Below are 114,472 nucleotides of genomic sequence, written 5' to 3' on the forward strand. Positions count from 1 at the left end.
CGGCGGCTGAGCGATCCCGAGGCGCTCGGCCGCGCGGGTGATGTTCAGGTCCTCGGCGACTGCGCGGAAGTAGCGAAGTTCGCGGATCTCTGGTTCCGGCATACCTCCAGGGTATGGCGGACCACCCGATCGGTGTTGGTCCGCGGCAGTGGGTGCGCGCTCAACTGGGGACATGAATCAGAACGAAGTCGCCCTCGTGACGGGCGGAAACAAAGGCATCGGCCGCGAGATCGTCCGCCAACTCGGCCTGCGCGGACTCACCGTCTACCTGGCTGCACGCAACCCCGAACTTGGCGCCGCCGCCGCGGCGGAGCTACGAGCCGTGGACCTCGACGTAAGGTTCGTCCAGCTCGACGTGACCGATGCCGAGTCGGTCGACGCCGCCGCGAAACAGGTCGAGGCGGACTCCGGCCGGCTCGACGTGCTGGTCAACAACGCCGGCATCGTGGCCGAGTGGGGTACGTCGGTCGCGGACATCACGGCTGACCAGGTGCGGACGGCGTACGACGTGAACGTGTTCGGGGTCGTCGCCGCGATCCACGCGTTCCTACCTGTGCTGCGACGGTCGCCGAACGCGCGGATCGTGAACATGTCCAGCGGGCTGGGATCCGTCAACCTCCTCTCCGAACTCGACGGCCGCCTCGCCACGCAAGGCCTGCTCGCCTACAGCTCGTCGAAGGCGGCGCTCAACGCTCTCACCCTCGTCTACGCCAGCGCGCTCCGCGCAGACGGCATCAAGGTGAACGCCGCAACCCCCGGCCTCGTCCCGACCGACCTCAACTCACAGGCCTCGGTACCACGCGGCGAACGGACCGTTGCCGACGGAGCAGCCGTCCCGGTCGCCCTGGCAACACTCCCCGCAGACGGCCCCACCGGAGTCTTCAGAGGACCTGGCTCGCTGGAAGACGTGGCTGCGTGGTGAGGGCCTGACGGGCGAGCAGGAGGATGGTCGCGGTGCCGAGGAGGCCTGCGGCGGCGATGGTGAGGTTGGGGGCCAGGAAGGAGCCGACGACGCCGGCCAGGGCGATGCCGACGCCCTGGATCGCCATCAGGCCGCTGGTCTGGACGGTGAACAGGCGGCCTCGGTACGACGGGTCGACGTGCTGCAGGATCAGCGGGTCGATGCCCTGGTTGAACGCGTAGCCGGCGCCGGCGATCGCGAGCAGAATCGCCGCGACCGGGATGGCCGGCCCGGCCAGGAACGCGATCGCGGGGAGCTGACTGGTGAGCAGGAGCGGTACGACGAGCCGCCGCCGCACGGAAGGGCGAAACCGTGCGACGACGAGCTCGCCGAGAACAGTGCCGACGGCGTACCCGGTGAACAACGCACCGGCGGCCGCGGCGACCGTACCGACCTGGGCGGTGTAGGCGACCGCGAGCCCGTCCGGGACGGACGAGAACGCGGGCGCTGCCCAGGTCAGCACGATGAGGGTGCGGAGCTTGCGGTTCGTGAACAGGTACTGCAGGCCGGTCCAGGAATCGCGGACCGCATTCCGCTGCCGATCCCCCGGCGGGCTGTACGGCGTACCAACACCGATCACAACCGCTGACACCACGAAGGTCAGCACGTCGAGGGCGAGCAGCCAGTTCGCACCGATCGCCGCCATCGCCACGCCACCGAGCGCGAACCCGGTCAGCACCGTCACCTGACTGATTGCCCGCAGCAACGACCTCCCGATCGGGAACAGGTCGCCCGGCAACAGGTGCGCCAGGCCGGCCGCCCGCGCCCCGGCGAAGATCGGCGCGATCAGCCCGGTCCCGAGCAACAACGCGAGCAACCCGGCGACCGGCATTCCCGGCACCAGCATGCCGCCGATACAGACCGCACTCAGCAGGTCGCACCCCACCAGCACCCGCCTGGCCGGAAACCGATCCGCCACGGACGAGAACAGCACACCACCCACGGCGTACGGCAGGAACGAGCACACCAGAACGAGTGCCGACAGCAACGGTGAACCGGTCCGCTCGAACACCAGGATCGACAACGCGACCTGCGCGGCAACGGTCCCCAGCATCGACACCGCGTGCGCGCCGAACACCGCCCGCATACCGGGGACGCTCAGCACAGCTCCGTAGGACCTCACGCCGACAGCGTGCACGACCGTCCGGCGGCGGGCGTAGAGTTTTGGTTGTGGCCGAAAGTTCACTCTCATGACGGCACTGCGCTTCACGCAGGCGGATGCCCTGCGCTGCCGCTTCGGCGCCTCGCCGCTGTGGGAGACGATGTCCGCGGTACGGGTGCTCAACGGGGCGAAGCACCGGCCGCTGTACGCCGACTGGATCGCGGCGCGGCAGGACGTCGCGCGCAAACTCGATCTGCGCGGATTGAAGGCCGTGCAGCCCCGCGTCGGGTTCACGCCGGACTTCCTCACGCCACCGCCCAAAGCGTCCCGGGCGAAGTTCGCGACCGAGATCGCCCGCGTCCGCAGCACGCCGCTCGAGCGAGTCCGCGCCGAGCTGATCCGCTCGCGGGACGAGCTGAAGAACCCGGGAACACCGGAGATCGACAAGATGCTGACCGACCTGGCCGGCACCCGGGAACGGCTCGCCGACGAGATCGAGAGCGCCTGGGAAGCCCTGATCAGGCCCGACTGGCCGATGATCAGCCGCGTGCTCGAGGACGACATCGCGTACCGCGGCCGGCAACTCACCGACGGCGGGCTTGCCGGCCTCTTCGACGACCTGCACCCGACGCTCGTCTGGGAGGACGACCGCCTGATCCTCACCCGGTACCGCTTCGAGGGGCGCGACCTGACCGGGCAGGGCCTGCTCCTCGTCCCCGGAGTCTTCGCCTGGCCGCACCTCGTGGTCGTCGCGGACCCGGCGTACCACCCGACGCTGGTCTACCCGGCCCGCGGCGCCGCTCGCCTCTGGTCCGACGCGCCCGCTCCGCCGGACGCGCTCGCCCGCCTCCTCGGCCGCACGCGTGCCACGCTGCTCATCGCCCTCGATCCACCAGCCACCACGAGCGCCCTCGCCACCCAGTACGACCTCGCCCTCGCCACAGTCGCCGAACACCTCTCCGCGCTGTACGACGCCGGCCTGGCCACACGTCGCCGTACCGGACACCAGGTGCACTACCGCCGGACCGAAGTAGGACAGGCCGTCGTCGACGCCTCCGTCGGATAACCTCCCACGGGCGTGAGAATGCTGGGATGAAGAAGCCGACGAAGGCCGCGCGGCCGAGCACTCGTCACACCCGGCGCTGGCCGGCCTCGCTGGCGGTGGTCGCGGTGCTGATCCTGCAACTGCTGGTGCCGACGCAGATCAACGGCCTACCGCGCTGGGTGATGCCCACCCTCGGCGCGCTGCTTCTCCTGCCGCTGATCTACATGAACCCGTTGCACCTCCACCGCGACGAACCCTGGCTGCGCCGGGTCGAACTTGTGCTGCTCGGGGTCCTCGTGGCGGCCAACATGTTCTACCTCGGCGGGTTGATCTACTTCCTCGACCACGGCGCCGCGAACCAGGGCCTGGTGCTGGTCAAGGGCGCGGTCCTGATCTGGGTGACGAACGTGGTCGCTTTCGGAGTCTGGTACTGGGAGGTCGACCGCGGCGGACCGTTCGCCCGCGCTCCCGAGCACGAACGCGAGGCCGAGCGGGCGGACCTGCTGTTCCCGCAGATGACCGTCGACCTGGACGGCTGGAAGAACTGGCTGCCCGGGTTCACCGACTACCTGTACGTGTCGTTCACCAACGCGACCGCCTTCAGCCCGACCGACACGCTGCCGCTGACCGCGCGGACCAAGGTGCTGATGGGCGTCGAATCGGGGATCTCGCTACTCACCGTCGCGATCGTCGCCGCCCGCGCGGTGAACGTGCTCTGAGATCTCCCTCGACAGGTCTGTAATGGGCATGAGACCGTTATGCCCATGTACAGCACGAAGTCGGTGGGATTGGGGTTCGCGATCTTCTCCGCGATCACGTTCGGCGGGTCGGGACCGTTCGCGAAGGCGCTGATCGGCGCCGGATTCACGCCGGAGCAGGCGGCCTGGCTGCGGATCCTCGGCGCCGCCGCCGTACTGGTCCCGCTCGTGCTGGCCTTCCGTGGCCGCGCCGGTCTGCGCGCGGCGCGAGCGTCCTGGAAGGCCCTGGTGCTCTACGGCCTGACCGGGATCGCCGGTTGCCAGACGCTGTTCTTCCTCGCGGCCAGCCGGCTGCCGGTCGGGGTCGCGCTGATGCTCGAGTTCTCCGGTCCGATCCTGGTGGTCGCGTGGCTCAAGTTCGGGCAGAAGGTCGCAGTACCGCGCTCTGCCGCGATCGGCGTGAGCATCGCGGTCGTGGGTCTCGCGACGGTGGCCGAGATCTGGAGCGGGCTGCAGATCGACCCGATCGGCCTGCTCGCCGGGCTCGGTGCGGCCGCGTGCCAGGCGACGTACTTCATTCTGATCGACAAGCTGACCGGTGCCGCGGATCCGTTGGTGATGACCGCGGCAGGCAGCGTGGTCGGTGCCGTCGTCCTCACCTTCATCGCCGCACCCTGGGGTACGCCGTGGCACGTGCTCGTCGACACGATCGCGATCGGCCACCGGCACGCACCCGGCTGGGTGATGGCCGCCTGGCTGATCCTCGTGAGCACCGTCGTCGCCTACCTGGCCGGGGCGGCCGCGGTGCAGCGGCTGTCGGCGGCGATCGCCGGCGCGGTCGCGTACGTCGAGGTCGTCGCCGCCTGCATCTTCGCGTTGATCCTGCTCGGCGAGACGCTGCGGACCAACCAGATCATCGGCGGCGCCATCGTCCTGGTCGGCGCCTTCGTGGCCCAGTCGTCGGTCGGGAAGGTCGTTCCTCCGGAGATTCCTGACTCTGACACTCCCCGGACCGACGTACTGGACCCCGTCATCTGAGCGAATCCACCAGCTCCCGCGGCAGACCGTGGGTGTCGTGCAGGTACTTGTAGTCGGTGTCGTCGAGCGACTTGTGGAAGCGCTCGTGGCTGAGCACCTTCCGGCCGCGGTCGAGCAGGTTGCTGAACCGGATCTCCTCGTCGATCAGGATCCGCCGGATCATCGTCACCGTCTCGCCCTGGTGGAAATGGCTCAGCGTGTGCTCGAACAGCTCGATCGGCACGTCGGACAGCGAGCGTGAGTCGTCGTCGCGCCAGAGCGTGGTGAGCATCCGGCGGATCAGCCGGCGCAGCACGTACCCGCGGCCGGTGTTCGACGGGTGCACGCCGTCGCCGACGATCACGATGCTGGACCGCAGGTGGTCGATCACGATCCGCCGGGACCGCTCGTCCAGCTTCCACAGCTTCGGGATCGTCCGCATCCACGGCTCGAACAGCGAGGTCTCGTACACCGAACGCTTGCCCTCGAGCAGCATGGTGAGCCGCTCGAGACCTAGACCGGTGTCGATATTGCATTCCTTCCCCGCCCCACCACCCCAGTCGTTCTGCTGCTTGAGCGGCTCGAGCGAGCCGTCGTCGTGGCGGCGGTAGCGCATCATCACGTGGTTCCACACCTCGACCCAGCGGTCGTCCGTCGTCGGCGTACCCTCCGGGTCGCCGTCGCCGGTCCAGACGAAGATCTCCGAGTCCGGGCCGCACGGACCGGTCGGGCCGTTCGACCACCAGTTGTCCTCGGTGGTCAGCTCGATCGGCAGGCCGAGCTCCTGCCAGGTCCGCAGCGACTCCTGGTCCAGCGGCACCTGCTCGTCACCCCCGAACACGGTCACGTACATCCGCCGCGGGTCGAGGCCGAAACGGCTGGTCAGCAGCTCGTAACCCCACTTCAGGGTCTCGCTGCTCCCGTAGTCCCCGAGCGACCACGAGCCCAGCATCTCGAACACGGTCAGGTGGGTCCGGTCCCCCACCTCGTCGAGATCGGTGGTTCGCAGGCATCGCTGGATGCCCACGAGTCTGCGCCCCAGCGGATGGGGCTCGCCTTCCAGGTACGGGGTGAGTGGATGCATCCCCGAGGTCGTGAAGAGCACCGGATCACCCAGCCGCGGGATGAGCGTGGACCCGGTTGTCGGGACGTGGTCGCGGTCGATGAAGAAGTCGATGAAAGTCCTGCTGATGGTCATGTCCGTGGTCCTTGTTCAGATCGGACCGGAACCAGACCACCGGGCTTCAGAAACAACAACACCGGCGAACCGTTTCCGGTCGCCGGTGGGAGTTTCGAAGATGTCAGGCAGCGGCAGCCGGGGAGCGGGAAGCTCGTACGGCTGCGGCAAGTCGGAACATCCGGTGCATGTCGGCCAGAGTACACGATTCGCCGGGCTAGATGTCCAGCAATTCCCTCAGGACCGCGCCGGACCGCCCCCAGCCCCACTCCTCCTGGACCCATTTCCGGCCGGCTGCCCCCAAAGCATCACGGCGCTGGGCGTCGGTCAGCAGCTCGACAATGCGCACGCCGACGGCCACCGGGTTGTGCGGATCGACCAGGTACCCCGTCTCCCCGTGCTTCACCGTGTCAGCCGCTCCCCCGGAGTCCCCGACGACCACCGGCTTGCCCGTCGCCGACGCCTCCAACGTCACGATCCCGAGGGCCTCGGGCTCGAGCCCGAAACGCCTTGTCCGGCAGGGCATCGCGAACACGTCGGCCGCGTCGATGTACGGCGGGATGTCGGCCCACGGAACCGCGCCGGTGAACACCACCGAGTCACCGATCCCAGCAGCCAGCCCCTCCAGCCGTTCGCGATCCGGCCCATCGCCGACGAGCAGCAACTTCGCCTCCGGCACGGCCGCCAGCACCCGCGGCCACGCCCGGATCAACGTGTCCTGCCCCTTCCGCGGCACCAACCGCGACACACAAGCAACGACCGGACAATGCTCCAGCCCGAGCCCCTTGCGAACCTGCTTCCCTCCACAGTCCGGGGCGAACCGGTGCGTGTCGACGCCCGGCGTCAGCCTGCGCACCCGTCGAGCAGCCGCCGGTGAAAGGGCAGGCTTGATCTGCGCCTCGCACCACCCCGACACCGTCGTCACGGTGTCCGCCGCATCCCCGATCCGCCGCAACGCCTGCCGAGCCCCCGGTACGCCGGCCCACCACGTCTCGTGCCCGTGCGTCATCGCCACGATCCGCCGCGCCCCCGCCCTGCGCAGCGCCGGCCCCATCAACCCGAGGGGCGCCGCCGCCCCGAACAGCACCCGGTCCGCGTCGTACTCGCGGAGAAGTCCGGCCGCGCGCTTCGCAGTACGGGCCGTGGGCAACAGCATCGACGTACGGTCGCGGATCACCGGGAACGGCAGCGTCGCGTCGTACGCCGTGTCGCCCGGTTCGCGGGAGGTGTAGACGACGACGTCGGGGAGCTCGTCGCACAACGACCGCACGAAGGTTTCGATCCCGCCCTGGCGTGGCGGGAAGTCGTTGGTGACGACCAAGACGGTCATCGCTTGACCAGTGGCGGGACCGGGTCGCCGTTCGCGGTCCCCCAGGCCCGGCCCATCGCGATCCGCTCTGGCGGGGTCGGGTGGGTGGCGAACATCCAGTACCGCCAGCGGCTCGGGTCGAGGCCGGAGATGTTCTGCACGGCCAGGTCGTGCTGCATCGCGACGAAGTCCTGCGGATCGTTCGTCAGCCGGAGCGAGTGGTAGTCGGCGCGGGCTTCGATCTTCCGGCTGACCAGATTCTGCACCGGGCTCGCCAGGGTCGTCCCGGCCGCGACCATCGCGACCAGGAGCGTGACCCGCCGCGGATCGGCCATCCGGGCCCCGAGCAACAAGTAGAGCAACGTGATCCCGAACGCCGTGCCGAGGACGCCGATCAGCGTGCCGTGCAGTACGTCGTCCTCGGCGGCATGGCCGAGCTCGTGTGCGACGACGAGCCGGACCTGCGCCGGCGGAGTGTCCTTGAGCAGCGTGTCATACACGACCAGGCGACGGGTCGAGCCGAAGCCGGAGACGTAGGCGTTCAGGGCGGTCGTCCGCTTCGACGCGTCCGCGACCAGCACGTCCTTCACCGGTACGCCGTCCTGCTTGGCGAGCTCCAGGAACTGGTTGCGTTGAGCACCGGCCGGCATCGAGGTGAAGTGGTTGAACCGCGGCTCGACCAGCACCGGGTAGGCGAACGAGATGCCGAGCACCAGCAGCGCCGCGGCGATTGCTCCGGGCAACCACCAGCCCCGCCGGCGTTTCGCCATCGCCACCAGGACGACCGCGATCACCGCCAGCCCGAGCGAGGTGAGCGCCCAGTTCACGCCGCGGTCCCAGACCCACAGGCGCCAGTTCCGCACCGACAGGCCGTACTTCAGGCTGACCCGCTCCGCGAACACGTCGGTCGGGACGGTGAGCAGGCTCGTGATCAGGACGACGCCGGCGACCGTCAACGGTACGGCGATGATCCACGGCCGGATGCGCAGACCGTCGTACAGCCGACGGCCCAGCGGGCTGAAGCCGATCGCCAGCGGAACCACGATCGAGATGATCCAGGACGCCGTCGACCACGGCAGGATCTCGTGGCGGAACGCGTTCTGGCGGGCGATCTCGGCGGTGGTGAAGTCCAGCGTGGCGTCCGGTTCCGGCAGGTCGATCAGATGCCACGGGGTGGTAACTGCAATCGTGAAAACCAGCGCGAGGGCGAGCACGCCGCCTGCGATCCAAGGAGCCGACCGGCCGGCCGGTTTAGGCACCGGCGAGCCTCTCGAGGTACTTCTGCCACTCGGCGACGAACTCGGGCTCGGCCATCCCGAGCACCGACTTGAAGGCGTCCGCGAGGCCGGTCGAGCTCTTCGAGGTGTGCACAGCCCGATAGAACTTCACCAGCTTCGCCTGTCCCTCACGCTCGGCGATCAGCCGGCAGGCGAGCCACGCGGACTCGTAGGCCTGCGGCAGCTCGGTCGCCGAGGCCGCGAACGCCTCCGGTGTCGGCAGCGTGGTCGGCACCTTCCCGGCCCGGACCGCCTTGAACAGCTCCTTCGCCGCCGACTCGTCCTGCACGGGTACGGCGGTGAACGCGACGTAGTCCGCGAACCCTTCGGCCAGCCACAACGGCACCGGCGAAGCGGTCGCCGTCGACGCGACGTGGGTGGTCTCGTGCGTCAGCACGATCCGCCGGCCCTGCTTGCCCAGCTCTTCGAACAGCTTCGGGTTGGCGACGATCCGCACCGGCGCGCTGACAGCCGGCGTGTCCAGCTCGGCGAACGTGACCGCGGCGATCTGGGTGTACGTATTCGGCTGGGCGCCGAGAATTCCTTCCATCTGGGACTGTTTGGCCGGCAGGTAGACGATCACCTTCTGCCGCCAACTCTTGCCCCAGACCTTGGTCACCGACTCGACCGCCTTGTCGGCGACGGACACGTAGCTCTTCGCCTCCGCCTCCGAATCGAGGCTCACCACCAGGCTGTGCTTGCCCTTGGCCACCTCGACCTGGCCGAGCGCCCAGACCGGTCGCCGCTGTCCCGCCGCGAACCGCTCCGAGAACGAGGCGGCGTACGTCGACCCGTCGCGGGTGACGAACGTCACCGGCAGGGTCTCGCGGGCCGGCTTCGCGTCGTACCCGGAGAGTTGCCAGGAGACCTCGACCTGGGCCAGCCAGGACTGGGTGCCGCCGAGCTGAGCCGTCCGGTCCGGGGTCAGCGCGGCGGCGTCGTCGCTCACGTAGCGCAACTGGAACGTGCTGATCGGGAGCGTGCTCAGGTTGGAGAAGATCGTCCGCGCGCTGGTCCGGAAGTCCGTGGCCTTCGGATCGATCGTGTCCAGGAACTCGGTCCGGTTGTCGTTCTCGACCGCGTCGGTCATCTTCTGCAGGACCGCCTCGCCCGCGACGGCCCGCTGTACCCCGGCCTCGGCCTGGTCCGGCGTCGTCGAGGTGGCCGGATGCGAGTGCGCGGCCGAACCATTCGGGTCGGCCGGGGCGTTGGCGACCTGACGGAGTCCGGCGTACCCGGCGCCGACGACGAGGCAAACGGCCACCCCGAGGGCGACCTTCTTCAGGATCGGTGTGAACGGCGGCCTGTTTCCGGCGCTCTTCCCAGCGCTGACCCGGGCAAACGACTCCGTTCGGTGGTCGCTCGGCTCCCGAGGGTCACTGGCTGACGGGATCACTGGCAGCGGCACCGTATCGCCCTGATCGTCGATCACCTCGGCCCTTCGCTGCTCACCTGCCCCAGTCAGGCGGGACACCCGGCCTCCTCCGACAGTACGGCATCACCATGAAATGACTCGGCTCCGGGGAGGGATCCCCGGAGCCGCAGAGTATGTCAACGTCGCAGGTCAGCCCGGACGTACGGCGGAGTTGAACGGCATCTCGTCCATCGGGGCGATCTCGACGCTCTTGCCCGGACGCGGGGCGTGCACGATCCGGCCGTTGCCGAGGTACATCGCCACGTGGCTCACCGGGGAGTAGTAGAAGATCAGGTCGCCCGGCATCAGGTCGGACTTGCTGACCGGGCGGCCCTCGCCGGTCTGCGCCTTCGAGGAGTGCGACAGCGAGACACCGGCCTTGCCCCAGGCGTACATCATCAGGCCGGAGCAGTCGTAGGAGCTGGGACCGTCGGCGCCCCAGACGTAGGGGTCGCCGAGCTGGGACAGCGCGGCGTTCACCGCGGTCGCCGCGCGGCCGCTGGCCGGGACGTTCGGCAGGTCCTTGTCGTCGCTCTCCCGGTCGCCGTCGCGGGTCGGGCGCTCGCCGCGCGCCTTCTCCACCGCCTTGGCGTTCTCCTCGTCGATCCGCTTGCGGTCGGCCGCGCTGAGCTTGTCGAGCACCTTCTCGGCGGCGTCGAGGTTGGTCTGGAGCTGCTTCTTGAACGCGTCCTGCTTCGCCTGCACGGTCTGCAGCGCGGCCAGCTCGGTCTGCTCGCTGGCCTGGAGGTCGGTGAGCTTGCCCTGGGCGACCTGGTAGCGACGCAGTGCGGAGTTCTGCTGGCCGGCGAAGGCCTGGGCGGTGGACGCCTGGCTGAGGAACTGGTCCGGGTTCGTCGACAGCAGCAGCTGCGCCGTCGTGGAGATGCCGGAGGTCTGGTAGCCGGCGACCGCGAGGGATCCGATCTGCCGCTTCACACCGTCGACCTGGGCCTGCTGCTTGGCGATACCGGCCTGCAGGGCCTTCACCCGGGTGGCCGAGGCGGAAATCTGCCCGCGCAGGTCGTTCGCCGACTCACCGGACACTTCGGCCTGGTGCTGCAGCTCGGCGACCTGCTTCTTCGCCTCCGCCAGGGTGGGTGCGGGGTCGGCGCTGGCCGCTCCCTGGATCAGGATCACTCCCGCAGCGACGGCCGTGCTGGTGATGGCGGCGAGGGCGATTCCCTTGGTGCGGTTGATGCGTCCGATGGACACAGCCCGGTCGGTCCCTTCCTCTGCTCGCGCCGTCCCCGTTGACCTGGCCTGACGCGGACGTCATGTCCGCGGTTCCGCCGGATCACTCCCTCGGCTTGCCGCTGCCCGGTCGGCCGGAGCGGCCGACACCCTGAGGCAACGAGACGTAACAGTAGTGACCGTTTCGTGACCAGTGCAATTCGCCCCTCGGGTTTGATGGAAAATTAACGAAGGATCAACCCGACCCAACGGCCGTTTCGCCTTCACCGGCAGGGGTTTGGGCAGCAGCATCGGGCTCGACACTGCTGACGGCGTGTACAAGGCGTAACGGTGGCACCAGGCCCGAGTCGGCGAGCGCGTCCAGCGCCGCCATCTCGTCGTCGTCGATGCGCAGACTGCCGGAGCGCTCGGCAGCGAACCCGAGAACGACCGTCACCACGCAGTCCTGACAGCCCGGACCCTTCATCACACAGGCGTCGCAGTCGATCAGCACAACATCCTCCAAGTGGGGAAGCACCCGGACTTGCATCCGGCTGAGAAGGACGCTAGAGAACCCCGCCGACAGTTTTCGCCGTCTTCCGTAGTCTTCCGTCGTCAGGTGCGTGCGATGCGTGAGATCAGGCTGGTAGCTGACAGTGCACGGGCGCCGAGTTTGATGATGCTGTCGGCAACCTCACGATCGGTCGACACGACCACCACCGGCCGGCCCGGAGGCTCGGCGCGAACCAGTTGCCGGATCACGTCGTCCGCGATCACCCCGGCCGGGCTGAACCGCACCCGCACCCCACGGGGTGGATTCAGCTGCACCGGCCCCGACAGCTCCGCGCCGTCGAAGACCACGGTGATCTCGATCCGGCGCTGGGCCACCAGCGCGCCCAATGCGGTGACGAGTCGCTGACGTTGCGAATGCAGTGGTGAATTCGGCCATGCGGTCTTCGTCACGTTGTAGCCGTCGACGATCAGATGCACCTGCGGCAACGCCAGCAGCTCGTCGAACAACGCAGGGTCGTCCTCAGGCGCCGTACGACCGACCGGAGCCGCTTCGGGCTCGGAGCCTGCCACTGTGTCAGCAGGACGGAGCTCTCCCCGGGGTGGTAGCGCCAGCTCGCGACGCAGCCCACTCGCTGCCTCCAGCAACGTGTCGAGCAGGAGCCTCGTCCGCGTCGACGCGAGCTCGCGCTCCTGTCCCGCAGTACGGCGTGCCGCGTGTTCGACCGCTTCCAGCTCGGTGATGCGGGTCCGGAGCTTGCGCAGCTCCCGCTCAACTTCGGCACGCGCCGCGTCGACGCGTTCGTCGGCGGTCTCGGCTTCTTTGGTGCGTTGCTCGAGGTCGGTCTGCAGACCGGTGATCCGCTGCCGGGCCTCGTTGAGCTTGCGGCGGAGCGTGACGTTCTCGGCCTTGAGCTCGTTGACCTGTTCACGAAGCCGTTCGCGGACCTGACGGGTCTCGGTGCGGGCCTGGTCGAGCTGGTCGGAGAGCCGGTGGACGGCTTCGTCGTCGGCGCGCGGGTTGTCCACCGGGACCTGGGCGGCGGCAGCGATGTGCTGCTCCCAGTCGTCCGGACGGAGCAGGTACGCGAGGGCAGCGACCTCGACCGGGTCGGCCGCCGGGACCGGGACGCCTTCGGCCACGGCGTCGCCGAGCTCCGGGTGCTCCCGCCGTACCTCGAACGCCGTCAGCCGGCGGAAGTGGTCGTCGGTCGCCAGGATCGGGCCGAGCACCGAGGCCGACAACTTCGCCCGTTTCGCCGGCGCGAAGCTGGCGAACCGGCGCAGCGGGGCCGGGATGTCTGTTGCCGGTAGCTGGCCGAGCGCATGTGCGGCGAGGGTCAGGACGCGTTGCCGGACCGGTTCAGGCAAAGTCGTAGCGGCGGAGCTCGCGGCGGTGCCGGCCTCAGTCACCGGTCCGCAGTCCGGCCCGAACGACTACCTGGCAGCTGTTGCTCGACCAGTGACGCAGAACACAGCGAACGGGGTCGAGGCCCCGATTCGCAGTGATCGCCTGTGTACGCATACAGAGAGCCTAGTCGACTCGCAGGCGTGTCACCTGCGGAATTGTCGGTGGCGGCTCTTAGCGTCGTGGGCATGAGCAGCCCAGGGCGTGCACAGGCCACGGATTCAGCGATGCCGATCCGCGGTGTGCAGCACAGCTTCGACGACCTGGGTACGCCGCTGCACGCCATCACATTCTGCGTCGTCGACCTCGAGACGACGGGCAATCCACCCGGCGAGGGCGGCATCACCGAGATCGGCGCGGTGAAGGTGCGGGCCGGTGAGGTGGTCGGCGAGTTCCAGACGTTGGTCAACCCATCGGAGGCGATCCCGCCGTTCATCGCCGTACTGACCGGCATCACGAACTCGATGGTTGCCACGTCACCGCGGATCGAATCGGTGCTGCCGGCGTTCCTCGAGTTCGCGCACGGGTGCGTGATGGTCGCGCACAACGCGCCGTTCGACATGGGGTTCCTCAAGCACGAGAGCCTCGTGCACGGATACGACTGGCCCGACTTCGCCGTCGTCGACACCGCGCTGCTGGCCCGGCGCGTGATCACCCCGGACGAGGCGCCGAACTGCAAACTCGGGACGCTGGCCAAGCTGTTCCGCACCACCACGACGCCGAACCACCGGGCCCTGTCCGACGCGCGTGCGACGGTCGACGTGCTGCACGGGCTGTTCGAGCGGGTCGGGTCGTTGGGCGTGCAAACGTTGGAGGACCTGCAGACGTACTCGTCGCGGGTCGCGCCGGCGGTCCGGGCCAAGCGGCACCTGGCCGAGTCGTTGCCGCACGCACCGGGTGTGTACCTGTTCACCGACGACCGCGGCGAGGTGCTGTACGTCGGGAAGTCCAAGGACCTGCGCACCCGCGTCCGGTCGTACTTCACCGCCTCCGAGACGCGCAACCGGATCGGCGAGATGGTCGGGATCGCGACCGGCGTCCGCGGTATCGAGTGCGGCACGCCGCTGGAGGCCGAAGTACGGGAGCTGCGACTGATCGCGGAGCACAAGCCGCGGTACAACCGCCGCTCGAAGTTCCCCGAGCGGCAGCACTGGCTGAAGGTCACGGTCGAACCGTTTCCGCGGTTGTCGCTGGTCAAACAGGTGCGCGACGACGACGCCGGGTACCTCGGGCCGTTCAGCTCACGGAAGACGGCGGAGCGGGCGATGGCCGCGCTGCACGAGGCGTTCCCGATCCGGCAGTGCACCGCGCGGATGTCGAAGCACCCTTCGTTGTCGCCGTGTGTGCTGGCCGAGATGGGCCGGTGCGTCGCGCCGTGCGACGGACGGATCTCGATGGATTCGTACGGCGAATTCGTCGCGGCGCTGCGGACGGCGCTGACCGTGGATCCGACGCCCGTGGTCGACGCGCTGGACCGGCGGATCGACGTGCTGTCGGCGGACGAGCGGTTCGAGGACGCCGCCGTGCACCGGGATCGGCTGAGCGCCTTCGTGCGGAGTTCGGCGCGGATGCAGCGGATGGCGTCGGTGACCGGGTGCGCGGAGATCTGTGCCGCCCGGCGGACCGAGGACGGCGGCTGGGAGCTGCATGTGATCCGTCGCGGCCGGCTCGCGGCGGCCGGGTTCACTCCGCGCGGGACGGATCCACGCCCACATCTGGAGATGCTCCGCGCCTCCGCCGAGACCGTGCTGCCGGGTATCGGCCCGGTCGCGGCGGCCTCGCCGGAGGAGATCGAGCTGATCCTGCGCTGGCTCGAGCTCCCCGGCATCCGCCTGGTCGAGATGGACGGCACCTGGACCTGCCCGGTCAGCGGCGCCGGCCGCCACCTCACCCGCCTCGACAACTCCCACTCCGACGCCCACCACCACCCCACCGAACGCCGCCGCCACCTCCGCCCGCTGGGACCTGCTCGGGTCGGTTAGGCCTCGATGAACTGGTAGTCGGTGCGGATCCGGCCGTCGGGGGCGAGCAGGAGGAGGTCGATGCCGATGGCAAGTGCCTCTCCCCCGCCGGCGGGGACCATCGCCCAGCGCAGCTTCACCATGTCGCTGAGCTCGGCCACCTCGCCGTGCGGCACGAACTCGTACTGACCGGGCGCGACGAACTCGTCGTACGCGCGGGTGACCCGCCGTTCCAGCTCCGCGTGGCCGCGGGCTTCCAGGGTGGCGGTGACCCCGATCTCGGTGGCGCGCTTGACGATCTCCTCGGGCGGCTCGAGCAGGTGTACGCCGTCGTCCGCCCACAGCTCCTCGATCGCCTTGCGGCGGGCGTCGGCGTCGGCTTCGTTCCAGACTGCTACATAACGGGTGGCCAGGTCTTTGCTGTTCATGGGTACGACCTTGCCCGCGGCCTCGGCAGGCCGGCAATTCCCTGCTGGGTATGGAATGTCGGTGGCGTGCGTTAGAACACTGGCATGGGATCAGAGCTGTCCGCGGGCCTGCGATCGTGGCGCACGCGGCGACGAGTGAGTCAGCTGGAGCTCGCCGTCCGCGCGGGGACCACGCAGCGGCACGTCAGCTTCATCGAGAGCGGCCGGTCGGCGCCGGGTCGGGAGATGATCATCCGGCTGGCCGAGTCGCTCCAGGTGCCGCTGCGCGAGCGCAACCAGTTGCTCGTGTCCGGCGGGTACGCGCCGGCGTACGACGAGACGCCGTACGGCGCACCTGGCCTCGGCGCGATCCGGACTGCGCTGACCGCGATCCTCGAGGGCCACCGCCCGTATCCCGCGGTGGTCGTCGACCGCAGCGGCAATCTGGTCCTCGCAAACCAGGCCTTCCACGCCCTGACGGCCGACGTGGACGAGCGCCTGTTGACGGCACCGATCAACATCCCGCGGCTGCTGCTGGATCCCGCCGGCCTTGCTCCCCGCATTGTCAACTTCGCCCGATGGTCCTGGCATGTCCTCGACGCGCTGGCCCGCGAGGCCGCGCAGAACCCGTCACCCGGATCCGACGCCCTCCTCCACGAACTCACCGCCCTGGTCCCACCCCGGCCGGCGCCCGACCACCTGGGGCTCGCCGTCCCACTCCACCTCCGGTCGCCGCACGGCGACCTGCACCTCATCACGACGCTGACCAGGTTCGGCACCGCGATCGACGTGACCGTGTCGGAACTGCGGATGGCGGCGTTCCTGCCCGCCGACGAACCGACGGCGAGGGCGTTGCGGGGCCTCGACCGCACTATGCTTCAGCCGGTTGAGATGTGATGAGGATCAGTACCGAGGAGAGGACGGCATGGTCACCGCGATCGTGTTCATCAAGGCCGACGTCGCACGGATCCCGGAGGTCGCCGAGCAGGTGGCGGCGATCGAGGGCGTCAGCGAGGTGTACTCCGTCACCGGCGGGCTCGACCTGATCGCGCTCGTCCGGGTCGCGAGGCACGACGACCTGGCCACCGTCATCCCCGAGCACGTCAACCGGGTGCCCGGCGTACTGAGCACCGAGACGCACATCGCGTTCCGCGCGTACTCCAGCCACGACCTGGAGGCGGCCTTCAGCCTGGGCGAGGAGGACGGTGTCTGAGGACCGGTCTGATCGGATCCGACTGACACGAGCTGAAGTTACGGTGAACACATGAACGTCCGGGGCCAGTTCGTTGCCGACAACGGCGTCCATCGTGGGTTCGCGCAGCGTAAGCCTGCGCCGGCGGCCGGGCGAGGATGCCGATGAGCAACCCACCCGCCGGCTGGTACCCCGACCCCACCGGCCAGCCGAACATGATCCGCTTCTGGAACGGCGAGAAGTGGACCAACCAAACCGAACACGAGGACGCCGAGCCAACACTCGACGAGTCACACCAGCCCGCCTCGACCGACCCCGGCGCGACCGCGTCGGCATCGACCAGCCCGGCCTCGACCGCGCCGACTTCGGGTTCGACCGCGGCCTCGACCGCGTCGACTTCAGGTCCGACCTCGACCTCGGGGTCGACCTCGACCTCGGGTTCGGGTTCGACCTCGACTTCGGCCTCAGCTTCGGGTTCGGGTTCGGGTTCGACGTCGGGTTTGACGTCGGCATCGGCCTCGACATCGGCGTCTGGTTCGACCTCGGTCTCGGGGTCGGCTGAGTCGATCCGGCAGGCGCCTGTCGCCGGGCAGTCCGGTCCTGGGCTGCGCTCGGTGCAGCAGTCCCAGAACGAGCCGGCGGAGTCGGGCGGCTGGTGGCAGCCCACGCCTACTCCGCAGCTGTGGGACCTCGATCCGACCGGTGACGCGCCACAGGACGGACCCAGGCTGCGTGCGGTGAGCCCGGATGAGGCTGCCGAGGCGGCCGAGGAGACTGCCGGGCCGAGTGCTGCGGAGCGTGCGCAGGCGACCTGGGGTGCGCCGGAGATCGCGGCCGCGCCTCCGGAGCACTGGACGCAGCGCGAGATCACGGAGGAGGAGCTCGAGGCAGAGCGGAGTATGACGACCGCCGACGTACCTCCTCTGGAAGCCGAGCAACAGTCCGGCGGATGGACGCTCAAGCTCGCCCCCGACCCGACCCCCGCCGCGGCGGACGAGGATGCTGCATCGACTGAGGCTGGGCCGGCTGACAATGCCCCAGCTGAGGCTTGGTCGGATGTCAGCTGGACCGAGCAGCCGAGGTTCGCGCCAACACCGAAGGAAAACGCACAGCCCGCAGCCGCGGCTCAGATGCCGACCGCCGACGCGCCGACCGCTGACGCGTCTGCGGTTGACGCGCCGGCAGGTCACGCAGGCGACCAGGATGCGGATCCGCGGGACGCGGGTGTGCGGGACGCGGGTGTGCAGGACGCGGGTGTGCAGGACGCGGAGGTTCAGGCGGCGGATGCGGCTGAGGTGGCTGCGCAGCTGCAGCCGGACTGGGGTAGCCAGTCGGGTGATCAGCAGGAGCAGCAGACGAGTGACCAGCCGGCTTGGGGTGTAGAGGCAGGCGTCGAAGAGGTCCAGGAGACACCGGACCATCCGGCCGCACCGCTCTGGACCATGCCGGACGCCGACGACGCAACCCAGGAACAGCCGGTCTGGAATGCCCAAGCCACGCCAGACGTAGAACAACCCACCCAGGTCCAGCTGTGGGGAGACCAGCCCCAGCAGCAGAACTGGAACGGCCAGCAAGCCGAGCCGGTTGAGCAGGCGTGGGGTTCGGCCGGGAACGAGACGCAGCCGACGGACAACGGCTGGGGCGCGGGTGACCAGCACGGCGTGCAGGAGTCTGGGCCGTGGGCTCAGCAATCGGCTGCTGAGACCCAGAACGGTCAGCAGCCCGGCAACCAGCCGTGGGAGGGCCAGAGTTGGCCCGTACAGCAGACCGAACAGCAGTCTGGCAACGGTTGGGCCAACGACCAGCAGACCGGATCCCCGAGCTGGGGTGACGCTCAGCAGAACGCCACCCCCACGCAGGAGACCGGCGCCCAGTCCTGGAGCAACAACGGACAGCAGACCGACGGCTCGTGGAGCAACGGACAGCAGGCCGACTCGCCATGGGGCGACGGGCAGCAGGGCGGCAACGCGCCGTGGGCCGGCGACCAGCAGGGCTCGGCACAGTCTTGGGATGCCGGACAACAGGGCAACCAGCAGCAGTGGGGAGCCAACCAGCAAGGTGAGCAGCCCCAGTCGGGCGCCAGCCAGCAGGGCAACCAGCAGCAGTGGGGCGCTAGGCACGAAGGCGACCAGCAGTGGAGCGCCGCCGCACCGCAGGGCGACCAGCAGTGGGGCGCTGGGCACGAAGGCGACCAGCAATGGGGCGTCGCCGCGCAGCAGGGCGAGCAGCAGTGGGGTGCCGGGCAGGGCGCCGGACAGCAAGGCGACCAGCAGCAGTGGGGTGCTCAGCAGGGTGGCGCGCCGCAGGGCGTCGGCGTACAGCAGGGCGGCCCGCAGCAGGGCGGCGTACAGCAAGGTGGCGAGCAGCAGGGGGTGCAGCAGGCGTGGGGGGAGCAGCAGACACAGCGTGCTTGGGGTGAGGACGAGAACGAGGCTTGGGGCGGGCAGGCTGACCTGAGCTCCGGTGTCGGGAAGCGGGACAAGGGCAAGAAGCCGAAGAGTTCCGGCGGCGGTGGTCCGTCCGGTGCGAAGCTGCCGTTGATCATCGGCGGCGGCATCGCGCTGGTGATGCTGATCGTGGCCGCGGTCTTCCTGATCACCAGCCCCGGCGACGACAAGAAGGCCGATCCGAAACCCACTGGCTCGTCAACGCAGCCGACCGGTTCCCCGACGAGCCAGAGCAGTACCAAGCCGGGCCAGTCGAAGAACCCCAAGCTGCACGAAGGCATCGGCCGGATCTCGTCGGATGCGATCTCGTTCCCGCGCCGCAATCCGCCGTGGTCGGACCGTAAGCGCCTGGTCCAGCAGCTGCTCAACTCCAGCGGTCAGCACATCGTCCTGCAGGAGGACGTCAACGGTTCCGACGACTGGACCGCGGACATCTTCGTCGGCGGTCTCGGTACCGGGTCGGGCTTCAACGGTGACCCGAAGGCGACCGCGGCCGCACTGTCCGTGCAGCTGCGGACGACCATGTACGGAACGATCCCGGCTACGTACCGGACGGTCGCGAACGGCGCCGTGAAGCGGACCGACAAGTCGGGCTGGTTCTTCCAGCAAACCGTGACCGCGAAGTCGGCCGCGGTGACCGATCGAGTGCTTACCCTGACGGTGGCCGTTTTCGACCTCGGTGACGGAACGGCGGTCGCCTATATCAGCGGCATCCCCAACAACCGCCCAGACCTCAAGGCGGCCGAGAGCCAGGCCTACAAGGGAATCAACGTTGGCTGAGAACGAAGACCAGACCCCGCCCCGCTCCGACGCACCCCCGGGTACGCCGGACGGTCCGACCCAGGGCGGCCCACCCACCACCGGCGATCCCCTCGCCGGCACACCGCAGGCTCCCACGGCACCCAACCAGTGGACCCAGCCCGCACAGACCCCTACCCAGGGTCCCGCCAACGACTCCTCAGACGCCCTCTTCGGCCAGTCCCCCGCCCCCGCTCCACCACCCCCACCACCCACCCGCCCCCAACACGCAGGTCCCCAGCAGCCGGCTACGCCGCCGCAGACACCCGGCCCACAACAGTCGGGCGCGCCCATGTGGGGCGTACAGCCACCCCAACCACCAACTCCCCAGCACCGCGGCCCCCAACCCTCAACCCCACAACCAGCCCAGCCGTACGCCGGCCAGCCCCAACAACCACCCCGCCCCGAGCCCGCTCACCCCCAGCCACCCCAGCCCCAGGCAGGCCACGCGAACGCCCCACAGCCGGGCCAACCCCTGACGGGCCCAGCCAACTCCGGACAGCCGAGCCAACCCCCGAGAGGCCCAGCCAACCCCGGACAGCCGAGCCAACCCCAGCAGCCGCAGACACGTCCCGCCAGCGCCGACCAGCCGGGCCAGCCGGAGGCGGGCTCTGCCAACGCCGCCCAGCCGAACCAGCCACAGGCAGGTTCGGCAGGCACTGGACAGCCAGGCCAACCGCACCAGCCGCAGGCACGTCCCGCCCGTGCCAAGCAGCCGGGCCAGCCGGGCCAGCCGGGCCAGCCGGGCCAGCCGGGCCAGCCGGGCCAGCCGGGCCAGCCGCAGGCAGCTTCCGCTAACGCCGCAGGGTCGAACTGGCTGCAGCCAGGTTCGGCAGACACCGGACAGCCAGGCCAACCACAGCAGCCGCAGACACGTCCGGCCCGTGCCGGACAGTCGGGCCAGTCGGGCCAGCCGGGCCAGCCGGGCCAGCCGGGCCAGCCGGGCCAGCCGCAGGTAGCTTCCGCCAACGCCGCCCAGCCGAACCGGCCGCAGGCAGGTTCGGCAGGCACTGGGCAACCGAACCGGGCTCAGCCAGGTCCGGCCGACAGCAGGCAGCCGCAGGCGGGTCAGCAGGGTCCAGGACAGGCAGGTCCATCTCGCGCCGACCAGCCACAGCCAGGCCAGTCACGTCAGGGGCAGTCGAGCCTTGCCGGACCGGGACAGCCGTATGCCGGACAACCGGGCCACGCCGGAGCGGGACAAGCGGGCCAGGCCGGTCCGGGACTACCGGTTGGCGGACAAGCGGGCCAGGCCGGACCGGGACTACCGCCTGGCGGACAACCGGGGCAGGCCGGACCAGGAGTACCGCCTGGCGGACGACTGCCTGCCGGGTACCCGCAAGGTGGGCAGCCGCAAGCTGGCCAGCCTCAGGGTGGGCAGATGTGGGGACCGCCGCAGGGCGGGCAGGGGCGTGGGCCGCGGCAGGTTGGGTGGCAGACGCAAGCCACCGGGCCTCAGCAGGGTGGACCGCAGGCCGGACAACCGCAGCAGTCCGGGGCCTCGCAGCCGTCGTTCGGCGAGACGATCTCGCGCGCGGCCGGCCCGGACGCCGCCGCGGCCGGTAGGCACGGCCCTGGAGCCGCGAGTGCGCACGGCGCAGGAGCAGGCGGTGCACACAGCGCCGGAGCCGCGGGCACGCATGGCGCAGGAGCAGCCGGTGCGCAGGGCGCCGGAGCAGGTGCACACGGCGCCGGAGCCTCAGGTGCACACGGCGCGGGAGCCGGGGGCACGCACGGCGCCGCAGCAGGCGGTGCGCAGGGCGCCGCAGCAGGCGGTGCGCAGGGCGCCGGAGCGGGCGGCGCACACGGCGCGGGTACCCCAGGTGCACACGGCGCGGGAGCACTAGGTGCACACGGTGCTGGAGCAGTAACTGGGCTTGGCGGTGCGGCCACGGGTACGCGGGCCGCAGGTGCAGGTACGCATGCTGCCGGCTCGCAGGCAGACGGGCGGTTGGCTGGTAACGGGGCTGCGGTTGGTGGGCGGGCTCGGATGGTGGGGGCGGTTGTGTTGGTGGTGGCGGCGTTGGCTGCTACCGGGTTGAGTGTGGGGTGGATCTGGTCGAAGGCGGATGCGGTCGCCCCGGTTGCGTTGCCTTCGGGTGGGGCGAAGCCGATCGAGACGGTCAGTCCGTCGGTGAAGCCGTCCTCGACGCCCACGCCGTTCGGCAAGGTGCTCGGCACCGTGATGGTTGCCTCGAACAACGACACGATGCCGATCATGAGCTCGGCCTGGGGCAACAACGACGAGCGCTCCGGCCTCTGGGGCGGCGCCGCGATCTGGCTGACCGTGCACAACAACTACGACGGCAAGGGCGCCTCCTGGGGCAACTACACCGCCTTCGGTCAGCTCCCGCCGGACATCCCGTACAAGAACACCGCGGCCGGTCTCAAGGAGGCGGCCGTCCAGATCGGTACTCGCGCGATCGTCAACCTGTACGACAAGGACGCGAAGCTGTTGCCGGGCACGACTCACAAGGAGATCACGGTCAACGGCCACCCGGGCCACGAGATCGTCGCCAAGGTCGTCGTCAAGATCCCGAAGCTGACCGAGACCTACTCCACCGTCATGATCGCCGTGGTCGACCGCGGCGACGGTACGGCGGACGTCTCGGTCGCCGACATCGCCGGCTCGACCCCCGCCTGGCAGAACGTCTGGCGCTACAAGGTCAGCCAGATCGCGATCAACAAGTAACGAATGGGCCGGCGGGGACACACCCGCCGGCCCTTCGTCAGCAACAGCGATCAGCCGCGCACCTCGGCGCAGGCGGCGATCCACCGGTCCAGCACGTCCTTCGCGGCCCCGGAGTCGATCGCCTCGGCCGCCCGGTCCATCCCGGCCCTGATCCGAGCCGTCACAGACCCCTCTTCCGGCGCGTACGCCGCCAGCGCGGCCCCGGCGTTCAGCAGTACGACGTCCCGCACCGCGCCCGGCTCGCCGTCGACCAGCGCCCGGACGACCTTCGCGTTGTACGTCGCGTCCGCGCCCTTCAACGCATCCGACGACACCGGCTCGATCCCCAGCTCGCGCGGATCCAGCGTGACCGGACCCTCGACCTTCCCGCCGCCGACGATCCACACCTGCGACGTCGTCCGCGTGGTCAACTCGTCGAGCCCGTCGTCGCCGTGGAACACCAGCGCGTCGATGCCCCGGCGCGCGAGCACGCCGGCCATCAGCCCGGCCACGCGTCCGTCCGCCACGCCGACCGCCTGCGCGGACGGGTCGCCCGGGTTCGCCAGTGGGCCGAGCAGGTTGAACGTCGTCGGTACGCCGAGCTCCCGCCGCGGCACTGCGGCGTTCCGCAGGGCCGGGTGGAACGCCGACGCGAAGCAGAACGTGATCCCGACCCGCTCCCCCACCTCGGCCACCTGCGGCCCGGTGAGGTCGAGCGGGATCCCCAGCTCCTCGAGCACATCGGCGGCACCGCACGCGGACGAGGCCGCGCGGTTGCCGTGCTTCACGACCTTCGCCCCGGCGCCGGCCGCGACGATCGCCGACATGGTGCTGATGTTCACGGTGTGGGCTTGGTCACCGCCCGTGCCGACCACGTCGAGCGTCCGGCCGGTCACGGTGACCCGCGTGGCGAAGTCGCGCATGGTCGCGACCAGACCCTCGACCTCGATAACCGTCTCGCCCTTGGACCGCAGTGCGATCACGAACCCGGCCAACTGCGCCGGCGTCGCCGCCCCGGACAGGATCTGCTCCATCGCCCACGCGGTGGCGGCCGCCTCCAGATCCTCATGCCGCAGCAGCGGCCCGAGAACCTGCGGCCAGGTGTATGCGGCCATCGATCAGGTGGTCGCGGGCAGCTTGGCGAGGCGCTGGCGGAGCAGGTCCGCGGTGACCTCGGCCATCCGGACCGGGTCGATCGGGTGCGAGACCGCGCCCTCGGCCCGGGACCAGGTCGCCAGCCACGCGTCCTGCGGACGGCCGGTGATGACCAGGATCGGCGGGCACTGGAAGATCTCGTCCTTGAGCTGGCGGGCGATGCCCATGCCGCCGGCCGGGACCGCTTCGCCGTCCAGGATGGCCAGGTCGACGCCACCCTTGTCCATGGTCTTGATCACGGCCGGCTCGGTCGCGCACTCGACGTACTCGAGCTCGGGCAGATCGGCGGCCGGCCGCTTGCCGAGGGCCAGGCGGACGGACTCCCGCGTCGTACGGTCGTCGCTGTAGAGCAGCACCTTCAGCGGACGCTCTGAACTCATCGATCCATCCCAAGTTCTCTGGACATCAACATAGACACCGCGAATGCTACCGGGGCGCCTGTCCGGCCCGGCGAGCCTGTTCCTCCAAGCGGTCCAGACGCCGGTCCTCGCGGCGCGCCTCGCGCTGCGACTCCCGCACCCACTGGACGAACAGTACGGCGAAGAACACCACGCCGACGAGGTCACCCGAACCCCACAGCAGACCGCCCGCGATGTACTGGTCACGCAGCGGCGAGGGCGACCAGGACCGGCCGAAGCTGGTGTACCAGTCCTCGGCGATCAGCTTGCTGGCCGACATGATCGTGATGCCCAGGAACGCGTGGAACGGCAGCGTCAGGAACGTCAGCATCAGCCGGAACGGGTAGATGACCCGCCCGGGCACCGGGTCGAGACCGAGCAGCGGCCAGAAGAACAGCGACCCCACCAGAATGAAGTGCACGTGGAGCAGGTCATGCAGTACGGCGGAGTGCAGCGTCGCGTCGTACCAGCCGCTGAAGTAGAGCGCCCAGGGGCTGAGGACGAACAGCGTGAAGCCGATCAGCGGGAAGCAGAGCACCTTCGCGACCCGCGAGTGCAACACGGAGAGCAACCATTTCCGCGGCCGCTGCGGCAGGGTCCGCAGCGCCAGCGTGATCGGCGCGCCGAGCGCCAACATCAGCGGCGTCAGCATCGACAGGATCATGTGCTGGACCATGTGGACGCTGATCAGCACCGTGTCGTAGGTGCCGAGCGCCGACTGGGTGGCGATCACGGCGCTGCCGAGCCCGAGTCCGACGAACGCGAAGGTCCTCGCCCGGGACCACTTGTCACCCCGTTTGCGCAGCTTGTGGACGCCGTACAGGTAGAGGCCGCCGAGCACGACGATCACGCCGAGTAACACCGGTTCGAAGGTCCATGCCGTCAGCAACCGGACCGGTGTCAGCGGCTCGATCTGGTCGCCGGGCGCGGCGTGGAGGGGAAGCACGCTTCCACAGTAGAAACGTCCGGTTCACGACATGCACGGGGGTGGTCGTAGCGCTGAACGCGAGGACCGACATAATGACCGCGTGGCCACTGCAACTGCGCTCCCAGCGTCTCGTGAACACGGACACCACGACCGTCCCAGCATGGTCAGTGTCGGCACGATCGTCTGGCTCTCGAGCGAACTGATGTTCTTCGCCGCCCTGTTCGCGGCGTACTTCACGATCCGGTCGGTGACGACCGCTGCCGCCGCTCCGGGGACGGAGACGCTGTGGCAGGCGATGACGGAGCACCTGGACGTCCCGTTCGCCTCGGTGAACACGTTCATCCTGGTCGCGTCGTCGTTCACCTGCCAGGCCGGTGTGTTCGCCGCCGAGCACGGCAAGGTGGGCCGGATCGGCTCGCTGGCGAACCCGCGCAACTGGGGCATGCGTGAGTGGTTCATCCTCACGTACGTGATGGGCGCCGTCTTCGTCGCCGGCCAGGTGACGGAGTACACCGGGCTGGTGCAGGAGGGCCTGACCATCTCGTCCAACGCGTACGGCTCGGTGTTCTACCTGGCCACCGGGTTCCACGCGCTGCACGTGACCGGCGGCCTCATCGCCTTCGTGTTCGTCCTGGCCAGGACGTACATGGCTCGAAAGTTCACCCACGAACAGGCCGTCTCGGCGATCGTCGTGTCGTACTACTGGCACTTCGTTGACGTGGTCTGGATCGCCCTGTTCGCGACCATCTACCTGCTCAAATGAGTGAGAAGAGACCTTCCTTGTCACCGGCGCGCTTTCTCTCCGCGCGACGACGGCACCGGTCCGCCGGCCTCGTCGTGCTCCTGTTCGGCCTCCTGGCAGTGGGTTCGGCGTACGCCGCCTTCGCCCCTGACAACGCGGTGGCGGACAACTCGGCCCAGTCCCAGCAGATCGAAGAGGGCAAGAAGCTCTTCTCGGTCGGCTGCTCCAGCTGCCACGGCCTGAACGCCGAGGGCGGCGGGAACGGCGCGGGCAAGATGGCCGGACCGTCGCTGATCGGCGTCGGCGCCGCCGCGGTCGACTTCCAGGTCGGCACCGGCCGGATGCCGGCGATGCAGCCGGGCGCGCAGATCCCGCGCAAGACCCCGGCGTACACGCAGGAGGAGATCGAGGCCCTGGCCGCGTACGTCGCCTCGCTCGCCCCCGGCCCGGCCGTACCGGCGCAGGAGTCGTACGACGTGAGCAAGGCCACCGACGAGCAGGTCACCCGCGGCGGCGAGCTGTTCCGCACCAACTGCACGGCCTGCCACAACTTCGCCGGTCGCGGTGGCGCGCTGCCGAACGGCAAGTACGCGCCGTCGCTGATGGGTGTCAGTGAGAAGCACATCTACGAGGCCATGCTGACCGGTCCGCAGCAGATGCCGGTCTTCTCCGACCAGGTCATGCAGCCGCAGGACAAGGCGGACATCATCGCCTACCTGAAGGCACTGCAGAATCAGAAGGACCCGGGCGGCTTCGGCCTCGGCCGGCTCGGCCCGGTCTCCGAGGGTCTGTGGGGCTGGCTCGTCGGCATCGGCCTGCTGGTGTGCGTAGCGGTCTGGATCGGCGCCAAGGGCGTCAAGGCCAAGGGAGCGAAGGCTCATGAGTGATGACAAGAACCTTCCGGCGGTGAAGGACGACGGCGAGCACCACGGCGCGGTCGAGGTGGCCGAGCCGATTCCGGACCCGGGTCTGGAGCCGCACGAACCGCGGATCACCGACATCGACCCGAAGGCCGCCGACCGCGTCGAGCGGCAGGTCTCCGGGATGTTCGGCCTGGCCACGCTGCTGGTGCTCGGAGCCTGTGTCGCGTACTTCGCGATCTCGCGGGACTCGATCCTCCAGTTCGGGCCGCTGTCCGGCAACGCGAACAACATGGTCATGGGCCTGTGCATCGGGCTCGCGCTGTTCCTGATCGGCGCCGGTGCGATCCAGTGGGCCAAGAAGCTGATGGTCGACGAGGAGATCTCCGAGGACCGGCACGCGGCGCACTCGTCGCCGGAGCAGATCGCGGAGATCACCGAGGCGTTCAAGCAGGGCACCGCCGAGTCGGGCTTCGGCCGGCGCAAGATGATCCGCAACTCGCTGATCGGCGCCCTGGGCGTGCTCGGGCTGCCGGCCATCATCTTCCTGCGGGACCTCGGTCCGCTGCCGGGCCGCTCGCTGTACAACACCATCTGGGCGAAGGGCATCCGGGTCGTCAACGACGTCACCGACCGCCCGATCAAGCCGTCCGACCTCATCGTCGGCCAGCTGGTCAACGCGGCGCCGGCCAACCTGGCCCCGCTGCAGGAGGAGAACCCGACCGAGTACCAGAACGCCAAGGCCAAGGCCGCGGTGATCGTGGTCCGGATCAAGCCGAGCGAGATCCGCACCAAGCCCGGCCGGGAGAACTGGGGCATCGACGGCATCCTGTGCTACTCGAAGATCTGCACCCACGTCGGATGCCCGATCTCGCTGTACGAGCAGACCACCCACCACGTGCTCTGCCCGTGCCACCAGTCGACCTTCGACCTGTCCGACAGCGCGAAAGTCGTCTTCGGCCCTGCGGCCCGGCCACTGCCTCAGCTACCGTTGGCATTGGACAGTGAGGGCTACCTGGTCGCGCAGAGCGGCTTCACCGAGCCGGTCGGCCCTAGCTTCTGGGAACGAGGGTGACACCAGTGCCGAACACACAAGAATTCCCACCGCCGGTCAAGTGGGTCGACGATCGCCTCGGCATCGCGAAGATCGGGAAGAAGAACCTGCGCAAGGTCTTCCCCGACCACTGGTCGTTCATGCTGGGCGAGATCGCGCTCTACAGCTTCATCATCCTGATCCTGACCGGCACGTTCCTGACGTTCTGGTTCAAGCCGTCGATGGCCGAGGTCCAGTACAACGGCTCGTACAGCCTGCTCAAGGGTCTGCACATGTCGGAGGCCTATGCCTCCACCCTGGACATCACTTTCGACGTCCGCGGCGGTCTGCTGGTCCGGCAGATCCACCACTGGGCGGCCGTGCTGTTCATCGCCGCGATGATGGTTCACCTGCTCCGGATGTTCTTCACCGGCGCGTTCCGCAAGCCGCGTGAGCTGAACTGGCTGATCGGCTTCGGGATGCTGTTCCTCGGCATCATCGAGGGCTTCATCGGCTACGGCCTGCCCGACGACCTGCTGTCCGGCACCGGTCTGCGGATCACCAACGGCATGATCCAGGCGTCACCGATCGTCGGCACGTACATGAACTTCTTCATCTTCGGCGGTGAGTTCCCGGGCGACGAGTTCGTCTCGAGATTCTTCATCGTCCACGTGCTGCTGATACCGGGCATCATCCTGGGCCTCGTCACGGCCCACCTGTTCCTGGTCGTGTACCACAAGCACACGCAGTACGCCGGCCCCGGCCGGACGCAGAAGAACGTGGTCGGCTACCCGCTGTTCCCGGTGTACACGGCCAAGGCCGGCGGCTTCTTCTTCGTGGTCTTCGGCATCACCGCCCTGATGGGTGCGCTGATGCAGATCAACCCGGTCTGGCTGTACGGACCGTACAACCCGGCAGAGGTGACGGCGGGTTCACAGCCCGACTGGTACATGGGCTGGCTGGAAGGCGCGGTACGAATATTCCCCGGCTTCGAGTCGCACTTCTGGGGCATCACGCTGGGCTGGAACCTGCTCATCCCGGCGTTGATCATCCCGCCCGCGTTCGTCACGCTGGTCGCGCTGTATCCGTTCATCGAGGGCTGGATCAGCGGTGACAAGCGCGAGCACCACCTCCTGGACCGGCCGCGGGACGTCCCGACCCGCACCGGCGTCGGCGTCGCGTTCATCACCTTCTACGCCCTGCTGTGGATCGGTGGCGGCAACGACCTGATCGCGACCCACTTCGGGGTCTCGCTGAACCACGTGACCTGGTTCCTGCGGTTCGCGGTGATCCTGGGGCCGATCCTGGCCTTCTGGGTGGCGCGTCGCTGGGCGATCTCGCTGCAGCGGGCCGACTACGAACGGCTCACCCACGGCCTCGAGACCGGCGTGATCGTGCGCTCGCCCGAGGGCAAGTACACCGAGAAGCACCAGCCGATCTCGACGTACGAGGCGTACTCGCTCACCGCACGCGACCGGGTCGTGCCGTACGAGATCGGTCCGGAGACCGACGACAACGGCGTCCGCGCCCCGCGCCGGGCCCTGAACAAGGTCCGCGCCCGGCTGTCCCGGTTCTATTTCGCCGACGCGATCCAGAAGCCGACCACCCAGGAGCTCGAGGAGGCGCACGAGCACGCGCACGACGCCGACGAGATCCACGAGCTGACGGAAGACACGGAGACCTACCGCGAGGTCACCAGCGACCGCAGCTGACGTCGTACCGAACGGAAGGGCCTCGGCACTCGCCGGGGCCCTTTCGTTTATCCGAGGGCGTCTGTCACTGCCGTGAGGTAGTCCCTCACCAGGGTTTGCTGGTCGCGGTCGAGGGTCTGGGTGGTGGCGATCAGGCGGTCGAGGAGCGGACCGAAGAACTGCCAGCCGAGGGCGACGGCGCTGTCTGAGACCTGGAGGCGCGCGCTGCGGCCGTCTGTGCGGCTTCTGAGGCGTTCAACGTGCCCGGCGGCCTCCAGGCGGTGGATGACGGCTGTCGTCGCCTGAGAGGTCATTCCGAGCTGCTGAGCAAGCCAGCTGGGCGTGGCATCCATTCCGGCGCGTTCGGCGTCCAGGAGGCTCACCAGCGCCCGTACGTCGGTGCCGTGCAACCCCGTCGTACGGCCGAACTCCCCCATCGCCAGCTCCAGCCTGAGCGCGACCTCGCGCAGACGATGCACCAGCTCCAGCGCGGCGGCCCGTTCGGGGTCGGCCGGCCTCACTCCTTCACGCATGCCCGACAATTTACCTCACTCAGTGAGCTATTCTCGGCAGCATGACCTTCCAGGACGCGTACGACGCTCTCCTCACCCGCTGGGACGTGCCGGTCGAGCAACTCGAGCTGACCGACGAGTTCGGTACGACGCACGTCAACGCCTGCGGTCCCGCGGACGGCCCGCCCGTCGTACTGCTGCCTGGACACGGCGCCACCCCACCCGTCTGGTACGCCGTCGCACCGCAACTCGCGGAGACGTACCGGGTCTACGCGATCGACCTGATCGTCGACGCGGGCCGCAGTACGAACACCGGCCGCACGCCCAAGACTCCCGCCGACCTGCACACCTGGCTGACCAACGTCCTCGACGGCCTCGCCATCGACCGAGCGGCCTTCTGCGGTCACTCGTACGGCGCGTGGATCGCACTGACCTACGCGATCGCCCGGCCGGACCGCGTCTCACGCCTGGCCCTCCTAGACCCAACCGACTGCTACACCGGCCTGCGCATCCCCTACATCCTCCGAGCCCTACCAAGCCTGCTCCGCCCCTCCCGGGCCCGCAGCATCTCCTTCCTCCGCTGGGAGACCCAAGGCCTCCCCCTCGACCCTCAGGTCCTGGAGCTTGCCGGCCTGGCCGCCGAGCAACCCTCCACACCCTTCGTCCGCACCAAACGCCCCACGGACGACGAACTGCGAACCGTCACCCCGCTCGTGTTCGTCGCCGGCCGCAGCAAGAGCCACAACCCGTCCCGGCTGACCCAACGCGTCACCACGCTCACGCCGGCCGCAACCGTCGTACAACTCGAGACCGCCACCCACCACTCACTGCCGTCCCTCCACGCCGAGGAGCTGTTTGCCGGGCTGTTGACTGCGTGGGCCCACGAATTGCCCACAGAATAAGGGGATTCTGGTTCGTGGATCGTCGCCGGAGCCGCCTAGGGTCGAGGTATGGAACTCCTGGGCGAGCGGCCGGCGTGGTCGATGAGTGGCGGCGAACTGCTGTCGACTCTCGACACGGTGGACGCCGAGATCGCCCGGCTGGAGTCCTACCGGTTGAGTGTCGTCGCCACCGTCGAGCGCACCGGGTACACCGCCGAGCTCGGCGCGCGGGACACCGCAGAGCTGCTGCGTTTCCGCTATCGCCTGGACGCGCCGACCGCCCGTCGTATGCTCCGACTCGCGCAGGCGCTGTCGAAGTACCCGGCCGTGTCCGCTGCTCTCGACCGGACCGGCGCGTCACCCGATGCGGACGACCCGACTGACGACGCGGACGCCGGCGAATGGCTGCTGAGGCCAGCGCAAGCAGACGCGATCGTGTCCGCGCTGGAGCGCGTCCCGGCCCATGTGCCGATCGACGAGCGCGACGCGGCCGAAGAGCAGCTGGTGAAGCTGGCCGCACACATGTCACCGGGCGAGCTGCGTCAGGCGGGCAACCAGATGCGGGACATCCTCGACACTGACGGCCCCGAGCCGGAGGAGCTCAAGGCGTACGACCGCGAGTCGCTGACTTTGACGCCCGCGGATCGCGGAGTGAAGTTCCGCGGCTACCTCGCCAACGAGAACGCCGAACTGCTCCGCGCCCTGATCCACGCCGGCGCCCGCCCTCACAAGACCGTCGACGGCGAACCGGACCCGCGCTCCCGCGACAAGCGCCAGGCCGACGCGCTGACCGCCGCCCTCGGCACCGCGGCCGCAGCGGTCGAGGCCGGGCAGTCCGTGACCGGGCAGTCAGCGGCTGGACTCGGGGCCAAGGCTCAGTTGACGGTGACCATCGACTTCGAAGATCTGAAGGCGGCAACCGCGGACGCGAGCGGGCAGTTGGTGTACGGCGACGGGCTTTCGGCCGCCACCGTCCGGCGCCTCGCGTGCGACGCGAAGATCATCCCGTTGGTGCTCGGCTCGAACTCGGAACCGTTGGACGTCGGCCGCTCCGAGCGGCTCGTCACCCGCGCGATCCGGCGTGCCCTCAACGCCCGTGACAACGGCTGCGTGGTGTGCGGCGCGCCGCCCGTCATGTGCGACGCACATCACCTGATCTCCTGGATCGACGGCGGCGAGACCAAGGTTTCGAATCTCGTGCTCTTGTGCCGTCGGCACCACGTCGATCTGCACCAGGGCAATTGGGAGGTGTCGATCACCGACGGGGCCGTGCACGTCACCCGCCCCACCTGGGCCGATCCCCCACCCGGCTCGCAGCGACAGTACGGCCGGCGGGCGCATCAGCCGGCCGGATCGGAGCCTGTCCCCATCCGACCAGCCAGCCGCCCCGCCGCCAACGACCCTGCCAGCGACCCCGCCAGCGACCCTGTCGGTGATCCTGTCGGTGGTTCCGTTGCGCCAGTAGCTCTCCGATCCCGGTGGAGAGCTGACGCTGCGATCCTCCAGGACGCGGCTGCCTTCGCCTCGGCAGGCTGACGGAGCATCGCCTTCGCTGCTAGGGCTTGTTGCTGAACGCATTGGCGCCTAGAGGCGTAGCGCCGTACGGACAAGGTCGGCGACGGCTTGGGATCTGCTGTGAGACGGCCAAGCGATGACGGTCGTGACGGCCGGTGCGTCCGGCACGGGCACGATGGCGTGATCGTCGCGTAACTGGGCACGGAGCGACTCGGGCATGAGCGCGCAGGCCCGGCCGAGCGTGATCAGCTGGGTCAACTGGGTCTGGTCGCGAACCTGCGGGCCGGGGCCGTCGGGATAACTCCCATCCCGTCGAGGCCAGCGTGGCAGGGGCAGGTCCGTCAGGGCGTTCACCTCGGCCATCGACAGGTGGGACCGGCTGGCGAGCGGATGCCCCGCGGGCAGGACCACGACCTGCTGTTCGGTGTGCAGATCCTCGGTGTCGAAGCCGGCCGTCAGGTCGTAGGGCCGGTGCAGCAGAGCAACGTCGGCCCGCCCGTTGCGCAGCAGGCCTTCCGGTTCGCCGGGGCCGCAGAGCATCACCTCGACCGCGACAGCGGAGGGCTCGGCGGCGTAGGCGTCCAGCAGCTTCGACAACAGCTCTCTGGACGCTCCTGCCTTGGTGGCCAGCACCACACCGGGCCGGTCGGCAGCGGCACGGCGGGTGCGGCGCTCGGCGGCTTCGACCGCTTCGAGGGCGAGCCGGGCCTCCTGCAGAAGCACCGACCCGGCCTCGGTCAAGGAGATTGCGCGAGGGGTGCGGTGCAGCAGGTCGACTCCGAGCCGCCGTTCGAGCTGCTGGATGGCTCGCGACAGTGGTGGTTGCGCCATCGCGAGCCTCTGTGCCGCCCGCCCGAAGTGCAACTCCTCGGCGACAGCGACGAAGTATCGCATCTCCCGAGTTTCCACCAGCGCATCGTATCCGGGGTGATCACGACCAATACTCGTGCGGTATCGCCGGCCACCCGATCGGTCTTGGACGCTGCGCCCGGAATCGCAGCAGGATCGGCCGTGTGAGTGAACAGACGATTGCGCTGGTGACCGGCGCGAACAAGGGAATCGGATACGAGATCGCGGCGGGTCTGGGCGCGCTCGGTTGGCGGATCGGTGTGGGCGCCCGTCATCGGCAACGCCGCGACATCGCGGTGGAGAAGCTGCGCGCGGCCGGGACCGATGCGTTCGGTGTGCCGCTCGACGTGACCGACGACGCAAGTGTGGCCGCGGCGGCCGAGTTGATCGCCGACCAGGCCGGCGGGCTCGATGTTCTGGTCAACAATGCGGCGATCACCGGCGATATGCCGCAGACACCCACCACGGTCGACCCCGCGACCGTGCGGATCGTCGTGGAAACCAACGTGATCGGGGTCGTCCGGGTGACTAACGCGGTGCTGCCGATGCTGCGCGCCTCGACCTCACCGCGAATCGTCAACATGTCCAGCAGCGTCGGCTCGCTCGCCCTGCAAACCACACCCGGCATCGACCTGGGCCCGGTTCCTGCCGCCTATTTGGCGTCGAAGACCTTCCTCAACGCCCTCACTGTGCAGTACGTCAAGGAGCTGGGTGATACCAACATTTTGATCAACTCCGGCTGTCCCGGTTTCACCGCGACCGACCTCAACGGTTTTCGCGGCGTCCGCACACCGCAACAGGGCGCTGCCATCGCCATTCGCCTCGCGACCTTGGCCGACGACGGCCCTACCGGCGGATTCTTCGACGACGCGGGAACGGTGCCCTGGTGACGGGCGCGCGGGTGAACAGCATTCCCCGCGCCCGTCGCCTCCGCTCGTCAGGAGAGGGCGGAGCCCTTCTTGTAGGTGGCCCAGGTGGTGTTCCAGTCCGTCCAGCCGTTGCCCGGCTCCATGTGGCGGGAGGTGCCGGTGACGATGACCGGGTCGCCGCGGAGGGTCTGGTTGTAGTACCACTGGGCGTCCGCGAGGCTCATGCCGACGCAGCCGTGGCTGACGTTGGCGCTGCCCTGGCTGCCGGCCGACCACGGAGCGCCGTGGACGAACTCGCCGGAGCTGGTGACCCGCTGGGCCCACTTCACGTCGCTGATGTTGTAGTAGTTCGGGTCGCCCGGCTTGATGCCGATGGTCGCCGCGTCCATCCGCTTGGTGGTGAACTTCTCCATGATCACCTTCACGCCGCTGCGGGTGGTGAAGCCGTCCTTGCCGGCGGTGATCGGGATTGTCCGGGCCAGCTTGCCGTTGATGGTCACCGCCATCGAGTGCTTCTTGACGTTGATGTTGGCGACGACCGACTTGCCGATGCTGAAGGCAATCTTCCGGCTCGAGGTGCCCCAGGTGTTGTTACCCGCGTTGACGCCCTGGGTGTCGATGTTCACCGACACCTTGGTGCCGGCCGGCCAGTAGTTCATCGGGCGGTAGTTGACCTGCTTGCTGTTCACCCAGTGCCAGGTGCCGGTGACCGGAACCGAGGTGGTCACCTTCAGCCGCTTCTCGACCGCCGCGCGGTCCTTGACCGGGTTGTTCCAGTAGATCTGGATCGGGAGCGCGACGCCGACGGTCTCACCGTTCAGCGGGACGACCGAGGCCTTCAGGCTCTTGGTCGCCTTCACCGTCTTGAACGTCGAGCTGATCGGGATGGAGGCGCCGTCGGTGCCCTCGGCGGAGCCGCTCACGGTGTACGACGCACCCGGCTTGAGGTGGTCCGTGGAGGTCCACTGGGTCTTCTCCGTGTTGAAGCTGCCGGCCACCTTGTCGCCGTCGTCGTCCTTCAGCGTGACCTCGGACAGCTTGCCGGCCGTCGTGGTGACCGTCACCGGCTTGTCCGGCTGCACCGAGGACGCGCCCTTGGCGGGCACGACGGCGATGCTGGCCGCAGGCGAATCCGACGGAGTGGTCGAGTCGCCCGGGGTGGTCGATGCACCGGGAGAGTTGCTCTGCGACGTGGACGCGCCCGGCGTCGACTGCCCGCCGCTGCCGCCGTCGGCCTTCGTGTCACTGCATGCCGTGCCGGCCAGCAGCAACACGCAGATCCCCGCCACGGCAAGTCCGTGCTTCCTCACCGAACCGCTCACCATTCCCCAGCTCTCCCCTGTTTAGTCAGACCGCGGTAAGGGTAACCTGCCGCAGCGACATTTCTTTGCACCGCACCACCACCTAACTGGTACGGACCACAACGGTCCGTACCGGTGGCATTCCTAAAGACGCACGAAGACGCCGCCCGGTTCGTTCCCGGACGGCGTTTTTCGTACGATGCTCAACTAGTGAGCAGCGTCGTACTGCTCAGTGAGCGTGATCACCGCGGTAGTACTCGAAGATGAAACCGCTCAGCGTCACGATCCCGATGCCTACGCCGGCGATGAACAGCCACCAGCCGAAGACGATGCCGAGCACGGCCACGGCGAGCGTCAGCGCGCACCACAGCGGCCACCAGGAGTACGGCGGGAAGAAGCCGAGCTCGCCGGCTCCTTCGACGATCTCCGCTTCCTTGCGGTCCTCCGGCCGGGCGTCCATCCGCCGGGCGGTGACGCTCAGGTAGAACGCCACCAGCAGCGACAGGAAGAACGTCATCACCAGTGCGGTGGTGCCGGTGGGGTCGTTCGACATCAGCCAGTAGATCGGCGTCACGACGACGACGAAAACGCTCAGGATCCCGAAGACCCAGGCTTCGACCTTCACGCCTTGTCCTTCCCCTCGGTCTCGGTACTGGCGCTGTCACCGGATGCGAGCTGCTCCTCCAGGTGCTCGACCCGGCCCTGATCCTCACCCGCATCGAGCAGGTTGTCGGTGCCGGCCCGGTTGTCCGGGTACTCCGCCAGGGCGAGGTCGGCGTGGTGCAGGTCGAACGCCGGGGACTCGGACCGGATCCGGGGCAGCTTCTCGAAGTTGTGCCGCGGCGGCGGCGAGCTGGTCGCCCACTCCAGCGAGCGGCCCCAGCCCCACGGGTCGTCGACGCCGACCTTGGGCGACTTCCGCGACTTGTACACGTTGTAGAAGAACGGCAGCATCGACATGCCCAGGATGAAGGCGCCGACGCTGGAGACCTCGTTCAGCGTGGTGAAGCCCTCGTTCGGGCCGTAGTCGGCGTACCGACGCGGCATGCCCTCGACACCCAGCCAGTGCTGCACCAGGAACGTGGTGTGGAAGCCGATGAACAGCAGCCAGAAGTGCAGCTTGCCGAGCCGCTCGTTGAGCATCCGGCCGGTGAACTTCGGCCACCAGTAGTAGAACCCGGCGAACATCGCGAACACCACGGTGCCGAAGACGACGTAGTGGAAGTGCGCGACCACGAAGTACGAGTCGGACAGCTGGTAGTCCAGCGCCGGCGAGGCCAGGATGATGCCGGTCAGACCGCCGAAGAGGAAGGTCGTCAGGAAGCCGACCGACCAGAGCATCGGGGTGTCGAACGACACCGATCCGCCCCAGATCGTGCCTATCCAGTTGAAGAACTTCACCCCGGTCGGTACCGCGATCAGGAAGGTCATGAACGAGAAGAACGGCAGGTTCACCGCTCCGGTGACGAACATGTGGTGCGCCCAGACCGCCACCGAGAGGACGGCGATACCCAGGGTCGCGCTGACCAGGCCGATGTAGCCGAAGACCGGCTTGCGGCTGAAGACCGGCAGGATCTCGGTGATGATGCCGAAGAACGGCAGCGCGATGATGTAGACCTCTGGATGTCCGAAGAACCAGAACAGGTGTTGCCACAGCAGTGGCCCACCGTTCGCGGCATCGAACACATGGGCTCCCAAGGCTCTGTCCGCCTCGAGCACGAGCAGCGCGCCGGCCAGGATCGGGAACGCGATCAGCACCAGGATCGACGTGACCAGGATGTTCCAGGTGAAGATCGGCATCCGGAACATCGTCATACCGGGGGCCCGCATCGTGATGATCGTCGTCACGAAGTTGACCGCACCGAGGATGGTGCCCAGACCGGCCATCCACAGACCCATGATCCACAGGTCACCGCCGACACCCGGCGAGCGGACCGCGTTGGACAGCGGGGCGTAGGCGAACCAGCCGAAGTCGGCCGCACCGCCCGGGGTGAAGAAGCCGCTGACCGTGATCAGACCGCCGAACAGGAACAGCCAGTAGCTGAACATGTTCAGTCGCGGGAACGCGACATCCGGCGCACCGATCTGGATCGGCATGATCTCGTTCGCGAAGCCGACGAACAGCGGGGTCGCGAACAGCAGCAGCATGATCGTGCCGTGCATGGTGAAGAGCTGGTTGTAGGCCTCTTCGTTCACGATCTGCAGGCCCGGCTTGGCCAGCTCGGCGCGGATGATCAGCGCCATCACGCCTGCGATGATGAAGAACGCGAACGACGTGATCAGGTACATGTGCCCGATCAGCTTGTGGTCGGTCGTGGTGATCCACTTGACCAGCATCTGACCCTTGGTGCGCCGCCGCGGCAACGCGGTGGTGGTGGTACCGATAGCGCCGGTGCGCTCGGCGAAGTCGGTCACTTCTCGCCCTCCCCTGTACCGGGAATGGTGGTGGCGTCGGAGCCTCCGGTGGCGGCGCCGGTCTGGCCCCTGGCGGCCAGCTCACGGAGGTGTGTGTCGTAGTCGTCGCGGCTGACGACCTTGACGCTGAAGACCATCCGGCTGTGGTAGAGCCCGCAGAGCTCAGCGCACTTGCCCTCGAAGGTGCCGATCTTGGTCGGGGTCAGCTCGAACTTGTTCGTCCGGCCCGGGATGACGTCGAGCTTGAAGTAGAACGACGGCACCCAGAAGGAGTGGATCACGTCCGGCGAGGTCAGGTCGAAGTGCACCGACTCGTTCACCGGCAGCCACAGGGTGGCCGGCCTGTCCATGGTGCCGGTCTCCCAGACGCCCTGCTGCCCGTCGACCGTGTCCTTGTAGTTGAAGGTCCACTGCCACTGCTGGCCCACCACGTTCACGGTGTGCTGCGGGCTGTTCGACATCGCGGTGATCTTGTTGCCGTGCTCCACGGTGTAGAAGAAGAGCACGCCGATGATCGCGAACGGCGCCAGCGTGTAGAGCACCTCGAGCGGCAGGTTGTACCGCACCTGCCGGGGTGCCTCGTCGTTGCGCTTGCGGTACCGGACGGAGACCCAGAGGATCAGCCCCCAGACCATCACGCCGACGATCAGCGCGGCGATCCACGCGCCGATCCACAAGCTTCGGACCGCTTCGGTCCGGTCGGACGCGCCCTCAGGGAGACCGAGTCGTTTCCACTGCTCAGTGGTCGCCGTCGAGCAACCGGTCAGCAGGAGGGTGCCGAGCACCACTGCACTGCCGACCAGCAGGCGACGCTTCGCCGGTCGTGTGGCGCCGGCAGAACCTGCCGGTCGCTCCTCCACTCCGGGCGTGCCGTTCGAACCCACGGGGCGCCTTTCCCTTCCCAAGTGAGACTGACGACCAAACACTACTGGACACCTTTCGCGGTCCTGCGCATAGGTAGGGCTTAGCGTTTCCCGTGTGAGCGAGCGTGGGTATCTGGACGCGGCGTCAGCGGAGCCGATGCACCCGGCAGCACGGGAAATGTTGCTGTCGGCAGTGGATTCCGGATGGGCCGATCCGGTGCGTCTGCACCACGAGGGACGGACCGCGCGGCTGCTGCTGGACAACGCCCGCGCGGTGCTCGCGGACGCGGTCGGAGTACGGCCGGACGAGCTGTACCTGACCACCTCCGGTACGACGGCCATCCAGGCCGGACTGTCCGCGGTCCGCGCGGCCCGGCGGCGGATCGGGTCCACCGTGGTGCACACGGCCGTCGAGCACTCCGCCGTCCTGCACAGCGCCGGGACCGAGGGCGTGGAGGTCGGGGTGGACATTCGCGGCCGGGTTGATCCGGAGGCCTTCGCGGACGCAGTACGGCGGCCGGGTGTCGCTGTAGCCGCTGTCCAGTCCGCCAACCACGAAGTGGGCACCAGGCAACCGATCGCCGCGATCGCCCAGGACTGCAACGACGTGCCGCTGTTTGTTGATGCGTCCGCTTCCGTGGGGCACGACGTGGTACCTGAGGGGTGGTCGATGCTGGCGGCCAGTGCGCACAAGTGGGGCGGGCCGGCGGGTGTCGGGCTGCTGGCGGTGCGGAAGGGGACTCGGATCGCTCCGGCGTGGCCGATGGACGAGCGGGAGGACGGCCTCTCCCCCGGCTTCCCCGACGTACCCAATGCGCTGGCTGCGGCGGCCGCGCTGCAGGCCCGGCTCAGTGAGGCCGAGGAGCTCAACAAGCAGCATCGCGCCTGGATCGACGAGGTACGGCGTCGTGTGCCGGCCGACGTACCGGATGTGGAAGTGGTCGGCGACCCGGAGGACCGGCTGCCGCACATCCTCACGTTCTCTTGTCTGTACGTGGACGGCGAGGCCCTGGTGACCGCACTGGACGCCGAGGGCTTCGCGGTCTCCAGCGGCTCCGCATGTACGTCGAGCACCCTCAAGCCGTCCCATGTCCTGGCCGCGATGGGCGTACTGACCCATGGCAACGTGCGGGTGTCTTTGAGCCGCGACACCAGCTATGAGGACGTCGACCGCTTCTGCAAGATATTGCCGGGCATCGTGCAGCGGATCCGGGCGGAGGTGGGCATGTGAGTATCGAGCTGGACTGCCGTGGCCTGCTCTGCCCACTCCCGGTGATCAAACTGGCCAAGACGCTACCGACTGTCGCCGTCGGCGAGACCGTCACGGTGCTGGCCGACGATCCGGCCGCGGCCGTGGACATCCCGGCCTGGTGCCGGATGCGCTCCCAGGAACTCGTGGAGTCCGCAGATCACCGCTACCTCGTCCGGCGGGTCAGCTGACAGACTCGGAAAGGTGACCGACTTCGCCCGCAAACCCACGCTGACCGGGGACCTCGTCGTACTGCGACCGCTGGACGAGGGCGACTACGACGCCTTGCGCGCTGCCATGGACGACCCGGACGTGACCCGGCTGACCGGGAGCCACGGCGAGATCAGCGAGGAACAGGCCCGGGAGTGGATGCGCACGCGCAAGGACCAGACCGACCGGCTGGACCTGGCGATCGTCGACCGCGCGTCCGGACAGGTCGTCGGTGAAGCCGTGCTGAACGACTGGGACCGGGGCAACAAGTCCTGCAACTTCCGGATCCTGATCGGCCCGGCCGGCCAGGGTCGCGGACTCGGCACCGAGGCAACCCGGCTGATCGTCGGCTACGGGATCGGGCACATCGGGCTGCACCGGATCAGCCTCGGCGTCTATGCGTTCAACCCGCGGGCCCGGCGCGCCTACGAGAAGGCCGGCTTCAAGGTCGAGGGCGTACTGCGCGACGCGCTGCTGTGGGAGGGCGAATGGATCGACGAGATCGTGATGTCCATCCTGGCGTCGGAATGGATACCGTCGAGGGTGTGATCGACGCCGAACGCATTGCCGTCCTGACCGGGGCCGGGATCTCCACCGCCTCGGGCATCCCCGACTTCCGGGGGCCGCAGGGCGTGTGGACGAAGGACCCGGCTGCGGAGGCGATGTTCGACATCGACGAGTACGTCGGGAGTCGTGAGGTCCGCGTGGCGAGCTGGAAGCACCGTCTCGCGGTGCCGGCGTGGACAGCCGAGCCGAACCCGGGCCACCTCGCTCTGGTCGAGCTGGAACGCCAGGGCCGTCTGACCGGCCTGATCACACAGAACGTCGACGGACTGCACCAGAAGGCCGGATCGTCGCCAGAGCTGGTCCACGAACTCCACGGGACAGTCTGGTACGTCGACTGCCTGCAGTGCGGTCGCCGCATCCCGATGGCAGACGTACTCCCCCGGCTGGAGTCCGGTGACGAGGACCCGGCCTGTGAGGTCTGCGGCGGCATTCTGAAGTCAGCGACTGTCTCGTTCGGCCAGTCCCTCGACCGCGACGTACTCGACCGGGCCGTCGCAGCCACCGAGTCCGCCGACCTCTTCCTGGCTGTCGGCACCTCTCTGCAGGTCTACCCGGCGGCTGGTCTGTGCGACCTCGCATTGAACGCCGGCAAGCCCCTCGTCATCGTGAACGCCCAGCCGACGCCGTACGACGAACACGCGACGACTGTCCTGCACACAGCGATCGAGACCACCCTCCCGGAGCTCGTGACCTTACCGTGACATTCGAGCCCTCCTCACGGTAAAAGGCGGCGGCTAGCGTCCCCGGCAGGTGAATCGGCGGGAGGGGACCGTGATGCGCGGGTTCAGGCGTTGGACGGCAGGTTTCACCGCGGCCGCGGTGGTCGTGCTCGGGCTGGGTACGGCGTCTCCGGCGCCGGCTCAAGTCGCAGTGGATCGGGTCGTCACGTTGGCTGGGTCACTGCAGAGTGAGCTCGGGTGTGCCAGTGACTGGGATGCGGGGTGCGACGCGACCAGTCTGGGTACGGCTGCGCCGTACACGAAGGTGTTCGACGTGCCGGCCGGGTCGTACGAGTACAAGGTCACGATCAACAAGGGCTGGGACGAGAACTACGGCGCGGGCGGTGTGCTGAACGGGCCGAACATCCCGTTGCACATCGAAGGGCCGGCCAAGCTGCAGTTTAGTTACGACGACACTAGTCACGTTGTAACTGTGAAGCCGGTCGATCTGGCCGGGTCGACGGTGACGGCCGCGGACAAGACGCTGGCGTCGCCGAGTCTGCGCCCGGACCTCACCAAGGAGCGGTTCTACTTCCTGATGGCGGACCGCTTCGCCAACGGTGACAAGACGAACGACGCGGGCGGGCTGGCCGGCGACAGGTTGCAGACCGGTCTCGACCCGACGGACAAGGGCTTCTACCACGGTGGCGACCTGGCCGGTGTGGTGCAGAAGCTCGACTACATCAAGTCCCTCGGTACGACGTCCATCTGGCTGACGCCGTCGTTCAAGAACCGTCCTGTACAGGGGGCCGGGGCGGACGTGAGCGCCGGGTACCACGGCTACTGGATCACCGACTTCACCCAGATCGATCCGCACCTGGGCACCAACGCGGACATGAAGCGACTGATCGACCTCGCGCACCGCAAGGGGATGAAGGTCTTCTTCGACATCATCACCAACCACACCGCGGACGTGATCGACTACCAGTCCCACAACTACGGCTACATCCCGAAGTCGACCTCACCGTACAAGGATGCCGACGGCAACGTCTTCGACGACAAGCAGTACGCCGGTGGCGACACGTTCCCGCCGCTGGACGCGCAGACGTCGTTCCCCAACGTCCCGTACTTCCGGACGCCCGCCGACGCGACCGTGAAGGTGCCGGCCTGGCTGAACGACCCGACGCTGTACCACAACCGCGGCGACTCGACCTTCGCCGGCGAGAGCGCGGAGTACGGCGACTTCGTCGGGCTGGACGACCTGTTCACCGAGCAGCCGAAGGTCCGCGACGGGATGATCGACGTCTACAAGACGTGGGCCGAGTTCGGCATCGACGGGTTCCGCATCGACACGGTCAAGCACGTGAACATCGAGTTCTGGCAGAAGTTCTCGCCGCAGATCCTGGCCGCGGCCAAGAGCGCCGGGTCGAAGAACTTCTTCATGTTCGGCGAGGTCTACGACGCGAACCCGCAGTTCATGTCGACGTACACGACCAAGGGCGACCTGCAGGCGACGCTCGACTTCGGGTTCCAGCAGAACGCGGTCGCCTACGCGAAGGGCGATCCGAGTACCAAGCTGCAGGACTTCTACGCCGACGACGACTACTACACCGACACGGACTCGAACGCGTACGAGCTGCCGACCTTCCTCGGCAACCACGACATGGGCCGCGTCGGCATGTTCCTGAAGCAGGGCGGCGCGTCCGGGCAGGAGCTGCTTGCCCGGGACGAGCTCGCGCACTCGCTGATGTACCTGACGCGCGGCCAGCCGGTCATCTACTACGGCGACGAGCAGGGCTTCACCGGTCCGGGCGGCGACAAGGACGCGCGCCAGGACATCTTCGCGACCAAGACCGCCGACTACGCGGACGACGAGGTCGTCGACGGCACCGGTACGACGACGATCGGCAGCAAGGACCGGTACGACGTCAACTCGCCGATGTACAAGCACATCGCGGGGCTTGCGAAGCTGCGGGCGAAGTACCCGGCGCTGTCGGACGGACGGCAGGTGCACCGGTACTCGTCCAACACCAACGGGCTCTATGCGTTCAGCCGGCTGGGCAGCGACAACGTCGAGTACCTGGTAGTCGCGAACAACTCGAAGACAGCGGCGTCGGCGACAGTGCCGACGTACGGGCCGAACACGTGGCTCAAGCCGGTCTACGGCGGCTCCAAGTCGCTGAAGACCGACCGCGAGGGTCGTGTGGTCGTCAGCCAGGCTCCCCTGTCCGTCACGGTCTACCAGGCGCAGACGAACGTCCAGAAGCCCGCCAAGGTGCCTGCTGTCTACATGAGCTCGCCGGAGCTCGGTGCGACTGTCGGTGGGCGCGCTGAGATCGCCGCTGCAGTGCCCGCGAACACTCCGGTCACCGTGACCTTCGGCTACCGCCCAGTGGGTACGACGGCATGGCAGCGGCTCGGCGCCGACGACAACGCGCCGTACCGGGTCTACCAGGACGTGTCCGGTCTGCCGAAGGGCACTCTGCTCGAGTACCGCGCCGTACTGCGCGATGCCGCGGGCCACTACTCGGTATCCGGGTCGTATGGCGTTGTCGGCGACGCACCTGCGGCCGGTGGTGGCGGTGGCGGCACAGGTCCGGTCGTCCAGCCTGCCAACGTGTCGGTGCCGGGTGACCACAACAGCGAGATGGGCTGTGCCGGCGACTGGGCGCCGGACTGCGACCAGGCCCAGCTGACGCTCGACCCGAAGGACAAGGTCTGGAAGGGCACGTACACGATCCCGGCCGGTGAGCACGCCTATAAGGCGGCGATCAACAAGACCTGGGACGAGAACTACGGCGCCGGGGGTCTGCTGAACGGCGCCAACATCTCTTACACCGCGCCCAGCGGACCGGTCAGCTTCTACTACGAGCACGGCCGGCACTACGTCACGTCCAGCGCGCAGGGGCCGATCATCACAGTGCCCGGGTCGTTCCAGTCCGAGCTGGGCTGTCCGGCCGACTGGGACCCGTCGTGCATGCGACCCTGGTTGACCGACGAGGACGGGGACGGGACGTACACCTGGTCCACCAGCGAGTTGGGAGCGGGCAACTATGAGGCGAAGGTCGCGCACAACCTGTCCTGGGACGAGAGCTATCCGGCTGCCAACGTGCCGGTTGCGGTGCCGAGCGACGGGCTCGTGGTCACGTTCTCGTACGTGCTCGCGACGCACCAGTTCACGGTGACGACGTCGAAGCCGGGCGCGACACCGGACCTGAGCCAGGCGAAGGCGTACTGGCTCGACCACAACACCCTGGCCGTCCCGGCGGTGGCTCACCCGGAGCGGTACCGCTGGCGGCTGCACTGGTCCGACACCGGCTCGCTGAAGGTCGACGCGGACGACATCGGTGGATTGTCGACATCCCTACGATATGACTCGCGCACGGTGAAACCGGGCTACACGACGCTCCGGCTGGACAACGCCGACGTCCGCAAGATCCTCACCGGGCAACTCGGCCTCGCGCAGTACGACGACACCGGCCGACTGCTCGATGCGACCGGAGTCCAGATACCCGGCGTCCTGGACGACGTCTACGGGAGTGCTGCCAACCGGTCGTACGGCATCACGTGGCGCGGCGGCGCCCCGACGTTCACCTTGTGGGCTCCCACCGCGCAGAACGTGCGATTGCTGGTGGGCTCGACGGCTGTCTCGATGAAGCGCAACGACGACGGGTCCTGGGCGGTAAGGGGGCCGCGCTCGTGGAAGAACGCTTCGTACCGCTTCGAGGTGACGGTCTATGCGCCCAGCACCGGGAAGGTGGAGAAGAACGTCGTCACGGATCCGTACTCGGTAGCGCTGACGACCGACTCGACGTACTCCGTCGCCGCCGACCTGAACGATCCGGCCGGGCAGCCTGTGTTGTGGTCGAAGACGCCCGCGCCCAAGCTCGCGCGTGGCGTCGACTCGACGATCTACGAGCTGCACGTCCGCGACTTCTCGATCAACGACGACACGGTGCCGGCCGACCACCGCGGTACCTATCTGGCGTTCGCGGACAACGGTAACGGGACCAAGCATCTGAAAAGCCTGGCCGCGGCCGGCCTCAACACTGTTCACCTATTGCCGACATTCGACATTGCGTCGATCCCGGAGACCGGGCAGCAGACGCCGGCGTGCGATCTGAAGGCGCTGCCGCCGGACTCCGACCAGCAGCAGGCGTGCGTGACGGCCGTGGCTGCGAAGGACGGGTTCAACTGGGGCTACGACCCGTACCACTGGCTCGCGCCGGAGGGTTCGTACGCGACCCAGAAGGACGGGCTCGCGCGGGTCGCGGAGTTCCGCACGATGGTCGGCGGGCTGCACAAGTCCGGGCTGCGCGTCGTACTGGACCAGGTCTTCAACCACACGCCGGCCGCCGGTGAGGCGCCGACATCGGTGCTCGATCAGATCGTGCCCGGGTACTACCAGCGGCTGAACGCGACCGGGAAGGTCGAGAACTCGACCTGCTGCAGCAACATCGCCACCGAGCACGCGATGGCAGAGAAGATCATGGTCGACGGCACCGTCAGCTGGGCGAAGAACTACCACGTCGACGGTTTCCGCTACGACCTGATGGGCCATCACACCAAGGCCAACATGCTGAAGATCCGCGCCGCGCTCGACAAGCTGACGCTCGCCAAGGACGGCGTCGACGGCAAGTCGATCTACCTGTACGGCGAGGGCTGGAACTTCGGCGAGGTCGCCAACGACGCGCTGTTCGTCCAGGCCCGGCAGGGGAATCTCGGCGGGACCGGGATCGGCACGTTCTCGGACCGTCTGCGGGACGCAGTGCGCGGCGGTGGTCCGTTCGACGACAATCCGCGGATCCAGGGCTTCGGCTCCGGCGAAGCGGGCGACCCGAACGGCGACCCGATCAACGGCACCCCGGACGAACGGGCGAAGCGGCTCGCGCACGACACCGACCTGGTCCAGCTCGGCCTGGCCGGCAACCTGCGCTCGTTCACCTTCCGCTCGGTCGAGTCGGGTGCGACGGTGCGCGGGGACGGCGTCGACTACAACGGCTCACCGGCCGGGTACGCCGACCAGCCGGACGAGGTGATCAGCTACGTCGATGCCCATGACAACGAAACGTTGTGGGACACGCTGACGTACAAGCTGCCGACGGACCTGCCGATGCCGGACCGGATCCGGATGAACACGTTGTCGCTGGCAACGACCGCGCTGGCGCAGACACCGTCGTTCTGGCACGCCGGCGCGGATCTGCTGCGCAGCAAGTCGCTGGACCGCAACTCGTACGACTCCGGCGACTGGTTCAACACCCTCGACTGGACCGGCGCCGACAACGGGTTCGGTCATGGGCTCCCGCCGAAGGCCGACAACGAGGCCAAGTGGCCGTACATGAAGCCGCTGCTCGCCAACCCGGCCCTCAAGCCGTCGTCGGCCGATGTCGCCACGGCGTCAGCGGCCGCCGCCGATCTGCTGAAGCTGCGGTTCTCGACACCGTTGTTCCGGCTCGGCACCGCCGACCTGATCAACCAGAAGCTCAGCTTCCCGCTCAGCGGCGCTACACCCGGTGTCATCACCATGCGAATCGACGACACCGTGGGGCCGAACGTCGACCCCGCGCTGAAGGGCGTAGTGGTCGTCTTCAACTCGACAGGCGCCTCGGTCACCCAGCAACTCCCTGGCCTGTCCGGTGCCAACCTGTCCCTCTCGCCGGTGCAGGCCGGTGGCTCCGACCCGGTCGTCAAGCAGACCACCTGGTCGTCAACCACCGGCACCGCAACGGTCCCGCCGCGCACAGTCGCCGTACTCGTCCAGCGTTAGAGCACGGCGAAGCGAGCAGCGGCTACGAAGGCCGCCAGCGCCAGGAGGATGGTGTTGGCGGCGGTGTTCCGGGGCTCACGCAGAGACGAATGGGACGTCGCCGCACCGATCATCACGATCACCAGGCCGACGGCGGCCAGCGGTGTCAGGACGCGGGCCCGGTCGGTCAGCCAGGGCAGGAAGAGTCCGGCGACGGCCAGCAGCTCACAGAAGGCGGTGAGCCGGACGAGCGGCATCGGGAACGGGGCGATGCCGGTTTGACCGCTGGAGAGCAGACGCGCGCGAGGCATGGTGCCCTTCAGCACGCCCGAGATGGTGAAGACGACGGCGAGTGCGCCCGAGAAGATCCACGTGATGGTGTTCATGTCGATTGCAGACGATCGACAATCCGCGTCTGTGACACTGTGAAACTGTCACCAGGAGACACCCCGGATCGTCTGTGAAGGTGTGATGGAGGAACTCAGACCGCTGCTGCTCTCGATCGCGTACCGGATGCTGGGCACGTTCGGTGACGCGGAGGACGTCGTGCAGGAGGCGTACCTGCGCCTGCACCGCGAGCCTGAGGTCGTGTCACCGAAGGCCTTCCTGACCACCGTGACGACCAGGCTGGCGATCGACCAGTTGCGGTCGGCCCGGCGGCAGCGCGAGGAGTACTTCGGCCCCTGGCTGCCGGAGCCCGCCGTCGACGAGTACGTCGACCTGGCCGACCGCGCCGCGCTCTCGGACTCGCTGTCGACCGCGTTCCTCGTCGTCCTCGAGCGCCTCTCCCCCGACCAGCGCGCCGTCTTCCTGCTCGGTGACGTCTTCGGCTACTCCTACGACGACCTCGCCGCCATCCTCGGCAAGACGCCGGCCAACTGCCGCCAGCTAGCCGTCCGGGCCCGCCGTAGGATTGCCGACAATCGACCGCGCTTCGATCCCTCTCCCCAGGAACGCGACGAGCTGGTACGCCGCTTCGTCGCGGCTGCCGAAGAGGGCGAACTGGAGTCCCTGGTCGCACTGCTCACCCCGGACGTCACCTTCACCGGCGACGGCGGCGGCAAGGGCGGCTTCCCCCGGCCGGTTCACGGAGCCGGCAATGTCGCCCGCATGCTCATCGGCGCGTTCGGCAAGTTCCGCGAACTGACCACCGAACCGGTGCATGTCGGTGGCCAACCCGCGCTCCGGATCCACGACCGCAGCGACCGCACCATCGCGATCTGGTCGTTCGTCGTCGCCGAGGGCCGGATCAGCGCGGTCCACGGCATCGTCAACCCCGACAAGTTGACGCACGTGCAGCCGTCACGGCACGCGGACGACCAGCGCTGACGGATCCACCTCCGCGACGAGCGACGTACCTTCGGAAATCGCGTCGCCGTCGAGTTCGCGGCGTACCGGGCGCTCGGCGCGGACCTGGATGCGCTTGCCGGTGAAGCGTTCGACGTGGCGTTCCCGCCAGCGCTTGATCACCAGACCGAGCGCGAGCCGGGGCCATTGGCTGATGCGGCGCGGCGCCAGGACGACGAGGTCGATCCGGCCGTCCTCGGGCGTCGCGTCCGGGAAGAGCGGGATGTTCGCCTGGAGCGTGCCGACGTTGCCGATCACCACGGTGCGCGCGCGACGGCGTACCGGCGGCTGGTCGTCGACGGTGATCTCGACGTGGACGAAGGGGTGGTTCAGGTTCTTCAGCGTCGAGACGACGTACGCCGCCCAGCCGACCCGCTTCTTCAGGTCCTCGGGCGCGTCCTCGATGATCGCGGCGTCCAGACCGAGCCCGGCCATCACCACGAACCGGTCGCCGGGCAGCTCGTCACCCTTGATCAGCACGCTGTCGATCCGCTGCTCCGAACCGTCGAGCAGCTCCTGAAGGGCGGCGTCGAGCTCGAGCGAGATGCCGAGGTTGCGGGCCAGCAGGTTCCCGGTCCCGGCGGGGAGCACGGCCGCCGGGATATCGGTCCCGGCCAGCTCGGCGCACACCACGCGGACCGTACCGTCGCCACCCGCGACCAGCACAAGATCCACCTGGTCGCCGATCGCCTGCCGGGCCATCCCGACCCCGGTGTCCTCCGCTGTCGTCTCAAGCCACAGCGGGTCGGCATACCCCCGCTCGGCCAGCGCGGTCTCGACGGTGCGACGGAACGCGTCGCCGTCGACCTTGACGGGATTGACGATGACGGCTGCCCGCCTGGCAGGACTCACTTATTTTTGTCCGTTCGGAGAGATAGCGTGCTCGGGGTGAGCAGACTTCCACGGAGTACGCCAGAAGCCCAGGGGTTGTCCACCGCGGCGCTCGACAGTTTTGTCGGGGCGCTCGACGCCGGGGAGCCGGAGATCCAGACCATCATGCTGCTGCGGCACGGTCAGGTCGTGCTCGAGCAGGCATGGTCACCGTACCGGCTGGACGATCCGCATCTGTTGTTCTCGGTGTCGAAGAGCTTCACGTCGACGGGCGTCGGGCTGGCGATCGACGCGGGGCTGCTGTCGCTGGACGACCAGGTGATCTCGTTCTTCGACGCCGACGAGTTGCCCGAGACCATCAGCGACAACCTGGCCGCGATGCGGATCCGGCACCTGCTGACGATGACGACCGGCCACTCGCAGGACACCGTCGAGGCGCTCAGCCGCGATCGCCGGATGGTGAAGATCTTCCTCGGCCTCGAGGTCGAGCACGAGCCGGGCACGGTGTTCGTCTACAACAGCGGCGCGACGTACATGCTGTCCGCGATCCTGCAGCGGCTGACCGGCGAACGGCTGCTCGACTACCTGCGGCCCCGGCTGTTCGAGCCGCTCGGTGCGACCGAGGCGACCTGGCAGGTGTCCCGCGAGGGCATTACGACCGGCGGCTGGGGACTGAGCATCAACACCGAGTCGCTGGCCTGCTTCGGCCAGCTCCTGCTGCAGCACGGCGAGTGGCAGGGCAAGCAACTCGTCCCCGCCGAGTGGTACGAGGCTGCCACGTCGAAGCAGGTCTCCAACGACAACCAGGAGAACCCGGACTGGAAGCAGGGGTACGGCTTCCAGTTCTGGCGCAGCCGCCACAACACGTACCGCGGCGACGGCGCCTTCGGGCAGTACTGCCTGGTCTTCCCGGAGTACGACGCCGCGCTCATCGTGACCAGCGCGACGACCGACATGCAGGCGATCCTGAACACCATCTGGGAGTACCTGCTCCCCGCGCTGGAAGGCAAGGAAGTCCCCTCGGTAGACCGCCCCTCGCGGTTGGAGCTGCCGCCGCCGACTGGTTCGGCACCGGCCGGCGGTGACGGGCGCACCTATCGGTTCACCGGTGAGAACCCAGCGGGGCTGAGCGCCGTGCGGCTCGACCCTGACGGCACCGGCGTGTTCACCTTCCGGGACTTCGGCGCCGGCGATCCGCACGACATCGTCTGCGGACCCGGCGAGTGGCGGGAGCAGTCGACGCTGGGCAGTCTCTACGACGCGAACCTCGAGGCCGGGAACCGGCTCGTGACCAGCGCGTACGGTGACGGCGACGCCTTCGTGGCGACGCTCCGCTGGGTCGAGACGCCGTTCGTCGCGAAGCTCACCTGCCGCGTGAGCGGCGATTCGATGACCGTCGACGGCGAGCTCAACGTGTCTTTCGGGCCGACCACGTTCACACTGACCTCGGTGGTGTGACCCGGGTCATGTCACAGAGCCGGGGCCGCCGCGTGTCCTCCGGGTCGTAACAACCGACGACGGAGGAATGACATGAAGGTCTTGGTGGCAGGCGCGACCGGCGGACTGGGCCGGTCGCTGGTACCGCAGCTGATCGCGGCCGGGCACGAGGTGACCGGGATGACCCGGTCCGAGTCCGGCGCGAGCAGTGTGCGGTCGTTCGGGGCGGACGCCGTCCTCGCGGACGGGCTCGACGCCGCCGCCGTACGCGCGGCGGTGGCGCAGGTCCGCCCGGAGGTCGTCGTCCACCAGATGACGGCGCTCAAGGGCGGGATCGACTTCAAGCACTTCGACGACAGCTTCGCGATGACGAACCGGCTGCGGACCGAAGGCACCGACAACCTCCTCGCCGCATCCCAGGCTGCCGGCGTACGACGGTTCGTCGTCCAGTCGTACGCCGGCTGGAACTTGCAGCACGGTGGATCCGCCGCCAAGACCGAGGCGGACCCGCTCGACCCGAACCCGGTGCCCGCGCAGCAGCAGACGATGGCGGGGATCAAACACCTCGAGTCGGCGGTCCTGAACGCCGACGGGATCGAGGGAGTGGCGCTGCGGTACGCGAGCTTCTACGGGCCGACCGGCGACATCGGCAAGGGCGGCTCGATGGTGGAGCTGATCCAGAAGCGCCGCCTGCCGATCATCGGCAACGGCGCCGGTGTCTGGTCGTTCATCCACTACGACGACGCGGCGTCGGCGACGGTGAAGGCGGTCGAGAGTGACGTGACCGGGGTGTTCAACGTCGCGGACGACGACCCGGCGGAGGCCGCGGTCTGGCTGCCGGAGTTCGCTCGCATCCTCGGGGCGAAGGCACCGCGCCACGTTCCGACCTGGGTCGGCCGGCTCGCGGTAGGCGATGTCGGGGTCGCGGCGTTCACCGAGATCCGCGGCGCCGACAACACGCTGGCCAAGAAGACGTTCGGCTGGCAGCCGGGCTACGCATCCTGGCGCGAAGGGTTCCGCGAGGGGCTGTGAGGTGTGGCCGCTGATGTGTGGCCTGTGATGTGTGGCCTGTGATGTGTGGCCTGTGATGTGTGGCCTGTGATGTGTGGTCTGTGAGGGGCCGGATCTCCGGTCCCTCACAGTTGCGACGTCAGGTGAGAGGATTCCTTTACTTCCGCGTTACACGCGAGGACGACCGCTGAAACCGGCGCGTCCTGAACTGGTGCAGACCCGCCGGGACGGCGGGGCGCCCCTAGGGTTCCGCTGCTGGTCGAGCTGACGGCAGGACTGGTCCGAGAGGGGAGGCGGCGCTCGCACCACGGCGCCGTTCCACGGCGGGACAAAAGCCCGGGAGGCCTTGAAGGCCCCGGGTTGCTGTGCGCATTCCGGGCCCGATCCACAGCGGAGGCCGGAAATGTCAGCATCCCCCGAAACACTGACGACCGATCAAGTCGGCGCACGAGATCTCGGCCAGTTCGGCTACGCGCAGCAGCTCTCGCGGCGCGTCGGGAGTTACGCGTCGTTCGCGGCCGGCTTCTCGTTCGTCTCGATCCTCACCACTGTCTTCCAGCTGTTCGGTCTGGGCTTCGGCTTCGGCGGTACGGCGTTCTTCTGGACCTGGCCGGCTGTCCTGGCCGGCCAGCTGATGGTGGCGTTGTGCTTCGCCGAGCTCGCCGCGCGGTACCCGTTGTCGGGCGCGATCTATCAGTGGGCCCGTCGTCTCGGTGGCGCTGTGGTCGGCTGGTTCGCGGGCTGGACGATGGTGATCGCACAGATCATCACGCTGGCCACCGCGGCGATCGCGTTGCAGGTCGTGCTGCCCGCGGTCTGGCCCGGCTTCCAGTTGGTCGGCACCGATTCCGCGCTCGCGTCGAAGGACGGCGCCGCGAACGCCGTGCTCCTCGGCTGCATCCTGCTGGCGGCGACCACTCTGCTGAACGCGACCAGCGTGCGGATCACCGCGGTCGTGAACTCGGTGGGTGTGACGTGTGAGCTGATCGGCGTCGTTCTGATCGTCATATTGTTGACAACCCGAGCCGAGCGCGGTCCGTCCGTCGTACTGCACACGACGAACCTGGACAGCACGACCGGGTACGTCGTACCGCTGCTCATCTCGGCGCTGATGGCGGCGTACGTGCTGGTCGGGTTCGACAGCGCGGGCGAGCTGTCGGAGGAGACGCACAAGCCGCGGGCGACGACGCCGCGGACGATCATCCGCGCGGTCGTTGCCTCCGGCATCGGTGGTGCGTTCCTGATCATCGCGGCGCTGATGGCCGCGCCGTCGCTGACCGATGGCGATCTGGCGACTCAAGGTCTCCCCTACGTGCTGACGAGCAGGCTCGGTACGACGCCCGGCAAGCTGCTGCTGCTCGACGTCGCGCTCGCCGTCTGTGTGTGCACGCTCGCGATCCAGACCGCCGCGGCCCGGATGATCTTCTCGATGGCGCGCGACAACGTCCTGCCGGGGTCGCGTCAACTGCGAAAGGTGTCCGAGCGGACCGGTACGCCGCTGGCGGCAACCGTCGTACCAGGTGTATTGGCCGCGGTCTGCCTGGTCGTGAACGTCGGGAACGCAGGCTTGTTCCTCGGCCTCGCGAGCGTCTGCATCATGCTGCTGTACGTCGCGTATCTGATGGTGACTGCACCCTTGCTGGTACGACGCCTGACCGGCGGCGGCCTCCCCGCGGGCCTGGACGAGAACGGCAGGCCCCTGTTCTCGCTCGGTCGCTTCGGCCTGCCCGTCAACATCGTTGCCGTCAGCTACGGACTCGCAATGGCCATCAACCTCGGCTGGCCCCGCGCCGAGGTCTACGACCCGGCCGGCGACGGCTGGTACCTCCACTACCTCCCGTTGATCACCCTCGCCGTCGTAGCAGCAGGCGGACTGATCGCCTACTTCACCCAACGCACCGCGTACTACGCCTCCCTCGGCATGTCGCTCCCAACCGCCCAGCCGGCAGTCGAAACGGAAGGAGTCAGCGCATGAACCCCGAGCCAGCTTCTACCCGCGGGCATGCGCATGAGATTCCTGGTGGTGCTGCGTGGTCTGTGCCGGTCCGGGCGGGGCGCACGGTCACGCTGACTGCACTCGGCGACGGCGCGAACGCGACCGTGCTGATCATCGGCGCCGATCGCCTCGACCGCCTGAACATCCCGGACACGTTGAAGTCCCAGATGTCGGCGCGCGTCAAGCCCGGCATGGTGCTGATGTCGGACCGCGGCCTCGCACTCGCGACCGTCCTGGCCTCGACTCTCGACTGGCACGACTGCCTCACCGGCGCCCTCCCCGACCCGCTCCTCCTACTCGAACTCACCAAGCACGGCTTCGGCGAAGCGGACCTGCACGGCTGCATCAACTTCTTCACCAAGGTCGCCGTCGCGGACGACCCGCGAGCGTCCCTCGCCTTCATCCCCGACCACGCCCACACAGGCGACAGGATCACCCTCCGCGCCGACCAGGACCTCCTGATCTTCCTCTCGACCGCACCGCACGCATTGTCGGGCGGTCCCGCCGCAAGCGTCGCAGTACACCTCGAATCGTCCGCAAGCGTTGAGGATCCGGACCTGCGCGAGGAAGCCGTCCGCGCACTGCGCCTGACCCGGGAGCTGATCGCATGACCATCACCGCAACGACCGTCGCACTCGACTCCGTAGTGGCGGCCGGCGACGGCGCACTGGTGACTGTGCCGTCCGGCGGGCGCCTGCGGATTGTCGATCTGCATGGGAACCAAGCCGTCGACACCCTCTTCTACGACGCCCACGACATCGACAACCGCTACTCCGCCTTCGACACGATCCGCGAGCAGCGGGCCGTGTTCCTCACCACCGGGTCGCGCCTGATGTCGACCAGGCTCGACGAGTTGGCCGTGATCACCGACGACACCTGCGGTCGCCATGACACCGTCGGCGGCGCATGCTCGCAGGAAAGCAACGTCATCCGGTACGGCGAGTTCACGCGCCACCAGCACGCCTGCCGGCAGACGTTCCTGCGGTACGGCGCGAGCGCCGGCATCGGCCAGCGTCAACTCACCCACAACATCAACTTCTTCATGAACGTGCCGGTGACGTCGAGCGGCGGCCTGACGTTCGAGGACGGGTTGTCGGCGCCGGGCAAGTACGTCGAGGTCACGGCGAGCCGCGACCTGTTCGTGCTGATCAGCAATTGTCCGCAGGTCAACAATCCGTGCAACGGCTGGGACCCGACACCGATCCAGCTGCTGGGCTGGTGGTGACGTGGCCGTCATCACAGTTGTTGCCCCAGGCATCCAGACGACCGTGCAGGATCTCGCCGGCCGGCCCGGCCTCTGGGACGTCGGCGTACCGCCGTCCGGGGCCGCCGACGAACTCACATTCGCACTCCTCAACGCCGCGGTCGGCAATCCGGACACCGCAGCCGGGCTGGAGTGTGTCCTCAACGGACCCGCTCTCACCTGCGATGAGGATCGGCTGGTTTGTGTCGGCGGCGCTGTCCGCAATGCAACTGTCGACAATCTGCAGGTCACTCCCGGGATGGTCATCCGGTGGCCGGCCGGCTCCGTGCTGGACGTCGGCCAGCTCGACGGTCCCGGGATGCGCGGGTACGTCGCGATCCAGGGCGGGCTCGACGTACCGCGGGTGCTCGGCAGCCGGTCGACGTTCATCCTCGGCGGATTCGGCGGCCAGGACGGCAGGCCGCTCGAGGCCGGGGACCAGCTTCCGCTCGGTCGGCAGGAGAACCTGCTGACTCCGTTGTCGGTGGAATTGCCGGCGATGTCGGATTCCTGGCAGCTACGCGTGATCCCCGGACCCCACGGCGCGCCGGAACACCTCACCGTCGAAGGGGCCGAGGCGTTCTTTGCCAACAGTTGGATTGTCGACCATCGCTCCGACCGCACCGGTGTCCGGCTGGTCGGGCCGACGCCCGGCTGGGCGCGGACCGACGGCGGCGAGGCCGGACTGCATCCATCGAACGTGCACGACTCGGCCTACCCGGTCGGCGGCATCATGTTGTCCGGCGACACTCCGGTCATCGTCGGCAAGGACGGCCCGTCGCTCGGCGGGTTCGTCGTACCTGCCGTGGTGATCGAAGCCGACCGGTGGATGCTCGGACAGCTGAGGGCCGGCGACTCGGTCCAACTCGTCCCGGTCACACCGGAGGTGGCGACCGAGGCGATCGAGCACCGGCGCCGCTGGCTGACCGACCTGCGGCAGGAGCCCACGTCCGCGGCCGTCTCGATCGGTACGCCGGATCGCCCGAAGGTCCTGCATCAGGGCGAGCAGACCGGCACGGCACCGTCGTACACGATCCGATGCGCCGGCGAACGGCACCTGCTGGTCGAGGCCGGTCCTGCCGAGCTCGACCTCACCGTCCGCGTGTGGATCCATCTGCTGGCCCAAGCCCTGCGCGAGGACCAGCCGGCGGGCGTCGCGGAGATCGTCGAAGGTGTTCGGTCGTTGCTCGTCGCTGTCGACTCGTCCCGGCTCCCGCTGGCCGCGCTCGCCGAGCGGCTCGCCTTCCTGGCGGCTGGTCTGGACGATCCCGGGACCGTGGTGCTGCCGGCCCGGGAGGTGGTGCTGCCGATCGCGTTCGATCACCCGGAGGCGCACGAGGCGATGCGCCGGTACGCCACCTCGGTCCGGCCCGACGCGCCGTGGTGCCCGGACAACGTCGAGTTCATCCGGCGGGTCAACGATCTCGACACGCGGGACGAGGTCTTCGAGATCGTGCAGGCCGCGACGTACCTGGTGGTCGGTCTCGGCGACGTGTATCTCGGTGCGCCGGTCGCGGTGCCGGTCGATCCGCGGCACCGGCTCGTCACCACGAAGTACAACCCGGCCCGGACCTGGACGCCGCAGAACGCGGTCGGGATCGGCGGGATCTACCTGTGCGTGTACGGGATGGAGGGTCCCGGTGGGTACCAGTTGGTCGGACGCACCGTCCCGGTCTGGCGGCTCTCCCCCACCGACGAGCAGCCTTGGTTGCTGAGGCAGTTCGACCTGATCAGATTCACGCCGGTATCGGCGGAGCAGCTTGCGCACGAACGGGCCGAGATCGCCGCCGGGCGGGCGGACCTGAAGACCACACCGGCGACGTTCTCGATCTCCGACGTACGCCGGATCGAGCAGGAGGCACCTGTGGACATAGCGACCGTGCGGGCCAGACGCCGCGCCGCGTTCGAGGCCGAGCGGGCTCGGTGGGGCGCATGAACAACGAGTGGATCACCAGGATCGACCGGGTCGAGCCCGCGGACGGGCCGTTGCGCGGGCTGACGATGGCGCTCAAGGACAACATCGATCTGGCCGGATTGCCGACAACAGCCGGAGATCCGCGCAATTCGCAGCCCGTTGTAGACAATGCGATTGTCGTCGACCGGCTGATCACCGCCGGTGCCGTACCGCTGGGGAAGACGAACCTCGATCAGTACGCAACAGGTCTGGTCGGCACGCGATCGCCGTACGGCGCCTGTCACTCGGTCTTCTCCGAGCGGCACGTCTCGGGTGGATCGAGCTCGGGCAGCGCCGTCGCGGTGGCCACTGGTCAGGTCGACTTCGCGCTCGGCACCGATACGGCCGGTAGCGGGCGGGTGCCTGCGGCGTTCAACCGGCTCATCGGGATCAAGCCGAGTCGCGGGCTGGTGTCGGCGCGCGGCGTCGTACCGGCCTGTAGATCGCTGGACTGCGTGACCGTGATGGCCCGCAGCGTGGCGACGGCGCGGGCGGCGTACGACGTGATGGTTGCCTATGACCCGGATGATGCGTGGTCGCGACGTGCTGCTGATCTACCTCGCCCTCGTGGTGGTCGCGTGATCGGCGTACCGGATGCCGGGCTGGAGCTGGATCCGCTGCACGAGGCGGCGTGGCAGGAGACGCTCGCCGAGGCTCATCGGCTTGGCGAGGTCGTCAAGGTGGATGTGCGGCCGCTGCTCGAGGCGGCTGATCTGCTGTACTCCGGGCCGTGGCTGGCCGAGCGTTGGCTCGCGTTCGGGGACAAGCTCGACGAGGACCCCGCGGTTGATCCCACGGTGCGGGCGATCGTGCGGGGCGGGGCGGCGTTGACCGCGTCCGCTGCGTTCGACGGCTTCGATCGGCTCGCGAAGCTCGCCCGGGCTAGTGAGCATCTGTGGCGGCAACTCGACGCGCTGCTGCTGCCCGTGACGCCCGGGCATCCCACGCTGGCGGAGGTCGCGGCGGATCCGATCGGTGTGAACAGCCGGCTCGGTCGGTTCACGAACATGGTCAATCTGCTCGATCTGTGCGCAGTCGCGTTCCCGGGACCGGATCGTGCCGATGGTCTGCCGTTCGGGATCCAGCTGCTGGCGCCGGCTGGTCATGACGACGCGCTCATCGATCTGGCGGCGCTCTGGTGTGGTGAGCCGGTCCCGGCGCAGGCTGCGGACACCGACGTCCTGCTGGCGGTCGCGGGCGCGCATTTGTCCGGACAGCCGCTCAATGATCAGCTGGTACGGCGTGGTGCTCGGCTCGCGTTCAGCTCGCGGACCGCGTCGTCGTACCGGATGTATCTCGTCGACGGACCTCGGCCGGGGCTGAGCCGGACGCTGACAGGCGCGGACGGTCCGGGGATCGAGGTCGAGGTGTGGAAGCTGCCGGCCACCGAGCTGGGTGGATTCGCCGCGACCATCGATCCGCCGCTGGCGATCGGGCCGCTGGAGCTGTCGGACGGACAACAGGTCCTCGGCTTCGTGTGCACCGCGGACGCCGCCGACCCGGCCCGTGACATCACGTCCGCGGGCGGCTGGCGCGCGTACCTGGCCGGGGGCTGAGCCTAAGGTTGGTCGGCATGAGCCTGACTGCCGCCGAACAGAAGGTGCTGGATCGGATCGACGAGGACCTGCTGGTGCGGGTCACGCAGGACCTGGTCCGGGCCCACGGGCAGAATCCGCCCGGCGAGGAGACCGCCACCGCGGTCGTCCTCGCCGCGGCGGCCCGTGAGCTCGGGCTGGACGTCCGTACGTCGTCGGTCGAGCCCGGCCGGGACAACGTCACGATCACGCTTGCCGGCGGCAACGATCCCGGCCTGCTGCTGCTCGGCCACACCGACGTCGTCCCGGTCGGCGACGGCTGGACGGTCGACCCGTACGGCGGTCTCCTCCGCGCTGGCCGCATCTACGGCCGCGGCACCTCCGACATGAAGGGTGGACTGGCCGCAGCCCTCATCGCCCTGGCTGCCCTCCGCGACACCCGTCTGTCCGGCCCGGTCGAACTGACCGCTGTTGTGGACGAAGAAGAAACCGGCAAAGGCATCCGCGCCTACATCGCCGAGGCGCCGCAGCAGTACGTCGGATGCATCACCGCCGAGCCGACCGACCTGCAGACCATCATCGCGGCGCGCGGCGACTCGTACCTGCAGGTCTCGGTCCACGGCCGCGCCTCGCATGCCGGCAATCCGGACGGCGGCGCCAACGCGATCTACGGGGCGGCCGCTGTCGTCGCCGAGATCGAACGCCTGCACGCGGAGCTCGCGACCGCGCCGCATCCCCTGCTCGGCCCGGCGACGTGGAGCGTCGGCCAGATCAACGGCGGTACCGGCGGCTCGATCGTGCCCGCCGACTGCGTGGTCGTCGCCGACCGCCGCCTCCTCCCCGGCGAGTCCCCCGCCGAGGTCCTCGCCGATCTCGGCCGCCGGGTGGCCGCCCTCCGCCTGGAGGACCGCGGCCTGACCGTCGATCTCGCCATGCCGATGGAGATGCCCGCCTTCGAGACCGCCGCGGACGCCGACCTGGTCCGCATCACCGAGGCCGCCCGGCTGGACGGCGGCGGCCAGCCGATGCCGTTGGCCGGATGGACCGCGGCCTGCGACGGCGGGTACGTCGCGCGCGACCTCGGCGTACCCGTCGTCGTTCTCGGACCCGGCTCAGTGACCACCCAGGCCCACCGCGCGGACGAGTCGGTCCCCGTCGCCGAGCTCGTCACGGCCGCCCGCACCTACGCGCTCACTGCACATCGTTTGCTGACAGGAACCTCTTGATGCTCGGCACGCACCCGGCGACGCGCTTCACGTCGCTCGACCAACGCGCACGGCGGGTGTTCCACATCGGCGCCGATGTCCCGCGCTGAGCGGCGCGTTGACTCTGACACTGTGTCAGAGCTTAGACCGGCTGCATGCTGACAGCTGGAGAGATCGCGGAGCAGATCCGCACCGGGCAGGTGACGTCGCGTGAGGTGACCGAGCAACTGCTGGACAGGATCGCCGAGGACACCGCCGTGAACGCGGTCGTGGAGGTCCGGCGCGAGTACGCGCTGGCTGCGGCGGACCAGGCTGACGCGGCCGTGGCGGCAGGTGCGGGAGGTGGGGCATCGGCGATCGGGCCCTTGCACGGTGTGCCGATGACGGTGAAGGACTGCTTCAACGTCGCTGGGCTGCACACGACGTGGGGCAATCCGGCATTCGCGGAGTACGTGGCCGATCGGGACGCGACCGTTGTGGAACGGCTGCAGCGAGCCGGCGCGATCATTGTCGGCAAGAGCAATGTCCACACGATGCTCGCCGACTTCGGGCAGACCGCGAACGAGATCTACGGCCGGACCAACAACCCCGCCGACCTCAGTCGAACGGCAGGCGGTTCGAGCGGCGGCGCTGCGGCCGGACTCGCCGCGGACCTGACGTACCTCGAGTACGGCTCGGACCTGGTCGGCTCGATCCGGCTCCCGGCGGCGTACTGCGGCGTGTACGGACTGAAGCCGACCAACGGTCTCGTCCCGCAACGCGGCTTCCAGGTCCCGGGTACGCCGTACCTGCCGAGCGAACTCCCGAACTTGTCGACAATCGGACCACTCGCCCGCTCCGCCGCCGACCTGCGCACCGCCCTCCGCGTGACGGCCGGCCCCGACGCGCCGTACGCGTGGGCACTCACGCCGCCGAGACACCGACATCTCAGCGACTTCCGCGTCGGCGTCGTGACGGACCACCCGGCGGCTCAGGTCTCCAGCGAGGTCGGCGACGCGATGGCCGAGGCGATCGACCGCCTGGCCCGCAGCGGAGCGAAGATTGTCGACGGTTGGCCGGACGAGGTCGACGCCGGCGAGCAGGCCGAGGAGTTCGGCCGGCAGGTCGGCCTGTTCTTCGCGCTGCACGGAGGCGACCCCACGGAGCTGACCGTCGACGAACTGCTCGCCACCGAACGCCGGCGGATGATCGCCCGGGCGAAGTGGCAGCAGTACTTCGACGAGGTCGACGTCTTCCTCTGCCCCACGAGCTTCACCGTCGCCTTCCCGCACGGATCGACGACAATCGACAATCAGCCGTACGACGCGCAGGTGTTCTGGATCGCCCACGCATCGTTGACCGGCCATCCCGCCCTCAACCTGCCGATCGGACACACCAAGACCGAGCTGCCCGTCGGCGCCCAGGTGATCGGCCCGTGGCACGAGGACGACACCGCGATCACGTTCGCGGAACTGCTGGCTGGTTGACTGCCTTCCATGTTCGCGATCGGTGAGTTCGCGCGGCACGGGCGGGTGTCGATCCGCATGCTGCGGCACTACGACGCTCTCGGCCTGCTGCGGCCGGCGTACGTCGACCCGGCGACCGGCTACCGCAGCTACACCGCCGGGCAGCTCGCAGACCTGAACCGGATCGTCGCGCTGAAGGATCTCGGGTTCACGCTCGAACAGGTCGGCGCGATGATTGTCGACAATCTCAGCCCGACCGAGCTGCGCGCATTGTTGACAATGCGACGGGCGCAATTGGAGGCAACCATGGTCGAGAGCTATGCGCGGCTCGCGCAGGTTGAGTCACGGCTCCGCGGTCTGGAGACCGACGCCCCGGCTGCGGACATCGTCGTGAAGGAGCTCCCCGCAGTACGGCTGATCGGTCTGACGACGGCCGCGGCGAGCTTCACGCCGGACGACATCTCCCCGGTGGTTCACCCGCTCTGCGCAGAGCTCGGCCGACGGTTGCCCGACTCCGACGTACGGCCGGCCGGGCGGTTGACCTGTCTGTACCAGCGCAGCCGGCAGTCCGAGGACGAGGTCGTCGTCCGCGCGACCGTGCCGGCCGCGGTCGATGCCGGCGGCAACCTCAATGGGCTCGAGGTGATCGACCTGCCCGCGGTCCGAGCCGCGACGCTGGTGCACCGCGGACCGATCGACCAGGTCCTGCCGGCCTGGCAGGCGCTGGCCCGCTGGATCGACGACAACGGTCATCAAGCGGGCGAACCGGCGCGCGAGCTCTACCTCGACACGCCGGAGGACCCGGCCGGCTGGGTCACCGAACTGCAGGAGCCGATCAGAGCCGACTGAACGACAGCGTCTCGCCCCGCGCCCCGCCCATCCACAGGTCCTGACACGCCGCGGCGAACTCGTCGAGGTTCTCGGTCACCGCCCCGAACACATTGCCCGGCACCCAGCCCTGGTCGCCGTTGATCAGCAGGTTGTTCCGCCCGTAGAAGACCGCGAGGTCGACGATCGCGCCGGTCGTCCCGGTGCCGGTCGTGTTCTCGTAGCCGTACGCCGGGTTGCCGAGGTCGTCGGAGTCGAACGAGAACCAGCACAGATCGCCCGGGATCGGCGTGATCGTGGTGTTCTCCTTGCCCGGATCGGCCGGGGCGAACGCCGGGAGCAGCGTGTAGATCTCGTTCCGCGCGTACTTCCCGTGGAACACCGCCGCGGACAGCGGCAGCGCGTCCCAGACCGCCGCACAGGTGCGAGGCGCCACGTCGTCCAGCAGTTTCGCCACACAACTCACGCCGCGCTTGTCCAGGCTGACGGTGATGTACTTGCTCACGTGGCCTCCAAGGTAGGTGTGCGCTGATGCCAATCGGTCGCCGCCTGGTACGCCTGCCCGACCCGCAAGGTCAGCGCGTCGGCGTGCCGCGGCGCGACCACCTGCAGACCGACGGGCAGTCCGGCCTTCGTGAACCCGCAGGGCACACTGAGCGCCGGCTGCTGGGTGAGGTTGAACGGATACGTGTACGGCGTCCAGTCGGTCCAATCCGGTGACGCCGATCCGTCCGGCACGTCCTGGCCGACCGGGAACGCCGTGATCGGCAGCGTCGGCGTGATGAGTACGTCGTACCGCTGATGGAAGCGCCCCATAAACGTCCCGAGATCCATCCGGACCGCGGTCGCGTCGAGGAAATCTGACGCCGTGTACGCCGCACCGAGCTCGGCGACCCGGCGCAGTCCGGGATCGACCCGGTCGTCGACGTCGTACGCCGAGAGCACCTTCGCGGCGCCGGACCACCACAGCACGTTGAACGCGTCGATCGGATCGCTGAAGCCAGGGTTGACCTCGGTCACCACAGCCCCGGCATCCGCGAGTACGCCGACCCCGGCCCGGACCAGCGCCTCGACCTCGGGGTCGTTGCGGACGAACCCCAGATCGGCCGAGAACCCGACCCGCAGGCCTGCCACCCCGTCGTCGATCCCGGCCAGGAACGACGCCGCCGGTGTCGGCATCGCCGACCAGTCCCGCGGGTCGTAGCCGGTGACAACATCGAGCAGCGCCGCGGCGTCGCGCACCGTCCGCGTCATCGGCCCCGCATGCGACAACGTCCCGAACGCACTCGGTGGGAACAGCGGGATCAGCCCGTACGTCGGCTTCAGCGCAACCGTCCCGGTGAACGCGGCCGGGATCCGGACCGACCCGCCGCCGTCGGTGCCCAGCGACCACACGCCCATGCCGAGCCCGACCGCGGTCGCGGAGCCTCCGCTCGACCCGCCGGAGGTCTTCGCCGGATCCCACGGGTTACCCGTCGCGCCGTACGTGAACGAATCGGTGACGCCCTTCCAGGAGTACTCCGGGGTGGTCGTCTTGCCGAGGATCACCGCACCGGTCTCCCGCAGACGCGCGACGGACGGCGCGTCCTCGTCCCACGGACCGGCCGCATCGATCAGCGTGCTGCCGCGCATTGTCGGCCATCCTTTTGTCCACAATGCGTCCTTGATCGACGTGGGTACGCCGTCGCCGGGGCCCAGTGGCTCCCCTGCGTGCCACCGGGCCTCCGACTCCTTCGCGGCGGCCAGCGCGCCCTCGGCATCCACCAGGACGAAGGCGTTCACCTGGCCGTCGTACCGCTCGATCGCGTCCAACGCCGCCTGCGTGGCCTCGACCGGCGAAATCTGCTTGCTGCGAAATCCCTCGACCAACTCGGTTGCCTGCGTCATCGATCTCCTGTCGGGATGTAGCCGAGCTTCTTGTCCACCACGTTCAGCAGCGGTTCGCCGGCCAGCCAACGCCGGACGTTGGCGGCGAACTGGGCCGCCAGGGTGTCGCGCCAGCCGATCACGTCACCGGACATGTGCGCGGTGATCGTCGCGTTCGGCGCGTCCCAGAGCGGATGTCCGGCCGGCAGGGGCTCGGAGTCGAAGACGTCAAGGGTCGCCGCGATCCGTCCGGTCGCGAGGGCAGCCAACAGTGCGGTTTCGTCGACAATCGGACCACGGGCCACGTTGACGATGTGCGTCCCCGGCCGCATCGCCGCGAACACCTCAGCGTCGACCAGCCCGCGCGTCGCGTCCGTCAACGGCGCCGCCAGGACGACGTGATCGGCCCACCCCACCTGGGCCGACAGGTCGCCACTGGCAACGATCTCGCCGAAATCAGGATCGCCCGACCGGGCCACCCGGCCGGCGCCGCGGACCTCCAGGCCGGCTGCTCGAAGCAGTCGGGCGGTCTCCCGGCCGATCGCGCCGGTCCCGACGACGAGCGCCTTCGCGCCGAGGATGCTGCGAGTCTCACGGTGCTGCCACTCGTGACCGCGTTGCAGGTCGAAGCTGCGCAGGCTGTCCTTGGCGTGCGCGATCACCGCGCCGAGGACGTACTCCGCGATCGGCCGGTCGAAGACGCCATGCGCGTTGGTGACGACGACTGCCGAGTCGCGCAGTTCGTCGAAGAGCAGGGTGTCGACACCGGCCGCGGTCACGTGGATCCATTCCAGACTCCCCGCGTCCGCCCAGACGTCGCGGACCGCCTTCGAGAAGTAGTCCCAGAGCATCAGCGCCTGGGCTCCTCGCACGGCCGCGGCGAGACCGTCCGCGGCGCAGTACCGGAAGCCGACGGGTAGGTCGTCGAGACCCGGTGGGCGGTCGGTCGCGTGTTCGCACAGCACAGCGATCACGGGTAGCGCGGAGGATGGTGGCACGCCCTCGAGGCTAGGAATTCGCTGGTAGGATTGTCAACAATCTCCTTTGGGACGCACACTGACTCGCATGAGCACGCGCCCGTCCACCCACCCACTGCCGGCGCCGGTGCCCACGCTGCTGCAGACCGGCATCGGTGTGGTCGCTCCCTACGACTTCGCGCTCGACCGCGAACTGTGGCGTTGGGTCCCCGACGACGTCACCCTGCACCTCACTCGGACGCCGTACGCACCGATGGCGGCGACCCTGGAGATGGCCGTCCACATCTCGGATCCCGAGATGGTCGCCCGGACCACGATGAACGTTCTCCCGGTCGGTCCGCTGGCGGTCGCGTACGCCTGTACGTTCGGCAGCTTCATCGGTGGTCTGACCGGCGAGGCCGCGCTGGTCGAGGCGATGGTCGCGGCGGGCGCGCCGGCCGCGGTGACCACGAGCGGCGCGCTGCTGACGGCGCTGAACCGGCTCGGGGTCAGGCGGATCGCGACGGTCACGCCGTACACGAACGATCTCACCGCCGGGCTGACCACGTTCCTCGCCGAGGCCGAGATCGAGGTGGTGGCGACCGCAGGCCTCGGGTTGATCGGGCAGATCTGGGCGGTGCCGTACGAGACGACGGTCGAGCTGATCCGCGGCATCGACAGCGACTCTGCCGAGGCGGTGTTCATCAGCTGCACGAACCTGCCGACGTACGACGTGATCGCCGGTCTGGAGGCCGCGCTCGGCAAACCGGTGCTGACCGCGAACCAGGTCACGATGTGGTCCGTGCTGGAGCTCGCCGGGCGTCAAGGAGTCGGGGCAGGGCAGAGTCTGATGGGAGCCGTATGAGCGAGTACGCCGACCGGCTGGCTCGGGTCCGCGCTGTGATGGCCGACCGCGGTCTGGGCGCGCTGGTGGTCAGCGATCCGGCCAATCTCTTCTACCTGACCGGGTACGACGCCTGGTCGTTCTACACGCCGCAATGCCTCCTGGTCCCTGCTGACGGCGAGGTGCAGCTGTTCGCGCGGGCGATGGACGCGGCCGGAGCGTCGTACACGTGCAACCTGCGTGCGGACCAGGTCCACGGCTACCCCGAGGACTTGGTGCACCGGCCCGACGTACACCCGTACGACTGGATCGCCGGGCTCTGCCGGGACCTGATCCCGGAAGGCGCGGAGGTAGCGGTCGAGGGCGACGCGCACTACTTCACCGCGCGCGGATACCTTGCCCTGAGCAACGGTTTGCCAGGGCGCCGGCTGGTCGATTCGGCCGAGTTGGTGAACTGGGTCCGGCTGGTCAAGTCGCCGTACGAACTGGGCCAACTCAGGATCGCCGGCGCGATCGCCGAGCAGGCCATGCGGGTGGCGCTCGACCAACTCCGGCCCGGTGTGCGGCAGTGCGACCTGGTCGCCGACATCCTCGCCGCGCAGGCGGCCGGCACCCCCGAGCACGGCGGCGGCTACCCGGCGATCGTGCCGATGCTGCCGACCGGCGACGCCGCGGGTACGCCGCACCTGACCTGGACCGACCGCCCGTTCAATGCCGGCGAGGCGACCACCATCGAACTGGCCGGGGTGTTCGACCGGTACCACGCGCCGCTCGCGCGCACGGTGATGCTCGGCGATCCGCCGCAGCGGCTGCGCGAGACCGCCAAGGTCGTTGCCGATGGCATGCAGGCGACGTTGTCGACAATCCGGCCAGGTGTCACCGGCAGCGTCGTGCACGCCGCGTTCAACGACGTGATCGCGGCGCAGGGGCTGATCAAGGACTCGCGGATCGGGTACTCGATCGGCATCGGGTACCCGCCGGACTGGGGTGAGCGCACCGTCAGCCTGCGTCCCGGCGAGACCACCGTGCTGACCGCGGGGATGGCGTTCCACGTGATCCTCGGGATGTGGATGGACGGCTGGGGCTACGAGCTGTCCGAACCCGTGGTGGTCACCGCGGACGGAGTGGAACGGCTGACCGGCCTGTCCCACGAACTGACGATCAGGAGGTAACCCTGTGACAGCACTCCCGTACGCCGCACGCGCCACCGGACTGGTGGGTTCGGTGATCGACTCGAGTACGTCGCTGCTGCACAAGCAGACCCACGACATCGTGCGCTTCGCGATGGGATCGCCGGCCGCCGAGGCTGTGCCGGCAAAGATCTTGTCGACAATCGCCACCGAGCAGCTCAGCCGTCCGGATGCGTACGACTACGCGGCCACCGAGGGCGACCCACCGCTGCATGCGGCACTGCTGGAGATGCTGCGCGGGACGAGTGACGAGACCACGGCCGACCGGCTGACGGTCACCGCCGGCGGGATGCAGGGCCTGGACCTGTTCTGCAAGATCTTCGTCGACCCGGGCGACCTCGTGGTCGTCGAGTCGCCGACGTACACCAACGGCAGCGCCACCGCGCTCTCGTACGGCGCTGAGCTCCTCGAGGTGCCGGTCGACGACGACGGGATGATTGTCGACGATCTACCGCGGCTGCTCGACGGGCGGACGCCGAAGGCGATCTACACGATCCCGACATTCCAGAACCCGTCCGGTGCGACGCTCTCGCTCGAACGACGGCACCGCCTGCTCGAGCTCGCCCGGTCGTGGGGATCGATGGTGATCGACGACGACCCGTACGGCCTGCTCCGGTTCGCCGGCGAGCCGCTGCCGACGCTGCGTCAACTGGGCGCGGGCGATCCGCTGGTATTCGCGGTACGGACGTTCTCGAAGATCGTCGCGCCGGGCCTGCGGGTCGGATGGGTAGATGCCGACCCGGAGTTGCAGCAGGTGCTGATCAACGCCAAGCAGGCGATGGACACCTGTACCAATCTGCCCGCGCAGCGGTTGCTCGCCGGGTTCCTGGAGGGCGGTCATCTCGAGGATCACCTGGTCACGCAGCGGGCGCAGTACAAGCTTCGCAAGGAGGCGATGCACGCGGCGCTGACCGAGCACTTCGGCGACATCGCCCGGTGGACAGATCCGGAAGGCGGCTTCTTCCTCTGGGTCACGCTGGAGAACGGCGTCAACACCGACGAACTGTTCGAGGTCGCACTCGCCGAGGGCGTCGCCTTCATCCCCGGCCCGGCCTTCTCCCCCAGCGGCCGCTTCACCGACGCCTTCCGCCTGTGCTTCGCCTCGACGCCGCCCGACCGGATCCACGAGGGTGTCGCCCGACTACGCCGCGCAGCCGACAAGCTGGTCGGATAGCGCGGCAGACAAGCTGGTCGGATAGCGCAGCGGGCGAGCTAGTCGGGTAGCGCTGCGGCGAGGAGTTCGGCCAGGTGGTGGGCGCGGCGGGTGGTGCCGTGGGCGATCTGGGTGCGGCAGCTGAACCCGTCGGCCAGTACGGCGGTTGCTTCGGGCAACGACCGTACGGCGGGCAGCAGGACCCGTTCACCGACGGCCTTCGAGAGGTCGTAGTGGTCGCGTTCGAAGCCGAAGTTGCCGGCCAGGCCGCAGCAGCCCGAGTCCGGGACGGTCGCGTCGACGCCGGCCGCTGCCATCAGCGTGCGGTCGGCGTCGAAGCCGAGGACGGCGTGCTGATGGCAATGCGTCTGGACGAGTGCGCCTCCGCCGACCTGCGGCGGTTTCCAGTCTGCGTCGACGAGCAACTCCGAGAACGTTCGGGTCGTTGCAGCGGCCTTGTGGGCAAGAGGATTGTCGACAAGCAGATCAGGCGCGTCGTGGCGCAGTGCCGCTGTACAGCTCGGTTCGAGGCCGACGATCGGCGTGCCGGCCTCGAGGTGCGGCGCGAGCGTTTGCAAAGAACGGTCGAGGACGCGGCGGGCCTTGGAGAGCTGGCCGGTCGAGATCCACGTCAGTCCGCAGCAGACCGGCTTCGCGGGCAGTACCACCTCGAAGCCCGCATCCTCCAACACCGCCACCGCCGCGCGACCGATCTCCGGCGCCAGGTAGTTGGTGAACGTGTCCGGCCAGAGCACAACCCTCTTCCCGCCCGGGCTGGTGTGACGCGCGAACCACTGCGTGAAGCTCTCGCTCGCGAACGCCGGAACCTCCCGCTCCCCCGCGATCCCGCCGAGCCGCTTGGTCAACCGCAGGCCGGCGAAGCGGTTCGCGAGCCCCGGCGCGTGCGAGGCGAGTCGCGACCACAGCGGCAGCCAGCCCATCGACCAGTGCGACATCGGCCGCTTCCACGGCCGCCGTTCGTAGTAGTGCTGGGTGAACTCGGCCTTGTACGTCGCCATGTCCACATTCACCGGACAGTCCGAAAGGCATCCCTTACAGGACAGGCACAGATCAAGCCCGTCGCGTACTTCGGTCGACCGCCAACCGTCCTCGATCACGTCTCCCTGCAACATCTCCCACAACAGATGCGCCCGGCCGCGGGTGGAATGCAGCTCCTCCCGAGTGACCTGATAGCTGGGGCACATCACGCCGCCCGAACTCTGCCGGCACTTCCCGATCCCCACGCACCGCCGCTGCGCCTGCGCGAAGTCGTGCCCGTCGTCGGGGTAGTCGAACAGCGTTGCCACGTGCCGATCCTTGGCCGGACCGTCGTGCCGGATCGCCAGGTCGAGCGGTAGCGGGGCGACGATCATGCCCGGATTCATCACCGCGCGCGGATCCCAGATCTGCTTCAGCTCAGCGAACAGCGCTACCCCGTCGGCGCCGTACATCCGGCTGAGCAGCTCGCCGCGCGCACGCCCGTCGCCGTGTTCGCCGGAGACTGAACCGCCGAGCTCGACGACCAGGTCGGTCGACTGCTCGACGAAGTCGCGGTACGTCGCGAGGCCCTGCGTACTGAGCAGGTCGAAGTCGATCCGCATGTGCATGCAGCCTTCGCCGAAGTGCCCGTACGACGCACCGGACAGACCGTGCCGTCCGAGGATGTCGTCGAGGCCGCGCAGGTACGCGCCTAGCCGCTCCGGCGGTACGGCGGCGTCTTCCCAGCCGCCCCACGCCTCGGCGCCGTCGGCGCGACGGGTCGCGAGTCCGGCGGCGTCCGTACGGCAGCGCCAGAGGACTGCCTGCGCCTTGGGGTCGGTGACGAGCGATGCGGTGGCCGGCGATCCGTCGTCGTGGAGGTCCTCGAGCATGGTGCGCGCTGCGTGGGCGGCCGTGGTCTCGTCTTCGCCGCCGATCTCGACCAGGAGCCAGGCTTTGCCGGCCGGGAGCCCGGCGCGGGTCGCGGCGTCGCGGACCTCGGCGGGGAGGCGCTCGACGAGGTCGCTGTTGATGGACTCCATCGTGAGCGGACGGTGGCGCAGTACGACGGGCACGCAGTCCGCCGAGGCGATCGAGTCGCCGAACCCGAGTACGCACAGAACCTTTGCCTTGGGCAACTCAGTCAGCTGCACGGTGGCACGCAGGGTCGCCGCCAGACCGCCTTCGCTGCCGGACAACAGTCCAGCGACGTTGTAGCCGTACTCCGGCAGCAGCCGATGCAATGCATAACCCGAGATCTGCCGGCTGAACTGCCCGAACCGCCGCCGGATCAGCAACTCATGCCGGTCCACAAACCCCTGCAGCGCCCGATGCAACTCCCCCTCCCGCCCCGGTCGAGCAGCCGACGCGGCCCGCGCGGCCGCAACCGCGGAAGACGCGTCCAACCCGGCGCCGGTGTCGTCCGTGGCGAAGCCGGAGGTGAGGGAAAGGTGGGTGCCGTCGGCGAGGACCACGTCCACGGCACGCAGGTTGTCGGCTGTGGTGCCCCAGGCAACCGAGTGAGCGCCGCAGGCGTTGTTGGCGATCATGCCGCCGAGGGTGGCTCGGCTCGCGGACGAGGGGTCGGCGCCGAATGCGAGGCCGTGGGGCTTGGCAGCGGCCAGGAGATCGGTGAGTACGACGCCCGGCTCGACGATCGCGGTACGGGTCGCGGGGTCGAGGTCCAGGATCCGATTCACGTGCCGGGACGCGTCGATCACGACACCGCCGATCGCGTTACCCGCCATCGACGTACCGCCGCCCCGCACGACCACCGGCGCACCGGCCGCGGCCGTCATCGCGACGGCTGCCGCGAGCTCGTCGGCGTCGCTGGGTACGACGACGAGGTCCGGCACGGCGCGGTAGTTCGACCCGTCTGCCGCGTACAGCGCCCTCGTCCGGCGGTCGTCCGCGACTGCCCCACGGAGCTCCCGCCTCAACCCGTCCATCAACCGCGCGACGTCGTACCCAGGGTTTAGCATTGTCAACAATCTACTCATTTTGGTGCTCGTCAGCCAGGAGGTCGGATGGTCACGGTAGGGCTGCTCTATCCCGGACACAGCGCCGAGGACGACTACCCCGCGCTCGAGGCCAGACTCGACGGAGCTGTCAAGCTGCCGGTCGTGATCACGTCGGTGGGCGAGGACGCGCACCGGGTCGACGCCCTGCTCGACCTCGGCCGTGCGGAACGGCTCGCCGAGGGCGCCTCCGAGCTCGCCTCCGCCCGGCCTGATGCGGTGATGTGGGCCTGCACGTCGGGCAGTTTCGTGTTCGGGCCGGATGGTGCCCGCAACCAGGCGTCGGGTGTCGCGCAGGCGCTCGGCGTACCCGCGTCGTCCACCTCGATCGCGTTCGTCGACGCCTGCAACCGGCTCGGCATCCGGCGGGTCGCGATCGCGGCGTCGTACCCCGAGGATGTCGCGCAGCATTTCGTCCGGTTCCTGACCGGCGGCGGCGTCGAGGTCGTGTCGATGGGCAGCCACGGCATCATCACCGCCGCGGAGGTCGGGACGCTGACGCCGGACCGGGTCGTGGCGATGGTGAAGGCCGCGGACCATCCGGACGCCGAGGCGATCCTCGTGCCGGACACGGCGATGCACACGCTGGAGATTGTCGACGACCTGGAGGCCGCGGTCGGCAAGCCCGTCCTGACCGCGAACCAGGTGACGGTCTGGAAGGGGCTCGAGTTGGTCGGCCCGGTACCTTATCTGCCAGGTCTGGGCACGTTGTTCAGCAGGAATACAAGGGGGAAGTCGGAGTGACCAGTTACATCGAGCCGCTGGCCCAGGAGTCGACGCCGAGCATCATCGCCGACAAGCTCCGGATGGCCATCGGGCACGGCGAGCTGAGGCCGGGCATGCAGCTGGGCGAGGCCGACCTGGCCCGCAAGCTCGGTGTCAGCCGTGGACCGCTCCGCGAAGGGATGCAGCGACTGACGCAGGAGGGGTTGCTGGTCTCGATCCGCAACCGCGGCCTGTTCGTCATCGACATGACCCCTGACGACGTTCGCGACATGTACCTGGCCCGCGAGGCGATCGAGCGCTCCGCGGCCCTGCAGATCATCGCCCGGGGCGATTACGAGGCGGCCGGGCAGGAACTGGCGGCGATCGCCGACCGGATGCTCGGAGCCGACGGCGATCCGGCCGCGATCGGCGAGCTCGACATCGCGTTCCACGAGCTGCTCGTGCGGCTGGCCGGCAGCCCCCGGTTGTCGCGGATGCACCAGACGTCGATCATCGAGACCCGGATGTGCATCCACGCGCTGGAGGAGACCTACCTCGCCACGGACGCCCGCGCCGTCGAGCACTTCCGACTCGCCGAGGCGATCCGGACCGGCGACGCCGAGCGCACCGTCGACCTCCTGAACGCCCACATGGACGACGCCATCCAACGCCTCGTCAACCGCTGACCCACCCCACTCCTGGCCGACGTCAGGTGGCGATGCCGATGTACTTCGTCTCCAGGAACTCGTCGATCCCGACGGCACCGCCTTCGCGGCCGAGGCCCGACTGCTTCACGCCGCCGAACGGAGCCGCCGGGTTCGACACGACGCCCTGGTTCAGGCCGACCATGCCGGTCTCGATCGACTCGGCGACTCGCAGCGCGCGGCGCAGGTCGTTCGTGAACACGTAGGCGACCAGGCCGTACTCCGTGTCGTTGGCCGCGCGCACCACCTCGTCCTCAGTGCTGAACGGCGTCAGCGGCGCGACCGGTCCGAAGATCTCCTGGTCCGCCATCGCCGCATCCCTCGGTACGCCGGTCAGCACCGTCGGCGGGTAGAAGTACCCGTTGCCTTCAGCAACCTCTCCCCCGGTCAGGACGGTTGCCCCACGCTCGACGGCGTCCGCGACCAGCGACCGCACCTTCTCCAGGCCGGCCGCGTCGATCAGCGGCCCGACGTTCACGTCCGGCTCGGTCCCGCGTCCGACCGTCAGCGCGCCCATCCGCTCCGCGAGCCGGCGGCCGAACTCGTCGATCACCGAATTGTGGACAAAAATACGATTGGCCGCGGTGCACGCCTCGCCCATGTTCCGCATCTTCGCCGCGATCGCGCCCGTCACCGCCTCGTCTAGGTCGGCGTCCTCGAACACGATGAACGGCGCGTTGCCGCCCAGCTCGAGCGAAGTTCGCAGTACCTTTTCCGCGCACTGCTCGAGCAGGACACGGCCGACGCGCGTCGAGCCGGTGAACGACAGCTTCCGCGCCAGTCCGGAGCGGATCAGCGGTTCCATCACGCCGCCCGCGTCCATCGCGGTGACACAGTTGACCGCCCCCGCCGGTACGCCGGCCTCGGCCAGGATCCCCATCAGCGCCAGCATCGACAGCGGCGTCTGGTGCGCGGGCTTGATGACGCTGGTGCAGCCGGCCGCGATCGCCGGCCCGAGCTTACGGGTCCCCATCGCCATCGGGAAGTTCCACGGCGTGATCAGCAGGCACGGACCGACCGGCTGCTTCGCGATCAGGAAGCGCGCGTTGCCGGCCGGCGCGGTCTGGTAGCCGCCATCGATCCGAACCGCCTCGCCGGCGAAGTGCCGGAAGAACTCGGCCGCGTAGGCGATCTCACCGCGTGCCTCCGGCAACGGTTTGCCCATCTCCAGCGTCATCAGCAAGGCCAGATCGTCGACGCGCTCCATCAACAGCTCGTACGCCGCCATGAGCATGTCGGCGCGCTCCCGCGGCGAGGTCCGGGCGAAGTCCGGCTGCGCGGCAACTGCCGCCTCGAGCGCGGCACGTCCGTCGGCGGGTGACGCGTCCGCCACCGCGCACAACACCTTCCCGGTGGACGGATCGACGACGTCGAACGTCGCCGCGCGGGTCGCCTCGGTCCATTTCCCGTCGATGAACAACCGCTTCTCGACTGCTTCGACCACCCTGGACTCGTCCATCTGCACCCCTTCACCGGCGTGAACTGCTGAGATACGCTGATTGTCGACAATCTACCATTCGTCGTGTCAACCAGTGGAGGGGAAGTCCGTGGCCGAGCTCTCGCAGGTCCTGAAGCAGGCGACCGGAGTCGTCGCCGCCCGCGGTGTGGGCGTGCAACTGTTCGACGAGGACGACCGCAGGTACCTGGATTTCACCGCCGGCATCGGCGTCACCTCGACCGGGCACTGCCACCCGCGGGTCGTCGCGGCGGCCCAGGAGCAGGTCGCGAAGATCATCCACGCGCAGTACACGACCGTCATGCACCGCCCGCTGCTCGACCTGGTCGACCGGCTCGGCGAGGTCCTCCCCCGCCACCTCGACCGGATGTTCTTCGCGAACTCCGGCAGTGAGGCGATCGAGGCCGCGCTGCGACTCACCAGGCAGGCGACCGGCCGCCCGAACGTGATCGTGTTCCACGGTGGATTCCACGGCCGGACCGTGGCCGCGGCCTCGATGACGACATCCGGGACCAAGTTCCGCTCCGGGTTCAGCCCGCTGATGGCCGGCGTACACGTCTCGCCGTTCCCGGACCCCGGCCACTTCGGCTGGCCGGTCGAGCAGGCGACGGACTTCGCGCTGAGTCAGCTCGACTACGTGCTGCAGACGCTGAGCACGCCGGCCGACACGGCAGCGTTCTTCGTCGAGCCGGTGCTCGGCGAAGGCGGCTACGTGCCGGCCAACGAGCGATTCTTCGCCGGGCTGCGCGAGCGCGCCGACGCGCACGGGATTCTGCTTGTGGTGGACGAAGTACAGACCGGCTTCGGGCGGACCGGCAAGTTCTGGGGCGGCGACCACTTCGGCTCGCACCCCGACGTACTGGTCACTGCGAAGGGACTGGCTTCCGGCTTCCCGCTCTCCGGCATCGCCGCGTCGGCGGAGCTGATGGAGAAGGCGTGGCCGGGCTCGCAAGGCGGTACGTACGGCGCGAACGCGGTCGCGTGTGCCGCGGCGCTGGCGACGCTCGACGTGATCGAGGGCGAAGGCCTGGTGCAGAACTCGGCCGACCGCGGCGCTCAGCTGAAGCAGGCGCTGCAACTGGTGGCGGACAAGCACGAGCAGATCACCGACGTCCGCGGGCTCGGGTTGATGATCGGCAACGAGTTCCGCGACGCGGACGGGAAGCCCGACCCGGCGACGGCGGCCGCGGTCCAGCAGGAGGCGGCCCGCCGGGGTCTGCTGCTGCTCACCTGCGGCGCCTGGGGTCAGGTCGTCCGCTTCATCCCGGCCCTCGTCGTCTCGCCCGAAGAGATCGACGAAGCCGCCACGCTCTGGTCAGACGCGGTGTCCGCCGTCCTCAGCTGACAGGCTCGGTCCATATCACCCAACCGCCGGCCCCGGTCGCAAGACACCGGGGCCGGGGTCGGATCTCAGGCCTTGGCGGGGGCTGGTTCCAGGGCGACCGGGGGTGGGGCGTCTTCGGTGCCGGGGATCTCGGTGCCGTTGATGGGGCAGCGGGAGGTCTCGGGAACTCGGGCCAGGGCGATCGCGCCGACGATGCAGGCCGCCATCATGTAGTACGCCGGGACGAGCGAGTCGCCCAGCTTCTGGGTGAGCCAGTCGTTGACCGCGGGAGCCGTGCCGCCGAACAGGGAGGTGGACACGTTGTACGCGATCGCAAAGCCGGCGTACCGGACGTGGGTCGGGAACATCGCCGGGAACGTCGCCGAGATCGTCGCCAGCTGCGGCACGTAGAGCAGCCCCAGTACGGCGAATCCGATGATCGCGCCGGCCAGGTTCGTCCCCATCAGCAGGAACATCGGCACACCGAACACGAACAGCCCGGCCAGCGACGTCCACCACAGCGGCTTGCGGCCGACGCGGTCCGACATCCGGCCGGCGAACGGCACGAACACCATCATCATCAGCATGCCGATGATCGGCACGATCAGCGACTGGTCCGAACTCAGGCCGATCTCCTTCTCCAGGTACGTCGGCATGTAGGTCAGCAGCGTGTAGTTGACGACGTTCAGCGCGATCACCATGCCGCCGAGCCGCAGGATCGGCGCCCAGTAGCCGGCCAGCAGGTCCTTGAACTGGTGGGAGGTCTGCTGTTCCTTCTGACCCTTCGCCTCGAGCTCGCGGAAGACGGGCGTGTCCTCGAGCCGCGACCGGAGGTAGACGCCGACCAGACCGAGCGGCGCTGCGACCAGGAACGGCAGACGCCAGCCCCATGAGTGCATCGCGTCGTCGCCGAGGACCAGCGAGAAGAACAGCATCAGCAACGCACCGGCGGAGAAGCCGGACAGCGTGCCGAACTCCAGGAAGCTGCCGAGGAACCCGCGCTTGCGGCTCGGCGCGTACTCCGCCATGAACGTCGCGGCGCCGCCGTACTCACCGCCGGTCGAGAAGCCCTGGATCATCCGGAGCACGACCAGTAGCGCCGGTGCCCAGTAGCCGATCGTGTGGAACGACGGGACAAGACCGGCACACAGGGTCGCGCCGGACATCATCAGGATCGTGATTGCCAGCACATGCTTGCGGCCGAGCCGGTCACCCAGCGGGCCCCAGACCAGGCCGCCGAGCGGGCGGACCAGGAACGAGACGGCGAACGTCATCAGCGCCAGCAGCGTCGCGCTCTCCGTGTCACCGGGGAAGATCGCGGCCGAGATGTACGTGACGCCGTAGGCGTAGATGCCGTAGTCGAACCATTCGGTCGCGTTGCCGATCGCCGAGGCGGCGATCGCCTTCCTCAGTACCTCGGGCGACTGCTCCTTCTCGACTGTGGGCGTGGCCCTGGGCGGCTGCGGGCCCTCCGGGGGCTGGGTGTCGGCGTCCACGGTTTCCTCCTGTCGTTTTACGGCCTCACCCGTGCCCACCTCACGTAAATCCACACGCTCCACGGGCAGGTCGTAGTTTTGTTGACAATCCGAAGGTTAACCATGTGCATTCGTGAACCACAAGCGGTGACTCGCAGTCGATCAGTTCTTCTCGGCGAGTGACGCCAGCCCGGCGGTGATTACCGCGATGCCGAACTCGAACCGCTCATCACCGGTGGCGCCGGCCGTCAGCGAACTCGACAGCGCCACGGTCAGCGGGTAGCGGTCGGGCGGCAGCGACTCGAAGTACTCGCGGAGCTCGCGGATGAAGCGCTCGACATCCTCGGGCGTCCAGTCCGACGCGCTCTGCACCGTCTCCTCGAAGGCGACCGCCGTCACGTACAGCGGAATCAGGTCGACCGCCCACGCCGCCGCCTGGTCCGGGACGTTGCCCGCCTTCAGCAGGGTCAGGATCCGCTCGGTGGTCAGCAGGGCGCGCTCCCCTAGCGGCACCGAGCCGATCGCGGCCCGCGCGACGCCCGGGTTGGCCCGCATCGCCCGGAGCATCTCGCGCATCATCGACTTCAACTGCTCCTGCCAGCGGGCCGGATCGATCGGCTCGTCGTACCGCATCTGCGAAGCGGCCCGCTCGACCAGCAGCTGATCCAGCTCGCGCTTGTTGGCGACATGCGCGTAGAGCGAGGCCGGGCCGGTGCCGAGCGCCTGCGCGACCTTCCGCATCGACACAGCTTCGTACCCCTGGTCGACCAACACCCGCATCGCGGCGTCGACGATCCGCTCCCGGTTGAGCGGCTCCTTCGGCGTCCGGGTGGGCTTCGCGGGGGTGATCGGCTGCCACGGGGGTTGGGTCATACGAACACTGTACTTGACGCGAACACTGTTCGGTAGTAGAACAGTGTTCGTCAGCGAACACCGTTCGAAATCTTGAGGGGGTCCACGATGAGCACCACAACAGTTGTAGACAATCCACCAGACAACACCGGCACCGGCGACACCGCCGGTACCGCAGACACCACCGACACCGCGTCCGGCTCCGGCAGTACGCCGTACCGCTGGCGCTGGTTCGTGGTCGCGACGATCCTGATCGCCGAGATCATGGACCTGGTCGACGCGACCATCGTCAACATCGCCGCTCCCTCGATCCGGGCCGAGCTCGGCGGCTCCGAATCGGCCATGCAGTGGATGCTGGCCGGCTACACACTCGCCTTCGCGATCGGGCTGATAACCTTCGGCCGGCTCGGCGATCTCGTCGGCCGCCGCCGGCTGTTCGTGATCGGCGCGCTCGGATTCACCGTCGCGTCCGCGGTCTGCGGCCTCGCGACCAGCCCCGAGCTGCTGATCGGCAGCCGGGTCGCGCAGGGTCTGCTCGGCGCGGTGATGATCCCGCAGGGCTTCGCGATCCTGAAGTCGATCTTCCCCGCCGACGAGCTCGGCAAGGCGTTCGCGATGTTCGGCCCGGTGATGGGACTGTCCGCGGTGGCCGGCCCGATCCTCGCCGGTGTGCTGATCGACGCCAACTGGTTCGACGCCGGCTGGCGGACGATCTTCTTCATCAACGTCCCGATCGGCGCCGCGGCCCTGTTCGGCGCGCTGCGGTTCATGCCCGAGGTCAAGACGCCCGGCGCCTCCCGGCTGGACACCGCCGGCGTCCTGCTGGTCAGCCTCGCCTCAGGTCTGCTGATCTACCCGCTGGTCCAGGGCCGCGAGCTCGGCTGGCCGTTGTGGACAATCCTGATGTTGACTGGCTCGGTCGTCGTCTTCGCCCTGTTCGGTTGGCGCGAGCGCCGGTCCGGCAACCCGGTCATCGACCCGTCGCTGTTCCGCAATCGCGGGTACGTCGCCGGCCTCGGCGTGATCACCACGTTCTTCCTGGCGATGAACGGCTTCATGCTCGTGTTCAACCTCTTCACCCAGCTCGGTCTGCACTACAGCCCGCTGAAGGCCGGCCTCGCGATGGTGCCGTTCTCACTCGGGATCGCGATCGGCGCGCCGATTTCGGCCGCCGTACTAGCTCCGAAGCTCGGCCGGAAGTCGCTGCAGCTCGGTATCGCGGTGATGACCGTGGCGATGGCCGGCGTCTGGTTCACGCTGCACACGTACGGCGACGCGACCACGATCTGGAACCTGGTCCCGGCGACACTCGCCACCGGGATCGGCGCCGGCCTGGTGTTCGCTCCGCTGTTCGACATCATCCTGGCCTCGATCGACGACCAGGCCGCGGGATCGGCCTCCGGCGTACTGACCGCGATGCAGCAGTACGGCGGAGCGATCGGGGTCGCGGTGATCGGCACCGTGTTCTTCCAGCTGCTGCCGACGCACGCCTTCCTCGGCGCGACCAAGACGTCCGTCCTCGTCGCGATCGGGTTGTTCCTGGTCAGCCTCGCGGTCAGCTACCTGCTCCCGAAGCGGGCCAGGGAATCAGCCGTCAGTCACGGCTGATGAAGCCCTCCTTCACCAACCAGTCCATGGCGACGTCGGCGGGCTCACGTCCGTCGACGTCGACCTGCGCGTTCAGGTCTATCAGCACCGGGTCGGTCAGCTTGTCCGACACCGGCTGCAGCAGGTCCCGCAGCTGCGGGTACTTGTCCAGCACCTTCTTGCTGATCACCGGCGCGACGTTGTACGCCGGGAAGTACTTCTTGTCGTCCTGCAACACCACGAGGTCCAGCGACTTGATCCGCCCGTCGGTCGTGTAGATCTCCCCGAACCGGCAGTCCCCATGGCTCGTCGCGGCGTACACCGCCCCGGTGTCCAGGGTCCGGATGTTGTTCCGCGGTACGCCGGAACCCAGCGGGATCCCGTAGTGCTTCAGCATCGGCTCGAACCCGTCGTTGCGGTTCGCGAACTCGGACTCGACGCAGAACGTCCGCTCCTTCGCCGGCAACGACGCGATCTGCGACAGCTTGGTGATGTGCAGCCGGTCGGATTCCTTGCGGGTCATCGCGAAGCCGTAGCTGTTGTTCATCGGCGCCGGCTTCAGCCAGACCAGGCCGTACTTGTCCGCATCCTCCTTGCGCACCGCGTCGTACTGCTTCTGCTTGTCGGGGATGCCGGTGTCGTGACCGAGGTACGAGATCCAGGCGGTCCCGGTGTACTCCCAGGCCATCTGGATCTGGCCTCCGAGCATCGCCTGCCGGGACGTGTCGCTGCCCGGCATATTGGTCAGGTCCTGCACGTGCGCGCCCGCCGACCGCATCAGGATCGCGGCGATCTTGCCGAGGATCAGCTGCTCCTGGAAGTTCTTCGACCCGATCGCGATCGTCAGACCGTCCAGGCTCTTCACCGAACGCAGCGGCCCCTGGAGTGCACCGTCCGGCACGAAGCCGCCGCTCGTCCCCAGTCCACATCCGCTGACCACAAGCATGACCGCGCAGGCCATTGCCATCAGCCGCTTCATCCGAGCCCCCTCGGTCGGGTGACCTCTTCGAGCACTCGGCCCGCCCAGTCGATCAGCAGGGCCAGCGCGGCAACGAGTACGGCGCCGCTGATCAGCACCGGGTATCTGAGCAGACGGATGCCGGTTGTGATCAGACTGCCCAGTCCCCCGGCGTCGATGAATGTCGCGAGGGTCGCGGTGCCGACGACCAGCACGAGCGCGGTGCGGATGCCGGCCATGATGACCGGGACCGCGAGCGGGAGCTCGATCCGGCCGAGGACGGCGACGCCCGACATACCCATCCCCCGGCCGGCTTCGACGAGCGTCGGGTCGACGCCTTGCAGGCCGACGATCGTGTTCCGCAGTACCGGCAGGATCGCGTACAGGCAGAGCGCGAGGATCGCGGTCCAGAAGCCGAAGCCGAGCCAGATCGCGAGCAGCACGATCAGGCCGATCACCGGCGCGGCCTGGCCCGCGTTCGCCACTGCGACCACCAGCGGAGCGGCGCGACGGGACCGCGGCCGGGTCAGCGCGATGCCGAGCGGTACGGCGATCAGCAACACGATGACCGTGGCGGCAACGGTGAGTTCGAGGTGCTGCAGGGTCAGCCGTCCGACCAGCTTCCAGTCGAGCTGGCGCTGCTCGATCGAGTCGAGCTCGGCCTGGGACCGCCAGATCGCCCAAGCCGCGACGACGATCGCGACGAACAGAGGCTGCCCGATCAGCAGACCCCACGACGGACGGCGGCGGCGGCGAGCCGCGAGCCCTGCGACCGCGGCCTTCGCGTCAGCCAGGTTCTCCTTCGGAGGGACGTCCTGGGTCACCGTCATTGGGCGACCTCCTCCGGCTGGCCGTTACCGTCCTGGATCCGCGCCAGCACCGCCTGGAAGTCGACGACGCCCAGGTACTCGTCCCGGCGGCCGGTGACGACCGCGCTGCCGTGGCTCGACATCAGCATCGTGTCGAGCGCGTCGTTGAGCGTCGCGCGCCGGTCGATGGTGACCAGGTCGGTGTCCTCGTGCGGCGCCGGCACTTTGTCAACATCCGACAAGTCGGTTGTCCACATCCAGTCCACCGGCCGCCGGCGACGGTCGAGTACGACGACCGAGTCGTCACCCGCCTGCTTGGCGGCCCGCAGTACGTCGGGCGCCGGGTCGCCGATCTCCGCGACGGTCGGCTGACCCAGCTCGATCTCGCTGACCCGGCTCAGCGTGAGCTGCTTGAGCGCCGCGCCCGCGCCGACGAAGTCCGCGACGAACCGGTCGGCCGGATTCGCCAGGATCGCCTCGGGGGTGTCGTACTGCGCGATCTTCGCGCCCTCGGTGAGGATCAGGATCCGGTCGCCGAGCTTCACCGCCTCGTCGAAGTCGTGGGTGACGCAGACGATCGTCTTCCGCAACTCCTCCTGGATGCTGAGCAGCTCGTCCTGCAACCGCTGCCGGGTGATCGGGTCGACCGCGCCGAACGGCTCGTCCATCAGGATCACCGGCGGGTCGGCCGCCAGACCGCGGGCGACACCGACGCGTTGCTGCTGACCGCCGGACAGTTCGCGCGGGTAGCGGTTGCGGTACCGGTCGGGGTCGAGGCCGACGAGCTCGAGCAGCTCGCCGACGCGTTCCGCCGTACGGGCTTTGTCCCAGCCGAGCAGGCCGGGGACCAGCGCGATGTTCTGGGTGACGGTCATGTGTGGGAACAGACTGCCGCCCTGGATCACGTACCCGATCCGGCGGCGCAGGTCGTCGTCGTCCTGCCGGCTAATGTCCTCGCCGCCGATCCGGATGCTGCCAGACGTCGGCTCGATCAGCCGGTTGATCATCTTCAGCGACGTCGTCTTGCCGCAGCCGGACGGGCCGACGAACATCACGATCTCGCCGGCCGGGATGTGCAGGGACAGGCCCTCGACAGCGGGTTTGCGCTGGCCCGGGTACCGCTTCACGACGTCGGTCAGCTCGATGTCGACGCCGCTGATGGCAGGTTCGGTTTCAGGCACGGATACCCCTCGAGGTGGTCAGGCGGCCGACGAGCAGCAGCATGGCGTCCAGGATCAGAGCGAGCAGGACAACGCCGATCGTGCCGACCAGCGCGGAGTTCAGAGCGTTCTTGCCACCGATCTGGGTCAGGCCGGTGAAGATGAAGCTGCCCAGGCCGGGCCCGAGCACGTACGCCGCGATGGCCGCGATGCCCATCGACATCTGGGCCGAGACCCGCACCCCGGCGAGGATCACCGGCCAGGCCAGCGGGAGCTCGATCCGCAGCAGCGTCCGGATCGCACCCATGCCCATCCCGCGGGCCGACTCGATCAGGGTCGCGTCGACGCCGGCCAGACCGACGACGGCGTTCCGCAGGATCGGCAGGCACGCGTAGAAGGTGACCGCGATCACGGAGGTGGCGGTGCCGATGCCGGCCAGCGGGATCATCAGGCCGAGCAGCGCGAACGAGGGGATGGTCAGACCGACCGCGCTCATCGCGCCGGCCAGCGACGCGATCCGCGGATTGCGATGCACGACGACTGCCAGGCCGACCGCGATCACGGTGGCCAGCAGGACGCATTGGATGACCAGGCTCAGGTGCTGGTAGCTCTGGTACAGCAGTTGTGAATGACGCTCAGTTATGTAGTCCCACACGCGGTAGCCAGTGCCCAACAAGCGTTGGCTTTACACGGTGGCCCATCTCATACCGAAGTCCGGACATGCCGAAGCCCCTGGCCGCCGCTCGGGCGCCCAGGGGCTTCAGGGGTGGATCAGTTGAACGAGTCGCCGCAGGCGCAGGAGCCGGTCGCGTTCGGGTTGTCGATCGTGAAGCCCTGCTTCTCGATCGTGTCCACGAAGTCGATCGACGCACCCTTGAGGTACGGCGCGCTCATCCGGTCCGTGACGACGCTCACACCACCGAAGTCGGCCACCACGTCGCCGTCGAGCTGACGCTCGTCGAAGAACAGCTGGTACCGCAACCCGGAGCATCCGCCCGGCTGCACGGCGACCCGCAGCGCGAGGTCGTCGCGACCTTCCTGGTCGAGCAGCGCCTTCACCTTGGCGGCGGCCCCGTCGGTGAGGAGAACACCAGTGGCGACGGCCTGCTCGGTCTGCGCTTCAGTCATCCCTGACTCCAGTCATCTGCTCAAGTGCCGACGTACAGCTGCGTCAGCACGGAAGTCTCTTGTCAACACGCACCAACACCGGCCGGTCCGCGCTCATTCCCATGGTCGCACACCAATTTCACGGATCAACTAGCACGGTCGAACCCTGATCAGCGCGCCCAGGTCCGCGCGACCCGCTCCGCGACCGTCGCGAGCGAGCCGTGCGGGTCCGCGAACGCCTGCTCCTCGCCGACCACATCGACCAGCGCGTACGCCGACTCGACGCCCATCGTGCGCATCTCCCGCGACCCGATCAGCACCTTCCCGGCGAGTACGACGCACGGCCGCATCGCGTCGTTCGCCACCTTCGCGACGCCGGCGATCACCTTCCCGTCGCGGGACTGGAAGTCGAACGCGCCCTCACCGCTGAGCACCAGATCCACCTTGGCCGCCTTCTCCTTCAGCCCGGTCAGCTCAGCCACCAGGTCGATGCCGGAGACTCGCTCGGCCCCGAGTAGCAGCAACGCGTACCCGAGCCCGCCCGCGGCGCCCGCACCCTTCTGGTCGGCGGTCTTCCGGTCGGCCAGCTCCGCGAAGTGCGTCAAATACCCGTCGACCGCGGGCTTGCGCTCGTCAGTAATCCCCTTCTGCGACCCGAAGATGTTCGCCGCGCCGCGCAGCCCGAGCATCGGGTTCTCCACATCGCTCGCGGCAACGAACTCGACCCCGGCGACCCGATCGCGGGCCGGCTGAAGATCCACCGCGGTCAATCCGGCGAGCCCAGCAGCTCCACCGTCCAGGTGACCTGACTCACTCGTCGCGCCGAGAGCGGCGAGGAGGCCGGCGCCCGCGTCGGTGGTGGCGGAGCCGCCCAGGCCGAGGATGATGCGCTTCGCGCCTGCGTCGACGGCAGCCGCGACCAGTTGGCCGACACCGTAGGTGGTTGCCTCCTCGGGCCGCCGGTCCTTCGGCTCCACGAGGTGGAGTCCGCACGCCTGCGCGGTCTCGACGTACGCCGTCTCGCCGGCCAGCAGGATCGTCGCCGGGGTCTCGTCGCCGAGCGGCCCGCGGACCGTGACCGAAAGCAGCGTCCCGTCGACGACCGCGGACAGCACGTCGATGAACCCAGGCCCGCCGTCGGCCATCGGCGCGACCAGCACCTCGGCCTCGGGGTCGCGCCGCCGCCACCCTTCCTCGATGGCCGCCGCCGCCTCCACAGCCGTCAACGTGCCCGCGAACTTGTCCGGCGCAATCAGAATCCGCATGCGCACATCCTCCCCCACCCACCGCACTCCCCCGTCCACGGTCCAGCGTGCGGCATAACGACAGGACGTAGTCATCTACGTATACGGCGGCGCCCGCCTGGGCCGAGCGCGAACCGGCCGCGATCACCCGACACCTCCTGTCGTTAGGCACCCAGGACAGGGTTAGATCGGTTGGCATGAAGTCGATCCTGTTCGCGCTTCGCGTGAGTGACCTGGACCGTTCGCTGGCCTTCTACCGCGCGGTCGGCTACGTCGATCTCGGCACGGTGCCGTTCGACGACGGCTCCAGCCTGGTCTGGCTCCGGCTGCCCGACGAGCCGTCCGTGTCGCTCGAACTCGTCCACCGCCCTGCGGACGGCCCGGTCGAGGTCAGCGGCTTCCAGCACTTCGCGATCGAAGTCGAGTCGCTCGAGGACACCGTCGACCGGCTGACCGCGGCAGGCCTGCAACCAGGCGAGCCTGAGCTGCCCGGCGGTCCCGAAGGCCCTAAGACCTCCTGGCTGACGGACCCCGACGGCTACCGGATAGAGCTCGTCGAATGGCCTCCGAGCGGCCCGCCGACGGTTGAATGACCTCGACTTGGCCCACCACCGGGCGCCACGGTATCGGTTGCCGGAGACAACACGTGTAGCGGATCTAGCGTGTCGGGAGGGACTGCAGGATGGATGAGACGCCGAGGGTGCCCGGGTACACGCGACATGAGTTCGGTGACCGGATCGGAGCGACCGCACGGCTGCGGATCGGCGCTGCAGCGGCGGTGATGGATGGTGATCGGCTGCTGCTGACCAAGCGCACCGACAACGACGAGTGGTGCATGCCGGGCGGCGCGATCGAGGCCGGCGAGCGCCCGGCGGAGGCGGCCGAGCGGGAAACGCTCGAGGAGACCGGACTGGCCGTACGGGTGACCGGGTTGATCGGCGTCTACTCCAACCCGGACGTCGTAGTCGTCTACCCCGACGGCAACCGGGTGCAGATTGTCGGCGTGGTGTTCCGCGCGGAGGCGGTCAGCGGCGAGGCCGGGACCTCGGCGGAGGTGAGCGAGTCCGGCTGGTTCACCGCCGAGGAGGCAGCACAGCTCACGGTGATCGCCGGGCACCGGCCGGTCCTGCCGGCGGTGTTCGCAGGTGAGCTGTACTTCGACATGCCGAACGGATAACGGGCTAGCGGCGGAGCAGGCGGCGGAGGAGTAGGGCGAGGGCGGCGCCGATCAGGTACGGCGCGGCGCGGCGGGCGAGTACGGGGAGGATGGTGCTGCCGAGGTCGAGGGAGACCTCCACAGGTTCCGACGACGCCGGCGGAGGTGGAGCCTCGGGCGGCGGCGGTGTGCTGGCGGGTGGAGCGTCGTGGGTCGCAGGAGTGTCGTGAGGTGACGGGGCGTCGTGGGGCGACGGGGTGTCGTTGGTTGGTGTGGTGTCCAGCTTGGTTTTCAGGCACGCGGTGAACTGGTCGAGGAGTTTGTTCGACACGTCCTGGATCAGGCCGCGGCCGAACTGGGCGGGGCGGCCGGTGATGGTGAGGTCGGTGTCGACGGTGACCTCGGTCGAGCCCGGACCGGCCTCCGTCAGCCTGGCCGTGACCCGCGCGGTCGCCGTACCGTTGCCGCGCCGGTCCTTGCCCTTGGCCTCGATCACCGCGTGGTGGTCGGCCGCGTCACGCTCGAGGAAGGTGCCGTTGCCCGAGTACTGCAGCGACACCGGCCCGAGCTTCACCTTGCACGAGCCGGTGAACTCGTCTCCTTCGTACGTCGTCAGGGTGGCGCCGGGGAAACACGGCACCACCCGTTCGAGATCGTTGAACGCGGCCCAGGTCTGCTCGATCGGAGCCGGTACGACGAACGTGTGCTCGAGCCTCACGCCGTACCTGCCGCCGCCAGGACCGCGCGCCGGGTCAGCACGGTGGCCAGGTGCCGGCGATAGTCCGCGTCACCGTTGAGGTCGGTCACCGGCGACGTCCCGTCCGCCGCCCGCGCCGCGGCTTCGCGTACCGCGTCGGCCGTCGCGGGCCGCCCGACCAGCGTCTCCTCGACCGCGGCCGCCCGGACCGGCGTCGACCCCATGTTGCCGAGCGCGACCCGCGCCTCCGCGATCGAGTCACCGTCGAGCCGGACCGCGGCCGCGACGGAGACGACCGACCACGCCTGCGAGACCAGGTTGAACTTCTCGTAGTGCGCGCCCCACCCGGTGTACTTCGGCACCCGCACCTCGACCAGCAACTCGTCCTCGCCGAGCGCCGTGCTGAACACGCCCTGGAAGAAGTCGGCCGCGGACACGGTACGACGACCGTCCGGCCCGGCGATCACGAACGACGCCTCCAGCGCCACCGCGACCGCGGGCAGATCCGCGGCCGGGTCCGCATGCGCCAGCGAACCGCCGAACGTGCCGCGATGCCGGATCTGCGGATCCCCGACCGTTGCCGTAGCCAACGAAATCAGCCGGGCATGCTCACTCACCAGCGGATCGGACTGCACCGTGCTGTGCGGTGTCATCGCGCCGATGACGATGGCATCACCGTCGTCCCGCACACCGACCAGCTCGGAGATCTTGCCGAGGTCGACGATCGTCTCCGGCGCGGCCAGCCGCAACCGCAGGGCGGGCATCAGGCTCTGCCCACCGGCCAGCACCTTCGCGTCGGAGTGGTCCCGCAGCAACGCCAGCGCCTCGTCGACGCTCGCCGGCGCGAAGTACTCGAACGACGCCGGGATCATGACCGGCCTCCTTCCTGGTCGGACGACGCGGTCTGGATGGCCTTCCACACGCGGTACGGCGTACACGGCATCGGCACGTCGGTGACGCCGAGCGGCCGGAGCGCGTCGACGATCGCATTCACGACCGCCGGCGTGGACGCGATCGTCCCGGCCTCGCCGACGCCCTTCACCCCGAGCTGGTTCGTCGTCGCCGGCGTCTCGGTCCGCGCCGTCTCGAACCGCGGCAGATCCGGTGCCCCGGGCAACAAGTACTGATCGAACGACCCGGTGATCAGCGTCCCGGCATCGTCGTGCACCGCTTCCTCGTAGAGCGCCTGCGCGATGCCCTGTGCGAGACCGCCGTGCACCTGCCCCTCGACGATGAGTGGATTGACGACAACCCCAACGTCGTCAACGCTCACATACGAGCGGATTGTCGACAATCCTGTTTCCGTGTCGACCTCGACCGCGCACAGATGCGTGCCGTGCGGGAACGAGAAGTCGTCCGGATCGAGGGTCGCGTCGGCGTCGAGACAACCCTCCGCGGACCCGTCGAGCTTGTGCCCCTGGAAGACCGCGAAGGCCAGCTCGGCCAGCGTCATGCCCGCGTCGGTACCGCGGACGCCGTACCGGCCGGCCGAGAACTCGAGGTCGTCCGCGTTCGCCTCCAGCAGTTGGGCCGCGATCGGTTTCGCCTTCTCGATCACCTTGTCGGCGGCTGCCAGCACGGCCATCCCGCCGACGGCCAGTGAGCGCGAGCCGTAGGTGTCCAGGCCGCGCACGGCCACCTGCGTGTCACCGTGCAGTACTTCGACATCCTCGAACGCGACGCCCAGCCGGTCGGCGACCAACTGACTCCACGCGGTCTCGTGACCCTGGCCGTGCGGACTCGTCCCGGTCACCACCTCGACCTTCCCGGTCGGCAGCATCCGGACGGCCGCGTGCTCCCAGCCGCCGCCGACGTACCCCATCGAGCCGAGCCAGCGCGACGGCGCCAGCCCGCACATCTCGGTGTACGTCGAGATGCCGATCCCGAGCTGGACCGGATCGCCGGACTCCCGGCGTTCGGTCTGTTCCTTGCGCAGGTCGTCGTAGTGGAACAGGTCGCGCGCCTTCGCGGTGGCCGCCTCGTAGTTGCCGGAGTCGTACTGCAACCCGGCCACCGTCGAGAACGGGAACTCCTCGTGCTTGATCCAGTTCCGCTCGCGGATCTCCAGCGGGTCGACGCCGACCCTGGCGGCGAGCTCGTCCATCACCCGCTCGATCGCGTACGTCGCCTCCGGCCGGCCCGCGCCACGGTACGCGTCGGTCCACGTCTTGTTCGTGAACACGTTGGTGATGCCGAGGTGGTACGACGGGAACTTGTAGATCCCGTTGTACATGAAGGCCCCCAGCAACGGGATCGCCGACGTGACGAGTCCGAGGTAGGCGCCCATGTCGGCGATCAGCTCGACCTTCAGCCCGGTCACGGTGCCGTCCGCGTTCGCCGCCAGCGTGACGTGTTGCCACTGGTCCCGTCCGTGGTGCGCGGCCATCAACGACTCGGAGCGGGTTTCGCAGTACTTACAGGGCTTACCGGTACGGCGGGCCGCGATGACCGTGAGCACTTCCTCCGGAGTGAACTGGAGCTTGCCGCCGAAGCCGCCGCCGACGTCCGGCGCGATCACCCGGATCTTGCTCTCCGGGATGCCGAGCACGAGCGCGATGAAGATCTTCACGAAGTGCGGCACCTGCGTGGACGACCACACCGTCATCTGCTCGGTGGTCGGATCGACGACGATCGCCCGCGGCTCCATGAACGCCGGGATCAGCCGCTGCTGGCGGATCTCCTTCTCGATCACGATGCCGCCGTCGCGGGCGGCCGTGATCGCCGCCTCGACGTCACCGCCGGTGCCGGACTCGGCCGAGTCGTACGACCAGACCGCGGACAGGTTCGTGCCGAGATCCGGATGCGCGAGCACCTCGTCGCGGGCCGCTGCGCGCAGGTCGAGGGCCGGCGGGAGCTCCTCGTAGTCGACGTCGACCAGTTCGGCGGCGTCGGTCGCCTCGGCCGCCGTACGGGCCACGACCATGGCCACGATCTCGCCGGCGAACGCGACGTTGTCGACGGCCATCGACGGATGCGTCGGGGCCTGCTGATCGGACACGATCGCCCAGGCGTTCGGCAGCGCGCCCTGCTCGTCGGCGATGTCGGCGCCGGTGATCACGGCAACGACCCCGGTCGACGCCCGGGCCGCCTCGGTGTCGATCGAGGTGATCCGCGCGTGCGCGAACGGGCTGCGCACCATCGCGATGTGCTGCATGCCCGGCAGCACGATGTTGTCGGTCCAGCGGGTCCGGCCGGTGATCAGCCGGGCGTCCTCCTTGCGGCGGCGCGGATTGCCGATCTCGGTGGCCGGGCGGTCCTCGGTGGTGGTCATTGCGCACCTCCCGCGGCGGCGGCAGCGCGGACAGCCTTGACGATGTTCTGATAACCCGTGCAGCGGCACAGGTTGCCTTCGATGCCGAGCCGGACATCTTCCTCGCTCGGGTCCGGGTTGTCGGCCAGCAGATCGATGGACTGCATGATCATGCCGGGCGTGCAGTAGCCGCACTGCAGCGCGTGGTTCTCGTGGAACGCCTGCTGCATCGGATGCAGCTCGCCGTTGGGAGCCAGCCCTTCGATCGTGGTCACCTCGTGACCGTCGGCCTGGACCGCGAGCAGCGAACAGGACTTCACGCTCCGCCCGTCCAGGTGAACCGTGCAGGCACCACAGTTGCCGGTGTCACAGCCGACCACGGTGCCTGTCTTCCCCAGCTGCTCGCGCAGGTAATGCACGAGCAGCGTGCGCGGTTCCACCTCGTCGGTGAAACTGCTTCCGTCGACCTTCACTGTGATCCGGGTCATTGCCCCGCCTCCAGATGTCAGCACCGCCGTATTTTCGATCCTGCCCCTCGTGTGATGTTGCCCACAAGGGCCGTTCAGTTGTCATCAATGGTGAATCGGTCCCGCCGCGCCGGATAGCCGCTGCCCCGCGCCGCCCCAGCGCTGCGCGATGATCTCGGCCGCGATGCTGACCGCGGTCTCCTCCGGTGTCCGGGCGCCGAGGTCGAGACCGATCGGGCTGGCCAGCCGGGCCACTTCCGCCTCGGTCAGTCCGGCCTCCCGCAACCGCTTCAGCCGGTCGTCGTGCGTCCGCCGCGATCCCATCGCACCGATGTAGGCGACCTGCGGCAGCCGCAGCGCGACCTCCAGCAGCGGTACGTCGAACTTCGGGTCGTGCGTCAGCACGCAGATCACCGTCCGGTCGTCGATCCGGCCCGCCGCGGACTCCCCCGCCAGGTAGCGATGCGGCCAGTCCACGATCACTTCGTCGGCCGAGGGGAACCGGGACGCGGTAGCGAACACGCCGCGCGCGTCGCACACGGTCACGCGGTACCCGAGGAAGGACCCCAGCCGCGCAACCGCCGCCGCGAAGTCGATCGCGCCGAACACCAGCAGCCGTGGCACCGGCGCGTACGACGAGACGAAGACGCGCATCCCCTCTCCACGCCGTTGCCCGTCCGGCCCGTACTCCAACGTCTCCGTGCGCCCGTTCGCCAGCAGTCCGCGCGCGTCGTCCAGCACGGCGTCGTCCGCCCGCTCCGAACCAAGACCACCCGCGGTCGGCCGGCCCTCCGGCCGGACCACCAGCCGGCGGCCGATCAGCGAAGGGTCGGGATGGGCGACCACGGTCGCGACTGCGACCGGTTGTCCTGCCGCGATGTCGGCCGCTATCTCCGCCAGTTCCGGGAACGAGTCCCGGTCGACCTTCTCGACGAACACGTCGAGGATCCCGCCGCAGGTCAGCCCCACCGCGAACGCAGACTCGTCGCTCACGCCGTACCGCTGCAGGACGGGCTCACCCGACTCGAGCACCTCCTCGCCGAGTTGGTACACCGCGCCCTCGACGCACCCGCCCGACACGCTGCCGACCGCCTCCAGACCGGGGCCGACGAGCATCACCGCGCCCGGCGGTCGCGGGGCCGACTCGAACGTGGCGACAACGGTGCCGACGGCAACCGATTCACCCGCGTCCCACCACGCCAGCAACCGGTCCAGGACATCACGCATCGGCGACCACCTCCAGAAGCTCCGCGAAGCTGGTCAGGCTGTGTCCGGCGACCAGATCGTCCAGGTGCGGAAGGACGGCGACGATCCCGGCCTGCACAGGCTCGTACCCGGGCTTGCCGCGGTGCGGGTTCAGCCACACCACTCGATGCGCGAGGCCGGCCAACCGCTGCATCTGCGCCCCGAGCAACGTGGCATCGCCGCGCTCCCACCCGTCACTGCACACCACCACGACCGCGCGCCGCGCCGTACCTCGCTGACCCCAACGATCCAGGAACACCTTCAGCACCTCACCCAGGCGGGTCCCACCGGACCAATCCGGTACGACGTCGCCCGCCGACCGCAACGCGAAGTCCGCATCGCGCCTGCGCAGTGCCGTGGTGACACGGGTCAGTCGCGTGCCGATGGTGAAGACCTCCACCGCGCGCGGTGCTTGCTGGACCATCGTGTGGGCGAGTCGCAGCAGGCTGTCGGCGTACGGGCGCATCGATCCGGAGACGTCGATGAGTACGACGACTCGACGGGGCCGGACGCCGCGGCGGCGGTAGTGCACGCGGCCCGGCTCGCCGACCTGCCGGAGCTGCGCGCGCAGCGTCCGCCGCGGGTCGACGTCGCCCCGATGCGACGGGCGGCGGCGGGTGGCTCGGCGGACCGGGGCTCGGGGGCGGAGCGTGCCGAACAGGCGGGCCAGCTCGGCACGGTCGGCGGCGGACAGGTCGGCGACATCGCGGTGCCGCAGGACCTCGGTCGTACTCGCGGCGACCTTGAGCGTGCGGTTGCCGTCCACACCCTCGGTCCCGTCCCCGAGCGCGGCCTGCACCGAGGCTTGCGGAGTACGGCGGACGACGCCCCGCGATCGTTGACCGGAGAACCAGCCGGCGAACACCTCGTCGTACCGGGCGGTGTCGTCGGGACCACTGCAGAGGGCGGCGCGGCCGGCCCAGTACACGTCGGCGGTCATCGTCGCGTCGAGGGTTGCGACCGCCCGCAGGAACAGGTGAACCCGGTCCGCCGTCACGGGCAGCCCGGCATGCCGCAGCGCCGACGCGAACCCAGCCAGCGCGAGATCGGGTTCCGCCGGCACGACCTCGCGTTCTCCCATCGTCAGCTCGCCAGCAGCCGGTCGAGGGCTTCGCGGACGCGGTCGGTGTCCTCGCGGTACTTGAGCACGGCGCCGAGGGTCGCGGCCGCGGTCTCCACGTCGAGTACGTCGGCGCCGAGCGCTTCGAGGGCGCGGGCCCAGTCCAGGGTCTCCGCGACGCCGGGCGGTTTGAGCAGGTCGAGCTCGCGGATCCGGTGCACCGAGCGGGCGACCTGCTCGGCGAGGCGGGCCGAGACCTCGGGCAGCCGGGTGCGGACGATCTCCACCTCTCGGGCCAGGCCGGGATGGTCGATCCAGTGGTAGAGGCAGCGGCGCTTCAGCGCGTCGTGCACCTCGCGGGTCCGGTTCGAGGTGAGCACGACGATCGGCGGCACCTCGGCGGTGATCGTGCCGAGCTCCGGGATCGTCACCTCGTACGTCGACAGCACCTCGAGCAGGAAGGCCTCGAACTCGTCGTCCGCACGGTCGATCTCGTCCACGAGCAGCACGGCAGGGCTCTCGCGCAGAGCGCGCAGTACCGGCCGGGAGAGCAGGAAGCGCTCGTCGAACAGGCTCTTCTCGACCTCCTCCACGACGGCGTCGGAACTCGTCGCCTCGACGGTCCGCAGGTGCAGGATCTGGCGCGGGAAGTCCCAGTCGTAGAGCGCCTGGGAGGCATCGATGCCCTCGTAGCACTGCAGCCGGATCAGGTCCAGGTCGAGCGCCTCGGCGATCGCGGCCGCCAGTGAGGTCTTGCCGGTGCCGGGCTCGCCTTCCAGCAGCAGCGGCCGCCGCAGTGCGAGCGCGAGATAGCCGACCGTTGCCAAGCCCTCTCCGGCGAGGTATCCGGTCGCCCGCAGACGCTCGGCCAGCTCAGCCGCCGAGCCGACGGCACTCACTCCTTAAGCATTCACCTACTTTGCCGCGCTGCCAACAGTCAGCCATGGCCTTTCGGTAGGTCGTCCGGCGTGTCGGCGTCGGCGCCGTCGCCCACGTCGTCGCAGGCCACCAGTTCGACCCGGTGCGCCCGGAGGTACTCCCGAGCACCCGCGTCAGCGTGCGCCGACGCGATCACCCCGTCCCAATGCGCCCGCCCGATCAGCACCGGATGGCCCGGCGACCCGTCGTAGGTCGCCCGCGCGAGGGCGTCCGGGCTCGAGCGCTCCAGGACCCTCCGGACGGCAGCACTCGTCAACCCAGGAAGATCCACGGGCACCACAATCACCGCCTCAGCGTCCGCAGCACCCACGGCGGTGAGTCCCGTTCGGAGTGCGGCGCCCATGCCCTCGTCCCAGTTGGTTGCCTCGACAACCTCGACCGGTTCGTCCGACACGACCGCCCGCACCTGGTCCGCGGAGGCTCCGACAACCACCACGACCGGTGAGCAGCCCGCCTCGGCGACCACCCGCGCCGTACGGACGACCCACGGCACGCCGTCGCCGTCGCGGATGAGCGCTTTCGGCGTACCCATCCGGCGTCCCGCTCCCGCCGCGAGTACGAGGCCTGCGATCTTCACGTCAGGAGCGTACTGATTTCACAGTTCGAGCAGTCACGGGCATCACGCGGTCATGGGCGGCAGGCGTGGCACGATGTCTGACGTGACGACGATCGCAGACGGTTCGAAGGCCCTTCCGTTGCTGTTCCTGGGGCAGAACACCGACCCGCACTCCGAGCGTGGAGTCGAGTGCCCGGGAGCGCTTCCGCCGGCGTCCGACCCGGATCTGGTCGAGCGGGCGCTGAAGGCGAAGGCAGCGCTGGGTGACCGGGTGTTCGTGCTCGGGCACCACTACCAGCGCGACGAGGTGATCCAGTTCGCGGACGTCACCGGTGACTCGTTCAAGCTCGCCCGCGACGCGGCCGCGCGGCCGGACGCGCCGTACATCGTGTTCTGCGGCGTGCATTTCATGGCCGAGTCCGCCGACATCCTCACCAACGACCAGCAGACCGTGATCCTGCCGGACCTGGCGGCCGGCTGCTCGATGGCCGACATGGCCCGCATCCAGCAGGTCGAGGCCGCCTGGGACGCGCTGGCCGACGCCGGCGTCGCGGACGTGACCGTGCCCGTCACCTACATGAACTCGTCCGCGGACATCAAGGCGTTCTGCGGTCGCAACGGCGGCGTCGTGTGTACGTCGAGCAACGCGGAGACCGCGCTCGGCTGGGCCTTCGAGCGACCGGGGCGGCGGGGCGGGGAAGGAATCAAGCGCAGCGAGAAAGTGCTCTTCCTGCCGGACCAGCACCTCGGCCGTAACACCGCGGTACAGCAGATGGGCCTGAGCCTCGACGACTGCGTGGTCTACGACCCGCACAAGCCGGGCGGCGGGCTGACCCGCGAGCAGCTGGCCGCGGCGAAGATGATCCTGTGGCGCGGGCACTGCTCCGTGCACGGCCGGTTCACCGCCGAGTCGGTCGACGACGTCCGGTCGCGGGTCCCCGGCGTGAACGTGATCGTCCACCCGGAGTGCCGCCACGAGGTCGTTACCAAGGCCGATCTGGTCGGGTCGACGGAGTACATCATCCAGACCCTCGAGACCGCGGAGCCCGGTACGTCGTGGGCTGTCGGCACCGAGCTGAACCTGGTGCAGCGGCTGGCGAAGGAGCACACCGACAAGAACATCGTGTTCCTCGACAAGACGGTCTGCTACTGCGCCACGATGAACCGGATCGACCTGCCGCACCTCGTCTGGGCGCTCGAGAATCTCGTCGCCGGCCACGTGGTCAACCCGATCAAGGTCGACGCCGACACCGAGAAGTACGCGAAGCTGGCCCTCGACCGGATGCTCGCACTCCCCGGCAAGACGGCCCGCGACTAGAGCGTGGGCGCCACGCCCTCGTAGCCGACGGCATCGATCCGGGCGACCAGCGGCTCGAGGCCGGCGATCAGCTCGTCGATCTCGTGCTGCTCCAAGCAGTCGTACGCCGGGGCGGCGAGCCTGTCCGTGACCGCCTCGATGTGGTCCTTGAGCTCACGCCCCGCGTCGGTGAACTTGTCCGATTCGTCGACGAGGCCGCGAGCGCGCAGACCGTCCACCACGGCGGCGAGTTGGTCGTTGTCGAGCGGGCCCAGCCGGCCGTACTCGCGCGGCGTCTGGCCTCCGTCGATGGCCGCGAGTACATGCGCCTCCTGGCCGTCGATGCCGGCGGCCACCAGTGCGATGTTGTGGCCGTCGCCGCGGTGCTCGCGCAGCAGCGTCGCCGCATGCCACAGCTTGGCGACCGGCTCGTCCGGGACGGGAAGCGACCGCAGCCCGGCGTACAGGATGCGCCCTTCCATCGGCGCGTTGGTCGCGGCACGGATGGCGAGGTCGGCCGCCCTGGCGAGCTCGGGGCGGTCGGCCAGGTCGCCGAGGATGCGCCGTAGCGCCGCGACGCAGCCGTCCCGGTTGGCGGCGAGTGCGGCCTCGGGGGTGGCGACGTCCCAGCAGCTCGGGATGCAGGCGGCGACCTCACCGGGGGCGAAGTTGTAGAAGAGCGCATCCACGACCTCGGCCGGGACCCGGCCCAGCGGCGCGGACCGCGAGGCGAAGTACCCAGGCCAGTAGCCCTCGTAGCCGAGTGCCTGGAGCGCGTGCATCGCGTCGTCGGCCATGTAGGCGACGAGATGGATGGGTTCCAGCAGTTGCCGCGTCAAGCGGTTGGCGACGGCGTCCTTGGTGCTGGTCGTCATGATGGTGGTCCTCCGGTGGCGGACCGGCACGTTGCCGGTCTCTCACCTTCGCTACGATCCCGCTCGACGCCGTTCGACATCGGGCCCGAAAATATCTTCAGTGCGAGACGCGGGCCGGGGCGTACCACTCGGCGAGGATCTCCGGGAGCCGATCGGGACCCCAGCGGTCCACCGGCGTGATGCGGCCGCGGAGCGACGCGAGGCCCTTGGCCAGTCCACCGACCACATCGCCCTGCCAGGGAACGGTGACGCCCTCGTCGGGGCCGACGATGACGGCAGGACCACCGCGGTCCACGCAGACGACGGGGCAGCCCGAGGCGAGCGCTTCGGTGACCGCCCAGCCGGCCGCCTCCCGCAGCGCGGGGGCGATGAGCGCGTCGGCCCGGAACATCGCGGCCAGGACGTCCTCCCGGGGCAGCGCGCCCATGAACTCGACCCGGTCGCGGACCCCGAGCTGCCACGCGAGACCCTCCGCGCGACCCCAGTCGGGACCGTCACCGATGATGCGGAGCTCCCAGTTGGACGCCTCCGTCCTGGCCAGGGCGCTGATCGCGAGCAGCACGCCCTTCCACGGGATCAGCCGGCCGACGAAGAGCGCGGTCTTGATGCCGGGGGCACCGAACGGCTCGTACGGACCCGAGGCGGTGAAACGCCGGATGGCGACGTTCGGCTGGACGACGATCTCTCGCGCGTACGGCTTGAACGCCGCCGCGACGTCGTTGTTCTGGGCAACCATCAGGTCGGCGATCTGCGCCATCCGGCGTCCGGTCAGTCGACGGCGCAACCCGGTGTACGCACGGCGTACCAGCTCCCCCACAACGCCGCGCGGACCGAGCCAGTGCGACATCGCGAGCGGCGCGGTCGTCGATCCGCCGACCGGTCCCCAGATCACCTTCGCCGATGACGGCTCCACCACGCCGGCGCCCATCCAGTCCACCGCGAAGGTCAGGTGATGGATCACGTCGAACGACTGCTCCACCTGCAAGCGTCGCGCAGTACGCCGGGCCAGGCCCTGCCACAACGGGTAGTACCAGTACACGTCCGACGGCCGGCGCCGCAGCCGCAGGATCCACCGCGGCATCTCCAGCGGTACGACGGTCAGCCCGGGCACCGGACGGACGTCGAGCTCCGCGGCGATCTCGTGCGCGAACTTGCCGCGGGTCAGCAACCAGACGTCGTGGTCCCGCGCCGCGGCCTTCGCCCAGGCCCAGCCGGCGCCCGGCTCGGACCCACCCGACGGCCGGCAGGCGTACGCGCTGAGCAGTACCTTCGGCCGGCCAGGCATCAGCTCATCCCCTCCAGAAGCCTGCGCAGATCGGTGCTCGAGGTGGAGGCGGTGTACGGGAAGTAGTGCACCTGTGCGCCGACGTCACCCAGCAGCCTCTCCAGTCTGGTCCCCTTTTCGGTTCCCTTCCAGTCGTCACCCTTGAAGAGAACGTCGTAGCGCAACTGCTTCCACATCTCGAACTTGTCGCTGGACCAGTCGCTGACGACTTCGTCGACGAGGTCGAGCGCTCGAATGACGTCCATCCGCTCCTGGTGCGGAACGACCGGCGGACGGCCCTTGATCCGGGCCACCACGTCGTCCTCGACCACGCCGGCGATCAGGTGGTCACAGTGGTCCCGGGCCCGGCGCAGGATGTTCAGATGCCCGATGTGGAACATGTCGTAGACACCGGGCGCATAGCCGACGATCGCCATCAGGCCGGCACCCCCAGCACGGCCATCTCGCGGTACCACTTCGCGACCGCGGCCGCGAGGAAGAGCAGGTTCAGCACGAGCAGGGCGCCGTACAGCGCGACGAACAGGGTCGGTGTGCCGAAGGCCAGGAAGACCAGGCACAGCACGCCGTAGTCGGTCGGTGCGATGAGCAACGACTTCAGCACCGAGTCGCCGCGGGCGTTCGGTTGCGCTGCCGCACCGTGCCGCCGCCGCAGCTGGTCGATCAGGATCAGCCCGAAGAACAGCACCGACGACATACAGACGTAGGCGAGCGGGACGAGCAGCACCAACTCGTTGTCAAAGGCATCGAATCGGTAGAACGAGATCAGGACGGCGCTGTGCAGCAGCACGATCTTGACCGCGTCGATCATGTGGTCGAGCCACTCACCCAGCGGCGACCCGCCACCGCGCAACCGGGCCAGCTGCCCGTCCGCGGAGTCGAGCCCGTAGCCGAGCACCAGCAGCAGGGTCACCGCCAGCGCGAGCAGGAAGGACGGACGCACCGTTGCGACCAGCACGATCCCCACCAGCGAGCAGAATCCGGATGCCAGGCTCACCTGGTTCGGCGTCCGCCGTCCGAGGAACGCGGCCGCCGCGAACACCCGGCCGATCCGCCGGTTCACGAACCGCGAGTACGCCGGTGTGCCGGCCGACGGCTTCTGCGCCCGGGACAGCTGCGCGACCGTCTCCCGCAACCCGCTCATGCGACGGAGCTGCGCGACTGCCGCTGGTCGATCGCGGCGCGCAGGATCGGGCTGCGGGAACCCCGGCCGGCCGGCAGGACGGTGATCAGCCCGGGCGGAATCCCGTCGAGCTCCTCAACGCCCAGCACGCCGTCGGCGCCGCTGGCAGCGAACACGGTCTGTACCCCCAGTACGCCGGTCAGCCACTCCGTCCGTACGTCGTCAACGGCAACCACTTCGTCGACGCACCGCAGGTGCTCGACGATCTGCGCACGCTCGAGCAGCGGCACGAACGGCCGCGCGCCCCAGGCCTCCAGCGCCCAGTCGTCGGACAGGACTGCTACCACCAGCCGGTCGCTGTGCCGGCGCGCGCGCTCGAGCACGTCGACATGACCGACGTGGAAGAGGTCGAAGACCCCAGCCACACATCCGATCCGCGGCACCCTGGCCAAACTGCCATCCCCCAACACGAAGTCCTGCGATCTTTCCGGCGCGACGCCACCCCCTGCGTCCCGCGTGACTTTATACCCGTGGTGCACGACGCGCCCAGGATCCCCGCGGCGTCCGGCCGCCGTCGGCGTGCCGGGCGATCGCATCCGTGTAGATCCTCTCCGTGGCCACCAGGTCACGCTCCGGAGTGAAGCGGTCCAGGTACACCTGTCGGGCTCGTGCGCCGAAGGCTATCGAAGTCTCGGGATCAGTCACCAACCCGATCGCCTTCCGCAGTCCCTCCGGGTCGCCGGGCACGGTCAACGCGCCGGTTTCTCCGTCGTCAACAAGCTCCGCGAGCGCACCGAGCCGGGAAGCAACCACCGGGACGCCGTGCGCGAACGCCTCCACCACCACGAGTCCGAAGCTCTCATACGAACGCGCCGGTACGACGGCGACGCGCGCGGACCGCAGTAATTCCATTCCGTCCGCCCACGGTCGTTGACCAAGCACCTGAACGGACAGGTCTTTGCGGGCCCGCTCCTCGGCCTCGGCCCGCAGCGGACCGTCGCCGACCACGACCAGCTTCCCGAGCGAGGAGTCCCACGCCCGCAGGAGGTCGGCGAAACCTTTGTCCTCGCTCAGCCTCCCGAGGAACACGACGCCGTCGCCGGCGCCGGAGCGCACCGCACCGGAGTGCGGCACGGCGTGCGGCTTGACCTCGAACCGCTCCGGGTCGAAGCCGGCCGCGGCGTACCGGTCCCGAACGAAACCGGACGGCACGACGAACGTGTCGACGTAGCGCTGCCAGGTGTGCAACGTGTTGTGCACGCCGATGCTCGTCGCCAGCGGCAACGTCTGTACCCGGGACTCGCGGTAGCAGCTGTGCCGGATCGCGGCCAGCGGAAGCTTGCCGACGCACGACTCGCACGGCCGCCCGTCGCGCTGCAGGACCGCGTTCGCACACAGCAGCCGGAAGTTGTGCAGCGTCGCGACCACCGGCAGGTCCAAGCGGTACGCCGCCCACAGCACCGAGGCGCTGAACAGCGGAAAGGTGTTGTGAACATGCACCACATCGGGCCGCTGCGCTTGCAATAGATGTGTTAAATCGCGTTCCGCCGAAAATGACCAGACGGAGCGAAACGGTAACAGTGCGCGATCTTTCCGGCTCAATTGCGCGATGTCGTCGCTGTTTCGGGCGTAGAGGTCGATCTCATGTCCTGAGTTACGCAATAAATCAACCGTTTGCGCGACGACGGTGTTCTCTCCACTGGGTTGACCGGTCCGGTAACGGTTGTGCAACATGGCGACCCGCATGGCACTACCTTAAGTCCCGCCCTCGTCACGCAACTGGCTACACCTGGTTTCCCGCTCCCAGGAGAGTGCATTGAGGAAGTTGTGGTTCACAGCGCTCATCGCTGCCGCGCTGGCCGTCGTTACAGTCGCGATGCCCGTGATCGCCAACGAGAACAAGGCGACGACCGCGGCCAGGTCCGTGACCGCCGAGCAGGCCGCGTCCCGGGTCCTCCCGTCGCACCGGCCGGGCAAGGCCACCACGACTCCCGGCAAATCCCAGCCGAAGGCCACCCGCACGACCGGGACCCCCACGAAGAAGCCCGGCGCGACGACGACCCCCACCAAGAAGGCGACGACCACACCGACCAAGCCGGTCGAGCCCAAGCTCCCCACGACCCCCAGCGTGGATTCGGACGAGGCAGGCCCGGCCGTCGCCGGTCCGTGTGTCGGCACGGTGATCGAGCCCGGCGACGATGCGCAGTCGATCGTGAACTCCAAGCCCGCCGGTACGACGTTCTGCTTCGCCGCCGGCCTGCACCGGATCAGCGAGACCATCCGCCCGAAGGCGAACCAGGTCCTCGCCAGCGCCAAGCGCGCCGTCCTCACCGGGTCGGTCCCGCTGACCGGCTGGGCCAGGTCCGGCTCCGCGTGGGTGGTGCGCGGCGCGCTGCCGGCGGCGTACGGCAAGAGTGGTGAGTGCGAGGACAACAAGGCGAACATCTGCTACCTGCGGGAGCAACTGTTCCTCGACGGCGTCCACCTGACCCGGGTCGCGAGCGTCTCGGCGGTCAAGGCCGGCACGTTCTACGCGGACTACGCCGCGGACGCGATCTACCTCGGCAGCAACCCGGTCGGGCACGCGGTGGAGATGTCGAAGACGGCAACCGCGATCGAGTCCGGCGCGACCGGTGTGGTCGTCCGCGGCCTGACCATCGAACACTTCGCCAGCGCACCGCAGGCCGGCGCACTGGTCTCGGGACCGGGCTGGAAGGTGACGGCCAACGACGTCCGCTGGAACCACGCGGTCGGCGTGATGCTGGTGCAGGCGAACAGCACGAAGGTCGACAAGAACCTGATCCACGACAACGGCCAGCTCGGCCTCGGCCAGTACAGCTCGGCGGCGGCAGCCGTCACCCGCAACATCATCAGCTCGAACAACACCGACGGCTTCTGGATCGCCGACTGGGAGTCCGGTGGCATGAAGTCCACCCGGTCGTCCGGCACGGTCAGCGGCAACGTGATCAAGTCCAACAAGGGCATCGGGATGTGGGCCGACGTCGCCGACGACGGCCGGGTGATCAGCGGCAACCAGATCGTCGGCAACGCCGCCGACGGCATCCGCTACGAGATCAGCCGCAACGGCACGATCGAGGGCAACACGATCACCGGCAACGGGTTCGGCACCGGGCGCGGCTCGGGTACGTCGCTGTGGGACGGCGGCGGGATCAACATCAACACCTCGTCCGGCATCACGGTCAAGGGCAACAAGGTCTCGGGCAACGTCAACGGCATCACGATCCAGTCCCGGACCCGCGGTGCCGGCCCGTGGGGCACCTACCTGCTGCGCGACGTCCAGGTCACCGGGAACACGATCGAGATGACCGCCGGCACGCAGGCCACCGGCATGGTCCAGAACGCCGGGGCCGCCGTACCGGCCGGCGAGGTCGTTTTCAGCGCCAACAAGTACGTGCTCGACGACCTCGGCACACAGCGGTTCTCCCGGTTCGGCACGAAGCTCACCGCGGCCGGCTGGCAGTCCGCCGGGCTCGATGCCGTCGGCACCTTCCTTGCGAACTGATCGCTTGCTCACCGCAACATGTTTGTGCGCTACGTATTGCCATGACTACGTGAAGTAGGGGTAATCTGCGAAGCGAAGCCGCGCCATGGGGGGTGCGCTCAGGGCTCACCTGTGCCACCGGAGGCTCCGCTATGAAGAGAGCAGTTCTGGCAATAGTTGCAATCGGCACCAGTCTGGTTGCCCCTGGCCCCCTGCCCGCGCAGGCGGCCATGAAACCGGCGACGCCGGCGACACTCGCGACACCGCCCGCTGACGGCACGTTCCGGACCGGTCCCGCGCTGGCGCCCGGCTGCAGCGGCGTCACGATCAGGACCACCGACAACGCCGCCCAGGTCGTCGACGACTGGCCCGCCGGTACGACGTTCTGCTTCGCGGCCGGCCTGCACCGGATCTCCGAGCCGATCCATCCGAAGGCGGACCAGGTGCTCGCCAGCGACGACGGCGCCGTACTCACCGGGTCGGTCCGGCTGACGAAGTGGACCCCGTCGAACACCGCCTGGACGACCACCGGTGTGCTGCCACCCGCGTACCCGCAGACCGGGCAGTGCGAGGACAACAAGACGAACATCTGCTACCTGGCCGAGCAGGTGTTCTACGACGGCAAACACCTGACCCGGGTGGCGTCCCGCGACAAGGTTGCCCGCGGCACCTTCTACGCCGACTACGCCGCGAACGCCGTCTACCTCGGCGACAGCCCGGCCGGTCACGCGGTGGAGATGTCCAGCACGCCGAGGGCGATCGAGCCCGGCGGGAACAACGTGATCGTGCGCGGGCTGACCGTCGAGCACTTCGCCACTCCCCCACAGGGCGGCGCGGTCGTGCTCGGTCTGGGCTGGCAGGTCTACGCGAACGAGATCCGCTGGAACCACGCCATCGGCGCGATGCTCCAGAACGCGGACAGCGCCGTACTGGAGAAGAACTGGATCCACGACAACGGCCAGCTCGGCGTCGGGCAGTACAGCACGCTCAAGGGCACGATCTCGGCCAACGAGATCAGTGACAACAACACCGACGGTTTCTGGATCGCCGACTGGGAGTCCGGCGGCGTCAAGACGACCTGGTCGAGCGGCGGGTCGGTGGCCGGCAACCTGATCCAGGACAACCGCGGCATCGGGTTGTGGAGCGACGCGTACGACGACAGCCGGACGTTCAGCAACAACCAGATCGTCGGCAACGCCGCGGACGGGATCCGCTACGAGATCGGCCGCAACGGCGTGATCGAGGGCAACTCGATCAGCCGCAACGGGTTCGGCACCGGGCGCGGCTCGGGTACGTCGCTGTGGGACGGCGGCGGGATCAACATCAACACCTCGTCGAACGTCCAGGTCCGGGACAACGTCGTCGCGAACAACGTGAACGGGATCTCGATCCAGTCCCGCACCCGCGGCTCCGGCCCGTGGGGCACCAACCTGCTCCGCGACATCGTTGTCTCCGGCAACCAGGTCACGATGCGCGGCGGGACCACCGCGACCGGCATGGTGCAGAACTCCGGTGCGGCGATCCCGTCCGGCGAGGTCAGCCTGAACGACAACGTCTACATCCTGGACAGCCTCGCCGCCGAGCGGTTCCAGAAGACCGGGCAGTGGTACACCGCGCAGCAGTGGCGGGCGGCCGGTCAGGACACGACGAGCGCGTTCACCATCGGCAAGGCGATCCTGGACGCGACCGGCGTCCTCACGATCCTGCCAACGAACTAACCGCCCCCCGCCATCAGGTTCCCCTGGGCCCGGTGCTTGTAGCCACGTTGCAGAGGCGGCTGACGGGTTGTTTGGCCGACGGCGGGTTGTTGGGCGCCATCGATGAAACAACCCGTCAGTGGCACCCCGGGGGCGAGGTGGGCGGGGAGCGCGTGGGGTGAGGTCAGCGGGTGAGTGAGGTGACGTGGTCGATCAGGAGCTCGCGGAAGACGGTTGAGTCCCGCAGGTCGGGAGTGAAGACGGAGTCCACGGCGAGCAGCGCGTCAACGAGCTTCGCCGGGGCGGAGATGCCTGCGACGGCGGTCTTGAGGCGGTCGGCCTGGGGGTCGTCGAGGTCCGGGGTGCGGAGTACGTAGACCATCCAGGCGGCAACGGCGAGCGAGATGATCCTGGGCTCGGCGCCGGCCGTCAGGCGGTCGCGGACAGTGCCGAGCATCCGGACCGGCAGTTTGACCGAGCCGTCCATCGCGACCTGCCTGGTCCGGTGCTTCAGCGCCGGGTTCGCGAACCGCTCCAGCACACTCGCGCCGTACGCCGTCAGGTCGAGCCCGTCCGGCGGAGTCAGCGTCGGTACGACGTCATCGGTCATCAGCGCCCGCGAGAGTCCGGACAGCTCGTCGTCCCGGACCGCCTCGGCGATCGTCTCGTAGCCGCGCAACGCGCCGAGGTACGCGAGCATCGAGTGGGTGGCGTTGAGCATCCGCAGCTTGGCCTGCTCCCAGGGCGCGACGTCCGCGGTGAGCACCGCGCCGCCCTGCTCCCAGGCCGGGCGGTCGCCGGCGAAGTCGTTCTCGATCACCCATTGCAGGAAGGGCTCCGCGACCACCACGGCCTCGTCGCGGACGCCGAGCAACCGGGCCGCCTCGGCCCGGTCGTCCTCGGTCGTGGCCGGGACGATCCGGTCGACCATGCTGGCGGGGAACCGGGTCGCCTCGAACGTCTCCGGAACCTTGCCCAGGGCGTCGAAATAGTCGGTCACCAGCTTGCGCAGGAAGGGGCCGTTGGCAACCAGGTTGTCGCAGGAGACGATCGTCAGCGGCTCCTCGCGCCGGGCGATCCCGGCGGCCAGCTGACCGACGACGGTACGCGGCGGGCGCCCGGTGAGGTCGGCCTGGATCTCCGGGTCGTCCAGGTCGAGGCCGGCGCCGGCCGCGCGGTATCCCTTCTCCGTGACGGTCAACGTCACGACGGTCACCGCCGGGTCCGCGATCCGCTGGACCACCGCGTCCGGGTCCTCTGGGGCCGTCAGTACGTCGCGGATGCTGCCGATGACCTGGACCGTCGGATCGCCCGGTCCGCGCTCCAGGACGGAGTACAGCCCGTCCTGGGGTGCGAGCTGATCGCGGACCGTGGCGGAGCGCTGGCTGACGCCGGCGATCCCCCAGCGCGTCTCGCCGGTGGCGACCGCTGCCCGCTCGGTCACGACGGCCTGGTGGGCGCGGTGGAACGCACCCAGGCCGAGGTGCACCACGCCGACCGACAGCTCTCCTGGGTCGACCTCGGGGGCAACGGGAAGGTTGGCGAGACTCAGCCTGCTCGAATTCATTCGGAGGGTTCTTCCTTCACTCTGGCGACCAATTGGGTCGGGTTGACGAAGCGAAGCGCTACCACCAGGAGTACCAGCATCATCGCGGTGTAGATGACGGCCATCGCGTCGACGGACTGCTGCGCCCGGATCCCGGCCGCGGACATCGAGTAGTAGAGCGCGACGACGAGGGTCTGCGAATCCGGTCCGGCCGTGAGGAACGTCAGCTCGAACATGCCCACCGTACGAACCAGCACCAGGATCGCCGACGCCAGCAGGCCCGGGACGAGCAGCGGCGCGAGGATCTTCAGGAACACCGCGCGGGTGCCCGCGCCGAGCATCCGGGCCGCGTCCTCGATCCGCGGATCGACCTGCTCGATGAACGGCGTCATCGTGAGGATCACGAACGGCACCGACGGCACCAGGTTCGCGAGCACAACGCCGGACAGGTGCCCGGCGAACCCGAACTTGTAGAGCACGGTCGCGAGCGGAATGCCGTACGTGATCGGCGGCATCAGGATCGGCAGCAGGAAGGTCAGGTACACCAGCCGCTTGCCGGGGAAGTTCTTCCGGGCCAGCACGTACGCCGCCGGCGCTCCGACCAGGACCGACAGGACGACGACCAGCGCCGACACGAGCAGCGTGACGACGATGACGTGGAACAGCGTGAACTCGCGCCACGCCTCGCCGTACCACTGGGTGGTGAAACCGCTCGGGAACCAGGTGTCGAACCAGCGCCGGCCGAAGGAGCTGACCAGCACCGACAGGACCACGCCGGCCAGGTTGACGAAGAAGAACGCGACGACGGCCCAGATGACCCACCCCAGCGGGGTCTTCCCCTGCTTGAACCTCTGGCTCATCCCTTGCCTCCCGTCGATCCGGTGTAGAGCCGCGACCGCCACAGCAGCACGATCGCCACCACGACCAGCTCGACGACGCCCATCACCATCGCGATCGCCGACGCGTACGAGTAGTCGTACTGCTCGTACGCCGCTTGGTACGCCGCCAGCGAGATCACCCGCGTGGATCCGGCCGGATTGCCGACCAGCACCGCCGACGGGAAGACGGAGAACGCGAGTACGAATGTCAACAAAAAGGTTGTCGCCAATCCGGGTGCCAGCAACGGCAGCGTGATCCGGCGGAACCGCTGCGCCTTGGTGGCGCCGAGCGTCGCGGCGGCCCGCTCGAGGGTCGGGTCGATGCCGCTCAGGTACGACAGCACCAGCAGGAACGCGAACGGGAAGCCGGTGATGACGAGCGAGAAGAACACGCCCCAGTAGTTGTTGGTCAGGCGGATCGGATTGTCAACAATGTGCAGGTTGAGCAGCACCCGGTTGAACCAGCCGGTCGGCCCGAGGTAGTTCAGCAGGCCCTGCGCGGTCAGCACGGTCCCGAGCGTGATCGGTACGACGAGGATCGTCGTCAGCAGCCGCTTGCCGCGGAACCGCCCGCGCAGCCGGAAGGCGATCGGCACCGCGGCCAGCACGTTCAGCAGCGCCGCCGGGAGGGCGATCTTCAGCGTGGTCGCGATCGTGTCCCGCTGGTACGCGTCGCCGAAGAACTTGTGGTAGTTGGCAAGGACACCGCCGCCGTTCATCGGCTGGAACGACAGGCTCAGCCCGTACAGGAACGGGTACACGAACAGCAGTAGCACGAAGATCGTGGCCGGAAGCAACAACCACAGCCGCCGGTCGACGCCGCGCTCGGCCAGCCGGTGCTGCCAGGTCGTGCTCATGCGGGGTACACCAGGAGCCGCCCGGGCGTGACCGTCAGGGCCACCTGCTCCCCCGGCTCGACCCGCTGCTCGGTCCGCACGTGCAGCCTGACGTCGCCCTCGATCACCACTTCGACCGCTCGTTCACGACCTTGGTACTCGACGACCTCGACGAGTCCTTTCACGCCGTCGTCGCTGAGCTTGACATCCTCCGGTCGCACGGCTGCGATCACGTCGTCCCCCGGTGCGACAGCGCCCTGCGCGGAGCCGCGGATCGCCGTACCGCCGAGGTCGACCGTCACCTGGTCGCCGGCCATCTGGGACGCCTTCACGGGCAGCAGGTTGCGGTACCCCATGAAGTCGGCGACGTGCCAGGTCGACGGCTTCGTGTGCACCTCCTCGGGCGTGCCGAGCTGCTGCACCTTGCCCTGCCGCATGACGACCAGACGGTCGGCCATGCTGAGCGCCTCCTCCTGGTCGTGCGTCACGTACACGGTGGTGAGGCCGAGCGCCTGGTGCAGCCGGCGGATCTCGGTCCGCATCTCCAGCCGGAGCTTGGCGTCGAGGTTGCTCAGCGGCTCGTCCATCAGCACCAGCGACGGCTCGAGCACGGTCGCGCGGGCGATCGCCACCCGCTGCTGCTGACCACCGGACAGCTGGCCGGGCAGCTTGCTCGCGTGCTCGGTCAGCTGGACGGTCTCGATCGCCTCGCCGGTCCGCCGACGTACCTCGTCCTTCGGCAGGTGGCGCATGCGCAGGCCGAAGGCGATGTTGTCCCGGACGGTCAGGTGCGGGAACAGCGCGTAGTTCTGGAACACCATGCCGAAGCCGCGCTTCTCCGGCGGCAGCGTGTCGATCTGCTTGTCGTCCTGCCAGATCGCGCCGGCGGTCAGCGGCAGCAGGCCGGCCAGGCAGTTCAGCGCGGTCGACTTGCCGCACCCGGACGGCCCGAGCAGGGCGATGAACTCGCCCCGCTCGATGGTCAGGTCGAGGCCTGACAGTGCGTCCGCCGTACCGAACCGGCGGGTGACGCCCTCGAGCCGGAGCTGGCCGAACCCGCTCACTGGCCCTTCACCTTGCTGCCGCCGACCTCGCGGTCCCACTTGTCGAAGGCGGCGACCAGGGCCTTCGCGTCCAGCGGCACCTCGGTCGGATTGTCGGCAATCAGTTTGTCGTACTCCGGCCGCCCGTACTGCGTGATCGCGTCCTTGCTCTCCTGCGGCGCCTGCGACAGCTCGACGCCCTTGATCGCCGGACCCGGGTAGAAGTAGCCCTTGTCGTACGCCTTGGCCTGCTGCTCGGGCGTCAGCATGAACTGCAGCAGCTGCAGGATCGCGGCCTGCTTGTCGGTCGACACACCCTTCGGTACGACGGCGTAGTGCGCGTCGGTCACCCAGTGGAACCCGGTGATCGGGGTGATCGCGGCCTCCTTCGGCACCGTGCCGAGGACGCGCGGGTTGATGTCCCAGCCGGTCGTGCTCGCGATGATGTTCGCCGAGCCGTTGGCCAGCGCCTTCATCGTGTCGGCGGTCCCGGACGGGTAGAAGTCGACGTACTTGTTGAGCTCCTTGAGGTACGCCCAGGTCTTGTCCCAGCCGTTCACCGGGTCCTTCGGGTCCTTGTCGCCGAGGATGTACGGCAGGCCCATCAGGAACGTGCGGCCGGGACCGGAGTTGGCGGGCCGCGCGTACATGACCTTGCCCTTGTTGGCCTTGGCGTAGGCGAGCAGGTCGTCGGCGGTCTTCGGCGGCGTCGGGACCTTCGACGGCATGTACTCCAGGAGCGGGCCCGAGGGGTAGTACGTGACTGTGACGCCTTCCTTGCCGGCGAGCTCCTGCATCTTCGCCGCGGGCGCGAGGTAGTCCTTCATCCCGGGCAGCCGGTCGGAGTACTTCGTCAGCAGGTCGGTCCACAGACCCTGTTCGCGCCCGGCGGCGAGACCGTCGGTGCCGGTGAGGACCAGGTCGATGTCGACCCGGTTCGCGTTCTGCTGGGCCTTGATCTTGCCGGCCAGCTCAGGAGCGGGCGCCTTCGAGTACGTGACCTTCGAGATCACGTCGTGGTGCTGCTGGACGAAGTCGTCGATCATGGGTTGCGTCAGTTGCAGGTTGCCGGCGACGTCCAGGATGTTCAGCGTCACAGCCTTGGACGGCTTGTCCGGCACGTCGCCACCGCTGTCGGTGGCGGGTTTGTTCGGCGCCGGGGCGCCACAGGCGACCAGTACGGCGAACATGCCGGCGGCCGCGATCATTCTCCGCTGCAGGTGCATCGGGTGTCTCCTCTGGATCAAGGCGGGCCCGGCAGGCGAAACTTGGCCGGGTTGATCACCGTGAGGTTTCTAGTTGGGCGGTGCTGGTCCGGTGCTGTCCCGGACGATCAGTTCCCCGTGCAGTTCCCCGTGGGCGCCGGCCGAGCTGTCCGGGCCGGTGCTGCCCTCCGGGTCGTCGAGCATCGCGAGCAGCAGCTCGACGGCGATCCGGCCGGCCTCCTGCTTGGGCAGCCGGACCGTGGTCAGGGCCGGCCGGGCCATCCTCGACATCGCGATGTCGTCGACGCCGACCACGCTCAGGTCGCCGGGCACCGAGATGCCGCGCGAATGCAGGCGGGCCAGCAGGCCGATCGCGACCAGGTCGTTGTAGGCGACCACGGCGGTGGCGCCGGTGGCGACGACCTGGTCCGCGGCGGCCATGCCGCCCTCGTACGTCGGGGCGAAGTTGCCGACCGGGGCGAGCGTCGCGCGCAGTTCCTCGACCGCGTTGCGCAGACCGAAGCCGCGGTGCTGGGTCGACCAGGACGTGGCCGGACCCCCGACCCAGGCGATCCGGTGGTGGCCGAGGGCAACGAGATGGGCGACGGCCTGGCGCATGCCGCCCTCGTTGTCGTAGGTGATGGCGGTCAGTCCGGCGGCGGTGCGGTTGACGAGGACGACGGTGGTGTCCTGGGCGATCGCCGCCAGCTCCTCGTCGCTGGCCCGCGGCGAGCACAGCACGACTCCGTCGACCTGCTTGGACAGCGCGCGCACCAGGCCGGCCTCGGCCGCCGGATCCTCGTCGGTGTCCGCGACGAAGACGGCGACGTCGTGGCGGCGGGCACGTGCCTGCACGCCTTTGGTGACGCTGGAGAAGAACGGGTTCGCCAGATCGGGCACGACCAGACCGATGGTCCCGGTCCGCCCGGTGATCAGCCCACGAGCCGCCCGGTTGGGCTCATAACCCAACTGCTCCACCGCCGCCGCAACCCGCGCCCGCGTGGCCGCATTCACCATTCCCGGCAACGACAACGCCCGGGACACGGTCGACGGCGACACACCGGCCAACCGAGCCACATCCCGAATAGTCGCCGCCACGTCATCTCCATCACCCGATGCGAGTCCGGCTGGGAGCCAGATCCGGCCAGTTGCTTCCACTTCTTCCCCCGCCCCGAGCGAAGCGAGGGGCGGGGGAGTTGGTCCGGGTTGAGTCTGCAATCGGTTGCAGTTTGTGTCAAGCGGTCAGCTTGTGGACGGTTGCTTGTGCTGACAAGAACCGACTGCAATCCTTTGCAGGATACGTTTCAGCCCACCCATCGGAGGACCCATGCCGAAGGCCCTGCAGCCTCACCCGGACCGCGCTCTGCCGGCCGGCGAGGCGCGTGACGTCGCCCGCCGGATCCACGCCTCGACGAAGGACCTGCCGCTGCTCTGCCTGCACGGGCACGTCGACATCGGGCTGTTCGCCACCGACGCGCCGTTCGGCGATCCGGCCGAGCTGCTGGTCGTTCCCGACCACTACGTGACCCGGATGCTGGTCTCGCAGGGCATCTCCCCCGACAAGCTCGGACTCCCCCGCCGCGACGGCAAGCAGACCGCCGAGCCGCGCGAGATCTGGCGGGAGTTCTGCGCGAACTGGCACCTGTTCCTCGGCACCCCGAGCCGCTACTGGCTGGAGCACGAGTTCGCCGAGGTCCTCGGCCTCACCGTGCACCCCTCCGCGGAGAACGCCGACGAGCTGTACGACCAGATCACCGCCCGCCTCGCGGAGCCCGAGTTCCGCCCGCGGGCGCTGCTGGACCGCTTCAACATCGAGCTGATCTCCACCACCGACGCGGCAACCGACGACCTTGCACAGCACGCGAAGCTCGCGGCAGATCTGCCCGGCCGCGTCGTCCCGACCTTCCGCCCGGACGCCGTCGCACATCCCGATCGCGCCGGCTGGCCGGAGCTGGTGACGCGACTCGGCGCATTGGCCGACGTCGACACCTCGACGTACGGCGGGTTCCTGGACGCCATCCGCCAACGCCGGCGCGCATTCGTCGCCGCAGGTGCGCGGGCCACCGACCACGGCCACCTGAGCGCCGCCGCCGTGCCGCTGTCGGACGCGGAGGCAAGCCGGATCTACACCGGCGCGCTGAAGGGCGACGTGACGCCCGACGACGCAGCGGCCTTCGCGGGACACATGCTGTACCAGTCGGCGGTGATGTCGGCCGAGGACGGCTTGGTGATGCAGCTGCATCCCGGCGTACTGCGCGACCACGATCCGGCGATCTTCGCGACGTACGGACCGGACCAGGGGCACGACATCCCGGTGGCGACCGAGTTCACCCGGTCGTTGCGGCCGCTGCTCGAGCGGTTCGGGCACGCCGACGGCTTCCGGATCGTGCTGTTCACCGTCGACGAGACCGTGTACTCACGGGAGCTCGCGCCGCTGGCGGGCGTCTACCCGGCGGTGCGACTGGGTGCCCCGTGGTGGTTCCTGGACAGCCCCGACGGCATGCGGCGGTTCCGCGAGCTCGTGACCGAGACGGCGGGCTTCTACAACATGTCCGGCTTCGTGGACGACACCCGTGCGTACCTGTCGATCCCCGCCCGTCACGACCTGGCCCGCCGGATCGACGCCGGCTACCTCGCCAACCTCGTCGTGCAGCACCGCCTCGACGAGGACGACGCCTTCACCGTCGCGAAGGCGCTCGCCTACGACCTGGCGAAGGACACGTACCTCTAGAGCAGGTAGTCTCACGCAGATCTGTTCGCCGGGGGCGGGGACAGCACCGTCGGGTGTGTGAAGGGACCTGAATGAGGCGTGGGGTTGTCGTGGCCGTTGGTGCCGCGCTGCTAGTGGTGTCGGGCTGCTCGGACTCAACGAGTTCGAGCAGCCCCACGAAGTCACCTGACGCCACCACCACAGTCACCGTCCCCACCGCTCCCCCGACCGCGGCGGCCGCCGTACTCGGACCAACCGGCCCGAGTACGGCGAAGCCCTGCCAAGGCGCGAACATCCCGGTGGGCACCGATCCGCAGCCGATCATCGACGCGGCACCGCGGGGCACGACGTTCTGCTTCGCGAAGGGCGTCCACCGGATCACTCAACCGATCCAGCCGCACACCGGCGACACGCTCGGCGGCGTTCCTGGAGCGATCCTCAGCGGGTCCGTCCGGCTGACCGGCTGGAAGCAGTCCGGGGCCGCGTGGGTGGTGCAGGGTGTGCTGCCCGCGGCGTACCCGTTGAAGGGCCAGTGTGAGGACGACAAGACCAAGCCTTGCCAGCTCGGCGAGCAACTGTTCCTCGACAGCAAGCCCCTGACCCGCGTCATGAGCCGGAGCCAACTCAAGCCGGGCACGTTCTTCGGCGATTACAAGGCCAACACCGTGTGCCTCGGCGACGACCCGACCGGCCACGTGGTCGAGATGTCCAAGACCCAGACCGCGATCGACAAGTCCGCCGACGACGTCACCGTGACCGGCCTCACCGTCCAGCAGTTCGCGAGCCGTCCGCAGGCCGGCGCGCTGCAGGCCGGCCGCGGCTGGACAGTGACCGCGAACGAGGTCCGCTGGAACCACGCCGTCGGCATCATGGTCATCGAGGGCGACGACACCGTCGTCAGCCGCAACACCGTCGCCGACAACGGGCAGCTCGGCATCGGCCAGTACAAGTCGGCCGGCGTCAAGATCACCGCGAACCTGGTCACCCGCAACAACACCGACGGTTTCTGGATCGCGGACTGGGAGTCCGGCGGGATCAAGTCGACCCGGTCGTCCGGTGAGGTCAGCGGGAACGACATCATCGCGAACCGCGGCATCGGGATGTGGAGCGACATCGCGGAGTACGACCGCCGGATCACCGGGAACCGGATCCGGGACAACGCGGCCGACGGGATCCGGTACGAGATCAGCTACTCCGCGGTCATCGACCAGAACGTCGTCGAGCACAACGGATTCGGCACCGGCCGCGGGTCGGGCGGCACGCTCTGGGACGGCGGCGGCATCAACGTGAACACGTCGTCCGACGTACAGGTCCGCGGCAATCTGATCAAGGACAACCGCAACGCCCTGTCGATCCAGTCCCGCACCCGCGGCGACGGTCCGCGCGGCACCTATGTACTTCGCAACGTGCTCGTCGAAGGCAACCTGGTCGTGATGAGCGACGCCGCTGCGTCCCTCGGCGTGGTGGAGAACAAGCGCTCCCCGACGCAGCCCGGCGCGATCACGTTCCGCCGCAACAGCTACCAGGGCGCGGACCACTTCGCGTACCGGGGCAAGACGATGACCTGGTCCGAGTGGCAGCAGTCCGGCTTCGACCAGGACTCAGTGAGCAGCTGAGCTCGCCAGCTCTCGTCTTCGATGTCGTATTCGGTCCGCGTCGCAGATGGCGGCGGCGACCAGCAGGTGCACCGTCATCGAGGACAGGTCGGACAGGCCGCTCTCGTTGAGCGAGGCGGCGGTCACGTAGGCGAGCAGGAGAGCGCCACACGCCCGGATGTACGGAGTTGGCGCGCGGAGGACGGAGACCCACGCGAAGATCAGCGCGACCGCGACGATCGCGACGGCCAGCAGACCGGTCTCCCAGTAGAGCCCGAGCCAGCTGTTGTCGATCGCCATCACGTCGACGTCGCCCTCGCCACGGGTCAGCAGGACCCGCTTGTTGCCGAGGCCGTGGCCGATGATCGCGGTCTGCGTCGACACCTTCTCGTCCACGACCGCCTGCCAGCTCGTGGTCCGGCCGCTCAACGAGGTGATCTGCCGCGTGCCCTGACCGCGCAGCAGCCAGGTGTGCAACGAGCCGATGGTCATGAACGCGAGCCCGAGCAGGCCCGGCACCGCGAGGCACGCGATCCGGCCGAGCCACGTCTTGCGGGTGATGATCAACGCGATCACGAGCCCGAACGCGAGCGCGGCCGCCGACGTCCGCGTCCGGCTCGCCGCGATCAGCACGCCGCCCAGCCCGATCAGCGCGAGCGCAGGTAGCGGCGACAGCTTCCGGCAGACCAGCCCGATCAGCGCCAGCCCGAGCAGGACGGCCCCGACCTCACCGACCCGCGGCGGCAGCATCGGGATGATCACACCCTGCAGCCGGGACCCGGTGCCGAGCGAGCTCAGCGGCCGCCACGCCTGGCCCGGGTCATAAACCAAACTCAGCACGACGGTTGCCGCCAGCAACAGGTGGGCCCACAGGTGCACCCGGACCAGCCGCTCCGGCACCTGTACCAGTGGCCGCCACAGCAGGAAGACGAACACCAGCCCGATCAGGAACCTGGCCAACCGGGTCAACGGCCCCATCGGCTGGGCCAGCAGGAACGCGGTCGCACACGCGAACAGCACGTACATCACGTACAGCCAGCTGGCCGGATTCACCCGGGTCCGGAACCCCGGCTTGGTCGCCGCTAGCGCGACCAGGAAGACCACCCCGAGCAGCACGCCCTTCGCGATGCTGTTCGTCGACCCGGTGGTGCCCTGTGGCGCAGCGACCCGCGAGGACCACGGCTGGACGCCGAGCACGAACAGGCACCACAGCATCAGCCAGAACCAGGCCGGCCGCTCGATCTCGCCCTCGACCGTCCCCGGCACCGCCGGGGCCAGCCGATTCGCA

At 68.9% G+C, this 114,472-nt stretch carries 104 protein-coding genes and 1 riboswitch (2 of these 105 only partly in view); of the genes, 48 read left to right on the top strand and 56 right to left on the bottom strand.

Going from position 1 to position 114,472, the window contains the following annotated elements:
* Window positions 1-102, bottom strand: the 5' portion of a protein-coding gene (locus tag ACIA58_RS13645) for a LysR family transcriptional regulator (protein WP_396403955.1). The gene continues 783 nt to the left of window position 1, outside the view; the window shows 102 of its 885 coding nt (coding positions 1-102); the start codon lies at window positions 100-102; its stop codon lies beyond the left edge, outside the window.
* Window positions 103-172: 70 nt separating this feature from the next.
* Here ACIA58_RS13645 and ACIA58_RS13650 point away from each other — a divergent pair, with 70 nt between their 5' ends.
* The gene (locus ACIA58_RS13650; RefSeq protein WP_396403956.1) at window positions 173-922 is read left to right on the top strand and encodes an SDR family oxidoreductase; all 750 of its coding nucleotides are present in this window, start codon (window positions 173-175) and stop codon (window positions 920-922) included.
* On the opposite strand, the gene ACIA58_RS13655 is transcribed toward ACIA58_RS13650, so the two are convergent.
* Window positions 882-2,084, bottom strand: coding sequence for an MFS transporter (locus ACIA58_RS13655; protein ID WP_396403957.1), 1,203 nt, complete (start codon window positions 2,082-2,084; stop codon window positions 882-884). The genes ACIA58_RS13650 and ACIA58_RS13655 overlap by 41 nt on opposite strands.
* A gap of 67 nt (window positions 2,085-2,151) precedes the next feature.
* Here ACIA58_RS13655 and ACIA58_RS13660 point away from each other — a divergent pair, with 67 nt between their 5' ends.
* The 3 genes from ACIA58_RS13660 to ACIA58_RS13670 are packed head-to-tail and all read left to right on the top strand — an operon-like array spanning window position 2,152 to window position 4,844.
* Window positions 2,152-3,129, top strand: coding sequence for a DUF5937 family protein (locus ACIA58_RS13660; protein ID WP_396403958.1), 978 nt, complete (start codon window positions 2,152-2,154; stop codon window positions 3,127-3,129).
* A gap of 26 nt (window positions 3,130-3,155) precedes the next feature.
* Window positions 3,156-3,827 (top strand): hypothetical protein, encoded by a 672-nt coding sequence (locus tag ACIA58_RS13665; protein ID WP_396403959.1) that lies wholly within the window; start codon window positions 3,156-3,158, stop codon window positions 3,825-3,827.
* Between the two features lie 45 nt (window positions 3,828-3,872).
* Window positions 3,873-4,844: an EamA family transporter gene (locus ACIA58_RS13670; RefSeq protein WP_396403960.1), complete on the top strand. Its 972-nt coding sequence runs from the start codon at window positions 3,873-3,875 to the stop codon at window positions 4,842-4,844.
* On the opposite strand, the gene ACIA58_RS13675 is transcribed toward ACIA58_RS13670, so the two are convergent.
* From ACIA58_RS13675 to ACIA58_RS13705, 7 genes are all read right to left on the bottom strand, one after another.
* Entirely contained in the window at window positions 4,837-6,021 is a 1,185-nt protein-coding gene (locus ACIA58_RS13675) for an alanine--tRNA ligase-related protein (RefSeq protein ID WP_396403961.1), read from the bottom strand. The genes ACIA58_RS13670 and ACIA58_RS13675 overlap by 8 nt on opposite strands.
* A 196-nt stretch (window positions 6,022-6,217) precedes the next feature.
* On the bottom strand, window positions 6,218-7,330 hold the full coding sequence (locus tag ACIA58_RS13680; RefSeq protein ID WP_396403962.1) for a glycosyltransferase family 4 protein: 1,113 nt from the start codon (window positions 7,328-7,330) through the stop codon (window positions 6,218-6,220).
* Window positions 7,327-8,568 (bottom strand): M48 family metallopeptidase, encoded by a 1,242-nt coding sequence (locus ACIA58_RS13685; RefSeq protein WP_396403963.1) that lies wholly within the window; start codon window positions 8,566-8,568, stop codon window positions 7,327-7,329. Before ACIA58_RS13685 ends, ACIA58_RS13680 begins: the two co-directional genes overlap by 4 nt.
* Window positions 8,561-10,060 (bottom strand): hypothetical protein, encoded by a 1,500-nt coding sequence (locus ACIA58_RS13690; RefSeq protein ID WP_396403964.1) that lies wholly within the window; start codon window positions 10,058-10,060, stop codon window positions 8,561-8,563. The genes ACIA58_RS13685 and ACIA58_RS13690 overlap by 8 nt, the downstream gene beginning before the upstream one ends.
* Before the next feature lie 90 nt (window positions 10,061-10,150).
* Window positions 10,151-11,212: an NlpC/P60 family protein gene (locus tag ACIA58_RS13695; protein WP_396403965.1), complete on the bottom strand. Its 1,062-nt coding sequence runs from the start codon at window positions 11,210-11,212 to the stop codon at window positions 10,151-10,153.
* A 214-nt stretch (window positions 11,213-11,426) separates the two neighbouring features.
* A complete protein-coding gene (locus tag ACIA58_RS13700) occupies window positions 11,427-11,684 on the bottom strand; it encodes a hypothetical protein (protein WP_396403966.1) in 258 nt (85 codons plus the stop codon).
* Window positions 11,685-11,785: 101 nt separating this feature from the next.
* Window positions 11,786-13,093 carry an NYN domain-containing protein gene (locus ACIA58_RS13705; protein ID WP_396403967.1) on the bottom strand — a complete coding sequence of 436 codons (1,308 nt, stop codon included), beginning with the start codon at window positions 13,091-13,093 and terminating at the stop codon, window positions 11,786-11,788.
* A gap of 183 nt (window positions 13,094-13,276) precedes the next feature.
* On the opposite strand from ACIA58_RS13705, the gene ACIA58_RS13710 reads away from it, so the two are divergent.
* Entirely contained in the window at window positions 13,277-15,070 is a 1,794-nt protein-coding gene (locus ACIA58_RS13710) for a DEDD exonuclease domain-containing protein (protein ID WP_396403968.1), read from the top strand.
* Here ACIA58_RS13710 and ACIA58_RS13715 read toward each other — a convergent pair.
* On the bottom strand, window positions 15,067-15,477 hold the full coding sequence (locus tag ACIA58_RS13715; RefSeq protein ID WP_396403969.1) for a hypothetical protein: 411 nt from the start codon (window positions 15,475-15,477) through the stop codon (window positions 15,067-15,069). The two genes, ACIA58_RS13710 and ACIA58_RS13715, sit on opposite strands and share 4 nt — an antisense overlap.
* Window positions 15,478-15,561: 84 nt before the next feature.
* Here ACIA58_RS13715 and ACIA58_RS13720 point away from each other — a divergent pair, with 84 nt between their 5' ends.
* The 4 genes from ACIA58_RS13720 (at window position 15,562) to ACIA58_RS13735 (ending at window position 19,875) form a co-directional block, all read left to right on the top strand.
* Window positions 15,562-16,353 (top strand): helix-turn-helix domain-containing protein, encoded by a 792-nt coding sequence (locus tag ACIA58_RS13720; protein ID WP_396403970.1) that lies wholly within the window; start codon window positions 15,562-15,564, stop codon window positions 16,351-16,353.
* Between the two features lie 28 nt (window positions 16,354-16,381).
* Window positions 16,382-16,669: an Lrp/AsnC family transcriptional regulator gene (locus ACIA58_RS13725; protein WP_371401363.1), complete on the top strand. Its 288-nt coding sequence runs from the start codon at window positions 16,382-16,384 to the stop codon at window positions 16,667-16,669.
* A 220-nt stretch (window positions 16,670-16,889) separates the two neighbouring features.
* Window positions 16,890-17,210, top strand: coding sequence for a hypothetical protein (locus ACIA58_RS13730; RefSeq protein WP_396404998.1), 321 nt, complete (start codon window positions 16,890-16,892; stop codon window positions 17,208-17,210).
* 52 nt (window positions 17,211-17,262) lie between these two features.
* Complete coding sequence (locus tag ACIA58_RS13735) at window positions 17,263-19,875, top strand: hypothetical protein (RefSeq protein WP_396404999.1); 2,613 nt, start codon at window positions 17,263-17,265, stop codon at window positions 19,873-19,875.
* 367 nt (window positions 19,876-20,242) lie between these two features.
* Here the strand turns inward: ACIA58_RS13735 and ACIA58_RS13740 are convergent, their stop codons facing one another.
* Window positions 20,243-20,911 carry a hypothetical protein gene (locus tag ACIA58_RS13740; protein WP_396403971.1) on the bottom strand — a complete coding sequence of 223 codons (669 nt, stop codon included), beginning with the start codon at window positions 20,909-20,911 and terminating at the stop codon, window positions 20,243-20,245.
* A 592-nt stretch (window positions 20,912-21,503) separates the two neighbouring features.
* Between ACIA58_RS13740 and ACIA58_RS13745 the strand changes: the two genes are divergently transcribed.
* Entirely contained in the window at window positions 21,504-21,740 is a 237-nt protein-coding gene (locus ACIA58_RS13745) for a hypothetical protein (RefSeq protein WP_396403972.1), read from the top strand.
* A gap of 167 nt (window positions 21,741-21,907) precedes the next feature.
* Entirely contained in the window at window positions 21,908-22,585 is a 678-nt protein-coding gene (locus ACIA58_RS13750) for a hypothetical protein (protein WP_396404978.1), read from the top strand.
* A 50-nt stretch (window positions 22,586-22,635) separates the two neighbouring features.
* Here the strand turns inward: ACIA58_RS13750 and trpD are convergent, their stop codons facing one another.
* Genes trpD through ACIA58_RS13765 form a run of 3 tightly spaced genes read right to left on the bottom strand, consistent with a single transcriptional unit; the run spans window position 22,636 to window position 25,063 of the window.
* Window positions 22,636-23,679: an anthranilate phosphoribosyltransferase gene (gene trpD, locus ACIA58_RS13755; RefSeq protein WP_396403973.1), complete on the bottom strand. Its 1,044-nt coding sequence runs from the start codon at window positions 23,677-23,679 to the stop codon at window positions 22,636-22,638.
* Window positions 23,680-23,682: 3 nt separating this feature from the next.
* Window positions 23,683-24,099, bottom strand: a complete 417-nt coding sequence (locus ACIA58_RS13760) for a hypothetical protein (protein ID WP_396403974.1) — start codon at window positions 24,097-24,099, stop codon at window positions 23,683-23,685.
* Between the two features lie 46 nt (window positions 24,100-24,145).
* Window positions 24,146-25,063, bottom strand: a complete 918-nt coding sequence (locus ACIA58_RS13765; protein ID WP_396403975.1) for a cytochrome c oxidase assembly protein — start codon at window positions 25,061-25,063, stop codon at window positions 24,146-24,148.
* A gap of 82 nt (window positions 25,064-25,145) precedes the next feature.
* On the opposite strand from ACIA58_RS13765, the gene ACIA58_RS13770 reads away from it, so the two are divergent.
* From ACIA58_RS13770 to ACIA58_RS13785, 4 genes are read left to right on the top strand one after another with little or no spacing between them, the layout of a single operon-like run.
* Complete coding sequence (locus ACIA58_RS13770) at window positions 25,146-25,808, top strand: heme-copper oxidase subunit III (protein ID WP_396403976.1); 663 nt, start codon at window positions 25,146-25,148, stop codon at window positions 25,806-25,808.
* Window positions 25,805-26,674: a c-type cytochrome gene (locus tag ACIA58_RS13775; protein ID WP_396403977.1), complete on the top strand. Its 870-nt coding sequence runs from the start codon at window positions 25,805-25,807 to the stop codon at window positions 26,672-26,674. Before ACIA58_RS13770 ends, ACIA58_RS13775 begins: the two co-directional genes overlap by 4 nt.
* Window positions 26,667-27,722 carry a Rieske 2Fe-2S domain-containing protein gene (locus ACIA58_RS13780; RefSeq protein ID WP_396403978.1) on the top strand — a complete coding sequence of 352 codons (1,056 nt, stop codon included), beginning with the start codon at window positions 26,667-26,669 and terminating at the stop codon, window positions 27,720-27,722. Before ACIA58_RS13775 ends, ACIA58_RS13780 begins: the two co-directional genes overlap by 8 nt.
* Window positions 27,723-27,727: 5 nt before the next feature.
* A complete protein-coding gene (locus tag ACIA58_RS13785; RefSeq protein WP_396403979.1) occupies window positions 27,728-29,392 on the top strand; it encodes a cytochrome bc complex cytochrome b subunit in 1,665 nt (554 codons plus the stop codon).
* A 47-nt stretch (window positions 29,393-29,439) separates the two neighbouring features.
* Here the strand turns inward: ACIA58_RS13785 and ACIA58_RS13790 are convergent, their stop codons facing one another.
* The gene (locus ACIA58_RS13790) at window positions 29,440-29,904 is read right to left on the bottom strand and encodes a MarR family winged helix-turn-helix transcriptional regulator (RefSeq protein WP_396403980.1); all 465 of its coding nucleotides are present in this window, start codon (window positions 29,902-29,904) and stop codon (window positions 29,440-29,442) included.
* A 41-nt stretch (window positions 29,905-29,945) separates the two neighbouring features.
* Here ACIA58_RS13790 and ACIA58_RS13795 point away from each other — a divergent pair, with 41 nt between their 5' ends.
* On the top strand, window positions 29,946-30,785 hold the full coding sequence (locus ACIA58_RS13795) for an alpha/beta fold hydrolase (protein ID WP_396403981.1): 840 nt from the start codon (window positions 29,946-29,948) through the stop codon (window positions 30,783-30,785).
* A gap of 48 nt (window positions 30,786-30,833) precedes the next feature.
* Window positions 30,834-32,300 carry a DUF222 domain-containing protein gene (locus ACIA58_RS13800; protein WP_396403982.1) on the top strand — a complete coding sequence of 489 codons (1,467 nt, stop codon included), beginning with the start codon at window positions 30,834-30,836 and terminating at the stop codon, window positions 32,298-32,300.
* Between the two features lie 48 nt (window positions 32,301-32,348).
* Here ACIA58_RS13800 and ACIA58_RS13805 read toward each other — a convergent pair whose 3' ends face one another.
* Window positions 32,349-33,173, bottom strand: coding sequence for a LysR family transcriptional regulator (locus ACIA58_RS13805; protein ID WP_396403983.1), 825 nt, complete (start codon window positions 33,171-33,173; stop codon window positions 32,349-32,351).
* A 119-nt stretch (window positions 33,174-33,292) separates the two neighbouring features.
* On the opposite strand from ACIA58_RS13805, the gene ACIA58_RS13810 reads away from it, so the two are divergent.
* A complete protein-coding gene (locus ACIA58_RS13810; protein WP_396403984.1) occupies window positions 33,293-34,018 on the top strand; it encodes an SDR family NAD(P)-dependent oxidoreductase in 726 nt (241 codons plus the stop codon).
* A gap of 47 nt (window positions 34,019-34,065) precedes the next feature.
* Here ACIA58_RS13810 and ACIA58_RS13815 read toward each other — a convergent pair whose 3' ends face one another.
* The 4 genes from ACIA58_RS13815 to coxB form a co-directional block, all read right to left on the bottom strand.
* Window positions 34,066-35,307 carry an Ig-like domain-containing protein gene (locus tag ACIA58_RS13815; RefSeq protein WP_396403985.1) on the bottom strand — a complete coding sequence of 414 codons (1,242 nt, stop codon included), beginning with the start codon at window positions 35,305-35,307 and terminating at the stop codon, window positions 34,066-34,068.
* A 220-nt stretch (window positions 35,308-35,527) separates the two neighbouring features.
* On the bottom strand, window positions 35,528-35,923 hold the full coding sequence (locus tag ACIA58_RS13820) for a cytochrome c oxidase subunit 4 (RefSeq protein ID WP_328998727.1): 396 nt from the start codon (window positions 35,921-35,923) through the stop codon (window positions 35,528-35,530).
* Complete coding sequence (ctaD, locus tag ACIA58_RS13825) at window positions 35,920-37,635, bottom strand: cytochrome c oxidase subunit I (RefSeq protein WP_396404979.1); 1,716 nt, start codon at window positions 37,633-37,635, stop codon at window positions 35,920-35,922. Before ctaD ends, ACIA58_RS13820 begins: the two co-directional genes overlap by 4 nt.
* Window positions 37,636-37,709: 74 nt before the next feature.
* Window positions 37,710-38,597 carry a cytochrome c oxidase subunit II gene (gene coxB, locus ACIA58_RS13830; RefSeq protein WP_396403986.1) on the bottom strand — a complete coding sequence of 296 codons (888 nt, stop codon included), beginning with the start codon at window positions 38,595-38,597 and terminating at the stop codon, window positions 37,710-37,712.
* Between the two features lie 94 nt (window positions 38,598-38,691).
* Between coxB and ACIA58_RS13835 the strand changes: the two genes are divergently transcribed.
* From ACIA58_RS13835 to pulA, 5 genes are all read left to right on the top strand, one after another.
* Window positions 38,692-39,807 (top strand): cysteine desulfurase family protein, encoded by a 1,116-nt coding sequence (locus ACIA58_RS13835; RefSeq protein ID WP_396403987.1) that lies wholly within the window; start codon window positions 38,692-38,694, stop codon window positions 39,805-39,807.
* Complete coding sequence (locus ACIA58_RS13840) at window positions 39,804-40,016, top strand: sulfurtransferase TusA family protein (RefSeq protein WP_396403988.1); 213 nt, start codon at window positions 39,804-39,806, stop codon at window positions 40,014-40,016. Before ACIA58_RS13835 ends, ACIA58_RS13840 begins: the two co-directional genes overlap by 4 nt.
* A gap of 13 nt (window positions 40,017-40,029) precedes the next feature.
* The gene (locus ACIA58_RS13845; protein WP_396403989.1) at window positions 40,030-40,584 is read left to right on the top strand and encodes a GNAT family N-acetyltransferase; all 555 of its coding nucleotides are present in this window, start codon (window positions 40,030-40,032) and stop codon (window positions 40,582-40,584) included.
* The gene (locus ACIA58_RS13850) at window positions 40,563-41,303 is read left to right on the top strand and encodes an SIR2 family NAD-dependent protein deacylase (RefSeq protein WP_396403990.1); all 741 of its coding nucleotides are present in this window, start codon (window positions 40,563-40,565) and stop codon (window positions 41,301-41,303) included. Before ACIA58_RS13845 ends, ACIA58_RS13850 begins: the two co-directional genes overlap by 22 nt.
* Window positions 41,304-41,376: 73 nt before the next feature.
* Window positions 41,377-47,028, top strand: a complete 5,652-nt coding sequence (pulA, locus tag ACIA58_RS13855; RefSeq protein WP_396403991.1) for a pullulanase-type alpha-1,6-glucosidase — start codon at window positions 41,377-41,379, stop codon at window positions 47,026-47,028.
* Here the strand turns inward: pulA and ACIA58_RS13860 are convergent.
* The gene (locus ACIA58_RS13860) at window positions 47,025-47,393 is read right to left on the bottom strand and encodes a DoxX family protein (protein ID WP_396403992.1); all 369 of its coding nucleotides are present in this window, start codon (window positions 47,391-47,393) and stop codon (window positions 47,025-47,027) included. The genes pulA and ACIA58_RS13860 overlap by 4 nt on opposite strands.
* 85 nt (window positions 47,394-47,478) lie before the next feature.
* On the opposite strand from ACIA58_RS13860, the gene sigJ reads away from it, so the two are divergent.
* Complete coding sequence (gene sigJ / locus ACIA58_RS13865; RefSeq protein WP_396403993.1) at window positions 47,479-48,336, top strand: RNA polymerase sigma factor SigJ; 858 nt, start codon at window positions 47,479-47,481, stop codon at window positions 48,334-48,336.
* Here the strand turns inward: sigJ and ACIA58_RS13870 are convergent.
* Window positions 48,310-49,206 (bottom strand): diacylglycerol/lipid kinase family protein, encoded by an 897-nt coding sequence (locus tag ACIA58_RS13870; RefSeq protein WP_396403994.1) that lies wholly within the window; start codon window positions 49,204-49,206, stop codon window positions 48,310-48,312. The genes sigJ and ACIA58_RS13870 overlap by 27 nt on opposite strands.
* A 36-nt stretch (window positions 49,207-49,242) precedes the next feature.
* Here ACIA58_RS13870 and ACIA58_RS13875 point away from each other — a divergent pair, with 36 nt between their 5' ends.
* From ACIA58_RS13875 to ACIA58_RS13920, 10 genes are all read left to right on the top strand, one after another.
* Window positions 49,243-50,643 (top strand): serine hydrolase domain-containing protein, encoded by a 1,401-nt coding sequence (locus ACIA58_RS13875; RefSeq protein WP_396403995.1) that lies wholly within the window; start codon window positions 49,243-49,245, stop codon window positions 50,641-50,643.
* A gap of 72 nt (window positions 50,644-50,715) precedes the next feature.
* Window positions 50,716-51,654 (top strand): NAD-dependent epimerase/dehydratase family protein, encoded by a 939-nt coding sequence (locus tag ACIA58_RS13880; RefSeq protein ID WP_396403996.1) that lies wholly within the window; start codon window positions 50,716-50,718, stop codon window positions 51,652-51,654.
* Window positions 51,655-51,863: 209 nt separating this feature from the next.
* Window positions 51,864-51,978, top strand: a riboswitch (guanidine-I (ykkC/yxkD leader).
* 58 nt (window positions 51,979-52,036) lie between these two features.
* Window positions 52,037-53,608, top strand: a complete 1,572-nt coding sequence (locus ACIA58_RS13885) for an amino acid permease (protein WP_396403997.1) — start codon at window positions 52,037-52,039, stop codon at window positions 53,606-53,608.
* Window positions 53,605-54,240: a DUF1989 domain-containing protein gene (locus tag ACIA58_RS13890; RefSeq protein ID WP_396403998.1), complete on the top strand. Its 636-nt coding sequence runs from the start codon at window positions 53,605-53,607 to the stop codon at window positions 54,238-54,240. The genes ACIA58_RS13885 and ACIA58_RS13890 overlap by 4 nt, the downstream gene beginning before the upstream one ends.
* Window positions 54,237-54,854 carry an urea amidolyase associated protein UAAP2 gene (locus ACIA58_RS13895; RefSeq protein WP_396403999.1) on the top strand — a complete coding sequence of 206 codons (618 nt, stop codon included), beginning with the start codon at window positions 54,237-54,239 and terminating at the stop codon, window positions 54,852-54,854. The genes ACIA58_RS13890 and ACIA58_RS13895 overlap by 4 nt, the downstream gene beginning before the upstream one ends.
* A 1-nt stretch (window position 54,855) precedes the next feature.
* The gene (locus ACIA58_RS13900; protein WP_396404000.1) at window positions 54,856-56,808 is read left to right on the top strand and encodes a 5-oxoprolinase/urea amidolyase family protein; all 1,953 of its coding nucleotides are present in this window, start codon (window positions 54,856-54,858) and stop codon (window positions 56,806-56,808) included.
* A complete protein-coding gene (gene atzF / locus ACIA58_RS13905; protein ID WP_396404001.1) occupies window positions 56,805-58,382 on the top strand; it encodes an allophanate hydrolase in 1,578 nt (525 codons plus the stop codon). Before ACIA58_RS13900 ends, atzF begins: the two co-directional genes overlap by 4 nt.
* Before the next feature lie 17 nt (window positions 58,383-58,399).
* Window positions 58,400-59,587 (top strand): M20 family metallopeptidase, encoded by a 1,188-nt coding sequence (locus tag ACIA58_RS13910; RefSeq protein ID WP_396404002.1) that lies wholly within the window; start codon window positions 58,400-58,402, stop codon window positions 59,585-59,587.
* 134 nt (window positions 59,588-59,721) lie between these two features.
* Window positions 59,722-61,032 (top strand): amidase family protein, encoded by a 1,311-nt coding sequence (locus ACIA58_RS13915; protein WP_396404003.1) that lies wholly within the window; start codon window positions 59,722-59,724, stop codon window positions 61,030-61,032.
* A 9-nt stretch (window positions 61,033-61,041) separates the two neighbouring features.
* A complete protein-coding gene (locus ACIA58_RS13920) occupies window positions 61,042-61,860 on the top strand; it encodes a MerR family transcriptional regulator (RefSeq protein ID WP_396404004.1) in 819 nt (272 codons plus the stop codon).
* Here the strand turns inward: ACIA58_RS13920 and ACIA58_RS13925 are convergent.
* Genes ACIA58_RS13925 through ACIA58_RS13935 form a run of 3 tightly spaced genes read right to left on the bottom strand, consistent with a single transcriptional unit; the run spans window position 61,847 to window position 64,703 of the window.
* On the bottom strand, window positions 61,847-62,344 hold the full coding sequence (locus ACIA58_RS13925) for a DUF3830 family protein (RefSeq protein WP_396404005.1): 498 nt from the start codon (window positions 62,342-62,344) through the stop codon (window positions 61,847-61,849). The two genes, ACIA58_RS13920 and ACIA58_RS13925, sit on opposite strands and share 14 nt — an antisense overlap.
* The gene (locus ACIA58_RS13930; protein ID WP_396404006.1) at window positions 62,341-63,726 is read right to left on the bottom strand and encodes an amidase; all 1,386 of its coding nucleotides are present in this window, start codon (window positions 63,724-63,726) and stop codon (window positions 62,341-62,343) included. The genes ACIA58_RS13925 and ACIA58_RS13930 overlap by 4 nt, the downstream gene beginning before the upstream one ends.
* Window positions 63,723-64,703 carry a D-2-hydroxyacid dehydrogenase gene (locus tag ACIA58_RS13935; protein ID WP_396404007.1) on the bottom strand — a complete coding sequence of 327 codons (981 nt, stop codon included), beginning with the start codon at window positions 64,701-64,703 and terminating at the stop codon, window positions 63,723-63,725. The genes ACIA58_RS13930 and ACIA58_RS13935 overlap by 4 nt, the downstream gene beginning before the upstream one ends.
* A 67-nt stretch (window positions 64,704-64,770) precedes the next feature.
* Here ACIA58_RS13935 and ACIA58_RS13940 point away from each other — a divergent pair, with 67 nt between their 5' ends.
* Genes ACIA58_RS13940 through ACIA58_RS13950 form a run of 3 tightly spaced genes read left to right on the top strand, consistent with a single transcriptional unit; the run spans window position 64,771 to window position 67,869 of the window.
* Window positions 64,771-65,526, top strand: coding sequence for an Asp/Glu racemase (locus ACIA58_RS13940; RefSeq protein ID WP_396404008.1), 756 nt, complete (start codon window positions 64,771-64,773; stop codon window positions 65,524-65,526).
* Window positions 65,523-66,677, top strand: a complete 1,155-nt coding sequence (locus tag ACIA58_RS13945) for a M24 family metallopeptidase (RefSeq protein WP_396404009.1) — start codon at window positions 65,523-65,525, stop codon at window positions 66,675-66,677. Before ACIA58_RS13940 ends, ACIA58_RS13945 begins: the two co-directional genes overlap by 4 nt.
* Window positions 66,678-66,681: 4 nt before the next feature.
* Complete coding sequence (locus ACIA58_RS13950) at window positions 66,682-67,869, top strand: PLP-dependent aminotransferase family protein (RefSeq protein ID WP_396404010.1); 1,188 nt, start codon at window positions 66,682-66,684, stop codon at window positions 67,867-67,869.
* A gap of 38 nt (window positions 67,870-67,907) precedes the next feature.
* Here ACIA58_RS13950 and ACIA58_RS13955 read toward each other — a convergent pair whose 3' ends face one another.
* A complete protein-coding gene (locus ACIA58_RS13955) occupies window positions 67,908-70,808 on the bottom strand; it encodes an FAD-binding and (Fe-S)-binding domain-containing protein (RefSeq protein ID WP_396404011.1) in 2,901 nt (966 codons plus the stop codon).
* Window positions 70,809-70,853: 45 nt separating this feature from the next.
* Between ACIA58_RS13955 and ACIA58_RS13960 the strand changes: the two genes are divergently transcribed.
* Together ACIA58_RS13960 and ACIA58_RS13965 are read left to right on the top strand one after the other, a co-directional pair.
* Window positions 70,854-71,588: a maleate cis-trans isomerase gene (locus tag ACIA58_RS13960; protein ID WP_396404012.1), complete on the top strand. Its 735-nt coding sequence runs from the start codon at window positions 70,854-70,856 to the stop codon at window positions 71,586-71,588.
* The gene (locus ACIA58_RS13965) at window positions 71,585-72,235 is read left to right on the top strand and encodes a GntR family transcriptional regulator (RefSeq protein WP_396404013.1); all 651 of its coding nucleotides are present in this window, start codon (window positions 71,585-71,587) and stop codon (window positions 72,233-72,235) included. The genes ACIA58_RS13960 and ACIA58_RS13965 overlap by 4 nt, the downstream gene beginning before the upstream one ends.
* A gap of 22 nt (window positions 72,236-72,257) precedes the next feature.
* Here ACIA58_RS13965 and ACIA58_RS13970 read toward each other — a convergent pair whose 3' ends face one another.
* Complete coding sequence (locus ACIA58_RS13970; RefSeq protein WP_396404014.1) at window positions 72,258-73,712, bottom strand: NAD-dependent succinate-semialdehyde dehydrogenase; 1,455 nt, start codon at window positions 73,710-73,712, stop codon at window positions 72,258-72,260.
* Window positions 73,713-73,800: 88 nt separating this feature from the next.
* On the opposite strand from ACIA58_RS13970, the gene ACIA58_RS13975 reads away from it, so the two are divergent.
* Window positions 73,801-75,054, top strand: a complete 1,254-nt coding sequence (locus tag ACIA58_RS13975; protein ID WP_396404015.1) for an aspartate aminotransferase family protein — start codon at window positions 73,801-73,803, stop codon at window positions 75,052-75,054.
* Window positions 75,055-75,119: 65 nt separating this feature from the next.
* Here the strand turns inward: ACIA58_RS13975 and ACIA58_RS13980 are convergent, their stop codons facing one another.
* Both ACIA58_RS13980 and ACIA58_RS13985 read right to left on the bottom strand, forming a co-directional pair.
* Window positions 75,120-76,529 carry an MFS transporter gene (locus tag ACIA58_RS13980; RefSeq protein WP_396404016.1) on the bottom strand — a complete coding sequence of 470 codons (1,410 nt, stop codon included), beginning with the start codon at window positions 76,527-76,529 and terminating at the stop codon, window positions 75,120-75,122.
* Window positions 76,530-76,670: 141 nt separating this feature from the next.
* Entirely contained in the window at window positions 76,671-77,381 is a 711-nt protein-coding gene (locus tag ACIA58_RS13985) for a TetR/AcrR family transcriptional regulator (protein WP_396404017.1), read from the bottom strand.
* Window positions 77,382-77,468: 87 nt separating this feature from the next.
* Here ACIA58_RS13985 and ACIA58_RS13990 point away from each other — a divergent pair, with 87 nt between their 5' ends.
* Window positions 77,469-78,968 (top strand): DHA2 family efflux MFS transporter permease subunit, encoded by a 1,500-nt coding sequence (locus ACIA58_RS13990; RefSeq protein ID WP_396404018.1) that lies wholly within the window; start codon window positions 77,469-77,471, stop codon window positions 78,966-78,968.
* Here the strand turns inward: ACIA58_RS13990 and ACIA58_RS13995 are convergent.
* From ACIA58_RS13995 to ACIA58_RS14020, 6 genes are all read right to left on the bottom strand, one after another.
* Window positions 78,955-79,926, bottom strand: coding sequence for a glycine betaine ABC transporter substrate-binding protein (locus tag ACIA58_RS13995; RefSeq protein WP_396404019.1), 972 nt, complete (start codon window positions 79,924-79,926; stop codon window positions 78,955-78,957). The two genes, ACIA58_RS13990 and ACIA58_RS13995, sit on opposite strands and share 14 nt — an antisense overlap.
* Window positions 79,923-80,735, bottom strand: a complete 813-nt coding sequence (locus ACIA58_RS14000) for an ABC transporter permease (protein ID WP_396404020.1) — start codon at window positions 80,733-80,735, stop codon at window positions 79,923-79,925. The genes ACIA58_RS13995 and ACIA58_RS14000 overlap by 4 nt, the downstream gene beginning before the upstream one ends.
* Window positions 80,732-81,895: an ATP-binding cassette domain-containing protein gene (locus tag ACIA58_RS14005; protein WP_396404021.1), complete on the bottom strand. Its 1,164-nt coding sequence runs from the start codon at window positions 81,893-81,895 to the stop codon at window positions 80,732-80,734. The genes ACIA58_RS14000 and ACIA58_RS14005 overlap by 4 nt, the downstream gene beginning before the upstream one ends.
* Window positions 81,888-82,550, bottom strand: a complete 663-nt coding sequence (locus tag ACIA58_RS14010) for an ABC transporter permease (protein WP_396404022.1) — start codon at window positions 82,548-82,550, stop codon at window positions 81,888-81,890. Before ACIA58_RS14010 ends, ACIA58_RS14005 begins: the two co-directional genes overlap by 8 nt.
* Before the next feature lie 95 nt (window positions 82,551-82,645).
* Window positions 82,646-83,002 (bottom strand): iron-sulfur cluster assembly accessory protein, encoded by a 357-nt coding sequence (locus tag ACIA58_RS14015; protein ID WP_130446795.1) that lies wholly within the window; start codon window positions 83,000-83,002, stop codon window positions 82,646-82,648.
* Window positions 83,003-83,151: 149 nt separating this feature from the next.
* Window positions 83,152-84,246 carry a glycerate kinase gene (locus ACIA58_RS14020; RefSeq protein WP_396404023.1) on the bottom strand — a complete coding sequence of 365 codons (1,095 nt, stop codon included), beginning with the start codon at window positions 84,244-84,246 and terminating at the stop codon, window positions 83,152-83,154.
* A 176-nt stretch (window positions 84,247-84,422) separates the two neighbouring features.
* Between ACIA58_RS14020 and ACIA58_RS14025 the strand changes: the two genes are divergently transcribed.
* On the top strand, window positions 84,423-84,818 hold the full coding sequence (locus ACIA58_RS14025) for a VOC family protein (RefSeq protein WP_396404024.1): 396 nt from the start codon (window positions 84,423-84,425) through the stop codon (window positions 84,816-84,818).
* A gap of 89 nt (window positions 84,819-84,907) precedes the next feature.
* On the top strand, window positions 84,908-85,402 hold the full coding sequence (locus tag ACIA58_RS14030; RefSeq protein WP_396404025.1) for an NUDIX domain-containing protein: 495 nt from the start codon (window positions 84,908-84,910) through the stop codon (window positions 85,400-85,402).
* Window positions 85,403-85,406: 4 nt separating this feature from the next.
* Here the strand turns inward: ACIA58_RS14030 and ACIA58_RS14035 are convergent, their stop codons facing one another.
* From ACIA58_RS14035 to ACIA58_RS14070, 8 genes are all read right to left on the bottom strand, one after another.
* Window positions 85,407-86,099 (bottom strand): SRPBCC family protein, encoded by a 693-nt coding sequence (locus ACIA58_RS14035; protein ID WP_396404026.1) that lies wholly within the window; start codon window positions 86,097-86,099, stop codon window positions 85,407-85,409.
* On the bottom strand, window positions 86,096-86,950 hold the full coding sequence (locus tag ACIA58_RS14040) for an FAD binding domain-containing protein (RefSeq protein WP_396404027.1): 855 nt from the start codon (window positions 86,948-86,950) through the stop codon (window positions 86,096-86,098). The genes ACIA58_RS14035 and ACIA58_RS14040 overlap by 4 nt, the downstream gene beginning before the upstream one ends.
* Complete coding sequence (locus ACIA58_RS14045) at window positions 86,947-89,349, bottom strand: xanthine dehydrogenase family protein molybdopterin-binding subunit (RefSeq protein ID WP_396404028.1); 2,403 nt, start codon at window positions 89,347-89,349, stop codon at window positions 86,947-86,949. The genes ACIA58_RS14040 and ACIA58_RS14045 overlap by 4 nt, the downstream gene beginning before the upstream one ends.
* Window positions 89,346-89,816 carry a (2Fe-2S)-binding protein gene (locus ACIA58_RS14050; RefSeq protein ID WP_396404029.1) on the bottom strand — a complete coding sequence of 157 codons (471 nt, stop codon included), beginning with the start codon at window positions 89,814-89,816 and terminating at the stop codon, window positions 89,346-89,348. The genes ACIA58_RS14045 and ACIA58_RS14050 overlap by 4 nt, the downstream gene beginning before the upstream one ends.
* An 84-nt stretch (window positions 89,817-89,900) precedes the next feature.
* Window positions 89,901-91,022, bottom strand: a complete 1,122-nt coding sequence (locus ACIA58_RS14055; protein ID WP_396404030.1) for an XdhC family protein — start codon at window positions 91,020-91,022, stop codon at window positions 89,901-89,903.
* Window positions 91,015-92,121: a VWA domain-containing protein gene (locus ACIA58_RS14060; RefSeq protein WP_396404031.1), complete on the bottom strand. Its 1,107-nt coding sequence runs from the start codon at window positions 92,119-92,121 to the stop codon at window positions 91,015-91,017. Before ACIA58_RS14060 ends, ACIA58_RS14055 begins: the two co-directional genes overlap by 8 nt.
* A 2-nt stretch (window positions 92,122-92,123) precedes the next feature.
* Window positions 92,124-92,999, bottom strand: a complete 876-nt coding sequence (locus ACIA58_RS14065; RefSeq protein WP_396404032.1) for an AAA family ATPase — start codon at window positions 92,997-92,999, stop codon at window positions 92,124-92,126.
* A gap of 38 nt (window positions 93,000-93,037) precedes the next feature.
* Complete coding sequence (locus ACIA58_RS14070) at window positions 93,038-93,616, bottom strand: NTP transferase domain-containing protein (RefSeq protein ID WP_396404033.1); 579 nt, start codon at window positions 93,614-93,616, stop codon at window positions 93,038-93,040.
* Window positions 93,617-93,689: 73 nt separating this feature from the next.
* Between ACIA58_RS14070 and nadA the strand changes: the two genes are divergently transcribed.
* Window positions 93,690-94,913, top strand: a complete 1,224-nt coding sequence (nadA, locus tag ACIA58_RS14075; RefSeq protein WP_396404034.1) for a quinolinate synthase NadA — start codon at window positions 93,690-93,692, stop codon at window positions 94,911-94,913.
* On the opposite strand, the gene ACIA58_RS14080 is transcribed toward nadA, so the two are convergent.
* The 6 genes from ACIA58_RS14080 to ACIA58_RS14105 form a co-directional block, all read right to left on the bottom strand.
* Window positions 94,910-95,767, bottom strand: coding sequence for a MarR family transcriptional regulator (locus ACIA58_RS14080; protein ID WP_396404035.1), 858 nt, complete (start codon window positions 95,765-95,767; stop codon window positions 94,910-94,912). The two genes, nadA and ACIA58_RS14080, sit on opposite strands and share 4 nt — an antisense overlap.
* A 97-nt stretch (window positions 95,768-95,864) precedes the next feature.
* Window positions 95,865-97,052 (bottom strand): glycosyltransferase, encoded by a 1,188-nt coding sequence (locus ACIA58_RS14085; protein WP_396404036.1) that lies wholly within the window; start codon window positions 97,050-97,052, stop codon window positions 95,865-95,867.
* Window positions 97,052-97,468 (bottom strand): adenylyltransferase/cytidyltransferase family protein, encoded by a 417-nt coding sequence (locus ACIA58_RS14090; protein ID WP_396404037.1) that lies wholly within the window; start codon window positions 97,466-97,468, stop codon window positions 97,052-97,054. Before ACIA58_RS14090 ends, ACIA58_RS14085 begins: the two co-directional genes overlap by 1 nt.
* Window positions 97,468-98,193: a CDP-alcohol phosphatidyltransferase family protein gene (locus tag ACIA58_RS14095; RefSeq protein ID WP_396404038.1), complete on the bottom strand. Its 726-nt coding sequence runs from the start codon at window positions 98,191-98,193 to the stop codon at window positions 97,468-97,470. Before ACIA58_RS14095 ends, ACIA58_RS14090 begins: the two co-directional genes overlap by 1 nt.
* Entirely contained in the window at window positions 98,190-98,597 is a 408-nt protein-coding gene (locus tag ACIA58_RS14100; protein ID WP_396404039.1) for an adenylyltransferase/cytidyltransferase family protein, read from the bottom strand. The genes ACIA58_RS14095 and ACIA58_RS14100 overlap by 4 nt, the downstream gene beginning before the upstream one ends.
* A gap of 97 nt (window positions 98,598-98,694) precedes the next feature.
* Window positions 98,695-99,918 (bottom strand): glycosyltransferase family 4 protein, encoded by a 1,224-nt coding sequence (locus ACIA58_RS14105; protein WP_396404040.1) that lies wholly within the window; start codon window positions 99,916-99,918, stop codon window positions 98,695-98,697.
* A gap of 70 nt (window positions 99,919-99,988) precedes the next feature.
* On the opposite strand from ACIA58_RS14105, the gene ACIA58_RS14110 reads away from it, so the two are divergent.
* A complete protein-coding gene (locus ACIA58_RS14110) occupies window positions 99,989-101,695 on the top strand; it encodes a right-handed parallel beta-helix repeat-containing protein (protein WP_396404041.1) in 1,707 nt (568 codons plus the stop codon).
* 131 nt (window positions 101,696-101,826) lie between these two features.
* On the top strand, window positions 101,827-103,392 hold the full coding sequence (locus ACIA58_RS14115; RefSeq protein WP_396404042.1) for a right-handed parallel beta-helix repeat-containing protein: 1,566 nt from the start codon (window positions 101,827-101,829) through the stop codon (window positions 103,390-103,392).
* Between the two features lie 163 nt (window positions 103,393-103,555).
* On the opposite strand, the gene ACIA58_RS14120 is transcribed toward ACIA58_RS14115, so the two are convergent.
* The 6 genes from ACIA58_RS14120 to ACIA58_RS14145 all read right to left on the bottom strand — a co-directional run bounded on the left by ACIA58_RS14120 (window position 103,556) and on the right by ACIA58_RS14145 (window position 109,977).
* Window positions 103,556-104,938, bottom strand: a complete 1,383-nt coding sequence (locus tag ACIA58_RS14120) for a mannitol dehydrogenase family protein (RefSeq protein ID WP_396404043.1) — start codon at window positions 104,936-104,938, stop codon at window positions 103,556-103,558.
* Window positions 104,935-105,777 (bottom strand): ABC transporter permease, encoded by an 843-nt coding sequence (locus ACIA58_RS14125; RefSeq protein ID WP_396404044.1) that lies wholly within the window; start codon window positions 105,775-105,777, stop codon window positions 104,935-104,937. The genes ACIA58_RS14120 and ACIA58_RS14125 overlap by 4 nt, the downstream gene beginning before the upstream one ends.
* Window positions 105,774-106,652, bottom strand: coding sequence for an ABC transporter permease (locus ACIA58_RS14130; protein ID WP_396404045.1), 879 nt, complete (start codon window positions 106,650-106,652; stop codon window positions 105,774-105,776). Before ACIA58_RS14130 ends, ACIA58_RS14125 begins: the two co-directional genes overlap by 4 nt.
* Window positions 106,649-107,695 carry an ABC transporter ATP-binding protein gene (locus ACIA58_RS14135; protein WP_396404046.1) on the bottom strand — a complete coding sequence of 349 codons (1,047 nt, stop codon included), beginning with the start codon at window positions 107,693-107,695 and terminating at the stop codon, window positions 106,649-106,651. The genes ACIA58_RS14130 and ACIA58_RS14135 overlap by 4 nt, the downstream gene beginning before the upstream one ends.
* Complete coding sequence (locus ACIA58_RS14140) at window positions 107,692-108,900, bottom strand: ABC transporter substrate-binding protein (protein ID WP_396404047.1); 1,209 nt, start codon at window positions 108,898-108,900, stop codon at window positions 107,692-107,694. The genes ACIA58_RS14135 and ACIA58_RS14140 overlap by 4 nt, the downstream gene beginning before the upstream one ends.
* 69 nt (window positions 108,901-108,969) lie before the next feature.
* Window positions 108,970-109,977 carry a LacI family DNA-binding transcriptional regulator gene (locus ACIA58_RS14145; RefSeq protein ID WP_396404048.1) on the bottom strand — a complete coding sequence of 336 codons (1,008 nt, stop codon included), beginning with the start codon at window positions 109,975-109,977 and terminating at the stop codon, window positions 108,970-108,972.
* A 229-nt stretch (window positions 109,978-110,206) separates the two neighbouring features.
* Here ACIA58_RS14145 and uxaC point away from each other — a divergent pair, with 229 nt between their 5' ends.
* Window positions 110,207-111,610, top strand: coding sequence for a glucuronate isomerase (gene uxaC, locus ACIA58_RS14150; protein WP_396404049.1), 1,404 nt, complete (start codon window positions 110,207-110,209; stop codon window positions 111,608-111,610).
* Window positions 111,611-111,681: 71 nt separating this feature from the next.
* Entirely contained in the window at window positions 111,682-113,205 is a 1,524-nt protein-coding gene (locus ACIA58_RS14155) for a right-handed parallel beta-helix repeat-containing protein (RefSeq protein ID WP_396404050.1), read from the top strand.
* Here the strand turns inward: ACIA58_RS14155 and ACIA58_RS14160 are convergent.
* Window positions 113,191-114,472: the 3' portion of an O-antigen ligase family protein gene (locus ACIA58_RS14160; RefSeq protein ID WP_396404051.1), read on the bottom strand. The gene runs 20 nt beyond the window's last position; 1,282 of the gene's 1,302 nt are visible here — the last part of the coding sequence; the start codon falls outside the window, past its right edge; it ends in the stop codon at window positions 113,191-113,193. The genes ACIA58_RS14155 and ACIA58_RS14160 overlap by 15 nt on opposite strands.

The organism is Kribbella sp. NPDC051586 (assembly GCF_044453965.1).
Classification (GTDB): domain Bacteria; phylum Actinomycetota; class Actinomycetes; order Propionibacteriales; family Kribbellaceae; genus Kribbella.

What these genes read in the sequence shown, in the direction of transcription:
- ACIA58_RS13650 (WP_396403956.1), top strand. Translation starts at nt 173, where the DNA reads ATGAATCAGAACGAAGTCGCCCTCGTGACGGGCGGAAACAAAGGCATC.
- ACIA58_RS13660 (WP_396403958.1), top strand. Translation starts at nt 2,152, where the DNA reads ATGACGGCACTGCGCTTCACGCAGGCGGATGCCCTGCGCTGCCGCTTC.
- ACIA58_RS13665 (WP_396403959.1), top strand. Translation starts at nt 3,156, where the DNA reads ATGAAGAAGCCGACGAAGGCCGCGCGGCCGAGCACTCGTCACACCCGG.
- ACIA58_RS13670 (WP_396403960.1), top strand. Translation starts at nt 3,873, where the DNA reads ATGTACAGCACGAAGTCGGTGGGATTGGGGTTCGCGATCTTCTCCGCG.
- ACIA58_RS13675 (WP_396403961.1), bottom strand. Translation starts at nt 6,021, where the DNA reads ATGACCATCAGCAGGACTTTCATCGACTTCTTCATCGACCGCGACCAC.
- ACIA58_RS13680 (WP_396403962.1), bottom strand. Translation starts at nt 7,330, where the DNA reads ATGACCGTCTTGGTCGTCACCAACGACTTCCCGCCACGCCAGGGCGGG.
- ACIA58_RS13710 (WP_396403968.1), top strand. Translation starts at nt 13,277, where the DNA reads ATGAGCAGCCCAGGGCGTGCACAGGCCACGGATTCAGCGATGCCGATC.
- ACIA58_RS13715 (WP_396403969.1), bottom strand. Translation starts at nt 15,477, where the DNA reads ATGAACAGCAAAGACCTGGCCACCCGTTATGTAGCAGTCTGGAACGAA.
- ACIA58_RS13720 (WP_396403970.1), top strand. Translation starts at nt 15,562, where the DNA reads ATGGGATCAGAGCTGTCCGCGGGCCTGCGATCGTGGCGCACGCGGCGA.
- ACIA58_RS13725 (WP_371401363.1), top strand. Translation starts at nt 16,382, where the DNA reads ATGGTCACCGCGATCGTGTTCATCAAGGCCGACGTCGCACGGATCCCG.
- trpD (WP_396403973.1), bottom strand. Translation starts at nt 23,679, where the DNA reads ATGGCCGCATACACCTGGCCGCAGGTTCTCGGGCCGCTGCTGCGGCAT.
- ACIA58_RS13760 (WP_396403974.1), bottom strand. Translation starts at nt 24,099, where the DNA reads ATGAGTTCAGAGCGTCCGCTGAAGGTGCTGCTCTACAGCGACGACCGT.
- ACIA58_RS13775 (WP_396403977.1), top strand. Translation starts at nt 25,805, where the DNA reads ATGAGTGAGAAGAGACCTTCCTTGTCACCGGCGCGCTTTCTCTCCGCG.
- ACIA58_RS13780 (WP_396403978.1), top strand. Translation starts at nt 26,667, where the DNA reads ATGAGTGATGACAAGAACCTTCCGGCGGTGAAGGACGACGGCGAGCAC.
- ACIA58_RS13790 (WP_396403980.1), bottom strand. Translation starts at nt 29,904, where the DNA reads ATGCGTGAAGGAGTGAGGCCGGCCGACCCCGAACGGGCCGCCGCGCTG.
- ACIA58_RS13795 (WP_396403981.1), top strand. Translation starts at nt 29,946, where the DNA reads ATGACCTTCCAGGACGCGTACGACGCTCTCCTCACCCGCTGGGACGTG.
- ACIA58_RS13800 (WP_396403982.1), top strand. Translation starts at nt 30,834, where the DNA reads ATGGAACTCCTGGGCGAGCGGCCGGCGTGGTCGATGAGTGGCGGCGAA.
- ACIA58_RS13805 (WP_396403983.1), bottom strand. Translation starts at nt 33,173, where the DNA reads ATGCGATACTTCGTCGCTGTCGCCGAGGAGTTGCACTTCGGGCGGGCG.
- ctaD (WP_396404979.1), bottom strand. Translation starts at nt 37,635, where the DNA reads ATGCTGGTCAAGTGGATCACCACGACCGACCACAAGCTGATCGGGCAC.
- ACIA58_RS13850 (WP_396403990.1), top strand. Translation starts at nt 40,563, where the DNA reads ATGGATACCGTCGAGGGTGTGATCGACGCCGAACGCATTGCCGTCCTG.
- pulA (WP_396403991.1), top strand. Translation starts at nt 41,377, where the DNA reads ATGCGCGGGTTCAGGCGTTGGACGGCAGGTTTCACCGCGGCCGCGGTG.
- ACIA58_RS13860 (WP_396403992.1), bottom strand. Translation starts at nt 47,393, where the DNA reads ATGAACACCATCACGTGGATCTTCTCGGGCGCACTCGCCGTCGTCTTC.
- sigJ (WP_396403993.1), top strand. Translation starts at nt 47,479, where the DNA reads ATGGAGGAACTCAGACCGCTGCTGCTCTCGATCGCGTACCGGATGCTG.
- ACIA58_RS13880 (WP_396403996.1), top strand. Translation starts at nt 50,716, where the DNA reads ATGAAGGTCTTGGTGGCAGGCGCGACCGGCGGACTGGGCCGGTCGCTG.
- ACIA58_RS13885 (WP_396403997.1), top strand. Translation starts at nt 52,037, where the DNA reads ATGTCAGCATCCCCCGAAACACTGACGACCGATCAAGTCGGCGCACGA.
- ACIA58_RS13890 (WP_396403998.1), top strand. Translation starts at nt 53,605, where the DNA reads ATGAACCCCGAGCCAGCTTCTACCCGCGGGCATGCGCATGAGATTCCT.
- ACIA58_RS13895 (WP_396403999.1), top strand. Translation starts at nt 54,237, where the DNA reads ATGACCATCACCGCAACGACCGTCGCACTCGACTCCGTAGTGGCGGCC.
- atzF (WP_396404001.1), top strand. Translation starts at nt 56,805, where the DNA reads ATGAACAACGAGTGGATCACCAGGATCGACCGGGTCGAGCCCGCGGAC.
- ACIA58_RS13910 (WP_396404002.1), top strand. Translation starts at nt 58,400, where the DNA reads ATGAGCCTGACTGCCGCCGAACAGAAGGTGCTGGATCGGATCGACGAG.
- ACIA58_RS13915 (WP_396404003.1), top strand. Translation starts at nt 59,722, where the DNA reads ATGCTGACAGCTGGAGAGATCGCGGAGCAGATCCGCACCGGGCAGGTG.
- ACIA58_RS13920 (WP_396404004.1), top strand. Translation starts at nt 61,042, where the DNA reads ATGTTCGCGATCGGTGAGTTCGCGCGGCACGGGCGGGTGTCGATCCGC.
- ACIA58_RS13930 (WP_396404006.1), bottom strand. Translation starts at nt 63,726, where the DNA reads ATGACGCAGGCAACCGAGTTGGTCGAGGGATTTCGCAGCAAGCAGATT.
- ACIA58_RS13940 (WP_396404008.1), top strand. Translation starts at nt 64,771, where the DNA reads ATGAGCACGCGCCCGTCCACCCACCCACTGCCGGCGCCGGTGCCCACG.
- ACIA58_RS13945 (WP_396404009.1), top strand. Translation starts at nt 65,523, where the DNA reads ATGAGCGAGTACGCCGACCGGCTGGCTCGGGTCCGCGCTGTGATGGCC.
- ACIA58_RS13955 (WP_396404011.1), bottom strand. Translation starts at nt 70,808, where the DNA reads ATGCTAAACCCTGGGTACGACGTCGCGCGGTTGATGGACGGGTTGAGG.
- ACIA58_RS13960 (WP_396404012.1), top strand. Translation starts at nt 70,854, where the DNA reads ATGGTCACGGTAGGGCTGCTCTATCCCGGACACAGCGCCGAGGACGAC.
- ACIA58_RS13970 (WP_396404014.1), bottom strand. Translation starts at nt 73,712, where the DNA reads ATGGACGAGTCCAGGGTGGTCGAAGCAGTCGAGAAGCGGTTGTTCATC.
- ACIA58_RS13985 (WP_396404017.1), bottom strand. Translation starts at nt 77,381, where the DNA reads ATGACCCAACCCCCGTGGCAGCCGATCACCCCCGCGAAGCCCACCCGG.
- ACIA58_RS13990 (WP_396404018.1), top strand. Translation starts at nt 77,469, where the DNA reads ATGAGCACCACAACAGTTGTAGACAATCCACCAGACAACACCGGCACC.
- ACIA58_RS13995 (WP_396404019.1), bottom strand. Translation starts at nt 79,926, where the DNA reads ATGAAGCGGCTGATGGCAATGGCCTGCGCGGTCATGCTTGTGGTCAGC.
- ACIA58_RS14000 (WP_396404020.1), bottom strand. Translation starts at nt 80,735, where the DNA reads ATGACGGTGACCCAGGACGTCCCTCCGAAGGAGAACCTGGCTGACGCG.
- ACIA58_RS14015 (WP_130446795.1), bottom strand. Translation starts at nt 83,002, where the DNA reads ATGACTGAAGCGCAGACCGAGCAGGCCGTCGCCACTGGTGTTCTCCTC.
- ACIA58_RS14020 (WP_396404023.1), bottom strand. Translation starts at nt 84,246, where the DNA reads ATGCGGATTCTGATTGCGCCGGACAAGTTCGCGGGCACGTTGACGGCT.
- ACIA58_RS14025 (WP_396404024.1), top strand. Translation starts at nt 84,423, where the DNA reads ATGAAGTCGATCCTGTTCGCGCTTCGCGTGAGTGACCTGGACCGTTCG.
- ACIA58_RS14030 (WP_396404025.1), top strand. Translation starts at nt 84,908, where the DNA reads ATGGATGAGACGCCGAGGGTGCCCGGGTACACGCGACATGAGTTCGGT.
- ACIA58_RS14040 (WP_396404027.1), bottom strand. Translation starts at nt 86,950, where the DNA reads ATGATCCCGGCGTCGTTCGAGTACTTCGCGCCGGCGAGCGTCGACGAG.
- ACIA58_RS14045 (WP_396404028.1), bottom strand. Translation starts at nt 89,349, where the DNA reads ATGACCACCACCGAGGACCGCCCGGCCACCGAGATCGGCAATCCGCGC.
- ACIA58_RS14050 (WP_396404029.1), bottom strand. Translation starts at nt 89,816, where the DNA reads ATGACCCGGATCACAGTGAAGGTCGACGGAAGCAGTTTCACCGACGAG.
- ACIA58_RS14055 (WP_396404030.1), bottom strand. Translation starts at nt 91,022, where the DNA reads ATGCGTGATGTCCTGGACCGGTTGCTGGCGTGGTGGGACGCGGGTGAA.
- ACIA58_RS14060 (WP_396404031.1), bottom strand. Translation starts at nt 92,121, where the DNA reads ATGGGAGAACGCGAGGTCGTGCCGGCGGAACCCGATCTCGCGCTGGCT.
- nadA (WP_396404034.1), top strand. Translation starts at nt 93,690, where the DNA reads ATGTCTGACGTGACGACGATCGCAGACGGTTCGAAGGCCCTTCCGTTG.
- ACIA58_RS14080 (WP_396404035.1), bottom strand. Translation starts at nt 95,767, where the DNA reads ATGACGACCAGCACCAAGGACGCCGTCGCCAACCGCTTGACGCGGCAA.
- ACIA58_RS14085 (WP_396404036.1), bottom strand. Translation starts at nt 97,052, where the DNA reads ATGCCTGGCCGGCCGAAGGTACTGCTCAGCGCGTACGCCTGCCGGCCG.
- ACIA58_RS14090 (WP_396404037.1), bottom strand. Translation starts at nt 97,468, where the DNA reads ATGGCGATCGTCGGCTATGCGCCCGGTGTCTACGACATGTTCCACATC.
- ACIA58_RS14095 (WP_396404038.1), bottom strand. Translation starts at nt 98,193, where the DNA reads ATGAGCGGGTTGCGGGAGACGGTCGCGCAGCTGTCCCGGGCGCAGAAG.
- ACIA58_RS14105 (WP_396404040.1), bottom strand. Translation starts at nt 99,918, where the DNA reads ATGCGGGTCGCCATGTTGCACAACCGTTACCGGACCGGTCAACCCAGT.
- ACIA58_RS14115 (WP_396404042.1), top strand. Translation starts at nt 101,827, where the DNA reads ATGAAGAGAGCAGTTCTGGCAATAGTTGCAATCGGCACCAGTCTGGTT.
- ACIA58_RS14120 (WP_396404043.1), bottom strand. Translation starts at nt 104,938, where the DNA reads ATGAATTCGAGCAGGCTGAGTCTCGCCAACCTTCCCGTTGCCCCCGAG.
- ACIA58_RS14125 (WP_396404044.1), bottom strand. Translation starts at nt 105,777, where the DNA reads ATGAGCCAGAGGTTCAAGCAGGGGAAGACCCCGCTGGGGTGGGTCATC.
- ACIA58_RS14130 (WP_396404045.1), bottom strand. Translation starts at nt 106,652, where the DNA reads ATGAGCACGACCTGGCAGCACCGGCTGGCCGAGCGCGGCGTCGACCGG.
- ACIA58_RS14140 (WP_396404047.1), bottom strand. Translation starts at nt 108,900, where the DNA reads ATGCACCTGCAGCGGAGAATGATCGCGGCCGCCGGCATGTTCGCCGTA.
- uxaC (WP_396404049.1), top strand. Translation starts at nt 110,207, where the DNA reads ATGCCGAAGGCCCTGCAGCCTCACCCGGACCGCGCTCTGCCGGCCGGC.
- ACIA58_RS14155 (WP_396404050.1), top strand. Translation starts at nt 111,682, where the DNA reads ATGAGGCGTGGGGTTGTCGTGGCCGTTGGTGCCGCGCTGCTAGTGGTG.